Here is a 110977-nt window from a genome sequence, read left to right as displayed (position 1 = left end):
TCTCGCCCATGTGCCGGAAGACCGCCATCATGTCGGCCTCGTCCTGAAGTTCGAGGAGTGCGAGAATGCGATCCTCGGTTACCACCACGACAAGCGCTATTTGAATGGTGCCTTCCTGAACATCGATGCGATCCGCAAGGATGCCGAACAGCGCATCGCCGAATACGACATCCGTCCGCCGAACGCCCGGCTGAAAACCGCCAACTTCTCCGGCGGCAACCAGCAGAAGATCGTGCTCGCACGCGAGATGGAACGCGGTCCTGACGTGCTGATCATCGGCCAGCCAACCCGCGGCGTCGATGTCGGCGCCATCGAATTCATCCACAAACGGATCATCGAGATGCGCGACCAGGGCAAGGCAGTGCTCTTGGTTTCCGTCGAACTCGATGAAATCCGCGCCCTTTCGGACCGTATTCTCGTCATGTTTGCCGGCCGCGTCGTCGGCGAACGGGCACCGGACGCGACTGAGGGCGAGCTCGGCCTTTTGATGGCCGGCGTCGAAGGCCGCAAGGAGGCCGCAGAATGAGCAATCCCTATGCAAAGCTCCCGGGTTGGGTCGAATATGGCCTTATCCCGCTGGTCAACCTCGCCGTTGCGTTTTTCGTGGCCGGTCTCGTCGTTCTGCTTGTCGGTGAAAATCCACTTGAGGCAGCCTACCACCTGATCAACGGTGCTTTCGGCCGCGGCGAGTATCTCGGCTTCACACTCTACTATGCGACGACCTTCATCTTCACCGGTCTTGCGGTAGCAGTTGCCTTCCATGCCGGGCTTTTCAACATCGGCGGCGAGGGCCAGGCCTATGTCGGCGGCATCGGCGTGGCGCTCGCCTGCCTGTGGCTCGACCAGACGATGCCATGGTTCATCGTTTTCCCGCTCGCGATCCTGGGCTCCGCCTTCTTCGGCGCGGCCTGGGCCTTTCTGCCCGGCTGGCTGCAGGCTAGGCGCGGCAGCCATATCGTCATCACGACGATCATGTTCAACTTCATCGCCTCGAGCCTGATGGTCTATCTCTTGACCCGCGTATTGAAGCCGCTCGGCTCCATGTCGCCGCAGACGCGAACCTTCGCCGAAGGCGGGCAATTGCCCAAACTCGACTGGCTGCTTGCGATCTTCGGGCTGGATATCGGCACGGCGCCGTTCAATGTGTCGTTCCTGCTCGCCCTCGTTGCGGCCTTCGGCGTCTGGCTGCTGATCTGGCGCACCAAGCTCGGTTACGAGATGCGCACCATGGGCCATAGCCCTTCGGCGGCGCGCTATGCCGGCATCAGCGAAAGCCGCATTACCGTGATCACCATGATGATCTCCGGCGCCCTTGCCGGCATGATGGCGCTGAACCCGATCATGGGTGAGCAGGGCCGCATGCAGCTCGATTTCGTGCAAGGCGCCGGGTTCGTCGGTATCGCCGTTGCGCTGATGGGGCGTTCCCATCCGGCCGGCATCATTCCCGCCGCCGTCCTCTTCGGCATGCTCTACCAGGGAGGCGCTGAAATCTCCTTCGAAATGCCGTCGATCTCCCGCGACATGATCGTGATCATCCAGGGTCTGGTCATTCTGTTTGCCGGCGCGTTGGAGAACATGTTCCGGCCGGCAATTGGCCGGCTGTTTTCTGCGTGGGGTCGCCGCGCGGCCGTCGTTGCTCAGACCAAGGGAGCTTGAAGCCATGGATTTCTTCCACGTCCTCGTGGTGCTCCTTGAGTCCACCATTCGCGTTTCCGTTCCGCTGATCTTCGCAGCCCTGGCCGGTCTCTTCACCGAGCGCGCCGGTATCTTCGATATCGGTCTTGAAGGCAAAATGCTCGGCGCGGCCTTTGCCGCGGGTGCCGTTGCTGCGGTCACCCAATCGGTGGGGATGGGCTTGCTGGCTGCCATTCTGATCTCGGTGGCGCTGTCGCTGGTGCATGGTTATGCGTCGATCACCCAGCGCGGCAACCAGATCGTTTCCGGCGTCGCCATCAATTTCATCGTTGCCGGCTCGACGGTCATTCTCGGCGAGGCCTGGTTCCGTCAGGGCGGACGCACGCCGGCACTCGGTGAAGGTTCGCGTTTCCAGACGATCACCTTCCCTTTTGCTGACAGCATCCGCGAGATCCCGATCCTCGGCCCGATCTATTCGGATTTGCTTTCCGGTCATTTCCTTCTGACCTATGTCGCCTTCGCCATGGTGCCCTTGAGCTGGTGGATCCTTTATCGCACCCGCTTCGGCCTCAGGTTGCGCGCCGTCGGTGAAAATCCGGGCGCCGTCGACACCGCCGGCATCTCGGTGATCTGGATGCGTTATCGTGCTGTCATCTGCTGTGGCATTCTCTGCGGCTTTGCCGGCGCCTATCTTTCGCTGGCGATGACCGCGGGCTTCGTCAAGGGCATGACCGCCGGCAAGGGTTACATCGCGCTGGCGGCGCTGATCTTCGCCAAGTGGCGGCCGCTCAACATCATGCTCGCCTGCCTGCTCTTCGGCTTCCTTGATGCGCTGGCGATCCGTCTCCAGGGAAATCCGTTGCCGCTGATCGGCCAGGTGCCGGTGCAGTTGATGCAGGCCCTTCCCTACATTCTGACCGTTATCCTGCTCGCCGGTTTCATCGGCAAGGCAATCCCGCCGAAGGCCGGCGGCGTCCCCTATGTCAAGGAGCGCTAGAACCATGGAAGAAGAACTGTTCGAGGCCGCGCGCGACGCGATGGCCAAGGCTCATGCGCCCTATTCGAAGTTTCCGGTCGGCGCGGCGATCCGCGCCGAGGATGGCAAGATCTATACCGGCGCCAACATCGAGAACCTGTCGTTCCCGGAAGGCTGGTGCGCCGAGACGACGGCGATCAGCCATATGGTCATGGCCGGCCAGCGCAAGATCATGGAAGTGGCCGTCATCGCCGAGAAGCTGGCGCTTTGCCCGCCCTGTGGTGGCTGCCGGCAGCGGCTTGCGGAGTTTTCCGGCGCCAGCACCCGCATCTTCCTGTGTGACGAGACCGGCGTGAAGAAGACCCTGGCGCTGTCGGATCTCCTGCCGCACAGCTTCGAGACCGAGATTCTCGGATGACCGCCGCCGCTGAGATGTTGAAGGCAAGGCTTGCGGGCCTTTCGCCGCGCCATGGCATCGTGCTCGGTTCGGGGCTTGGTTCGCTGGTCGAGGCCATGGATGAGACCCTGCGCCTCTCCTATGCAGAGATCCCGGGCTTCCCGGTCAGCAGCGTCTCCGGCCACGCCGGGGAACTGGTGGCAGGAACGCTTGGCGGAGTGCCGGTCGTCATGCTGTCCGGCCGGGTCCACTACTACGAGCAGGGCGATGCCAATGCGATGCGCGTGCCGCTGGAGACCCTGAAGCACCTCGGCGTCGAGTGCCTGGTATTGACCAATTCCGCCGGGTCGCTGCGCGAAGACCTGCCGCCGGGTTCGGTGATGCGGATTTCCGACCACATCAACTACTCCGGCTTCAACCCGCTGATCGGCGTCGAGAGTGACGACCGCTTCGTCGGCATGACCAGCGCCTATGATGCGGAACTGGCGAGCAAGATGCAGGAGAGTGCCGCGCGTCTCGGCATCCCGCTTCTCGACGGTGTCTACATGTGGTTCTCCGGCCCGAGCTTCGAAACGCCGGCGGAAATCCGCATGGCGCGCATCCTTGGCGCCGACGCGGTCGGCATGTCGACCGTGCCGGAGGTCATCCTTGCCCGGTTCTTTGGCCTTAGGGTTGCGGCCGCATCGGTGATTACCAATTTTGGCGCCGGCATGACCGGCGGCGAGCTTAGCCATCATGAGACCAAGGACATGGCGCCGGTTGGTGGCAAGCGGCTCGCGGCGATCCTGAAGGAGATGATCGCGGCTGAAGCGGTGTCCGGCCAGTGACCAGGCTCCCGCAGGAAACGATCAGGCGCAAGCGCAATGGCGAGCGCCTGGACCCCGCAGAAATCGCAGACTTCGTCCGCGGTCTTTCGGATGGCGCGATCTCCGAAGGGCAGGTTGCGGCCTTCGCCATGGCCATCTGGTTCTCCGGCATGAGTCGCGAAGAGACGGTGGCGCTGACCTTGGCAATGCGTGACTCTGGCGAAACACTCGACTGGAGCTCGATCGGCCGCCCTATCGCCGACAAGCATTCGACCGGCGGCGTCGGCGACAATGTCTCGCTGATGCTGGCCCCGATCGCTGCGGCCTGCGGCCTGGCAGTGCCGATGATCTCCGGCCGCGGTCTCGGCCATACCGGTGGCACGCTCGATAAGCTGGAATCGATACCCGGCTACAATATCCAACCGTCTGCCGAACTGTTTCGCAGAACGGTCGATGAGATCGGCTGTGCCATCATCGGCCAGACCGCCAATCTCGCCCCGGCCGACAAGCGGCTCTATGCCATCCGCGATGTGACCGCGACGGTTGATTCCGTGCCGCTGATCACGGCATCGATCCTGTCGAAAAAACTCGCCGCCGGCCTCCAGTCGCTGGTACTCGACGTCAAGCTCGGCAACGGTTCCTTCATGAGCGATGCGAAGGAAGCGGAGATACTGGCGCGCTCGCTGGTCGACGTCGCCAATGGCGCCGGTGTTCGCACCTCAGCGCTTCTGACCGACATGAACGAGCCGCTGGCCGATGCCGCCGGCAACGCGCTCGAGATCGACAATTGCCTGGCTTTCCTCAGGGGCGAGAAGTACGGAACGCGGCTGGAGACTGTCGTCCTGGCCTTTGCCGCCGAAATGCTTGTGGCTGGCGGTGTCGCCGCCACGCCGGCGGAGGGAGAAGCGCATGCGCTCCGGGCGCTATCAAGCGGCGTAGCGCTGGAGCACTTCGGAAAAATGGTGCATGCGCTCGGCGGTCCAGCGGATTTCGTCGAGCGCTCGGTGAGCTATCTGGGGCGGGCACCGGTCATTCTACCGGTCGAAGCCAGCAACTCCGGCTATCTCGCGGCGTGCGAGACCCGTGAACTGGGCGTGGCCGTCATAGCGCTCGGCGGTGGCCGGTCGCACCCGGACGACAGGATCGATCATCGGGTTGGTTTCGATGCGCTGAAGCCGCTTGGGACACGGATCGAGAAGGGCGACCTGATCGCCTTCGTCCATGCTGCGGATCGTGACACGGCCGAGGCTGCGTGCAAGCGCCTGCACGAACTCTATACGATCGATGATGTCGAGCCGGAAAGACGCTCGCCGGTCCTGGCGAAGATCACCTGACGAGGTGCAGGGCGCCGTCTTCGACCCGGTAGGACGACAGCCGGCTCAAGAACGTCATGCCGATGAGCGTGCCCGACAGCGCCTTGTCCGGCAGCACCAGGGCCTGGACGTCGCGCACCGATATGCCGCCGATCTCTATACGGTTCAGCACGGCCGGGGCGGCTTCGACGACGCCGTTGGCGGTGTTGACGCGTGCCGTGAAGGACAACGAACCTGGCGAAATGCCGAGACGGCGTGCGGTCGACAGGCTGATGGCGATCGTGCTGGCGCCGGTATCGATCATACCGCGCTCGGTGCGACCGTTGATGCGGAAGGTTCCGACGAAATGGCCCCTCGCATCCGGATCGAGCACGACGCTTTTGCCCATCGCATATTTCGCAGTCGTCGTTGGCTGCACAGCCGTTCCTTCGACAGCCGGCTTGCTTTCCGGCTGTTTGAGGAGGGTGGTGGCGAGGTTTGGCACCAGCAGCGCAGCAACCGCGGCCACACCGGCCAATGCCATGAGACGGACAAGCACGGACATCACCTTTCGACGGCAACTCAAAGCGTGGCAGGGAATGGCGCGTGTCGAAGAAGGGACGGCGCCCTGCCATATGACCAGTAGAGCAGGCGACACCTAAGACGGCATGAAAAAAAGCCGCCGGTAACGGCGGCTTTCTTGTCGATTTGCGATCCTGGTTAAGGATCAGGAAATCACTTGGTGCCGTACATACGGTCGCCGGCATCGCCGAGCCCCGGCATGATGTAACCGTGCTCGTTCAGATGGCTGTCGATCGACGCCGTGAAGATCGGCACATCCGGATGCGCGCTCTGGAAGTTGCGGATACCCTCGGGCGCTGCGAGCAGGCAGAGGAAGCGGATGTTCTTGGCGCCGCGCTCCTTCAGCTTGTCGATCGCTGCGATTGACGAATTGCCGGTGGCGAGCATCGGGTCGACAACGATGATCAGGCGCTCGGACAGGCTTTCCGGAGCCTTGAAATAGTACTCTACCGCTTCCAGCGTCTCGTGATCACGATAGACGCCGATATGCGAAACGCGGGCGGACGGCACCAACTCGAGCATGCCTTCGAGCAGCCCGTTGCCGGCACGCAGGATCGACGCGAACACAAGCTTCTTGCCCTCGAGAATCGGCGAGTCGATCTCCTGCAGCGGCGTTTCGATGCGTTCCATCGTCAACTCGAGATCCCGTGTGACCTCGTAGCAGAGCAGCGTCGAAATCTCGCGAAGGAGCCGACGAAAACCAGCGGTCGAGGTCTCCTTCTTGCGCATGATGGTCAGCTTGTGTTGCACAAGCGGATGATCGATCACTGTAACGCCGTTCATGGCTCACCTTCCCGGATTTTATGCATCCGTCCTTTTTCCATGGAATGCGTCGTCGCCGCAAGGGTATTGGCCGGTCGGAGAACGTCATCCCCAGCCGACCAATCGAATTTGGCGTAGAGGATCCTAGATCCGCGCAAGCAGGTTCTGGCGGGTCGTCTCGTCGACGAAGGCAGCCTCGATCGCCGTGCGGGTCATGCGGTTGATCTCCGTGTCGGTAAAGCCCATGACCGCAGAGGCGATGTCGTATTCCTGCGCCAGCGAGGTGTGGAAGAACGGCGGGTCGTCGGAGTTGAGCGTAACCCGCACGCCGGCCTCATCAAGGGCTCTCAGCGGATGCGAGGCAAAGTCCGGGAAGACCTGCAGCGAGATGTTGGAGCCCGGGCAGACTTCGAGCACCACGCCCGCGTCGGCGAGACGCCGCACCAGGTCCATGTCCTCGATCGCTCGAACACCATGGCTGATGCGCGACGGGCGCACATGGTCGAGTGCATCGCGCACGCTGAAGGCACCGGAGAGCTCGCCTGCATGGATCGTCAATCCCAGGCCGGCATCGCGCACAATGTCGAAGGCGCGAGCAAAATCCGCGACCTTGTGCATGCGTTCCTCGCCGGCGAGGTTGAAGCCGGTGACGAGCGTGTGCTCGCGCTTGGCCGCGAACTCAGCGGTCTTGATGACGGAATCCGGGCCGAGGTGGCGAATGCCGGTGATCAGCATGCGCGATTCGATCCCCATCTTCTGCCTGGCGGCTTCCATGCCGGCCGCAAGCCCATCGAGATAGGCGTCGGCGCCAAGGCCGATCGTGTTGCCGTGGTCGGGCGAAACGATGATCTCGCTGTAGATCGTGCCGGCTTCGGCAAGCTCGGTCAGGTAAGCTTCCGCAAGCAGCGCATAATCTTCCTCTGTGCGAAACAGCGAGGCGATGGCGTCATAACATTTGACGAAGCTGGTGAAGTCTTCCCAGACATAGGCCTTGTCGCGAATGATTGCGCTGGTGTCGATGCCGTATTTCTCGGCCTGCGCCAAAGCCAGCTCCGGCGGCGTGGCGCCTTCGATATGGCAATGCAGCTCCGCCTTCTTCAGGTGTGCGGTCAAATGAGGCTTCTCCCATGGTGACCCGGCGCGATGCCAAGGTGTTTGGCGACGGTTTCGCCGATATGCGCAAAGGTGTTGGCGACGCCGATCGAGCGGCTGCGCAGAGACGGGCCGAACATCAACACCGGCACCCGCTCGCGGGTATGGTCGGTGCCGCGCCAGGTCGGGTCGCAGCCGTGGTCGGCCGTCAGGATGACGATGTCGGTCGGTTGCAGGCGGCGGTCGAGATCCGGCAGGCGCGCGTCGAAGGCTTCAAGCGCCGCCGCATAACCGGCGACGTCGCGGCGGTGGCCGTAGAGCATGTCGAAATCGACGAAGTTGGTGAAGACCAGGCTGCCATCCTCGGCCTCGTCGATTGCTGCGAGGCTTGCATCGAAGAGCGCCATGTTGCCATCGGCCTTCGTCAGCTTGGTCACGCCCTGATGAGCGAAGATGTCGCCGATCTTGCCGATGGCGTGGACTGTGCGGCCCGCCTCCGACAGCCGGTCAAGCACCGTCGGCTCCGGCGGCAGCACCGAGTAGTCGCGGCGGTTTCCGGTGCGCTTGAAGCTCTGCGGACTGGTGCCGACGAAGGGGCGGGCGATGACCCGGCCGATATTGTAGTCGTCGAGCAGGCGGCGGACGGTCTGGCAGAGCCCGAGCAGCCGCTCGAGCCCGAAGATCTGTTCGTGCGCTGCGATCTGGAAGACGGAATCGGAAGACGTGTAGCAGATCGGCTTGCCGCTTCGCACATGCTCCTCGCCGTAGCGGGCGATGATGTCTGTGCCCGACGCGTGGCAGTTGCCCAGGATGCCGGGAAGATCACCCTCGCGGCAGATGGCTTCGACGAGCTCGGGCGGAAAGGCGTCGCCTTCGGAGGAGAAATAACCCCAGTCGAACATGACCGGCGTTCCGGCAATTTCCCAGTGGCCCGATGGCGTATCCTTGCCGCGCGACACCTCGCTGGCGGCACCAAAGGCGCCATAGACGCGATTGGGTACCGGCATGCCCTTGGGAATGGTGCCCGTCGCAAGCTTTGCCGCATGAATGAGGCCGAGCGCAGACATGTTCGGCAGGCTGAGCGGACCCTCGCGCAAGCCCGCGCGGTCGGCAGCACCCGCGGCGCAGAACTCGGCAATATGGCCAAGCGTGTTTGCACCGACATCACCGAAGGCTTCGGCATCCGGCGCTCCGCCGATGCCGAAGGAATCGAGAACGAAAAGAAATGCACGCGCCATGACGCACCCTGAAAGCGGAAGCGCGATCGCACCGCGCCCCGGAGCTCCTGAACAAGCGCGAAGATGGATCCAAGGCTCCGCGCGGTCTGGCAGGGATAGCGCTGCTCGGTCCGCAATGCAATTGCGTCGCGCTGATCGGCGGTCAGCAGTCAGGGCATTTTATCGGTTGCGTGGAGCGCGAATGAAAATAGGCGGTCTTGGAGAGGTTGATGGTCTTGGCGGAGGCCTGAAGGCTCGGAGCATAGAGCAGGAGCTCGTGCGGAACGGTCAGCTCGGTCCGCACGACGAAGGATTCCTCCACCGCGAACTGGCCGGGGATGGTGACTTTGGTGTTGACCGGGTAGGGAATGCCGCCGTTCTGATCGCGCGACCACAGGACGGTGCCCTCACTGGTGTTGCTCACCTTGATGCCGGTGATCTTCAGCGTGTAGCCGGAGTTGTCGTAGGGCGCCAGGATGCTCTTTGCGACATTCGCGATATTGACGAGGAAGGTCTTGTTGACCTCTGTTTGCTGCGCCACCACGTCGGCGACGGCACTCGCCGCGCGGGTTGTCTTGGTGGCGACCGTGAAGCCGACCGAGAGCTCGAACGCCCCGAGATAGGCCATGACCAGGAGGGGCGCGACAATCGCGAACTCGACAGCGCCAACCCCGCGCCGGTCGCGCCTGAGCGCATGAAGGATGCCGGCAGCCGCCTTGAGGCGCAGGATCTTTTGCATCGCAAACTCCTTCACGGTGAACCTCACTCGCTCTCGTTTCGGAAGGTGGCTGTCGCCACCATGAGGTAATCCCTCGGCATGCTTGCGCCGGCAGGCCGCAAGTTGGTCACGAACGGCCTGACGAGGTCGGTGATGACGCTCCAGCGGTAGTAGGCGCGCAGGACATTGAACGAACCGGGGCCGCCGGGGGCGAAGTTGAAGCCGCTCGTGTCGATATCGGTAGAGTCGGCCTTGCGAGGGATGGCCACCGGAAACTTGGTGAGGTCCGTGACCGCCCGGACGTCCAGGTAGAACTGGGAAGGCTGGGCCGCTTCGGTGGCCGAGCATTTCATGAGCACGGAGATCTCGTCGCAGAAGGCCTGGCGGAATTGTGTTTGCGACATGTCGGTCGGTTTTCCGCGACCGAACGTGATCTGCCCGGTGCGCACCTTGCGCGCCATCGTCTCGGTTGCGTTCGCCAGCAACTGGTCGCCGTAGAAGGCAGCAAAGGTCTCGAGCGAGGCGAATATCACCAGGAAAAAGGGCAAGGCGAGGATGGCAAACTCGATGCTTGTCGTTCCCTTGCGGTCGCGAGCGAAGCGTCGCAGAATGCCTTTTCGCCTGATTTCTTCCCCGCGCGGACGCTTGACTATCTGCTCGATGCTCATTGTGCCGTCCCATCATGTTACGCCAGACGGCCGGCAGATTATGGGGCAACCATTGATATTTCGTTCCCGCAGATCATGTACATTTTAACGAATCGCGGGTTCTGGACCCATAAAATTTAGTTGGTGCTACCTGCGGTTTTGCGTTCGACGTGACGTTCACAATTTGGGGTACAGGAGAGCACGGTGCGGGACGTCTGCTTGTAGACGCGCACGGTGTTGCCTTCATCGATCGACACCAGAATCCGCTCGTCGACGATCGCGTTTCCGTCCTGATCGAGGATGACCAGATTGGTCGTGCCGAAGTTGCGGCCGGTGATGACGATCGTGCGGGCGTCGGCAACCGTGGCATCCGCCACTTCGGCGTTGCCGATGATGACCTTGCTGACCGGGCGGTCGAGTTTGAGCACGCGCGCGTGATCCATATACACGCGCATTGTGTCGTTTTCAGCCGCGATCGCGACCGCCGGGGCGAGCGCGGCGATCGCAAAGGCAAACATGGCGGCTCGGCCCGTCGCAAATGGCAAGGTCATGGCAGGTTCCTGGAGTGGTGCTTGCGCCATACTCCCCTGTCTTGGTGAATGAACCGTTAAGCCCCGAGATGGCTCGGATTCCGGCCAATTCATTTTCTGTTCGTTTACCCAAAAAACAGCGATGCTTCGTTAACCTTCAGGTAACCGCCTTCCTTAAGTCGATGGCAATGCGCCAGGACTAGTTTGAGGCCATCCGATCAACGGCAACAGTTGGCGGAAGTGCTGAACAACAACGTGAAGTAGGAGAATCATCATGAAGAAGATTTTTGCCCGTCTGATGAAGGACGAGTCCGGCGCCACTGCCATCGAATACGGCCTCATTGCCGCTCTGATTTCCGTCGCCCTGATCGCCGGCGCAACCACGCTCGGCAGCACGCTCGATGCCACGTTCGATGGCCTCGGCACCAAGCTGTCGACGAGCACCGCAGGCAAGCTCTAAGCGAGCTGCTCCAAACGGAGGGGGATCCGATGAAGACGATTTTCTGCCGCTTGCTGCGTGACGAGTCCGGCGCGACGGCCATCGAATACGGCCTGATCGCAGCACTCATCTCCGTAGCGCTGATTGCCGGTGCAAGCACGCTCGGCAGCGCGCTTGACACCACGTTCGACGGCGTCGGCTCGAAGATTTCGACGAGCACTGCCGGTAAACTGTGACGACTAAGGTCTCGCAAGGGATCGACGATGGAGCCGCTGCAAAGGCGGCTCCATTGCTATCTGCAGACCTTTCTGCAGGTTGAAGATTGCATACCGTCATTTCGGGAAGGCAGGGACCATGATTGAGGCGGCCATTTTCGTGATCTTTCCCTTTTGTCTGGGGTTCGCGGCGTTTTCGGACCTGCTGACCATGACGATCCCGAATCGCGCTTCTGTCATCCTTGTCGGTGCCTTTTTCGTGGTGGCGCTGCTGGCCGGGCTCAACTTCAGCGAAATCGGTCTGCATGTGCTCGCGGCCATGGCGGTATTTGCCGCGTGCTTCGCCCTGTTTGCCGCCAATGTGATGGGCGGCGGTGATGCGAAGTTGTTGACCGCAAGTGCGATCTGGTTTGGCTTTACGCCGTCTCTGGCCGCTTTCCTTCTCTATGTCTCCATTTTTGGCGGCGCGCTGACGCTCATCGTGCTGGCGTTGCGACGGCAGGAAAATGCGATCCTCGCCAGCGGAATTCCGGTTCCACAGCTGCTGCTGACTGCGAAGAAGATCCCTTATGGCATCGCCATCGCGCTCGGCGGCCTGGTTGCCTATCCATCGTCGCCGCTGATGGAAGCGGCCTTTGCGCGGCTCTCCTAGCCGCAAACTCGCCGGAAGGATGCCGTCACCCTTTCTTGGCTGTCTCCATAAGTAATCTGTTAACCATAATTACACCAATTCCTGATCAATCTGGCCCTAACAAATCTTTGGGGCTCGGAATCGATCATGAAACCCGTTCGCATCATCATCCTGGCGGTGGCCGTGCTTTCGGCTGCGGCGGCCGGTCTACTGGCGATGAAGCTGACGCGCGCCCCGGCCATGCAATCGGCCGAGCCGCTGATCGAGCGTGCGCCGACCATCAACGTACTGGTCGCCAGCAAAAGCCTGCCGGTCGGGTCACGATTGGGCGGTGATTCCATCCACTGGATGGCCTGGCCGAAGGACGGCGTCGTCGACGGCCTGATTACCGATGAAAGCCAGCCGACCGCGATCGATGATCTGAGCGGAGCGGTCGTCCGCCTGCCGATCTTCAACGGAGAGCCGGTTCGGCACGAAAAAGTCGCCGATTCTTCAAGCCGAATCATGTCCTCTCTGCTGCCGGCCGGAAAGCGGGCGGTGGCGACGGAGATCACGGTTGCCACCGGCGCCGGCGGTTTCATCCTGCCAAATGACCGCGTCGACGTGATCATGGTGCGCAAGGGCGACGGCGAACTCTACCTGACCGAAACGGTGCTCAGCAACGTTCGCGTGCTCGCCATCGACCAGCAGGTCGAGGAGAAGGACGACGGGACGAAATCGGTCGTCGGCACCACCGCGACGCTGGAGCTCACACCCGACCAATCGAAGGTCATGACGGTCGCGCAGCAGATGGCCGAACGCATCTCATTGGCACTGCGAAGCGTGGCCGACGCACAGGAATCCGACACGGACGCCGCCGACTATCTGTTGAGCGGCGACGGCCAGCCAAGCATCCAGGTCATCAAGTCCGGCTCGATCGTCAAGAGCGATGGCGCCGCTGTTGGCCAGGCGCAGCAGTAACAGACACGAGCAGTAACCAGGTAAGAACGGGGCACAAGGTGAAACGGAGCGGAAACAAATTTAGGGCGTCTGTCGCAGCCGGCCTATCATTCTGCCTGGCGTTTTCCGGCATGTATCTGCCGATGCCGGCGGAAGCGCTGGCGGCGGCGTCCTCCGTTGTACGGATCGTCGAAAGCGGACCTGGCGTGAAGAAGAAGGTCAGTCTCGGTCTGAACAAGGCCGTGGTCGTCGACCTGCCGTCAGATGCGCACGACATTCTGGTTGCGGATCCGTCGCTCGCCGACGCCGTGACCCGCACGTCACGGCGGGTCTATCTCTTTGGCAAAGCCGTTGGCCAGACCAACATCTTCGTCTTCGGTCCCAACGGTGAGGAGATCGTCAGTCTCGATATCGAGGTCGAGCGCGATGTCGCCAACCTCCAGGCCAACCTGCGCCGATTCATTCCGGAAGCCGATATCAATGTCGAGATCGTTTCGGACAACATCGTACTGACGGGAACCGTGCGCACGCCGCTCGATTCCACCCGTGCCGTCGATCTCGCCAAGGCCTTCCTCCAGGGCGGCGAGGCGACCACGCGCAACATCACCGCCCAGGGCAACAACGGCGACGCGGATATCTTCGCCGAAGACCGTCAGGTCTCGCAGATCGTCAACCTTCTGACGATTGAAGGCGAGGATCAGGTCACGCTGAAGGTGACCGTCGCCGAGGTCAGCAGGCAGGTGTTGAAGCAACTCGGGTTCAACGGGCGCATCGCTGACGGCCAGAGTGGCCTGGCCTTCCGCAACCCGGCGAACCTTGGCAATGCGATCGGCGTCGGTGCCAACGCGCTCATCAGTGGCACGGTCGGTTCGACCCTGTTGGAGAGCTACGTGAACGCGATGGAACAGGCCGGCGTCATGCGCACGCTTGCCGAACCCAGCCTCACGGCCATTTCCGGCCAGGAGGCTAAGTTCTACGTCGGCGGGGAGTTCCGGCTGGCCGGTACGCAAGAGGTGATGGAAGAAAACGGCGAGACCACCGTCGAACGAGAAGTCAACGATGTCGAGTACGGCATTCGGTTGAACTTCAAGCCCGTCGTACTCGGTGCCGGCCGCATCAGCCTCGCGGTCGAGACGGAAGTCTCGGAGCCGACCTACGAGGGTTCGGTTGTAACGGGCAACAGCTTCACAAACATTCCCGGCAACACCTTCCTTGGCATCCGCCGGCGAGAGGCGTCGACCAGCGTCGAGCTCCCTTCGGGCGGCTCGATCGTGATCGCCGGTCTTGTACAGGATAACATTCGCCAGGCGATGTCGGGTGTGCCGGGCGCGGCAAAGATCCCGATCCTCGGAACGCTGTTCCGCAGCAAGGATTTCCAGCGCAACGAGACCGAATTGGTCATCATTGCCACGCCTTACCTGGTCCGCCCTGTCGCCAGAAGCGCGATCTCTCGGCCTGACGACAATTTCAATCCGGCCAACGATCTCGACAGCTACTTTCTTGGCCGCGTGAACCGCATCTACGGGCGGCCGGAGGCGGCGGCTCCGGCAGGGCGCTACCACGGTAATGTCGGCTTCATTTACAAATAGGTCGGGTCATGACGCGTCGAACCGGTTTCCACGAGAATTCTGAAAGGCGGAATGCCATGTCCCTGAGCCCATCCAGCGTCTCCATCCGGCGCATGAGCCACGCGGCCATGCTCGCCGTCGTCGGCCTGTTCCTCGCCAGTTGCGGCACCAGGGACAATCTGGCCACCGGCTCGATCCCGGACGACTATCGCACCCGCCATCCGATCGTTTTGGCCGAAGGCGAGCGCGCCATCGATATCCCGATCGCTTCAGGCGACCGCCGCCTGACTCAGGGCACGCGCGACGTCATCGCCGGCTTTGCGGCCGACTATCGCAATTCCGCAAGCGGCGTGGTGCAGATCATGATGCCGCGCGGAGCGGCCAACAGCAGTGCCGCCCAGGCCGTGCGTAGGGAAATCCGCAGCGTTCTGGTTTCCGTCGGCGTTCCGGCCAAGCGCCTGCTGGAGACGAGCTACGATGCCGGACCCTATGGAGACGCCGCGCCGATCCGGCTGAGCTACGTGGCGATCACCGCCCAGACCGCGCCTTGCGGCACCTGGCCGGAGGATCTGAACCTCAACACGATGGAAAACAAGAACTACTACAACTTCGGCTGCGCCTCGCAATCGAACCTGGCGGCCCAGATCGCGAACCCGACCGACCTGCTCGGTCCGCGCCAGATGTCGCCGATTGATGCGGTGCAGCGTGGCCAGGTGATCACGGATTGGCGCGGAACCGAGAAGAGCGACGGCCCGGTCGTCATCTTCAACTGATACCGGTGGGATGAAGAGATGAACACGATCAACTACAGGATCGAGACCGGAGGCGAGGGGGACGATCCCGCCTTCGATACGGTGCGCACCGGCGATCTGGAACAGGTACGGCCGCTGCCGCGGATCTCGATCCATGCGTTTTGCGAGAGCAACGCTATGCTCAAGCTCATGGAGCGCTGCGGGCAGGACCGGCGCATGGCGAAAGTCAGCCTTCGCATCAACAGCGGCGGCATCGACGCTGCCGCCAACATGTTTGCGACCGTCTCCACGCCCAACCTGATCATTCTCGAGACGTCGACCGAACCGCGCTCGCTGCTGGCGGAGCTCGCGCCGTTGGCGGAGGTCTGCGATCCGAGCACGAAGGTCATCCTCGTCGGCAAGCACAACGACATCGGGCTCTACCGTGAGCTCATCCGCAACGGCATCTCGGAATACATGGTCGCACCGGTATCCATGCCTGACGTGCTGACGGCCGTTTCGGCGATCTTCGTCGACCCGGAGGCCGAGCCGCTCGGCCGCAGCATCGCCTTCATCGGCGCCAAGGGCGGCTGCGGTTCGTCGGTGATCGCGCACAATTGCGCCTGGGGCATTTCCAGCCTTTTCTCGACCGAGACCATCCTGGCCGATCTCGACTTGCCCTACGGCACCGCCAATATCGATTTTGACCAGGATCCGCCGCAGGGCATTGCCGAAGCCGTCTTTGCGCCTGAGCGCCTGGACGAGGTCTTCCTCGACCGCCTGCTCACCAAGTGCTCCGAACACCTGTCGCTGCTGGCGGCACCCTCCATGCTCGACCGGGCCTATGATTTCGAGAGCGGTGCGTTTCATCCGATCCTCGAGATCCTGCAGCGCAGCGCTCCCGTCTCGGTGCTGGACATTCCGCATCTGTGGACCGACTGGACCCGCGCCGTGCTTGGTGAGGCGGACGAAGTCGTCATCACCGCAGTTCCGGATCTTGCGAGCCTGCGCAATACCAAGAACCTTCTCGACGCGCTGAAAAAGCTGCGACCGAACGACAAGCCGCCCCATCTGGTGCTCAACCAGGTCGGCATGCCCAAGCGTCCGGAAATCGCCACGAACGAATTCTGCGAATCCCTGGAAGTCGAGGCTGCCGCCATCATTCCCTTCGACGCCGTGTTGTTCGGCAATGCGTCGAACAGTGGCCGGATGATTGCCGAGATCGACAAGAAGGCGCCCGCGGCCGAAACGTTCTCGCAGCTCGCCCATCTTTTGACCGGCCGGGTGACGATGAAAAAGCCCCGGCGTGGGGGACTTGGCAAGGTGCTTGCCGCCCTCAAGAGAAAATAGCCAATACCTAGGAAAGTCGGATCAAGCAGATGTTTGGCAAACGCGGAAATGAAGGCTTCGGCAAGGGAGGAACCTCGGGTTCCGCCGCACCTCCGCCTATTCCTGCCGCGCAACCGGTGGTGCCCGAACGGGTGGCCGTGCCGGTTCTCGCCGATGCGCCCGTCGCTGCGCCAAGAGTGCAGCCAGCCGCCGCAGCGCCGGCCAAGCGCCGCGCCGTGCGAACGGAAGACTACTACGACACCAAGTCGCAGGTCTTTTCCGCGCTGATCGATACGATCGACCTGTCACAGCTTGCCAAGCTCGACACGGAAAGTGCGCGCGAAGAAATTCGTGACATCGTCAACGACATCATCACGATCAAGAACTTTGCGATGTCGATCTCCGAGCAGGAGGAACTGCTCGACGACATCTGCAACGACGTGCTGGGTTACGGCCCGCTCGAGCCGCTGCTTGCTCGTGACGATATCGCCGACATCATGGTCAACGGTGCCGGCCAGACCTTCATCGAAGTCGGCGGCAAGGTGCAGGAATCGGAAATCCGGTTTCGCGACAATGCGCAGCTCTTGTCGATCTGCCAGCGCATCGTCGGCCAGGTCGGTCGCCGCGTGGACGAATCGAGTCCGATCTGCGACGCCCGCTTGCCTGATGGTTCGCGCGTCAACGTCATTGCTCCGCCGCTGGCGATCGACGGTACGGCGCTGACCATCCGCAAGTTCAAGAAGGACAAGCTGACGCTGGAGCAGCTCGTCCGCTTCGGCTCGATAACGCCGGAAGGCGCCGTTCTCTTGCAGATCATTGGCCGCGTCCGCTGCAACATCGTCATTTCGGGCGGTACCGGTTCGGGCAAGACGACGCTGCTCAACTGCCTGACACGCTACATCGACACCGACGAACGGGTCATCACCTGCGAGGACACGGCCGAACTGCAGCTGCAACAGCCGCATGTGGTGCGCCTGGAAACACGCCCGCCGAACATCGAAGGCGAAGGCGAGATCACCATGCGTGACCTCATCAAGAACTGCCTGCGCATGCGCCCCGAACGCATCATCGTCGGCGAAGTGCGCGGCCCTGAGGTCTTCGACCTGTTGCAGGCGATGAACACGGGCCACGACGGATCGATGGGCACGATCCACGCCAATACGCCGCGCGAATGCCTGAGCCGCATGGAATCGATGATCGCTCTTGGCGGCTATACGCTGCCGGCCAAGACCGTGCGCGAGATCATCTCCGGATCGGTGGATGTGATCATCCAGGCGTCGCGCCTGCGCGACGGCTCCCGCCGGATCACCCACATCACCGAGGTGGTGGGCATGGAAGGCGACGTCATCATCACCCAGGACCTGCTGCGCTACGAAATCGAGGGCGAGGACGCCGGTGGGAAGATCATCGGGCGCCACGTTTCGACCGGCATCGGCCGCCCGCATTTCTGGGACCGCGCCCGCTACTTCAACGAGGACAAGCGCCTGGCAACCACGCTCGACGCGATGGAAAAGAACTAGGAGCCGCGATGTTCGGAATAGACATCACCGTCCTGGCATTGGCCGCCCTCGTTGCCATTTCGGCGGCAGCACTTGCCTATGGCTTGCTGTTCTCGCGCATCGAAACCGAAAAGAAGGCAGAAGGCCGCGTGCGCAAGATCGGCGCGGCGGAAACCGACCGCGCCAAGATCAAGGCAGCGCGAGACCGCATGAGCGAATTGTCGAAGCGGCGCAAGTCCGTTCAGGATTCGCTGAAGGAACTCGAAAAGAAGCAACAGGAACGCTCGGCCAAGTCATCCCCCTCGATGAAGGTGCGCCTGACCCAGGCGGATCTCTCGATCTCCCTGGGACGTTTCTATCTGTTCAGCGCAATTTTCGGCGTCTTTGCCTTTTTCGTCGCGATCACGATGGGTGCGGGGCTGCCAGTCGGCGCCGGCATTGCCTTGATCGCCGTTCTCGGTCTGCCGCGCTGGTTTGTCGGCTTCCTGGTCAAGCGCCGCTGCAAGAAGTTCCTCGAGGAGTTTCCGAACGCGCTCGAAGTCATGATCCGCTCGATCAAGTCGGGTCTTCCCCTCAATGACGCCCTCCGCCTCATCGCCGCTGACGGACAGGAGCCGGTGAAGACCGAGTTTCGCCGCGTGGTGGAATCACAGCAGGTGGGGTTGAGTGTCAGCGAAGCCTGCGCCCGCATGGTCAACACCGTTCCCATGCCCGAGGTGAATTTCTTCGCGATCGTCATTGCCATTCAGGCGCAGGCGGGCGGCAATCTTTCCGAAGCCCTCAGCAACCTGTCGCGAGTCCTGCGCGAGCGCAAGAAGATGAGGGCGAAGGTCAGCGCGATGTCGATGGAGGCGAAGGCATCGGCTTGCATCATTGGCGCCCTGCCGTTCATCGTCACCCTGCTCGTCTACCTGACGTCGCCCGACTACATCATGGTCCTGTTCACCGATCCGCGTGGTCACCTGATTCTCGGCGGTGGTCTCTTCTGGATGAGCGTCGGCATCATGGTGATGCGCAACATGATCAACTTCGATATCTGAGGGCGCCGATGGACAAGGACCTGATCGCGACACTGACCGATCCGAACGTCGTCATCGCCGTCCTGGTTTCGCTGGCCGTGCTTGCGACGTTCTACTCGCTCGTCGTGCCGTTCTTCGAGCGCGGCGACCTTGGAAAGCGCATGAAGTCGGTCGCGAGCGAGCGCGAGCAGATCCGGGCACGGGAACGCGCGCGGCTTGTGGAAGCCCAGAGCGGCCGGGCGAATTTGCGCGGACAGAACAATGCCTCCATTCGCCAGATCGTCGAACGTCTCAACCTGCGCACGGCACTGGTGGACGACAACACGGTGAACCGGTTGAAGATGGCCGGCTACCGTTCGCAGAACGCCCTCAACACCTTTCTGTTCGCGCGCTTCTGCCTGCCTTTCCTGTTTCTGATCGTCGCCATAGCCTACATTTTCGTGCTCGGCAACTTTGCCGACAAACCCCTTATGGTGCGGCTGTTTTTTGCCATCGGCTTCGCCTATCTGGGCTTCTATTCACCGAACATCGTCGTGGCAAACGCCGTCTCCAAACGTCAGACATCGTTGCGTCGCGCCTGGCCGGACGCGCTGGATCTTCTTTTGATCTGCGTTGAATCGGGTGTTTCGATGGAACAGGCGATGCGGCGCGTGGCCGACGAAATCGCGGCTCAGTCGCAGCCATTGGCGGAAGAACTGGTATTGACCACCGCGGAACTTTCATTCCTGCCGGATCGTCGCGTTGCGCTCGACAATCTCGGTCAGCGCACCGGGCTTGATGAGGTAAAGTCGGTGGTCCAGGCGCTGATCCAGGCCGACCGCTACGGTACGCCGATCGCCCAGGCCCTGCGCGTCCTTGCGCAGGAAAGCCGCGATGCGCGCATGACGGCGGCCGAGAAGAAAGCCGCGGCGCTGCCACCGAAGCTGACGGTGCCGATGATCCTGTTCTTCCTGCCCGTGCTGGTCGCCGTCATCCTCGGGCCTGCCGGCATCCAGGTCGCCGACAAGTTCTGACGACCTGGCGTTCTGACCCGCGCACCATTGTGTGGCGGCTTTCGCGTCGCGCACGTCCGTCTGACGAAGAGATAGGTTGGGGAACGCTACTTGCCGATGTGCCCTGCTGCGGCGTGCGTTCACTTGGACGCGCGGAAGATACGCTGGTGCTTTGATTCCGGCAGGGGCTCTAATTCGTCTTGGCTTCGTCGGCCTTGGCCAGCTGTTTCCACGCTCCCTGTTGCGACAGCATGGAACGCAGATAGGCGACGTTCGCTTCGGCTTGTTCGCTGGAGAGCTCCTGGCGAGCGATGGTCTCGGCCTCCTGGAAACGTCCCTGCAGCCCGACGGCGAGTGCAAGGTTCTGGCGCACGCTGCTGTCGGCACCAGGCTGCCCGGCTGCCGATTTCAGATAGGTCTCGGCGGTGCGAAGATCCTTGGTCAAGAGATAGGACATGCCGAGATTGGAAAGCACCGACGGTTCGTTCGGCTTGAGGTCGAGCGCTTCGCGGTAGCGCGTGCGCGCTTCCTGGGGCCGCCCAAGCTGGTCGAGGATGGCGCCCTCGGCCGACTTCAGTTTCCAGTCGGGACGATCGGGTGTCTGGGCGCGGCCAATGGTTGCCAATGCCTGATCGAGCTGGCCGGCTGCGGCCTGCGCCTTGCCGTAAGCACCGAGCACTTCACGGTCCGCCGGGTGGTTGATCGCAACCTGCTGCATGACCGCAAGCGCCTGTTCGTTGCGGCCGGTCATGCGCAGCAGATTGGCGTAGTTGAGACCCGCGTCGCGATCTCTAGGGTTCTTCTCGTAGGCCTGGCCGATGCTTTCGGCGGCTTGCGAAAGCTCTGTCGCCGTCATCGACTGCACCGCCTTCGACGTACTTGGAATAGAGCCGGTGGTCAGTTCCTTCTTCGGCTGGTTGGCGCAGCCGGTCAGCGAAAGCGCCAACAGCGCTATCGCCGCGCCCTGGAGGAGATAAGCGGCTTTCGAGGATGAGGTCGTGCGTATGGCCATGAGTGTCCCCAGCATGCATTCGCGCACCTGAACTTCAGACAACACCGGCGCAACTTTCACTCCAGCAATAATCTGTTAACCCTAACAGAGCGTTAATGGCGCGATTCCATCTCTGTAAGCCGAGGACTTTCATGGCTCCCTATCAGTTCATCGAGCGGCCGTCGCCGTTCAACACCAGCGCCGGCAAGACCCTGCCGATCTTCGCGGTCACGCCGGCGCATATCGAGACGGGGACGATCGACCCGATCGCTTTGGACTGGGCGCGCAAGGCTGGCTTCACCGCCGATGCGGGGGCGGTGCTGTTGATCCCGTCCGAGGACGGTCATCTCGGCGGCGCGCTCTTCGGCCTCGGCAACAATCCCTCGGAAGCGCCGTTCCTGACCGGCAAGCTTGCGCGGGCGCTGCCAGCAGGTAAGTGGCACATCGAAACGGCGCCGCTCACCGCCAACCGGCTGGCGCTCGGCTACGGCCTCGGCTCCTATCGCTTCGAACGCTACAAATCCGCCAAGGGTGAGCCGCCGACCCTTCTGATCCCTGTTGACGCCGATGCGACGGACATCAAACGGCAACTCGCCGGCGTCTTCCTGGCGCGCGACCTCATCAACACGCCGACCAACGACATGGGGCCGGAGGCGCTCGAGGCTGCCTTCCGTGCGCTTGCCACCCACTACAAGGCTGACGTCTCTGTCATCACGGGCGAGGCGCTTTTGACGCAGAACTTCCCGCTGGTCCACACCGTCGGCCGCGCCAGCGCCGAGGCGCCGCGCCTTCTCGAACTGCGCTGGGGCAAGAAGGGGCACAAGAAGGTAACGCTCGTCGGCAAGGGCGTCTGCTTCGATACCGGCGGCCTCGACATCAAGCCGGCTTCCTCCATGCTCCTGATGAAGAAGGACATGGGCGGTGCCGCCAACGTGCTCGGTCTGGCGCTGATGATCATGGACGCCAAGCTCAAGGTCGATCTGCGCGTCATCGTCCCGGTGGTCGAAAATTCGATTTCCGCCAATGCCTTCCGCCCCGGCGACATTTACCGCAGCCGCAAGGGCCTGACGGTGCAGATCGACAACACCGACGCCGAGGGACGCTTGATCCTTGCCGACGCGCTCGCCTATGCCGACGAGGAAAAGACCGACCTGCTGGTCGACATGGCAACGCTGACAGGCGCCGCCCGCGTGGCGCTGGGCCCTGACCTGCCGCCATACTTCACCGACGATGCCGAGCTCGCCCACGATCTTTTCGAAGCGAGTCTTGAGGTCGACGATCCGATGTGGCGCATGCCGCTCTATTCCGGTTACGACAAGGACGTCTCGGCCCGCATCGCCGATCTCACCAACGCGCCCTCTGGCGGCATGGCCGGATCGATCACCGCGGCGCTCTTCCTCCGGCGCTTCGTCACCAATGCCAAGAGCTGGGTGCATTTCGACATCTTCGGCTGGGCGCAGTCGGAACGGCCGCATTCGCCGGTCGGCGGCGAGGCCCAGGCGATCCGGGCGCTCTACCACCACGTCCAGAAGATGGCGAAATAGCCGCGTCGAAACGGCCGGCAAAAAGAAACGCTTGCGTAATGATCCGCCGCTATCGTGGCGGATCAGTTTCACACGCAGGAGCCGCCATTGCCGATCGAGCTTACACCCTCCCAGGCCCTTGGGCTTTGGCACTCGGTGTCGCTCGCCCAGGTTCGCGTCGACAGCCGCGATCTGACCTTGCGCCAGCTGGCGATCCTCCTGCATATCTACCTCGTGCCGCCACCGCACACCGTCCGCGGCCTGGCTGCAACGCTCGGCGTCACCAAGCCGGTCATTACCCGCGCACTGGACACGATGGGCGCCCTTGGTCTCGTCGACCGTGTCCGCGATGAACGCGACCGCCGCAATGTCGTCATCAAAAGGACAGTTGACGGTGCTCTTTATCTTGAGAAATTCGGCGACCTGATCATTGATCAGGGTCGCAAACAGCCTAAGTGAGTAGCCATGTCGACACTTCCCGATCGCCGCCTGAATGCCTATCGAGCCGACCTCGCAGAGAGCCGCCTTCGCGGTGTCGTGGAGGCTGAGCGCTATGTCGAGGGCAGTGTCGCCCGGGTCTCGGTGCCGGTGGCGCCGCTGCGCGCCAGGCCCGATCTTGCCTGCGGCACGGACACCGAGCTCCTGCTCGGCGAAACGGTCCGGGTTCTCGACACGAAGGAGAGTTGGTGCTGGGTGAAGGCCGATCTCGACGGCTATGTCGGCTATCTGCCGGAGTATTGCCTCGCGCCGGTCATCAAAAGCCCGACACACATCGTTTCCGCTCCGCGCACCTTCGTCTATAGCGGCCACGATCTGCGCTTTCCGACCGTCTATCCGCTGTCCATGGGCAGCCGGCTGACGGTTGTCGATGAGCGCGAGACCCGGGGCACGCGCTATTTTCTGCTCGATGGCGGCCAGGCGGTCATCGCCAATCACGTGATCGAGATCGGCAGCGTCGTGCCGGGAGACTATGTTTCTGTCGCGGCCCGCTTCGTCGAGACGCCCTATCTCTGGGGTGGGCGCTCCGGCTTCGGCATCGATTGCTCCGGCCTTGTGCAGCTGTCGATGATGATGGTCGGCAGACAAGCGCCGCGCGATTCCGATATGCAGGCCGCGGGTCTCGGGACGCCGATCGCCCGCGAGGAGCTCAAGCGCGGCGATCTGGTCTTCTGGAAGGGCCATGTGGCACTGATGGAAGACGACGAAACCCTGATCCATGCCAACGGCCACACGATGACCGTTGCGCGCGAGGGGCTTGAGGCCTCGATCAAGCGCATTGGCTGGCTCTACGAGCAGCCTACGGGCCATCGCCGTCCCTGATTGCCGTCAACCGGCGGGCTAGGGAAGCCTGTGCTTGGCGCCGCCGACGCCGTTGATCAATAGCCGGCTACCTTGTCGACCACGTGTTCCAGCGGCTGCCCGCTCTCGAGTCGTGCGATCTGGTGCTCGACATGGCGGAACAGCGCCTTGACGTCGGACGATGCCGCCACATGCGGCGTCACATAGACATTCGGCAAGCTCCAGAAGCGGCTGTCGCGGGAAAGCGGTTCCGTCTCGAAGACGTCGAGCGACGCGCTGCCGAGCACGCCCTTGTCGAGGGCGTCGAGGATATCGGCCTCGACCTGGCTGCCACCACGGCCCGCATTGATGAAAACGGGCGCACCGAAGGGGCCGTTGCGGCTGAGCTTGGCAAACAGGCGCAGATTGAAGATGCCGCGGGTATCCGGCGTCAGCGGCAAGAGGCCGACGAGGAAATCGGTGCGCGCCAGGAAGGCGTCGAGTTCGCCGCCGCCGAAGGTCTCGATACCGGCGACATCCCGCTTGCTGCGCGACCAGCCCACCACCTTGAAGCCCATCATGGAGAGTTTGCGGGCAGCGTCCTGGCCAAGCACGCCCATGCCCATGATGCCGACGGTGATGTCGACCGCCTCCGGCTGGGTCAGGTCCTGCCACTCGCGCTTGGCCGCCAAGGCCTCGTAGGCACGGTGCTGGCGCAGGTGCATCAGGCACTGCATGACGACCCATTCGCTCATGCGCGTCGTCAACGTCTGGTCGACGAAGCGCACCAGCGGCACTTCGGGAAGGCCGGGCAGCGTCAGCACGTGGTCGACGCCGGCGCCACCGGAGAAAACCACCTTGAGATCCGGCGCCCGCTCGAACAGATCCGGTGCCGATTTCCACACCACCGCATAGTCGATCCCGGAGAGATCGCGATTGTGGTGCACCGCATCGGCGCGGTTGATCACCTCGCGATCGGGGAAGGCACCACGAAGTGCCGCCTCCACTTCTTCCGGAATGAACTTCAGGTCGACGATGACGGGGCTTTTTGCGGGCATGACAGGCACCTACTGGCGGATCGCGGTGAGATTGACGGCTTCAAGGTTGAAGGCGGCCGCCATCAGCGCCTTGGTGTAGTCCTGGCTCGGCGCATTGAAGATGCGCTCGGCCGGCCCCTGTTCCACCACCTTGCCCATGCGCATGACGATCATCTCGTTGGCGAGCGCCCGCACGACCTTGAGGTCGTGGCTGATGAACAGATAGGCGAGGTCGTGCTTGCTCTGCAGGTCGCGCAGGAGATCGACCACCTGGGCCTGTACGCTCATGTCGAGCGCCGAGGTCGGTTCGTCGAGCATGACGAATTGCGGCTTCAGCACCATGGCACGGGCAATGGCGATGCGCTGGCGCTGGCCGCCGGAGAACTCGTGCGGATACCGCCATCGGGTCGAAGGATCGAGGCCAACTTCCTCGAGTGCGGCGGCAACGCGCCCGTCGCGCTCGTTTTCCGAAAGCGACTGCTCGTGGATCTTCAGGCCTTCGGCGATGATGTCGGCAACCGACATGCGCGGGCTGAGCGAGCCGTAGGGATCCTGGAAGACGATCTGCATGCGGTTGCGCAGCGGTCGCATCTCGTTGAAGCTGTAGCGGTCGATGTCCTTGCCGACAAAGGCGATGCGGCCTTTCGACGAGATCAGCCGTGTCAGCGCCAGACCCAGCGTCGTCTTTCCTGAACCGGATTCGCCGACGACGCCGAGCGTCTGGCCGGCGCGCAGCTTCAGGTCGATGCCGTCGACCGCCTTCACGTGGTCGACCACCTTGCGCAGGAAGCCGGCCTTGATCGGGAACCAGACCTTCATGTCCGAGGCCTCCATCACGATCGGCTTCGTTGCGTCCGATGGTGGCGGATTGCCCTTGGGTTCCGAGGCGAGCAGATGGCGCGTATAGGCATGCTGCGGATTGGCGAAGATCTCCGCGGTCGGACCGGTCTCGACGATCTTGCCCTTGGTCATCACGCAGACCCGGTCGGCGATCTTGCGCACGATGCCAAGGTCATGGGTGATAAACAGCATCGACATGCCGTGTTCGTCCTTGAGCTTCTTCAAAAGCTCGAGGATCTGCGCCTGCACGGTCACGTCGAGTGCGGTCGTCGGCTCGTCGGCAATCAGAAGCTCGGGCCGGTTGGCGAGCGCCATGGCGATCATCACGCGCTGGCGCTGGCCGCCGGAAAGCTCGTGCGGGTAGGCGCTCAGGCGCTTCTCCGGCTCGCGGATGCCGACCTGGTTCAAGAGTTCGAGGATACGCGTGCGCCTGGCTGCGCCCTCCAGCCCCTGGTGTAGTTCGAGTATCTCGCCGATCTGCCGCTCGATCGAGTGCAGCGGATTGAGCGACGTCATCGGCTCCTGGAAGATCATGGTGATGTCGTTGCCACGCGCATGGCGCAGCTCGGCATCGCTGGCCTTCAGCAGGTCCTTGCCGTTGAAGACGATCTCGCCGCTCGGATGACTGGCCGAAGGATAGGGCAGAAGCTTGAGGATCGAATTGGCCGAGACCGACTTGCCGGAGCCGGATTCGCCGACGAGCGCAACCGTCTCCCCGCGCTTGATCTCAAACGAGATATGGTCGACGGCAACAGAGGTGTTGCCGCCCTGGTGAAAGGCAACCGAGAGGTCGCGGACGGAGAGGAGGGGTTCTGTCATTGTCGCGCTCACCGGAACGTCTTTCTCGGGTCGAAGGCGTCGCGCGTCGCTTCGCCGACGAAGATCAGCAACGACAGCATCAGCGACATCACGCAAAAGGCCGTCAGCCCCAGCCACGGCGCCTGCAGGTTGGACTTGCCCTGGGCGATCATCTCGCCCAGCGAGGGCGAGCCCGGCGGCATGCCGAAACCGAGGAAGTCGAGCGAGGTCAGCGTCGTGATCGAGCCGGAGAGAATGAAGGGCAGGAAGGTCAGCGTCGCCACCATCGCGTTCGGCAGAAGGTGCCGGTACATGATCGTGCCGTTGCCGACGCCGAGCGCGCGCGCCGCGTTCACATATTCGAAATTGCGCGCCCGCAGGAACTCGGCGCGCACCACGCCGACAAAGCCGACCCAGGAAAACAGGAGCATGATGCCGAGCAGGATGAAGAAGCCCGGCGGCAGGATCGCGGCGATGATGAGCAGGATGTAGAGCACCGGCATCGACGACCAGATCTCGATGAAGCGCTGCATCAGGAGATCGGTCCAGCCGCCGAAGTAACCCTGTACGGCACCCGCCGAAACGCCAATCACCGCCGAGGCAATGGTGAGCGTCAGGCCGAACAGCACCGAGATACGGAAACCATAGATCATGCGTGCAAACACATCGCGCGCCTGGTCATCGGTTCCGAGCCAGTTAAGGTTGCCGACGATGCAGTTTCGGTCGTTGAGCTTTTCCGGATAGGCCGAGCAACGCTCCTCCTTGTCCATCAGCCAGAAGGGCTTGGTCGGCGCCGAGTGCGGGATGTTGGAGTTGACCGTCTGGTAGGAATAGCGCACCGGCGGCCAGATCATCCAGCCATTGGCCTCGATCTCGTCGCGTATGTAGTCGGAGCGATAATCCGTCTCGGCAAGGAAGCCGCCGAACTTTTCCTCCGGGTAGTCGATGACAACAGGGAACAGAAGTTCGCCCTTGTAGGAGGCGACGATCGGCCTGTCATTGGCGATCAGTTCGCCAACGAGGCTGAGACCGAAGAGCGCAAGGAAAATCCACAGCGACCAGTAGCCGCGTCGGTTCGCCCTAAAATTCTGCCAGCGCCGCTGGTTGACCGGTGAAAGCCAGCCGCGCGGTCGCGCTGCCGCGGGGCTTGCCTGAGAGGTCGTTGCGTTTGCCATCAGACGTCCCTCCGCTCGAAATCGATGCGCGGATCGACCCAGGTGTAGATGAGGTCTGACAACAGGCTGACGAGCAGGCCCATCAGCGAGAAGATGAAGAGCGTCGCAAAGACGATCGGGTAGTCGCGCTTGACGACCGAATCATAGCCGAGGCGGCCGAGACCATCGAGCGAGAAGATGTATTCGATCAAGAGCGAGCCGGTAAAGAAGGCCGAGATGAAGGCGCCCGGGAAGCCGGCGATGATGATCAGCATGGCGTTGCGGAACACATGGCCATAGAGCACCTGCCGATCGGTGAGGCCCTTCGCTCGCGCCGTCGTGACATACTGCTTCTTGATCTCGTCGATGAAGGAATTCTTGGTGAGCAGCGTCGTCGTCGCAAAGGCTGACAACAGCAGCGTCACCAGCGGCAGCGTCATGTGCCAGATGTAGTCGAGGATCTTCTGCCACCAGGGCAATTGCCAGAAGTTGTCGGAGACGATGCCGCGCAGCGGGAACCAGTCGAAGAACGAGCCGCCGGCAAAGACGACGATCAGCAGGATGCCGAACAGGAAGCTCGGCACGGCATAGCCAACGACGATGATGCCGGAGGTCCAGACGTCGAAGGCCGAGCCATCGGATACCGCCTTCTTGATCCCGAGCGGGATCGAGATCGCGTAGGAGAACAGGAGAATCCAGAGGCCGAGCGAGATCGAGACCGGCATCTTCTCCTTGATGAGATCGATCACCGAGGTGTTGCGGAAGAAGCTCTCGCCGAAATCGAAGCGGAGATAGTTCCACATCATCGTCGCGAAACGCTCGAGCGGTGGCTTGTCGAAGCCGAACTGCTTTTCAAGCTTGGCGATGAATTCCGGGTCGAGCCCCTGCGCGCCGCGATAGCGGCCGCCTTCGTCGCCGCCGGCCTGCATCAGGTCGCCACTGCTGCCCGACAGGCGGTCGGAGCCGCCGGCATTGGTGAGATCGGAGATGACCTGTTCGACGGGGCCGCCGGGCGCAAACTGCACGACGATGAAGGAGATCGCCATGATGCCGAAGATCGTCGGGATCATCAAAAGCAGGCGGCGCAGGATATAGGCACCCATCAGACGCGCCTCTCGATCGACGTGTGGGCGGTGGCCCTTACCCGCGAAGCGTTGGCATGCCGTCTATGGTGTCTCAATCCCAGTGTCTCCTGTGGCTGTCAGCCCCGGATCGGGACTTGATTCAGTGATTCGTTTTTCGCATTTGGAATCGAGACGCCATCGGAGTGCAAGACCTTCATTTGGCAGTGGCATTTTTCGACCACCATGCATCCGGGAAGCCGGTCCCGTAATAGGGAAGCTCCTGGGTGTGGGCGAGGTGGTTCCAATAGGCGACACGCACGGACCGCGAATAAAACAGCGGCACCACATAGTGATGGGCGAGAAGAACGCGATCGAGCGCGCGCGTCGTTGCCACCAGTTCTTCGCGGTTCGGTGCAAAGATGATCCTGCGGATCAGTTCATCGATGGCCGGATCGGCGATACCGGCATAGTTTCTCGATCCCTGTTGGTTGACCGAGGATGAGCCCCAGTAATCGATCTGTTCGTTACCGGGCACCAGTGTCTGCGCCCAGATGCCATAGATCATGTCGTAGTCGAAGCTTCTGACGCGATTGGTGTATTGCGAATCGTCGACGGTACGGATGCGCGCATCGATGCCGATCTTCTTCACGCTGTTGACGAACGGCGTGACGGTTCGCTCGAAAGACGGGTTCGACAAAAGCAGCTCGAAGCTGAAGGGCTCGCCGGTCTTCGTGTTGATCAGGCGATTGCCCTTGAGCTCGTATCCGGCCTGCTTGAACAGGTCGAGCGCCTTGCGCAGGTTGTCGCGCACCTTCTGCGGTTCGCCGTTGACGGGGTTGGTGTAGGGCGTGGTGAAGACGTCGGCGGGAACCTTGTCCTTCAGTTCCTCGAGGATTGCCTTCTCGCGGCCCTCGGGCAGTGCGGAAGACGCAAGCTCGGTGCCCCAGAAATAGCTGTCGACGCGCTGGAAGGCGTTATAGGCGAGGCTGCGGTTCAGGTCCTCGAAGTCGAAGGCGTAGTTCAAGGCCTCGCGCACGCGCTGATCTTTAAACTTGTCGCGGCGCATGTTCGGCACGAAGGCCTGCATGATGCCGGTTGCGCGCAAGGGGTTCTCGATCTCCTCGCGGATGACGCGGCCGTCCTTCATTGCCGGGAAGTCATAGGCCGTTGCCCAATGGCTGGCGCTGTTGTCCTGGTAGAAATCAACGTTGCCGGCGCGAAAGGCTTCAAACTGCACGTTTCTGTCCGTGAAGAAGGCGTAGCTGATCACCCCGAAATTGTATTGCCCGACATTGACGTTGAGGTTCTTGCCCCAATAGTCGTCCCGGAGTTCGAACCGGATCGAGCCGCCGGCCTGGAACGAAGCTATTCTGTACGGGCCGGAGCCCATGACCGGTTCCAGCGTCGTGCGGCTGATGTCGCGCTTGTTGCCCTTGTCGTCCTGACCTTCCCACCAGTGTTTCGGCACGATCGGGAACTGGCCGAGAATGTTCGGCAGTTCGTGGTTGTTCTTCTCATCGAAGCGGAAGGTAACGTCACGCTCGCCGGTCTTTTCCGCAGCGATCACATGGCGGTAGTAGTTGGACAGGAGTGGGTTGTGCTCCTTCACCATGTTGAGAGAGAAGATGACGTCCTCCGGGGTCACCGGTTTGCCGTCGGCCCACTTGGCTTCAGCGCGTAGGCGAAACGTGGCGGACGAAATATCGTCGGGATAGGAGACGCCCTCGGCCAGGAGACCGTAGGCGGTGGTGATCTCGTCCTCGGCGGATTTCAGCAGCGTGTCGAAGACCAGGGACTGGACGCCGGACGCCGCCTCGCCCTTGGAGAGGATCGGATTGAACGTGTCGAAGGTGCCGTTTTCCGAGAGCTTGAGCTCTCCGCCCTTGGGCGCATCGGGATTGACGTAGTCGAAACGGGAAAAGCCCTGCTTGTATTTCAGCTCGCCGATTGATGACGTGCCATGGCGCCAGACGGGCTGTTCTTGGGCATGGGCTGCAGGAGGAGCAAGAAGGATGGCCGAAAGAAGCGTGGCGGCAAGGCCGGGTTTCATGGTCCTGCAGAAATATGGCATCCAGCCCGTACCCCTTTATATTACGATCTTCTTTTCGAGAGCATAGGCGAAATCGGGGCAATTGACAGGCGCCGCCGCAAATCAGGCAAAATTTTTGCGTCACATCCCGGTGATTCACGTGGGCGTGAACCGCAAGGCTGAGGCAATGGCGGGACCTTAGGATAGGGGTTCGTTGAACAGGGCGCGCCGCGCGCCGGCACGATGTTCGCGAGACATGAACGGGACGAAATGACATGGTTGCTCCACTTCGACGTTGCGGCTCAGCGCTTCTGGCGCTGATGCTTGGAACAAGCCTTCTGATTGCCGACAACGCGGCTGCGGACGAGACACCGGCCAAGGCGCTGTTCGGTGCCAAATCGCTGCCAGCCGAGATGGCGCCGAACTCCTATGGTTTCTACGCCAAGGGTTGCCTTGCCGGCGGTGTTGCCATCCCGACGGACGGGCCGACCTGGCAGGCGATGCGGCTGTCGCGCAACCGGCGCTGGGGCCACCCGCAGATGATTTCGCTGATCGAGAAATTTTCGCACGATGCATCCGAGAAGGTCGGCTGGCCGGGGCTGCTGCTTGGCGACATCTCGCAGCCACGCGGTGGTCCGATGCTCTCGGGCCATGCGTCCCACCAGATCGGCCTCGATGCCGATATCTGGCTGACGCCGATGCCGCAGAAAACGCTCAGCTACCGCGAGCGCGAGGATATCTCCGCGACCTCGATGCTGCAGAAGGACAAGTTCCTGACGATCGACCGCTCGGTCTGGACGCCGAAACACGCGCAGCTGATCATGCTGGCGGCCAGCTACCCGCAGGTGGAACGTGTCTTCGTCAATCCGGCGATCAAGAAGAAGCTCTGCGACACCTGGACCGGCGACCGTTCGGACCTCGGCAAGGTCAGGCCGATCTACGGCCATGACTATCACTTCCACATCCGCATCAAATGCCCTCAGGGCGCGACCACCTGCAAGGACCAGGCGGCGGTGCCTGCGGGCGATGGCTGCGACAAGTCGCTCGCCTGGTGGTTTACGGACGAGCCTTGGGCAAAGCCGAAGAAGAAGCCGGGCGAAAAGCCGGTGAAGCCGCGCCTGACGACGCTTGCCGATCTGCCGAAGGCCTGCGCACTGGTACTGAACGGTCCTGCACCGGCGTCTGAACAGGCCGCAACCTTCGGCACGGCTTATCGGGCCGCCGCACCTGCTCCGGCGGAGCAGGGCATAGAGCAGGTCATCGGCGCCGCCGCCGGCGACGTGCCGCCCGCCGATATTCCCGTGCCGGTGGCGCGCCCGACGCTGCAATAGGTCAGTGGGCGCGATCGGGAGGCGGGCTTCCGCCTTCCCAATTCCGCGGCGCTCATGTATAGGGCATTCAAATCGATTTAAAGATTGATGCGAGGCCCGAATGGCGGATCGGAAATGCGTTGCCCTGATCGCTCATGATCAGAAGAAGGACGATCTTGCGGCCTTTGCCAAGGCGCACGAGGCGGTTCTCGCCGAGTGGCGGATCGTCGCGACCGGCACGACCGGGGGGCGGGTCCTGGAGGTCTGCCCCGGGCTCGACATCACCCGCCTGAAGAGCGGCCCGCTCGGCGGCGACCAGCAGATCGGCGCGATGATCGCGACCGGTGAGGTGCAACTGCTGATCTTCTTCGTCGACCCGCTGACGGCGATGCCGCATGACGTGGACGTCAAGGCGCTGATGCGGCTGGCGATCGTCTACGACATTCCGATGGCGCTGAACCAGGCGACGGCCGAGCAGTTGGTCGACTTCAACTCAAAATCATAAACGAGATCGCGCTTACAAATCAGAAGCGGGATGGGGGTCAGAAAACGCAAACACTTTTCCTCCTCCCGTTCTAGCTGATAGACAACGCTATCCCTGCCACGACGATCAGGATGGATCTTGCAATGCCCGGCACCAGCGACAACAGCTTCCCGTTTCCGATCCTGATCGGCGATATCGGCGGCACCAACGCGCGATTTGCCCTCTTGCTCGACGCCTTTGCCGAGCCGAAGCAACTGCCGCCGGTCAAGACCGGCGATTTCGCGACGATCGAGGAAGCGATGCAAAAGAGCATCCTCGACAAGACGTCGGTTCATCCGCGTTCTGCCATCCTCGCCGTTGCCGGGCCGATCCGGGGCGACGAGATCCCGCTCACCAATGCGGGCTGGGTCATCCGACCGAAGGACATGCTCTCGAGCCTCGGCCTTGAGGACGTGCTGATCATCAACGATTTCGAGGCGCAGGCGCTCGCCGTTGCAGCACCTGCCGACGAGGATCTGGTGCAGATCGGCGGCGGCAGCGTGCGTCCGCTGACCTCGCGCGTCGTGCTTGGCCCGGGAACGGGTCTGGGCGTCGGCGGGCTGGTCTTTGCCCAGCACACCTGGTTCCCCGTGCCGGGCGAAGGCGGCCATGTCGACATCGGCCCGCGCACCGAACGCGATTTCCAGATCTGGCCCTTCCTCGAGCCGATCGAGGGCCGCATGGCCGGCGAACAGATCCTGTGTGGCCGCGGCATCATGAACCTTTATCGCGCCGTCTGTGCCGCTGATGGCGTGGATCCGGTGCTCAACGATCCGGCCGAAGTGACGACCAGCGCGCTTGCTGAAAGCGATCGGGCGGCGATCGAGACGGTATCACTGTTCTGCACCTATCTCGGCCGCGTTGCCGGCGACATGGCGCTCATCTTCATGGCCCGCGGCGGCGTGTTCCTCGCCGGTGGCATTTCGCAGAAGATCCTGCCGGCGCTGTTGAAGTCGCCATTCCGTGCGGCTTTCGAAGACAAGGCGCCGCACACGGCCCTGATGAAGACGATCCCGACTTTTGCCGTCATTCATCCGATGGCGGCACTGTCGGGCCTTGCCGCCTTTGCCCGCACGCCGCGGGATTTCGGTGTTGCAACGGAGGGACGCCGCTGGAGAAGCTGAGAGCCCAGCGCGCGCAAAGACTCGCCAAAGCGACAACAAAGCACTATAGAGCCCCGGAAAGGTCGGGCCGGGCAACGGCTCTTCAGATTGGGTCCAGGGAAGACGGGCTTTTTGAGCGCCAGCAATAGAAAACAGCACGCGGTTGACTCCGAAACGATCAGCGGGGTCCTGAAGCGGGTCATTGCAGAAAACGGTCGCGACCACATTCGCGGTTACGCTTTTGCCATCGCCTGCCTGGCTGTCGTCGCTGTGACGACAGGCTTTACCGCTTCGATCATGGAAACGGTGATCAACGAGGCCTTTGCCAACAAGCGGGCGGATATCGTTGTTCTCGTCTGCGTTGCAATCCTCGGTGCCTTCGTCTTGCGCGGTTTCGCCACCTACGGGCAGGCTGTGGCGCTGTCGAAGATCGGCAACAACATCGTCGCGCGCTACCAGCGCCGGCTCTATGCCCATCTGATGGCGCTCAGCGTCGGCTATTTCAACGAGACACGGTCGGCGCAACTGGCGGCGCAGGTCAGCCAGAACGTCAGCGGCATTCGCGACGTTCTCAACCTGACCGTCACCTCGATTGCCCGCGATCTTCTCACCCTCATCGGTCTCATCGGCGTGATGTTCGCCAAGGACTGGCTGCTGTCGATCATCGTCTTTGTCGCGGCGCCACCGCTGCTTTTGGGCCTGCGCTACATCTCAAGGCGCTTGCGCTCGGCAACGCGCGAGGCGATCGAGGTCAACAGCCGGGTTCTCGGCGCGATGCAGGAGACGATCCAGGGCATTACGATCGTGAAGGCCTTCACCATGGAGAGCGAGCTGCGTGGCAAGGTCGAGGCGATCATCGACCGCGCCGAAAATCGCGCAAACCGCATCGCCCGGCTCAGCGAGCGCACAGCGCCGATGACCGAAACCTTCGCCGGTCTCGCGATTTCCGCGGTGCTTGCCTATTCCGCCTTCCGTGCGATCTATGCCGACGTGCCGCCTGGTGCCTTCTTCGCATTCGTGGTCGCGCTGTTGATGGCCTATGATCCGGCGCGCCGCCTGGCACGCCTGCAGGTCTCGCTCGAGCGCGCCGTTGTCAACGCCCGCATGGTCTACGAGATTCTCGATACCGTGCCGCACCAGCGCGACAAGCCGGATGCCAAGGAACTGGCTTTCACCGATGCGGCGGTCGAGCTGCGTGATGTCCGCTTCCAGTACGCCAATGGCGACGAGGTCCTGAAGGGGGTCAGCTTCATTGCCGAAGGCGGCAAGACGACGGCGCTGGTCGGCCCGTCGGGGGCCGGCAAGTCGACGGTCATCAGCCTCATTCCACGATTCTATGATCCGCTCTCCGGCCAGATCCTGATCGATGGCCAGGATATCGCCGACGTCACCAAGCAGTCGCTGCGCAAGGGCATCGCCTATGTTTCGCAGCAGCCCTATCTCTTCGAAGGGTCGATCCGCGACAATATCCGCTACGGCCGGATCGATGCGACCGATGCGGAGATCGAGGAAGCCGCAAGGCTTGCCTATGCCCATGACTTCATTCTGGCGCAGCCACAGGGCTACGACACGCCGGTCGGCGAGAACGGCATGACGCTCTCCGGCGGCCAGCGCCAGCGCCTGTCGATCGCCCGCGCGCTCGTGCGCAACGCGCCCATTCTGCTGCTCGACGAGGCCACTTCGGCGCTCGACACGGAATCGGAAGCCGCCGTACAGAAGGCGCTGGACCACGCCATGAGCGGTCGCACGGTGATCGTCATCGCCCATAGGCTGTCGACCGTCGTCAATGCCGACAAGATCATCGTGATGAAGGATGGGTCGGTCGTCGAGGAGGGCACGCACGCCGATCTTGCACGACGCCCGGACGGTCTTTACGCTCGCCTCCACAACCTCCAGGGCCAGTCTCCCGAGGGCGAATCCCCCGAAACGCCGGCCGGCGTCGAAATCTAGAAGCGGACGAGAAGGAAGTCACCGATGGGCGCAAACGATATGAAGCTCGTGGTGGTGGGCGCGGCAGGCCGCATGGGGCAGACGCTGATCCGGACCGTGCACGCGATGGAGGGCGTTCGTCTGCATGCGGCGGTCGAGCGGCCGGGCTCTCCTTTCATCGGCCGCGACGCTGGTGAACTCGCCGGTCTCGGCCCGATCGGCGTTCCGGTCACTGAACAGCCGCTTGAAGCTTTCGTCGAGGCCGAAGGCGTGCTCGACTTCACGGCGCCGGCCGGCACGGTCGAGTTTGCCGGGCTTGCCGCCCAGGCCCGCATCGTACACGTCATCGGCACCACAGGCTGCTCGGCCGACGATGACGCAAAGATCCGCGCCGCCGCACGCCACGCCCGCGTCGTCAAGTCTGGCAATATGAGCCTCGGCGTGAACCTGCTCGGCGTTCTCACGGAAAAGGCCGCGCGTGCGCTGAGTCCCGCTGCCTGGGACATCGAAATCCTCGAAATGCACCACAAGCACAAGGTGGACGCGCCGTCGGGAACGGCGTTGCTTCTCGGCGAAGCTGCGGCAAAGGGGCGCGATATCGCCCTTGCCGAGCATTCGGTGCGGGTGCGCGACGGCCATACGGGCCCGCGTCCGGTCGGTTCGATCGGCTTTGCCACCCTGCGCGGTGGTTCCGTCATCGGCGAGCATTCCGTCATCCTCGCCGGCGAAGGCGAGCAGGTGACCCTGTCGCACAGCGCAACGGATCGCTCGATCTTCGCGCGCGGCGCTGTTACGGCCGCGCTCTGGGCCCGCAGCCAGAAGCCCGGCTTCTATTCCATGCTCGATGTTCTCGGGCTCAACTGACCTTCTCACTCTCTCAAGTCTCAAGGGGAATTCGATATGAGCGGCACCCTCGTCCTCGTCCGGCACGGCCAGAGCGACTGGAACCTGAAGAACCTGTTTACTGGCTGGCGTGATCCGGACCTGACGGAACTTGGCGTCGCGGAAGCCAAGGCTGGCGGCAAGGCGCTCGCCGATTACGGCATCAAGTTCGACATTGCCTTTACCTCGGACCTCATCCGCGCACAGCGCACCTGCCAGTTCGTGCTCGACGCTGTCGGCCAGTCGTCGCTGGAAACGATCCGCGACCAGGCGCTGAACGAACGCGACTATGGCGATCTCTCGGGCCTCAACAAGGATGATGCCCGCGAGAAGTGGGGCGAAGAGCAGGTGCATATCTGGCGCCGCTCCTACGACGTTCCGCCTCCGGGTGGCGAAAGCCTGCGTGACACCGGCGCCCGCGTCTGGCCATACTACCTCACCGAAATCCTGCCGCGTGTGCTCTCGGGCCAGAAGGTGCTCGTCGCCGCCCATGGCAACTCGCTGCGCTCGCTGGTCATGGTGCTCGACCGTCTGACCAAGGAACAGATCCTGAGGCTCAATCTCGCGACCGGCGTGCCGATGGTCTACAAGCTCAACGCCGACTCGACGGTCGCTTCCAAGGAAGTGCTGGGCGACATGTCTGGCGCCCATTGAGCCCAACGAATGCAGAACTTAAAAGGGGCGCTCGGCGCCCCTTTTTGTTTCTGGACTTTAGCCGAAGCGGCTTTCATCCCGGTCTTGTACAGCTTCCAAACTCAGCCTGGGCCGCCTTCCGTCTTGCCGGCCTCCCAGCCGAGAATGGCGCGCTTGCGCGTCAGTCCCCAGTGATAGCCGGTGAGGTCGCCGCTCTTGCCAAGCGCCCTGTGGCAGGGGACGACGAAGGAGATCGGGTTGCGCCCGACGGCGGCACCCACCGCGCGTGAGGCCGTCGGCTGGCCGATCTGCCCGGCAATGTTCGAATAGGTCGTGGCGCAGCCGAGCGGGATCTTCAACAGCGCCTGCCAGACCCTGATCTGGAAATCGGAGCCGATCAGGAAGATGCGAAGCGGTTCGTTCGCGCGCCAGCGCGAGGGGTCGAAAATACGCGCGGCATATTGCGCGGTTGCGGCGCTGTCCTCGATGTAGCTGGCGTTCGGCCAACGATGCGCCATGTCCTCGAAACTCGCCTGCTCGCCGCCGGCATCATTGAAGGCAAGGCCCGCCAGTCCCCGGTCGGTGATCATGACCAGCGCCGTGCCGAAGGGCGAGGGGTGATAGCCGTAACGGATGACGAGACCCGCGCCGCGTGCCTTCCATTCCCCCGGCGACATCGCCTCGTGGGTGACGAAAAGGTCATGCAGCCGGCTTGGTCCCGACAGCCCGACCTCGATGCTCGTCTCCAGCAGCGGCATGTCCTCCTGGCGCAGCAGCCGCTTGGCATGGTCGAGGGTCACCGCCTGCAGGAAAGCCTTCGGCGACAGCCCGGCCCAACGGGTGAAGACCTTCTGGAGTTGCGTCGGCGACTGCTTCAGCCGCCGCGCCACCGTTTCGAGCGACGGCTGGTCGCGATAGTCCTCGGTGAGCATTTCGATCACGCGGCTGACCGTATCGTAGTCGGTGCCTTTCGGCGTGATGTCGGTGGGTACGGATGTCGCAATGTTCATGGCTGTTCTCCTGTCATGCACAGGTAAGCATTTGCCGGTCACTGCAGCCACCCGAAACTTGAAAGAACGCGACGTTCCGGCGCGCGTGGCCAATGGCCGATCGATCCCAAAGGTGGGGCGTCAGCGGCGGCGAACGGTGGCAAGCGCGCCGGAAAGGGCAAGCGCGAAGGTCTCACGGTCGTCGCGATTGAGAAACGAGCCGATATCGGTCCGTCTGCCGCCACCGCTGATCGTCATTGAGACAATGCCGATCTCCTGATGCCGGGCGACGTTGAGGCGCGCCCAGAACGGATTGAAGCGATGTTCGGTCATCCGCCCTGATGGCGTGTACTTACGCACGGCAACGCCGGTCCTCGAGACGCTGACTTCTTCGCGGCTGAGTGCCGAGTGGTTGTTCAGCCAGAAGGCGCCAAACAGCAGCAGGTAGTCGAGGCCGAAGAAGAACACGATCGGCCAGGCGCCGATGACCAGAAAGACGAAGGCGTGCACCAGGCTGAGCAGCCCGGCAATCAGGAAGAGGACCTTGACGCCGCGCCGTCCGAGGGAACGGTGGGGCGTGAGCTCGGCTGAAAAGACCGGCGTGTCCTCAGAAGGGGCGGTGGCGTTGCCATTGTTCATGACCATTGACTATAGATGCATCATGAAAAACGTGAAGCCGAAACTGCCTGTCAGCGCCGCAAAACCCAAGACGAGCCGCCGCGCCACGCCGCGGGTCAAGAGCCTCTACAGCCAGGACGAGCTGAAGGAGATCTTTCGCCGCTTCTCGATCCAGCGCCCCGAACCGAAGGGCGAACTGGAGCACGTCAATCCATTCACGCTTGTCGTTGCCGTCGCCCTCTCGGCCCAGGCGACCGATGCCGGCGTCAACAAGGCGACGCGGGCGCTTTTCGCCATCGCCGACACGCCGGAGAAGATGCTGGCGCTCGGCGAGGAGAAGGTCAGGGATTACATCAAGACCATCGGTCTATTCCGCAACAAGGCAAAGAATGTCATCGCGCTCAGCGAAAAGCTGATCCGGGATTTTGGCGGCGAGGTGCCGTGCACGCGCGAAGAGTTGGTGACGCTGCCGGGTGTCGGGCGCAAGACCGCCAACGTCGTGCTCTCCATGGCTTTCGGCCAGTCGACGATCGCCGTCGATACGCACATCCTGCGCATCGCCAATCGCCTCTGTTTGGCGCCGGGCAAGACCCCGGACGAGGTGGAGGACAAGCTGATCAAGATCATCCCCGATGAGTATCTCTACCATGCCCATCACTGGCTGATCCTGCACGGGCGCTACTGCTGCAAGGCGCGCAAGCCCGAATGTGAGCGCTGCGTCATCGCCGACATCTGCAAGTCGCCGGAAAAGACCTGCGACATCCCGGCGCCGCTGGTCGAACTCCCGCCCCAGGCAATCGCTGCAGTGAGCTGAGAAGGCGCGTCGGGTGTCGCCTCATCACTGGCGGCATCAGGTTGAGACCATTCGGTCGATCAGCGTTCCGATCGTTTCCGCATAGAGTTCTGTCGAGGCGCCGTCGGCAATGTCGAGTGCCGCACGATCGAAGGCGGCCGAGAGCAACGAGGCCAGGGCCGCGAGCTTTTCGGGTGCAACGGCGGCTGGCGCCATCGCTTCAGCGATACCCTCTTCGAGCGTCCTTTGCGCATTGGCTGCGTCGATGGCCATCATCTCGTGTTTGCCAAGAACGGCGGGACCATCGAGCAGGAGCAGGCGAATCCGCCCCGGGTGGTTCATTGCGTCGAAGTAGGCGCGGGCACCGACCTTCAGTGCCTCGCGTGCCGTGAGACCCTTGGCCGTTGCCTGCTCGATCGCGGCCGCCACGGCTGTCGCCTCCCGTTCCGCCACTGCCCGGAACAAAGCCTTCTTGTCCTCGAAGTGGTGATAGAGCGCGCCACGGGTCAATCCGGCGGCCGAGACGATGTCGGGCGTCGAGGTATCCGCGTAGCCGCGGCTGACGAACAGACCGCGGGCGGCATCAAGGATCGCAGCGCGCGTCGTATCGGATCGCTCGCGGTTGGTGCGGCGGGAGGTTTTCTGTTGCATACATGCAGCCTGTATGTTAATTAAGGATACATACAGATTGTATGATAATGCCAGAGCGAGGAAAAGCCATGAAATCGACGAGCTACTATCCGGTGATCATGACGTCAGACGTCGCCGCCACCGCTTCGTTCTACATCCAGCATTTCCGCTTTGAGGCGCTCTTCACCAGCGATTGGTATGTGCATCTGCAGTCGGCCGAAGATGAGCATGTGACTTTGGCCGTGCTCGACTATCGCCATGAGACCATTCCCGAGGAAGCGCGCGCGCCGACCCGGGGGCTGCTCTTGAACTTCGAGGTCGAGGATCCCGATCGCATCTACGCTGAGGCGATTGCCGCCGGCCTGCCGATCCTGAAGACGCTGCGCGACGAGGATTTCGGCCAGCGCCACTTCATCACCGCCGACCCGAACGGCGTGCTGATCGATATCATCAAGCCGATTCCGCCGACCGCCGAATTTGCCGCGGCCTATGACGAAAGCGTGCTTCCAACGGAATGATGGCGTTCAGGCGCGTGTTTTGTCTTCCAAATGGCCGGAAAACCGGTATTAACGAACACCGGCCATCACGGAGACCGGACGAGGTTCATGACAAAATACGACGTGCTGACGATCGGCAACGCCATCGTTGATATCATCGCGCGCTGCGACGACGCTTTTCTCAATGAAAACGGCATCATAAAGGGCGCGATGAACCTGATCGATGCCGAGCGGGCGGAGTTGCTGTATTCGCGCATGGGCCCGGCGGTCGAAGCGTCCGGCGGCAGTGCCGGCAATACGGCGGCTGGCGTTGCCAGCCTCGGCGGCCGTGCCGCCTATTTCGGCAAGATCGCGAGCGATCAGCTCGGCGAGATTTTCGCCCACGATATCCGTGCCCAGGGTGTCTATTTCGAGACCAAGCCGCTCGAAAATACGCCGCCGACCGCGCGCTCGATGATCTTCGTTACCGAGGACGGCGAGCGTTCGATGAACACCTATCTCGGCGCCTGCGTCGAGCTTGGCCCTGAGGACGTCGAAGCCGACGTCGTCGCCCAGTCCAAGGTCACCTATTTCGAAGGTTATCTCTGGGATCCGCCGCGTGCCAAGGATGCGATCCGCGAGACCGCCCGGATCGCCCACGAAAACGGCCGCGAGACCGCTATCACCCTCTCGGACAGTTTCTGCGTTCACCGTTATCGCGACGAGTTCCTCGAGCTCATGCGCTCCGGCACGGTCGACATCGTCTTTGCCAACAAGCAGGAAGCGCTGGCGCTCTACGAGACCGAGGACTTCGACCTGGCGCTCGAAAAGCTGTCGAAGGATTGCAAGCTCGCTGCCGTGACGCTGAGCGAAGAGGGCTCGGTTGTCGTGCGCGGTGAAGAGCGGGTCCGTGTCGGCGCGACGCCGATCGCACAGGTGGTCGACACGACCGGTGCCGGCGATCTCTACGCCGCCGGCTTCCTGCACGGCTACACCACTGGGCGGTCGCTCGAAGACTGCAGCAGGCTCGGCAATCTCGCAGCCGGTATCGTCATCGGCCAGATCGGACCGCGCCCGATGGTGTCGCTGTCAGCGGCCGCCAAGCAGGCCGACCTCGCCTGATCGTTCCGTCCGGAAAAACTTACGAAAAGCGGCGCGGCCTTACTTGAAGGCCTCGCCCGGATAGGCGCCCCAGATCTCGCTCTGGGCGATCCAGCCTTCGACGCCCTGCGTCTCGACATGGCACCAGTCGCCATTGCATTCGCCGACATGCACGATGACACCCGGCTCCATGCGAGCAACGATCGCCGCCGTGCTCTGCGGGTCACGGCGCAGATTGACGAAGACGCCTTCGCTCTTGCCGCGCATCCACGGGGCGGCAACCGCAGTGCGGTCACCGGAGAGCAGCGCCTGGTTGACCCAGCCTTCCGTGCCGTCGGCATCACGGATGCGGCGCCAGTTGTCGTATTCCTGAATGATCTCCACCGGCACGCCGGGCTTCATGTAGCGAAAGGCGACCGCATAGTCGACGCTCGGGCCAATCCTGAGGTTGACGCTCTTGGACTTCAGGCTCACGAAGCGCGGCAAAGGCAGTCCGCTGGCGCCCTTGGCGGCTTGAGCGTAAGCCGCAGATGTCATGATCCCGGCACCAAGGCAGGCGGCGATCAACGAGAGCGAGAATCTGGAAATGACGTGACGCATGACGAAGCCCATTTTCCGTGGCACTAGCTTTTGCAGGCGCAGTTCACTTGAGGCCCATGGGACGGGCTGAAATCGCGGGGATGACGGCGCGAGTTTTGTTTGTCTTCCCGGTCGGGTCTGGTAGAAATTGCGGCTACAGGGAAAAGTATCACCCAACTTGGTTAAAGACCCGTCAACAAGGCCCATCGCAGCAATGACAAGCAAGAAGAAGCCCACGGTCTACATCACCCGCAAACTGCCGGACATCGTCGAAACGCGCATGCGCGAGCTGTTCGATGCGGAGCTGAACATCGACGATACGCCGCGCAGCCAGCCGGAACTCGTCGCGGCGGTGAAGCGCGCCGACGTGCTCGTGCCGACGGTCACCGACCGCATCGACGCGGCCCTGATCGAACAGGCCGGCCCGCAATTGAAGCTGATCGCGAGCTTCTCCAACGGCGTCGACAACATCGATGTCGATGCGGCCGCGCGTAAAGGCATCACCGTTACCAACACGCCGAACGTGCTGACGGAAGACACCGCCGACATGGCGATGGCGCTCATCCTCGCCGTGCCGCGCAGGCTCGCCGAAGGTGCGCAGATCCTGACGGATCGCAAGGGCGAGTGGGCCGGCTGGTCGCCGACCTGGATGCTCGGCCGCCGCATTGCCGGAAAGCGCATCGGCATTGTCGGCATGGGCCGCATCGGCACCGCGGTCGCCCGCCGCGCCAAGGCCTTTGGTCTTTCGATCCACTATCACAATCGCCACCGCGTGAAGGCGGAAACCGAAGAGATGCTCGAGGCGACCTATTGGGACAGCCTCGACCAGATGCTCGCCCGCGTCGATATCGTTTCGGTCAATTGCCCGTCGACGCCTGCGACCTACCACCTGCTTTCGGCCCGCCGGCTCGCGCTGATGCGGCCGGACAGCTACATCGTCAACACCGCTCGCGGTGGCATCATCGACGAGACGGCGCTGATCAAGTCGCTGCGCGAGGGCAAGATCGCTGGCGCCGGTCTCGACGTCTTCGAGAACGAGCCGGCCGTCAACCCGAAGCTGATCAAGCTTGCCGGCGAAGGCAAGGTCGTGCTTCTGCCGCATATGAGCTCGGCGACGCTCGAAGGGCGCATCGACATGGGCGACAAGGTGGTGATCAACATCCGCACCTTCTTCGACGGTCACCGTCCGCCGGACCGCGTGCTCCCCGGTCGCGACTGATCGCGCCTTGCGGCGGAACGCATTCGTCATGCGGCTTCCCTGACGCCGATCAAGAACAGGTCGAAAGTCAAGTCAGAGCGTCTTGCGCATCTCGATTGCCGTTGGCCGGGTGAAGCCCGGATGGCACTTCGTGCCAGTTTCGGTAAAACCCCAGGCAGCAAAGGTGCGGTGATTGTCGACGAGTTCGACGCGGGTCAAAAGCCGGAGTGCAGGAAGCTTGAGCTCTCGTGCGGTCGCTTCCGCTTCTGCCAGGAGCTGTCGGCCGATTCCCTTACCCTGCGCCTCCGGTGAAACGGCGAGCTTGCCGATATAGAGACAATCGATCTCCGGCTTGCAGAAGATGCAGCCGACAAGACGTCCTCCGTCGCTGACCGCGAAGGCGATCTCGTCAGCGATCTTCTGCCGCAGCGATTCGACGCTCAGCGCATGAGCCGACGACGGTGGAGCAATCCGACCGTCCATATAGGCGAAGGCGTGAAGGATCAGCGCCAGCAACTCGTCATGCCGGTTGAAAGCTTCATCGATGCGAAGGATCTGCATTGCCGAGCCCCCCAAGCGATTCCAGGAAAACTGCGAAGCGATTTTCCGCCCGGAAAGGGGTTATGTCTATGACCGCCGACGGTAGCGGATGGTGTTGAATTGCGCCGAGAGCGCATCATACATCAAGAGGCGTCCGACCAGCGGCTCGCCGAAACCGGCGATCACCTTGATCGCCTCCATCGCCTGCAATGTGCCGATGACGCCGGTGAGCGCGCCGACGATGCCGGCCTCGGCGCAGGAGGGCACGACACCCGCCGGCGGCGGCTCGGGAAAGAGATCGCGATAGGACGGATTGGGCCGCCCATCAGCGCTGGCGAGGTAGGGCATCAGCACCGTCAGCGAACCATCGAAGCGGCCGACCGCGCCGGTTACCAGCGGAATGCCGATAGCTGCGGCCGTATCGGCTGCGAGATAACGCGTGTCGAAATTGTCCGAGCCGTCGATCACCAGGTCGTATTGCCGGAACAGCGCCTCGGCATTGTCAGGGTTCAGCCGCAGCCTGTGTTCGTCGACACTGACATGCGGGTTGAGCGAGGCGATGGCTTCGGCCGCCCGCTCGACCTTGGGTCGATCGATGTCCTCGGTACGGTGAATGATCTGGCGCTGCAGGTTGGAAAGCGCGACCGTGTCGTCATCGACGATGCCGATCCGGCCGATGCCAGCGGCAGCGAGATAGACGAGCACCGGTGCACCGAGACCGCCGGCGCCGATCACCAGCACGCGCGCGGCCTTCAGCCTCTGCTGGCCCGCACCGCCGATTTCCGGCAGTACGATATGGCGGGCGTAGCGGGCGATCTCCGATCGATCGAGCTTGTTCTCACCGCTCATGGCAACATCCTCCTCATCCCGCTCGGCCGGGCGGCCGATATTCTGCTTACCCCGTCACGCTGCCGTGCGAAACGGTCAGGAACCGGCCGCGATCGCCAAGAGCGTCGAACATCGCGCGGTCCGTCCCGGTCATGAAGGCCTGGCCGCCGAGCCCGTCGACGAGGTCAAACAGCGCCGCGCGTCTGTTGACATCGAGATGCGCGGCAATCTCGTCAAGTAGCAGCACCGGCGCGTGGCCGGTCATGTCGCCGACGAGACGCGCATGCGCCAGCACCAGGCCGACGAGCAGCGCCTTCTGTTCTCCGGTCGAACACCGTGCGGCTTCCATGTCCTTCTTGCGGTGGCGCACGAGCAGGTCGCTGCGGTGCGGCCCGTCGAGCGTGCGGCCGGCGGCAGCGTCGCGCGGCCGTCCGTCGCGCAGCATCGTCAGATACTGTTCTTCCAGATCGTAGGCCGGGCGATGGCTTTCGTCGTCGAGAAAGCCGGAGAGCGCCAGCCGGGCCGAGGGAAAGACGCTGTCATCGACATTGCGCTCGACCAGCGCGGTCAAAAGGCCGAGCATCTCCTGCCGCGCCAGCGCCATGGACACCCCGAGGCCGGCCATCTCCTTCTCGATCGCCGTCAGCCAGGCCGGGTCCGGGCGGTAGTCGCCGAGCAGCCGATTGCGGCTGCGCATCGCCCGGTCGAACTCGCTGGCGCGCCGGCCATGTTCCGGATCGAGCGAGAGCACCAGCCGGTCGAGGAAGCGGCGGCGATCGGAAGAAGATCCGGTAAACAGCCCGTCCATCGAAGGCGTCAGCCACAAGACGCGCAGGTGGTCCGTCAACTCGTCGACGGTTGCAGCCGGCGTTCCGTTGAGCCGCAGCCGGCGGGATTGGCCTTCCGCAGCACCGGCAGTACCGGTGCCGATCTCGACCGGGCCCTCCATGCCCTCGACCTCCGCAAAGACGGAGAAGCCGTCGCTCGCACCGACCCGGGCGACATCGGCATAGGCCGCGCGTCTCAGCCCCCGTCCAGGCGACAGGAACGAGACCGCCTCCATCAGATTGGTCTTGCCGGCGCCGTTGTCGCCGGTCAGCACCACATGGCGCTGGTCGAGCTCAAGCGACAGCGCCGCATAGTTGCGGAACTCCGTGAGCTTCAGGCGGTTGAGAAAGACCTTGTGTGGCATCGGCGGTCCGGATTCGACATTGGGCGCCAGCTAGGACGAAAGCGCCTGTCAAGGCAAGGCGAAATGGCCAGCGCGTCGATATCACCCGGGATCGGTCGATATCGGCAGGGGAAAGGCGGAAAACCCCTAGGATCAGGTGCTTTTCTTAGGCGCCGCGGTCAAATATGACAGTTTTATGACAATCCATGAATGGACATATTTCTGATGCTGGCCTGGTTCCGCAAACTGCTTCCCCGCGAGGATCGCTTTTTTGATCTCTTCGCAAAACATTCGCGCGCTGTTGTCGGTGCTGCCGATGCGCTCGACAAGCTGCTCGCCGGTGGCGAGGATATCGAGAAACACTGCGACAGGATCGTCGCGCTCGAGGATGAGGCGGATCATATCACCGCCGAGGTGCTGCTGGCGGTTCGCCGCTCGTTCATCACGCCTTTCGACCGCGGCGACATCAAGGATCTGATCCAGTCGATGGATGATGCCATCGACATGATGCACAAGGCGGTCAAGACGATCCGGCTCTACGAACAGAAGAGCTTCGATCCCGGCATGCGCGAAATGGGGACCACCGTCGTCAAGGCGGCCCACCTGATCGCAGAGGCCATTCCGCTGCTCGATCGTATTGGTGCGAACCACGCGCGGCTCATTGCGATCGCCGAAGAGATCACTCGCATCGAGGGTCGCTCCGACGAACTGCACGACCAGGGCCTCAAGGACCTGTTCCGCCGCCACGGCGCCAGCAACCCGATGGCCTATATCATCGGCAGCGAGATTTATGGCGAACTGGAGAAAGTCGTCGACCGCTTCGAGGACGTCGCCAATGAGATCAGTGGCATCGTGATCGAGAACGTCTGATGGATGCGACGCTCGCCTTTCCGTTGCTGGTCGGACTGATCGGCATCGCGCTGTTCTTCGACTTCCTGAACGGGCTGCACGATGCCGCCAACTCGATCGCGACGATCGTCTCGACGCGGGTGCTGAGACCGCAATACGCGGTCATGTGGGCAGCCTTCTTCAACTTCATCGCCTTCCTGTTCTTCGGCCTGCATGTGGCCGAGACGCTCGGCAAGGGGATCATCGATCCTGGCATCGTCACGCCGCTGGTGATTTTCGCCGCGCTGATGGGCGCGATCGTCTGGAACATCGTCACCTGGCTCTTCGGCATCCCGTCGAGCTCGTCGCACGCGCTGATCGGCGGCCTGGTCGGTGCCGGCCTTGCCAGCACCGGTTTCAGTTCCATCGTCTGGACCGGCCTTCTGAAGACGGTGGGCGCAATCTTCATGTCGCCGGCGATCGGCTTCTTCCTGGCGCTTCTGCTGGTGCTGATCGTCTCCTGGATTTTCGTCCGCCAGACGCCGTTTGCAGTCGATCGTACCTTCCGCGTGATGCAGTTCGTCTCGGCCTCGCTCTATTCGCTCGGCCATGGCGGCAACGATGCGCAGAAGACCATGGGCATCATCGCCGTGCTTTTGTTCTCGCAGGGCTATCTCGGCTCGGAGTTCTACGTGCCGTTCTGGGTGGTGATCACCTGCCAGGCCGCGATCGCGCTCGGCACGCTGTTCGGCGGTTGGCGCATCGTCCACACCATGGGCTCGAAGATCACCAAGCTCAACCCGATGCAGGGCTTCTGTGCCGAAACCGGCGGGGCGATCACGCTCTTTGCCGCCACATGGCTCGGCATCCCGGTGTCGACCACGCACACCATCACCGGCGCCATTATCGGTGTTGGAGCGGCCCGCCGCGTCTCGGCGGTACGCTGGGGCCTTGCCGGCAACATCGTCATCGCCTGGTTCATCACCATGCCGGCGGCAGCCGCGATTTCGGCGCTCAGCTACTTCGCCATCGATCTGTTCTTCTGATCAAAGCGGACACCGTCTCCCACCCTTCGACAAAGGCGGGAGACGGTGTCAGTTCTCCACGCGCGGCGCCGGCATATCCCGCCCAGCTTGATGCAATGTCAGCTTTTTCGCACGCGTTCCTTCGACGGTAAAACTGATCTGCGCATCGACGAGTTTCGCAAAGAAGCGGTGTTCTGCTTCGGGGAAGATCTCGAGCCGGTCCTGGCCCGTGGCCTGTGCAAACAGCCTGTCCGCATCGCGAAAGATCGTCAGATCGAAACCGGGCGCTAACCGGTAGGTGCCGAGGTAGGCATCATAGATTGCCGGATCGACCGCGATGACGGCTCGGCGCACAGGCGCCGGTGCAAGAGGGACGTTTCGATTGAGCAGATGTTGGCCGATATCGTCGACGCCGACTTCGGTCGACGTGTTCGAGAGCGCCACGACGCCAACGCCCGTCGCGGGACGGTAGCCGACGAAGGATCGATAGCCGCCGGTGCCGCCATTGTGCCAGATGACCCGATCGTCACCCTTGCCCGTGACAATCCAGCCAAGCGCCTGCTCGTTTTGGTCGTCTCCGAGGGGGTGCCGGGTCGTGAGCAACGCGGCGAAGGCTGGCGTCAGCGGTGAAGGCGTCCGTCCCATCGCCGCTTCCAGGAAGACCAGCAGATCATCGGCGGTGGAACGCAGCGCGCCCGCACCCTGCAGGCTTGCCAGATCCCAGTCGCTGACCGGCTCCAGAGCCGCGTTGTGGCCCGTCGCCTGCCGTCCCGACCAGGCCGGCTGTGGTGTAATCGCAGTGTCCTTGAGGCCGAGCGGGGTCGCGATTCGGCTCACGACGAGATCCTCGTAGGAAAGGCCTGCCTTTAGGCCGAGCAGGTGGCCGAGCAGGCCCGCGCCGAGATTGGAGTATTCGTGCGCAAGTCCGGGCCGATGGACCGGCTGATGGCTGGAAAGGAAGGCGTAGAGCTTGTCGGCGTCGTAGTCGGCATAGGGGTTGTCGTTGTCGGCCGGAAGCAGATTGCCCGGCAGTCGCGGCAATCCGGACATGTGCGTTGCCAGGTGTTCCAGCGTGATGGGCGCCTGCTTTTCCGGCATCTTCACATCAGGCGGAAGCAGTGAGGAAACGGGCGTATCCAGGCGCAAGGTCCCTTTTTCTGCCGCATCGGCGAGAAGCAGCGCCGTGAACACCTTGGTCACCGAACCGATCTCGAAGATGGTGCGTCCGTCGACCGGGCGCGGATCACCCTTGGCCGGATGGCCATAGGCGATGACGCGTCGGCCATCGGCATCGATGATGCCGACGACGATGCCGATTGACTGCTTTTGCTCGTCGATGCGCTCGGCAAGAATCTTTCGAATATCTGCATCGGTCGGAGCGAAGGATGGAGGGTTCGCATGAGCGGTGGTGCCAAGCGCCATGAGGAAGATCCAGTTGAGAACGAGGTGCCGCATGGTGAAAATATAGGAGACCCATTTGGGGTTGTATGGGATGCCAAGGCAATGCCAGCCGCTTTCGGTCAAGATCGCGTCAAGGGCTGACTGAAGAACGGCGAGGGCAACATCCCCGGCAACGATTGCGCCGAGGTTCCGTGAGCGGTTCAGGGATCCCAATAGGGTGGATCGCCGAAGGTTTCCTTCAGATGTTGTGCGATCGCCCTCAGCTTGGCGGAGGCGCGCCGTCCCTCCCGATGCGCCATGTAGATGAATTCCGGCCCCGGACGCAGCCCGACATCGATCTCCCGCAACTGTCCGTCCCGCACGGCAGGGCCGGCGATGAAGGCCGGCAGAAGGGCGATGCCCAGGCCGGCTGCGGCAGCGTCGTGCATCATGTCGCCGTTGTTCATGCCGAGTGCCAGACGCGCCCGCACGACCGTCGCGCCCGATGGCCCCTCGAACCGCCAGTCGGAAACACCGCGATTGGTGTAGAAAATCCCGCGATGGCCGTCGAGTTCGGCAAGCGACGTCGGCGTGCCGTGACGGCCGAGATAGTCGGGAGAGGCCACGAGCAGGCGCCGGCTTGTGGCAAGCTTCCACACCATCAGGCGGGAATCGGCGATGACGCCATGGCGCACGATCGCGTCATAGCCCTCGGAAGCGGCGTCGACCCGGCGATCGTCGAGGTCGAGCGTGAGCTCGATCTCGGGATGTTGCGCCAGGAACGGATAAAGCGCCGGTCCAAGATGGCGGCGGCCGAAGCTGACCGGTGCGGCGATCCTGAGCGGACCTGTCAGCAATCCGCGACGTTCGGCCAGGTCGCTGGCGGCGGCTTGCACTTCGCTGACGATCCTTATGGCGCGCTCGCGAAAGGCAATGCCGTCCTCGGTGAGCGTCAGCTTTCGCGTCGTGCGGTGGAGCAGGGTGGCGTTCAGCCCGCGCTCCAGCTCCGCCACCCGTTCGCTGACCACCGATTTTGACAGCCGCAGCCGCCGCGCCGCCTCGCTGATCGAGCCGGCTTCGGCAACGGCGACAAAAGCGGCAATGCCTTCGATCTTCATCATCGTTCGGAGTTTCCGAATTCGAGTTCCAGGATTGGAAGACTAATCCGAACGATGATTTTCCGCCATATCTGTCTGCATTCGAGGACGGCAGATCCAACAAGGTGAAGCGTCCTCCTCATCAACCCAACGAGAGGACCTTCATCATGTCACGTTTGCAGAACAAGACGGCACTCATCACCGGCGGCACCAGCGGCATCGGCCTTGAAACCGCGCGCCAGTTCATCGCCGAAGGCGCACGCGTCGCGGTTACCGGAACCAACCCGAAGAACATCGCCGAGGCCCGCGCCATTCTTGGCGATGGCGCGCTGATCATCGAGGCCGATGCCGGCAATGTTGCCGGCCAGGCCGCCGTCGCCGACAAGATCCGCGCCGCCTTCGGCACGCTCGATGTCCTGTTCGTCAATGCCGGCATTGCCAAGCTGCAGCCGGTCGAACAATGGGACGAGGCAAGCTTCGACCGCTCGCTCGCCATCAACCTGAAGGGGCCGTACTTCCTCATCCAGGCGCTGCTGCCGGTGTTTTCCAAGCAGGCTTCGATCGTGCTCAACACCTCGATCAACGCTCATATCGGCATGCCGACGTCGAGCGTCTATGCCTTGACCAAGGCGGGCCTGCTGTCGCTGGCAAGAACGCTCTCCGGTGAACTGATCGGCCGCGGTATCCGCGTTAACGCCGTCAGCCCCGGTCCGGTTCGCACGCCGCTCCATGACGGCCACGCTCCCACCGTCGAGGCGAACAAGCAGGTTGTGGACGCGATTGCCGCGCAGATCCCGCTGGGTCGTTTCGGTCACGCGAGCGAAATCGCCAAGGCCGTCGTCTTCCTCGCTTCCGACGAGGCAACCTTCACGGTCGGTGCAGAACTGATCATCGACGGCGGCATGGCAACGCTTTGATCGCCTCTTTCCGGGCCTTGCAATAGAAGACGCAAGAGCCGTGTCCGACAACGCCGCATATCTGCCCGGATGTGCGGCGTTGTCGTGACGATATCCGCCGGCCTGCCGCCCGCCCGTTGGCATCGAAGGCGGCAAGGAGTATATTTCCTCGGTCTAATGGAAGCATCCGTTCGAAAGAATTCCGCGAAAGGCAAACACCGATCAGATCCCGGGAGGTGACGATGACGAGTGTGAAATGGATGTTGAAGGGGCGCGAATTCGTTCATTGCAGTTGCGCCTATGGCTGTCCCTGCCAGTTCAATGCTTTGCCGACGAAAGGCTATTGCAGTGCCGTGGGCGCCTTCGAGATCGAGGAAGGCTACCATGGCGACACGCCGCTCGATGGCTTGCGCTGCGGCATGATCGCCGCCTGGCCGGGTGCGATCCACGAGGGGCGCGGGCAGGTGGTACCGATCATCGATATCCGCGCCTCGGCCGAGCAGCGCGGCGCGCTTCTGCGCATCATGAGCGGCGAGGATACCGAACCCGGCGCGACCTTCTTCCAGGTCTTTGCCACCACCTTCGAAACCATGCACGATCCGGTCTTTGCCGAGATCGATTTCAGCGTCGATGTCGGTGCCCGCACCGCGCGGCTGAACGTGCCGGGCTGGATCGTCGCCCGCGGCGAGCCGATCCTGAACCCGGTGACCGGCGCGGCCCACCAGGCCCGCATCAATCTGCCCGAAGGTTTCGAATACGATGTCTGCGAAGTTGGGCGCGGATGGGCCGATACGACAGGGCCTTTGACGCTGGCACTTGCCGATTCCCACGCCCATTTCGCCACGATGCATCTGACCGGAAGCGGCGTGGTTCACTGACGCCGATGGCAGACACGGCACTCGAGACCCTGCTCAGACGCGACCGCGCCATCGTGGTTGCCGCGCTCGCCGCCGTAACGGTCCTCAGCTGGCTCTACATCCTCTGGCTGGCGTCGAGCATGGAGATGATGGCCGCTGCCCCGGCAGCGGGCGGGATGGATATGGGCGCTGACATGTCCGGCATGGACATGCCGATGGATATGCCAATGGACAGGCCAGGGGGCGCGGGTGAGGGCTCGACGACGTCCATCGGTGTTGCCGGTGCCCACCCCTGGAGCCCGGCGACATTTGCCTATGCCTTCGTCATGTGGGCAGTGATGATGGTCGGCATGATGGTGCCTTCGGCAACGCCGATGATCCTGCTATATGCCCGGGTCGGGCGGCAGGCCTCACAGCAGGGCAAACCCTTCGCGCCGACGGGCTATTTCGCCGGCGGCTACCTTGCCGCCTGGACACTTTTTGCAGTCTTCGCAGTCCTTCTGCAGTGGTTGCTTGACCGCGCCTTGCTGCTGACCCCGGCGCTCTCGAGCGCAAGCCAGGTCCTCAGCGCCTGTATGCTGGTTGCCGTCGGCCTGTATCAATGGACTCCACTCAAGGACCGCTGCCTCAGCCAGTGCCAGTCGCCGCTGCACTTCATCCAGAACCATGGCGGCTTCCGCGGACAGCCCGGCGCTGCCTTCGGCCTTGGCTTTCGCCACGGGCTTTATTGCGTCGGCTGCTGCTGGGCGTTGATGGGGCTGCTGTTTGTCGGCGGGGTGATGAACGTGCTCTGGATAGGCGCGATTGCCGTCTTCGTGCTCGCAGAGAAGGTGATCCCCCACGGCCGGCTGTTGACCCGTGCCGCCGGCGTGGCGCTCGTGGTTGCCGGGCTATGGCAGCTTGCGGCCATCTTCTGATGCAATGACGCCGCGCAACCGTATCCGGCGCGCGGCGCTGAAGGAGCCGAATGGCTCTCGGACTTAGTCGCTCAAGGTGTCGAAGAAATCCTTCATCCGGGCAAAGAAGCCCGTCGATTCCGGATTGTTGTCCTTGGACGAGATCTGCTCGAACTCCTGCAGCAGCTCGCGCTGGCGCTTGGTCAGCTTCTGCGGCGTTTCGATCTGGATCTGGATATAGAGGTCGCCGGATTGCGCCGAGCGCAGCACCGGCATGCCCTTGCCCTTCAGACGGAACTGCTTGCCGGCCTGGGTGCCTTCCGGAACCGTCACGCGCGACTTGGTGCCGTCGAGCGTGGTCACGTCGAACTTGCCGCCAAGGGCCGCCGTCGTCATCGAAATCGGCACGCTGCAATAAAGGTCGGCGCCGTCGCGCTGGTAGAACTCGTGCGGCCTGACCGAAAGGAAGATGTAGAGGTCGCCGGACGGTCCGCCGCGAAGCCCCGCTTCGCCTTCACCGGAAAGCCGGATGCGCGTGCCGTCCTCGATGCCGGCCGGAATGTTGACCGAGAGCGTGCGCTCTTCGGTAACGCGGCCCTGGCCATGGCACTTGCCGCAGGGGTCGGTGATCGTCTGGCCGCGTCCGCCGCAGGTGGGGCAGGTGCGCTCGATCGAGAAGAACCCTTGAGCGGCGCGCACACGGCCGGAACCGTGACAGGTGCCGCAGGTCTTGGGGCTGGTGCCGGGCTTGGCGCCGGAGCCGGTGCAGACGTCGCAGGTGATCGAGGTCGGAACGCGGATCTGCGCGGTCTTGCCGGAGAAGGCTTCCTCGAGCGAGATCTCCATGTTGTAGCGCAGGTCCGCGCCGCGTTCGCGGCCGCCGGACGAGCGCCGCTGGCGCCCACCGCCCATCATCTCGCCGAAGATGTCCTCGAAGATGTCGGAGAAGCCGCCGGCAGCACCGGCGCCGCCGAAGCCGTTGCCCATGCCACCCTGCTCGAAGGCGGCGTGACCGTAGCGGTCGTAGGCCGCGCGCTTCTGCGGGTCCTTGAGCGTCTCGTAGGCTTCGTTGATTTCCTTGAAGGTCTTTTCCGCTGCGGCGTCACCGGGGTTCTTGTCCGGGTGATACTTCATCGCGAGTTTGCGGAAGGCGCTCTTCAGCTCCTTCTCGTCGGCATTCTTGGCAACCCCAAGCGTTTCGTAGAGATCACGTTTCATTCGTCGAAGATTGTCCTGTTCGCAGGCGTACCAGCGCGGGGGCTCGGCGGCTGCCCAATTACCTTGCCACCGATTTAGTAAACCTTGAAGCGCGATACCATAGCCCTAAGGGCAGAGGATGCGGTTTTTTGTCGGAAAAGTAACGTTTGCGGCGGGTCTGGGCGTCCGTTGTCATCCCTGCTCGGAAAGCTGGAGCCTGCGGGCAACAAAAAAGCCCGGGCGAACCCGGGCTTTTCGTCTGTTTGAAGGGCGACTTAGGCCGAACGCTTGCGGTCGTCCTCGTCGTTGACTTCTTCGTAGTCGGCATCGACGACATCGCCGTCACGGGCAGCGTCAGCGGCTGCGTCCGCATGGGCGGCTTCCGTCTGCTGCGCTTCGTAGATCGCCTGGCCGAGCTTCATGGAGACTTCCATGAGGGTGTTGGTCTTGGCCTTGATGTCTTCGGCATCCGGCTCAGAGGCTTCAACAGCCGTCTTCAGCGCGGCAATCGCGTCGGAGATCGCCTTGCGGTCGGCTTCCGAAACCTTCTCACCGTAATCCTTCAGCGACTTCTCGCTGGAGTGGATCAGGCTTTCGGCCTGGTTCTTGGCTTCGACACCCTCGCGACGCTTCTTGTCGGCCTCCGCATTGGCTTCGGCGTCCTTGACCATCTTCTCGATGTCGGCGTCGGAGAGACCGCCAGATGCCTGGATGCGGATCTGGTGTTCCTTGCCGGTGCCCTTGTCCTTGGCCGAAACCTGCACGATGCCGTTGGCGTCGATGTCGAAAGTGACTTCGATCTGCGGCATGCCGCGCGGTGCCGGCGGAATGCCGACGAGGTCGAACTGGCCGAGCAGCTTGTTGTCGGCGGCCATTTCGCGCTCGCCCTGGGAGACGCGGATCGTCACGGCCGACTGGTTGTCGTCGGCGGTCGAGAAGGTCTGCGACTTCTTGGTCGGGATCGTCGTGTTGCGTTCGATCAGGCGGGTGAAGACGCCACCGAGCGTTTCGATGCCGAGCGACAGCGGGGTGACATCGAGCAAGAGAACGTCCTTGACGTCGCCCTGCAGAACGCCGGCCTGGATGGCAGCGCCCATGGCGACCACTTCATCCGGGTTCACACCCTTGTGCGGCTCCTTGCCGAACAGCTGCTTGACGGTTTCCTGGACCTTCGGCATGCGGCTCATGCCGCCGACGAGAACGACTTCGTCGATCTCGGCAGCCGAGACGCCGGCGTCCTTGAGGGCCGCCTTGCACGGTGCGACGGTGCGCTGGATCAGGTCGTCGACCAGGCTTTCGAACTTGGCGCGCGACAGCTTCATCGTCAGGTGCTTCGGACCGGAAGCGTCAGCCGTGATGAACGGCAGGTTGATTTCGGTCTGCTGCGACGAGGACAATTCGATCTTGGCCTTTTCAGCAGCTTCCTTCAGGCGCTGAAGAGCGAGCTTGTCGTTCTTCAGGTCGATGCCCTGTTCCTTCTTGAACTCGCCAGCCAAGTACTCGACGAGACGCATGTCGAAGTCTTCGCCGCCGAGGAAGGTGTCGCCGTTCGTCGACTTCACTTCGAAGACGCCGTCGCCGATTTCCAGAACCGAGATATCGAAGGTACCACCGCCCAAGTCGTAAACGGCGATCGTCTTGCCGTCCTTCTTGTCGAGGCCATAGGCGAGCGCTGCCGCGGTCGGCTCGTTGATGATGCGCAGCACTTCGAGGCCCGCGATCTTGCCGGCATCCTTGGTTGCCTGGCGCTGGGCGTCGTTGAAGTAGGCCGGAACGGTGATGACGGCCTTTTCGACCTTTTCACCGAGGTAGGATTCGGCCGTTTCCTTCATCTTCTGAAGGATCATGGCGGAGATCTGCGACGGGGAGTAATCCTTGCCGTGCGCTTCGACCCAGGCGTCGCCATTGTCAGCCTTGATGATCTTGTAGGGCACCATGCCCTTGTCTTTTTGCGTGGTCGGGTCCTGGAAGGTACGGCCGATCAGGCGCTTGATCGCAAAAAGGGTGTTTTCCGGATTGGTGACCGCCTGGCGCTTGGCCGGCTGGCCAACGAGACGTTCGCCGTCTTCGCTGAATGCCACCATCGAGGGGGTCGTGCGCGCGCCCTCGGCATTTTCGATCACCTTCGCGTCTTTTCCGTCCATGACGGCGACGCAGGAGTTGGTCGTTCCCAAGTCAATACCAATAACTTTAGCCATGTCGTTCTCTCCTTGCAGCGGACTGTCGGAACCCGGTCAGGCATTCGTGGGACAGCCCCTAACGGGATGGTCTTTGGATTTCTTCGCAGCCGAGACTGCGCCGATGCGGCGTATATAAGGACCGGCGTTTCGGACTGCAAGGCATTCTGCGGGGCGTTTGGGGGCAAATGCAAGCCCGGGAATTGCCTAGCGAGAAATGGCCCATGCAACGCGGGCGCTGCGCAGCAGGCTCCGCCGGTCAAAAAAGGCTTGCGCCGGTCAGCCGCCGGTCAGGATGTCGAAAAGCGTGGTGCGGCGTGTGGTGCCGGTTGTCTCGCCGACATCGGCTGGCGGAACCAGCCCACCATTGCCCTGGTCTGAACTCTGCCCGCCCCATTGATCGCCGCCCTGGTCGATCGGACGCTGCCCGACCGAAACCGCGCCGTCGACGCCGACAGGCGCATCCGGGAAGGCTTCCGGATCGCCGGACATCAGGTCGCCCGGCGGGGAGCCGGCGCCTTCGTCGAAGACTGGCTGCACGCCTGTCGTGCCGAAGAGCGGTGAGGGTGAAAGGCCTTCGTGCGCGGCCATCATGTAGTCGTGCCATGCCTTGGCCGGCAGACCGCCACCCGTCACCTTCTTCATCGACTTGCCGTCGTCATTACCGAACCAGACGCCCGTCGTGAGGTTCGAGGTGTAGCCGACGAAGAGCGCGTCGCGGAAAGACTGCGTCGTGCCGGTTTTGCCGGCCGCCTCCCAGCCCTTCATCTGCGCTTTCTTGCCCGTACCCTTGGTCAGCACCCGCACCATCATCTGGTTCATTTCGCTGACGATGGCCGGATCGAGCACGCGCGGTGGGTTGTCGTAGGTGTTCTCGTAAAGCACCGTCCCGTCGGCCTTGGAAATGCGGCGGATCACGTGCGGGGTTGCCTTGAAGCCGCCGTTCATGAACGGCGCATAGGCCGACGTCAGCTCGACGAGGCTGACTTCAGAGGTTCCGAGCGCGATCGAAGCGTTTGCCTGCATCTCGGAATCGATGCCGAGACGGTGGGCGACCTTGACGACGTTCTGCGGTCCCACTTCCATCACCAGCTGCGCGGCGATGGTGTTGAGCGAATTGGCAAGTGCATCGGCGATCGTCACCTCGCCACGGTATTTCTGGTCGTAGTTTTCAGGCGTCCAGTTGCCGATCCGGACCGGCCCGTCATTGCGGATCGACATCGGCGTGCGGCCGATCTCAAGTGCGGCGGCGTAGACGAAGGGCTTGAAGGCGGAACCCGGCTGGCGCTTGGCCTTGGAGGCGCGGTCGAACTGGCTCTCTGCATAGTCCTTGCCGCCCACCAGCGCCCGGATGGCGCCGGTGCCGTCGATCGAGACGAGCGCGGCCTGCGAAGCGTCGAGCTTCTTGCCGTCGGCGTTAAGCGTCGCGCTGATCACCTCCTCAGCCTTCTTCTCGAGGTTGAGGTCGATGGTCGTATCGATGATCAGGTCTTCCTTGATCTCGCCGATCATGCCGGGAAGCTGGTCCATCACCATGTCGGCGACATAGTGTTCGGCGCCGGACCAGTAGCTCTTGGCCTTGGTCGGTGTCTGCGACATCGCCGTCTTGATTTCGCTGTCGGTGATGTAGCCTTCCTCGCGCATGGCACCGAGAACGACCTGGGCACGCTCTTCCGCAGCTTTCGGGTCGCGGGCCGGCGACAGGCGGGAAGGGGCCTTCAGAAGACCGGCGAGCAGCGCCGCTTCGCCGAGGTTCACGTCGCGCGCTGATTTGTTGAAATAGCGCCGTGACGCGGCCTCGACGCCATAGGCGTTGGAGCCGAAGAACACCCGGTTGAGGTACATCGCCAGGATCTGGTCCTTGGAATATTTCTGCTCGAGCCAGAAGGCGAGCAGCACTTCCTGCACCTTGCGCTCGAGCGTGCGCTCCGGCGACAGGAACAGGTTCTTGGCAAGCTGCTGCGTCAGCGTCGAGCCGCCCTGGACCATGCGGCCGGTGGTGACGTTGGTCAGCATGGCACGGGCAAGACCCAGCGGGTCGATGCCGAAATGCGAATAGAAGCGCCGGTCCTCGATGGCGATGACCGCCTGGGGAATGTAGGGCGACATGTTCTCGAGCGACAGCGCTTCGCCGCCAGTGGTGCCGCGATTGGCGATCACGTCGCCGCTGACGGCGAGAATCTTGACGTTCGGCGGACGCTCGGGGATCGACCAGCTTTCGGCACTCGGCATACGCGCGCCGTAATAGAGCACCAGGCCGCCAACACCCATCGCACCCCAGATGCCAAGCACGATGCACCAGTAAAACAGCGTACGGACAAGGCCAATCAGGCCGCCACCACCGGAGCGGCGCCGGCCGCCGCTACCGCGCTTGGCTGTCGTCTTCTTCTTCCTGCTATTGCCCGAGGACTTGGCTCGGGATGGCTTGCGGCTCGCGGTTACGCGGTCACTGGCCTCGACGCGGAAATCATCGTCATCGTCCTCGTCCCCGCCGAACGAGGGCTCGATCCGCTGTCCTGACCTGCCGCTTGTTGCCATGCCGTTTGATCTATCCCTCACCGCTTTGCGGTGGCCCTTGGCGCAACCATTGCGGCCAATCGATTTCGACGGCGGTCACGGCGTCGAACGCCCATCCGCCACGGCGACCCGGTGAACTTTAAATGCGGCAATTTAAGGGGGAGTTAAGAAGCGAAAGGTGAAATACCCATGGTCTTCAACAGCTTGCCTGCGGGACCTTGCCGCGCGCTGCTGCTCGTGGCATGGCCTGTGCCGACACCACTCCTTGCGATGTTGCCGTCGTTATCGTCGTCAAGAGGACGTCGTCCCAGAAGCACATCAGCGTGTCAGATGCGTCGATGAGCGAAAATCGCAGGCGCTCTTCTACTCGATGGCCGTGCGCAGCGGGTTTCCTTGACCAACTCGATCGGCGGCATCGGCGACGGTTGATTTGCGTTGCACAAGCGAGCGCCCTTGCGCATCGACTTCACGTTTTTGTGCAATGCAAAAAACGGACTTGAAAATGGTGCGTCGCATAATTATTATATGACTTATCGAAGCGCTGCACCTCCTCCCGCGGCGCCCGATGCGGATCGGTGGCACTCCTCCTCCCAGTCACCGATCAAGTTTGAGAGCCCCGTGCACCTCCTCCCGCGCGGGGCTCTTTTCATGTCTCGAACACGTCCGCGTTTCCTTGTATGTGGCGGTTGTCCGTGCGGAATTGGCAGCGCGGCACTTCTCGCAAGGTTCGGCGCGTTATGACGTCTCAGGCTTCCCCAGCACCCAGATCCTCCAAGACAAACGGTTATGTCTTCACGTTGCTCGCGATCGTCATCTTTTCGATCCAGGACGGCATCTCCAAGCACCTGGGCGCCATCTATCCGCCCGTCTTCGTGGCGATGATCCGCTATTGGGCCTTTGCGCTGTTTGCGATTGCGCTTGCCGCGCGCACCCGAGAGGGCCTCCGGGCCACGGCGGCAACCAGGAGGCCTTGGCTCCAGATCGTGCGCGGCGTGTTGCTGCCGACCCAGATCGTCATGGTGATCACCGCCTTTACCTGGGTCGGGCTTGCCCATTCGCAGGCAATTCTCGCGGCAACACCGCTGTTCGTCGCGCTTCTGTCGATGCCGCTTCTCGGCGAGCGCGTCGGCTGGCGGCGATGGCTGGCGATATCGGTCGGCCTTTGCGGCGTGTTGTTGATTCTGAAGCCCGATGACGGCACGTTCGACAGGACGTTTCTGCTGCCTCTCGGTGCCGCCGTGTTGTTTGCGCTTTATGTCATCGTCACCCGCCTCGTCAGCCGGCAGGATTCGGCGATGACCAGTTTCTTCTACAGCGGCGTCGTCGGCGCCGCTGCGATCAGCCTGGTCGGCCCGTTCTTCTGGGTGACGCTCGCGCCTGCCGATTGGGGATGGATGCTGCTCTTGTGCATCACCGGTTCCTCCAGCCATTATTTCCTCATCCGCGCCTATGAGGTTCTGGATGCCGTGGCCGTTCAGCCGCTCACCTATCTGCAACTCGTCTTTGCCTCGATCATGGGCGTGACGATCTTCAGCGAGACGCTGACGGTCAACATGATCGTCGGTTCGGCGCTGGTGGTGGCTGCCGGCATCTTCACGGTATGGCGCGAACGCGTCGTCGCCCGCCGTCGTGCGGGGTTGCCGCCCGCCTGATCGCCAGGCGCCCTCCTATCGATAATCCGGCGAATCCTGCTATGGCTTCGCCCTGTTGTTGTGCTCGGGTGCGAGCCCGGTACAAGGAGGGATGCCATGACGCTCAGATCCATCGTCTTTGCTCTCGGCGCACTGGCGGCGATGAGCGCGAAGGTCCTGGCACAGGATAGTGTCGCCTATGTCGACGATCGCTCCGACGGTGCGGCCGTTGTCCGCTCGCTCTACAATGCCATCAACCGCAAGGAGTATGCGCGCGCCTATGCCCGGACCGTATCGGTCGAGGTGAAGATCGGCAAGGCCAAGACCGAGGCCGGTGCGGGCAGCATCTATTCCGTGGTTCCGGTGGCGGTGAAATCGGTCGAGAAGAACGCACGCATCCGCTTCTTTCCGACTGCTACGTCACCCGCATCATCAATCCTTCGCTGCAGGTGCCGCCATTCACGCCCTACCAGATCGAAGCTGCCCGTTTGCGGGAGGTGAAGGGACCCCTGGAGCAGGCGTTGCCTGCGGTCTGCAACGCACCTTGAAGCGGGATGAGGTGGCGCTGCTTACGCTACCCGCCGATGTGCATCAGTTTCGCCCCGGTCATGCCCCGGGATCGTGGCGCTGTGCCACGAAACGCGCGCGCTCGAAGACCAGGATCACCACCAGCGCCAGCACGAAGGGAATGACGAGGTAGAGCAGCCGGAAGATGGCAAGGGCAGCGAGAACGTCGGCGGGGTCCATTTCCGGCAGCGCTGCTATGAAGATCAGTTCGAGCACGCCGAGCCCACCCGGAGCGTGCGAGAGCAGCGCGGCCGAGAACGACGCGAGGAAGATCCCGAGAATGACGATATAGCCCGGGTTTCCGGCTTCCGGTAGCGCGAAGTAGATGATGCCGGCGGCGCCGATCAGTTCGACCGGTGCGATCACCAGCTGGCGGAATACGATCTTCGGTTTCGGATAGTGAAGCTGGAACCAGCGCGTGCGGAACGATGGCAGTCCGACGAGGCTGCCGATGACGTAAAGGCCGATGACAACAAGGATCAGCACGCCCGTCGTCAGCGACATTTCCACCGGCAGGAACTCGGCGAAACGTTCGATGATGTCGGGCCTGACCAGAAGCACGATCGCCGAAAGCATCAGGGTGCCGAGCGTGAAGGTGAACGAGCAGAAGGCGACGAGCACGCCGACTTCGCCTGGCGACAACCCCTTGGAGCGATAGGCGCGGTAGCGCACGACCGCGCCGGAGAACACCGAGGCGCCGAGATTGTGCGACAGCGCGTAGGTCGTGAACGAGCAGAGCGTGATGAACCAGATCGAGATGCGATGGCCGAGATGGTCGAGCGCCAACCGGTCATATGCGGCAAGTGCGGCATAGGCGACCAGTGTCGAACCGATCGCCAAAAGCCAGCTCTTGAGCGAGATCGCGTTGAAGCTCGCGAGGAATTCGTCGAGCGAGAGGCCGCGAAGCTCGTGGTAGAGCGCATTCACCGAAAACAGGATCGCCAGCAGTCCGACGACGGGCCAGAAATATGCGCGCAGCCTGTTCATGCCGGCGTCGCGATGGTCTTGAAGCAGAGAGGAAGGCGGTCGTTGGGCGCTCTTGTCGCGGTCGTCGCATCAAGGCTCCGATCGGACATGTCCTGTTTGCGGTGCTGTTTTGTAATAACTTTACGCCCGCAGCGCGCAGCTTCGGTCCTTACCCTTGCCAACGATCCACATTCCCTTTGTGATTTGTTTCACAAAAAGGAAGCACCTGAGACCCCGCAGGTCAAGGATTGACGGCCAACCGATGAGGGAGAAACGACCGGGAAACGGTAAAGCGTGAACCTGGGATCGCGTGAAGGAGAAGCGTGTCGGCATCTTCGCCGCTACGCGTCCGGCCGCAGTCGTCTGCGCCGCTTGAAACAGCCGCGGCGGAGGTCTCCCGCCGCGGCCCTGCCGGCCTTAGGCGGCCAGCGCGTCGAGGATCCGGATCCAGGAGCGGATGCCCTTGTGATAGGACTGCAGTTCGTACTTTTCGTTCGGCGAATGGATACGGTCGTCAGAGAGGCCGAAGCCGACGAGCAGCGATTCCATGCCCAGCATCTTCTGGAAATCGCCAACGATCGGGATCGAGCCACCCATGCCGATGATGACGGCAGGCTTCGGCCATTCGTCGGAAAGCGCTGTCTTTGCGGTGTTGAGCAGGCTCGATTCATAGGGCAGGTGAATGGCCGGCGAACCACCATGGGCATGGAATTCGACCGAGCAATCTGCCGGCACCTTGGAGCGGACATAGGCGCGGAACGCCTCGCGGATCTTTTCCGGGTTCTGGTTGCCGACAAGGCGGAAAGAGACCTTTGCCGAGGCTTCGGCCGCGATCACCGTCTTGAAGCCTTCGCCGGTGTAGCCGCCGGTAATGCCGTTGACCTCGGCCGTCGGGCGGGCCCAGGTCAGCTCCAGCACCGAGCGGTTCTTTTCGCCCGACGGGATCGACAGGCCGATTTCGCCGAGGAATTTCTCGGCTGTCTGGCCGAGTGTCTCCCACCCGGCCTTGATCTGGGCCGGCGTCTCCTCGACGCCCTCGTAGAAGCCGGGCAGCGTCACGCGGCTGTCTTCGTCGTGAAGGCCAGCGAGAATGGTCGTGAGAATCCGGATCGGGTTGGCGGCAGCGCCACCGAAGTAGCCCGAATGCAGATCGCGGTCGGCCGCCTTGATGATGACTTCCTCGCCGACGAGACCACGCAGGCCGGCGGAGATGGCGGGGGTGTCCCGGTCCCACATGCTGGTATCGCAGACCAGCGCATAGTCGGCCTTGAGTTCAGCGGCATTGGCCTCGAGGAAGGGCTTCAGCGATGGCGAGCCGGATTCCTCTTCGCCTTCGAACAGAATGGTGATGCGGCAGGGCAGGGCGCCATGCACGTCCTTGTAGGCACGCACGGCCTCGACGAAGGTCAACAGCTGGCCCTTGTCGTCGGCGGTACCGCGCCCGGTGATGACCTTGCGGCCGGGCTCGATTTCCTTGATGCCGGGCTCGAACGGATCCGTATCCCAGAGATTGAGCGGGTCGACGGGCTGGACGTCATAGTGGCCGTAGAACAGCACATGCGGCGCATCCGGCTTTGCGCCGTCGTGATGGGCAACGACCATCGGATGGCCGGGCGTGTCACGCACCGCGGCGGTGAAGCCGAGTGCGCTGAGCTCTGCCACCAGCCATTCGGCCGCCTTGCGGCAATCCGCCTTGAAGGCCGGATCGGTCGAGATCGACTTGATCCGGACGAGGTCGAAAAGCCGGTCGAGGCTCTTTGGCAGGTTGGCGTCTGCGCGTTCAAGTACAGGGGTGATATCTGCCATCATGCATATCCTTGGCTTCAGGTTTTGCCGGAACCTACTGCAAGACGCGGCAAACCGAAATCGATTTGCGCGCAAAATCCTGCGACGGGCTCCACGGCGACACATGCACGTCACATGTGCCGGCTCGCTCGGCGCAATCGCTCTGGTTTAGTGCCTGAGCCGGCCGACCTTAAGCCAATTCTTTTGATGGAACGATCAGGGCAGGAGATCTCAGGCGCGTCCGTCGCCGCGCGCCGCGCTGGCAAGCGCCATGCGCATGTATTCGAGCATCAGTTCGCGTTCGAAGTTCCTGAGGCCTGCGAGCAGAGACTGATCGGCTGCAAGCGCCGCCTCCTTGGCAGCTGCCTCCATCTCCTTGGCTTTCTCGGTGAGGAAGATCTGTTGCGAGCGCTTGTCCTGCGGGTGTTTGCGGCGAACAATCAGCCCGTCGCGCTCCATGCGCGCAAGCGTATTGGCCATCGTCGCCTGTTCGATATCCAGCCGATCGAGCAGCTGCTTCTGCGTCAGACCTTCTTCGGTCCAAAGTTCCAGCAGTATGGGAAACTGACCGGGCGCGAAGCCAAGCTTCTGGCCGCGCTCGTGCAGGGCGCGGGAAAAGCTCTTGGCCAGCAGGCTGGCCAGGTAGGTCGCAGATTCCATACGATTGAAGGCCATGCCTATCGGTACGCCCGAACCGCCATGAACACAAGTTACAATGCAGGCGATGAACCTTGGGGATGTGGGACTCACCCGGATGTGAGTGGACTTGATCACGGGGCGGGCCGGACAGCAAAAAACCGCCACGTCGCGGAGGCGGCGCCGTGGCGGTTTCTTGAAAACGGGACAAAGGCCCGGAGAGGGGGATAAGGCCTTTGTCCTCATCTGGTGCGGGCGGGGGACAGGCCAATCACCAGAAGACGGCATCACTCGGTGCCGTTGACTAAGATTTGAGGAGTCAAATGTGGCTTTTCAAGGATAGCCGGTCAGAATCGCGCATTACAAATACGTAAAGTTTGCGTGAAAGCCGGGCCCGTCTCAGATCTCACCCGAGCGCCGGTTCCGCAAGGCAAAAAAAGACCTCGACGAAGCCGACCGCGAACGCAATCGGCAGGGCTGATTTCGCGAGTTCGCCGGCCGTCCGATCCGGCGTGTTGCACATGACGACAATGAAGCCCGCGAAGACCAAGGCGCGTGCGATCCTGTGCTCGATGTTTTGCCAGAGCGGAGAGGACGAGCCATCCGCTCGCCTGAAATGGGCCTCGAGGCCGGCCAGGGCAAGCCGATAGAAAGGCGTAAAGACTGTCTTGATGATGACGAGGAATGCCGGTTCGGCCGGCAGCCAGGAAACGAGGAAGCAGAAGCCGGCAAAGCCTGAACCAAGAGGATAAAGCTGCAGGCGTCGCGCATGACCTGCAGCATATAGGCCTCTGCGGTGACAAGTGGAGATTGTAGTGCTCGGCGGGAAAACCGCAATGGACCTTTCGCTTGCCCCGCGCTATCCATTTGCCCATGAAAAACGGTGATCATCTCTTCCTCGTCGACGGCTCCGGATTCATCTTCCGGGCGTTCCACGCCATCCCGCCGCTCAACCGCAAATCCGATGGCCTGCCGGTCAACGCGGTATCGGGTTTCTGCAACATGTTGTGGAAGCTGCTCACCGATGCGCGCGACACTTCTGTGGGCGTCACCCCGACGCATTTCGCCGTCATCTTCGACTATTCGTCGAAGACCTTTCGCAACGCGCTCTATGACCAGTACAAGGCCAACCGCACGGCGCCGCCGGAAGATCTCATCCCGCAATTCGGCCTGATCCGCCATGCCACGCGCGCCTTCAACCTGCCCTGCATCGAGAAGGAAGGTTATGAGGCCGACGATCTGATCGCCACCTATGCACGGCTGGCCGAGGCGGCCGGCGCCGGTGTCACCATCGTCTCCTCCGACAAGGACCTGATGCAGCTCGTCACCACCAACGTATCGATGTACGACAGCATGAAGGACAAGCAGATCTCGATCCCCGAAGTGATCGAGAAATGGGGTGTGCCGCCGGAAAAGATGATCGACCTCCAGGCGATGACCGGCGATTCCACCGACAACGTTCCCGGCATTCCCGGCATCGGCCCGAAGACCGCGGCGCAGCTGCTGGAAGAGTACGGCGACCTTGAGACGCTGCTGGCCCGTGCCGGCGAGATCAAGCAGGCCAAGCGCCGCGAAAACATCATCGCCAATGCCGATCTCGCGCGCCTGTCGCGCCAGCTCGTCGAGCTGAAGACCGATACGCCGCTCGATGTTCCGCTCGAAGAGCTGAGCCTGGAGCCGCAGAACGGACCGAAGCTGATCGCCTTCCTGAAGGCGATGGAATTCACGACGCTCACCCGCCGTGTCGCAGCGGCGACCGGCACGGACGCTGACGCCGTCGAAGCCGCCAGCGTACCGGTGGAATGGGGTGCTGACGCGCGTGGTCCGGACCTCGACAAGGGGGATGCTGCGCCGGCCGTCAGCGAAGCCTCGTCCGTAAAGGCGGTCGCCCGTGGCGACGCGGCCGAAGCCGCCGCTGTCCTGTCGCGGGCGAAAGAACCGGATGCGGCAGATGCCACGCCTCAGGCGCTGGCCGCGGCGCGCGCGGACATCTTCGCCAAGGCCCCGATCGATCACAGCAGCTATGTCGCGATCCGAGACATCGCCACGCTCGACCAGTGGATCTCGGCGGCGCGCGAGGCAGGCGTTGTCGGCTTCGATACGGAAACGAACTCTCTCGACGCCATGCAGGCCGATCTCGTCGGCTTCTCGCTGGCGATCGCCGATCACAAGACTGACCCGACCGGCGCCTCGATCCGGGCAGCCTACGTGCCGCTGATCCACAAGACCGGTGTCGGCGATCTGCTCGGCGGTGGGCTCGCGGAAAACCAGATCCCGGTCGCGGAAGCCTTGAGCCGGCTGAAGCGGCTGCTCGAGGATCCGTCGGTGCTCAAGGTCGCGCAGAACCTGAAATACGATTACCTCGTGATGAAGCGCCACGGCGTCACTGTCGAAAGCTTCGACGATACGATGCTGATGTCCTATGTGGTTGACGCCGGCAACAACTCGCACGGCATGGACTCGCTGTCGGAGCGCTGGCTGAACCACAAGCCGATCGCCTACAAGGACATCACCGGCAGCGGCAAGTCGTCGGTGACCTTCGACTATGTCGATATCGACCGGGCGACGGCCTATGCGGCCGAGGATGCGGATGTAACGCTGCGCCTCTGGCACGTATTGAAGGCGCGGCTGGTCGCCAAGGGGTTGACGCGCGTCTATGAGCGGCTGGAGCGGCCGCTGGTTGCCGTGCTCGCGCGCATGGAGGATCGCGGCATCACCATCGACCGGCAGATCCTGTCGCGGCTTTCGGGCGAGCTCGCGCAAGGGGCCGCCGCGCTCGAGGACGAAATCTACAAGCTCTCCGGCGAGACCTTCACGATCGGATCGCCGAAGCAGCTGGGCGATATCCTGTTCGGCAAGATGGGTTTTGCCGGCGGTTCCAAGACCAAGACCGGGCAATGGTCGACCTCGGCACAGGTGCTCGAAGACCTTGCCGCCGAAGGCCATGAACTGCCGCGCAAGATCGTCGACTGGCGGCAGCTCACCAAGCTGAAATCCACCTATACGGATGCGCTTCCGGGTTTCGTTCACCCGCAGACCAAGCGCGTGCACACGTCCTATGCGCTCGCCGCCACCACGACCGGGCGCCTGTCGTCTTCGGATCCGAACCTGCAAAACATTCCGGTGCGCACCGCCGAGGGCCGCAAGATCCGCACGGCCTTTGTCGCCACGCCGGGCCACAAGCTGCTTTCTGCCGACTACAGCCAAATCGAACTGCGCGTGCTCGCCCATGTCGCCGACATTCCGCAGCTTCGCCAGGCCTTTGCCGACGGCGTCGACATTCACGCGATGACCGCGTCGGAAATGTTCGGCGTGCCGGTCGAGGGCATGCCGGGCGAAATCCGTCGCCGTGCCAAGGCAATCAACTTCGGCATCATCTACGGCATCTCCGCCTTCGGTCTCGCCAACCAGCTGTCGATCGAGCGGTCGGAAGCGGGCGATTACATCAAGCGCTACTTCGAGCGCTTCCCGGGCATTCGCGACTACATGGAAGGCACCAAGGCGTTTGCCCGCGAGCACGGCTATGTCGAAACCATCTTCGGCCGTCGCGCGCACTATCCCGATATCCGCTCGTCGATCCCCTCGCACCGCGCCTTCAACGAGCGCGCCGCGATCAACGCGCCGATCCAGGGCTCGGCCGCCGACATCATCCGTCGCGCCATGGTGAAGATGGAGCCGGCGCTCACCGACGCGAAGCTTTCGGCCCGCATGCTCCTGCAGGTCCATGACGAACTGATCTTCGAGGTCGAGGACGCCGAGGTCGAAAAGACCATTCCGATCGTCGTCTCGGTTATGGAGAACGCCGCCATGCCGGCGCTCGACATGAAGGTGCCTTTGAAGGTCGACGCGCGCGCCGCGACCAACTGGGACGAGGCGCACTAGACGAGCTACGATTTCATGGATTTCGTGAGGGAAACCTCTCAGAAAACCTCGCAAATCCGATGCGGTGATTCTTGCAACGCCCGAGAGGACGACGCTCCCTCGGGCGCCTTTGCGTCAGGATGATAGAAAGCAGGCGCGGTTACGGCCGGAACGATTGCGGCCACGCTTAACTCCCCTTAGGCAACGATCGGGAGGGGGACAGATCTCCGTCCGCAACGGCTGCAATCGGAGGAGATCATGGCGCCGAAGACCTTTATCCTTGTGCTTTCCTGCGACGACAAGCCCGGCATTGTCGCAGCCGTTACTACCGAACTCGCCACGCTTGGTGCCAACATCGCCGAGAGCAACCAGTTCTGGGACACCAGGACCAACAGCTTCTTCATGCGCATCGCCTTTCAGGTCGAGGCGAGCGTTCAGGAGGGTGATATCGAGCGGGCGCTCCGCCCGGCCGTCGAGCGTTTCCAGATGCGCACCACGCTTGCGGACGCGGCGGTGAAGCCGAAGATCCTCGTTCTCGTCTCCCGGTTCGACCACGCGCTCCTGCACCTCCTCTACCAGATCCGTGTCGGCTGGCTGAACGCCGAGGTCGTCGCCATCGTCTCCAACCATGAGGATAGCTGGCGCACCGCAGAGGCCGAAGGGCTCGCCTACCACTGTTGGCCGGTCTCGAAGGACAACAAGGCCGAACAGGAGGAAAAGCTTCTCGGATTGGTTCACGAGACGGGCGCCGATCTGGTCATCCTCGCCCGCTACATGCAGGTCTTTTCGGACAAGCTGTCGAAACGCCTCTATGGCAAGGCGATCAACATCCATCATTCCTTCCTGCCGAGCTTCAAGGGCGCCAAGCCCTACCACCAGGCGCATGAGCGCGGGGTGAAGCTGATCGGCGCGACAGCCCATTACGTTACGCCCGACCTCGACGAGGGTCCGATCATCGAGCAGGAGACCGAACGCGTCAGCCATGCACTGACGGCCGAGGATTTCGTTGCCACCGGGCGTGATATCGAAAGCCGCGTGCTGGCGCGCGCAGTCAAGCTGCACCTCGAGCGGCGCGTCATGCTCAACGGTCACAAGACGGTCGTTTTCAGTTGAGGGTGGTTGGTCTGGCAGCCATCGGCCGGGCCCCGCAAGGCGCCGGCCCATTCGCTAGGGGTGTGCCGCGGCTGCCACCGGTGTGACGGTCGGCGCGTGTAGGCTCGCAAAAAACCGTCTCAAGCCATCGCGTCCTTCGACCTTCAGGTCGAAACGGCGGCCGAAGAGCAGCCACTCCGTACAGAGCCCGAGCATCATCCAGTGCAGTGCTCGCGTTGCCGACGCCGGCGTCCAGCTGCCGTGCATCTGTCCCTTGGCGAGCGCCCGCGAGAAGGCGAGTTCGAGCAGGACATTGTGGCGTTCGTCCAGCTCCTTTTGCCGGGTCAGAACCTCGCTCAGTTCGCCGTCGTAATTGGTGCGCAGCATGATCGTGAGAATGCGCTGGCGCTGCTCGTCGGCGGCCAGAACATCGAGCCAGTCGCCCATGGCGCTTTCGAGGATGGAGAGCGTGTCGGCCGCTTCCGCTTCGATCTCGCGGGCGACCATGTCTTCCTGCGGCAGGGGCACGGCGTCGTGCAGGGCCAGGAAAAGGTCGGTCTTGTTGGCGAAGTGCCAGTAGATGGCGCCACGCGTCACGCCCGCGGCCTTGGCGATTTCCTCGAGCGTCGTGTTGGAGACGCCCTTTTCGTAGAAGACCCGCTCGGCGGCGCAAAGAATCTTCTGCCGGGTTGCTTCTGCATCGGCCTTGGTTCGGCGCATTCCTTCCTCCTCATGCGACGGCCCGCCTGCATCAGGCGGGCCGTCCAATTTCATCTTACTCGGCTGGCGTCGCGTTTTCTGCGGCTGTCGGTGTGTTTTCCACCTTCTTGCGACCGAAGATCTTCGTGACGAAGACGAAGAACACCGGAACGAAGAAGATGGCGAGCACCGTTGCCGAGATCATCCCGCCCATGACGCCGGTACCGATGGCGCGCTGGCTGCCGGAGCTGGCACCGGTGGCGATCGCCAGCGGCAGAACGCCGAGCGTAAAGGCCAGCGACGTCATCAGGATCGGCCGGAAGCGCAGGTGTGCGGCCTCCAGCGTCGCCTCGACCAGCGACTTGCCCTGCTCGCGCAGTTCCTTGGCAAATTCGATGATCAGGATCGCGTTCTTCGCGGAAAGGCCGATGATCGCGATCAGGCCGACCTTGAAGTACACGTCGTTCGGCATGTCGCGCATCATCACGGCGAGAACCGATCCAATGACGCCGAGCGGCACCACCATGATCACCGCCACCGGGATCGACCAGCTCTCGTAGAGGGCGGCCAGGCACAGGAACACCAGAAGGCACGACAGCGCAATCAAAAGCGGTGCCTGGGTGCCGGACTGGATTTCCTGCAGCGACTGGCCGGTCCACTCGTAGCCGAAGCCCGCGGGCAGCTGGCCCGCCAGACGCTGCATCTCGGCAATCGCGTCACCGGAGGAATAGCCGTGCGCCGCTTCGCCGCTGATGCGGACCGATGGGTAGCCGTTGTAGCCGATCGTCTGCGTCGACGCCTTCACCCACTCAACGGTCGCGAAGGCCGACAGCGGCACCATGCCGCCATTGGCGTTGCGGACGTTGAGGTTGAGGAGATCGGCGGTCTGCATGCGCTGACCCTCGTCCGCCTGCACCGTCACGCGCTGCATGCGCCCGGCATTCGGGAAGTCGTTGACGTAGGACGAGCCGAGGTTGGTCGAGATCGTCGAGTTGATGTCGGCGAAGGTCACACCGAAGGTGTTGGCCTTCTCGCGGTCGATGGTGACGCTGACCTGGGCCGCGTCCGGCATGCCCTCGAAGCGGACGCCCGTGAGCACCTTGCTTTCGGCGGCCATGCCGAGCAGCTGGTCGCGGGCCTGCGACAGCGCCGCTTCGCCGAGACCGCCGCGGTCCTGCAGGCGGAACGAGAAGCCGCCGGTGGTGCCGAGGCCCTGGATCGCCGGCGGCGACAGCGCAAAGCTGATCGCATCCTTGATCTGGCTCATCGCCATCGTCGCCCGCATGGCGATCGACTGGGCCGCGTTGTCGGCGTCGCGTTCCTTCCAGTCCTTCAGCGTCACGAAGGCGAGCGCTGCGTTCTGGCCGGTGCCGAAGAAGGAGAAGCCGTTGATCGCGATGATGCGTTCGACCGCCGGTTCCTGGCCGAAGATCTTCTCGGTCTGTTCAACCACTTCGGTCGTGCGGTTGCCGGTCGCTTCCGAAGGAAGCTGCATCATGACGATGACATAGCCCTGGTCTTCGTCCGGAAGGAACGACGACGGCAGCTTCATGAACAGCCAGCCGAGGCCGGCCAGAACCGCCAGGTAGACGATCATGTAGCGGCCCGACCGGTTGACGAGACCCTTCACCATGCCGCTATAGCCGTGCGAAGTCCGGTCGAAGGTCCGGTTGAACCAGCCGAAGAAGCCGCGCTTGGCGTGATGGTGGCCCTTCGGCACCTGTTTCAGGAAGCTGGCGCAAAGTGCTGGTGTCAGCGACAGCGCGAGCAGCGCCGAGAACAGGATCGACACGACCATCGTCAACGAGAACTGGCGATAGATCACGCCGACCGCACCCGGGAAGAAGGCCATCGGGATAAACACCGAAGCAAGCACCAGCGTGATGCCGATGACGGCGCCGGTGATCTGCTTCATTGCCTTTCGCGTGGCTTCCTTCGGCGTGAGCCCTTCCTCGGACATGATGCGCTCGACGTTCTCGACGACGATGATCGCGTCGTCGACGAGAATGCCGATCGCCAGCACCATGCCGAACATGGTGAGCACGTTGATCGAGAAGCCCATCGCCAGCATGACGGCGCAGGTGCCGAGCAAGGCAACGGGAACCACGAGCGTCGGGATGATGGTGTAGCGGATGTTCTGCAGGAACAGGAACATCACGATGAACACCAGTGCGACGGCCTCGACGAGGGTCGAAAGAACCTTCTCGATCGAAACCGCGACGAACGGCGAGGTGTCGTAGGGGATCGAATATTCGAGGCCCTGCGGGAAGAACTTCGACAGTTCGTCCATGCGTTCCTTGATCGCCGCCGAGGTCGACATGGCGTTGCCGCTCGGCGAGAGCTGGACGGCGATGGCCGCGGACGGCTTGCCGTTCAGTCGCGTCGAGAAGGCGTAGCTTTCGCCACCGATCTCGATGCGGGCGACGTCGCGCAGGCGAACGGAGGAACCATCAGGATTGGCGCGAAGAACGATGGCGCCGAACTCCGCAGCACTCTCGAGCTGGCCCTTGACGACGACAGGCGCACTGATCTGCTGGGTGATCGGGTTCGGCTGCGCGCCGATCGAGCCGGAAGCGATCTGGGCGTTTTGCGCCGTGATCGCGTTCGTCACGTCCGCCGCGGTCAGGTTCAGACCCAGCATCTTGTCCGGATCGAGCCAGACGCGCATCGAGCGTTCGGTGGCAAACAGCTGCGCGCGGCCGACGCCGGGCACACGCTGGACTTCGCTGAGCACGTTGCGGCTCAAGTAGTCGCCGAGACCGATCGCGTCCATCGAGCCGTCGGTCGAGGTCAACGCGATGATCAGCAGGAAGCCGGAGCCGGCTTCGTCAACCTGGACACCTTGGCGCTTGACGGAATCGGGCAGGCGCGGCTCGACGCGGCGAACACGGTTCTGGATGTCGACGGCGGCCTGGCCCGGATCGGTGCCGGGGGCGAAGGTGGCGCTGATTTCGACCGAGCCGGAGGCGCTCGACGTCGATTCGAAATAGAGCAGGCCTTCGACGCCGTTGAGTTCGTCTTCGATCAGTCGCGTGACGCTCTGATAGGTGTCCTGCGACGAGGCGCCAGGATAGCTCGTGTTGATGGAGATCTGCGGTGGTGCGACATCAGGATATTGCGAGACCGGCAGAAGCGGGATCGCAATGATGCCGGCAACCATGATGAAGATCGCCACCACCCAGGCAAAAATAGGCCTGTCGATGAAAAAACTGGGCATCAATCAAACTCACTTTGTGGCTTCGGCAGGCTTCTCGTCGGCGGATGCCGTCTTCTGAGCCGCTTCGGCAGTCGGCTTGCCGTTCGGGTCCCAGTCGGTCGGCTCGACCGGTGCGCCGGGGCCGATCTTCTGGAAGCCTTCGACGATCACTTTCTCGTCGGCCTTGAGGCCGGAGGTGACCTGCCAGCGCGTACCGACCGTGCGGCCGAGCGTGACATTGCGGAACTCGACCTTCTTGTCGGCGGTCACGACATAGACCTGCGACTGGCCGGCATTGTTGCGCTGCACGGCCTGCTGCGGAACGGTGATCGCGTCCTTCTCGACGCCCTGCTGAACCAGGACACGCACATACATGCCCGGTAGCAGGTCGTTGTCGGGGTTCGGGAACTCGCCGCGCAGCGTCACCTGGCCGGTCGTCGCGTCGACGGCGGCTTCGGAAAAGAGCAGCTTGCCCTTATGCTCGTAGGCCGTGCCGTCGTCGAGCAGGAGCTGGACCTCGGCCTCCTCGTCGCCGCTCATCGACTTGCCTTCCTCCAGCGCCTTGCGCAGTCGGATGAGGTCGGTCGCCGACTGGGTGAAATCGGCATAGAGCGGATCGAGCTGCTGGATCGTCGCGAGATTTTCCGAGCTGTTGGCGCTGACGAGCGCGCCTTCGGTGATCAGCGCACGGCCGATGCGGCCGCTGATCGGTGCCGTCACGTCGGCATATTGCAGGTCGAGCTTGGCGGCCGCGAGCCCGGCCTGGGCAATGGCGACGTCGGCGTCGGCAGCGGCAAGCAGCGCGGACGCATCGTCGAACTGCTGCGCGGCAACCACGTTCGCCTTCTTCAGCTGCTCCTGACGGTCCGCCTTCTGCTGCGCCTGCTGACGCACGGACTGCGCGCGCCGCAGTGTCGCCTCGGCCTTTTCGACCTGCACGCGGAAGGGTGCGGGGTCGATGCGATAGAGCACGTCGCCTTCATTGACCTTGGAGCCCTGCTGGAAGACCCGTTCGACGACGATACCGGAGACGCGCGGGCGCACTTCCGCGACGCGTGTCGCGGTGATGCGGCCGGGCAGCTCGTTGGTGATCGGCAGCGTTTCGGCCTTGGTCGTGAAGACGGCGACGGCGGACGGTGGGAATGCGGCAGCGGCCGGCTGTGCTTCCTCTTTCTGGCAGCCGGAAAGAAGAATCACAGTTGCCAAGGCAGCGGCCAGTGTCGGTCGGTTCATGCGCATAGCGATGTCCATATTCGGTGGCCGCAGGCAGCCGATGCATCGTGCAAGGGGCTCGTGCGGTCCGGAAGTGAAGGGGAGCGGAACCGGCATCAGGTTCGGCAGATACCGGAAAGCTAATATACAAACACAAATGTATGTTAAATTTCTTTGCAGCGCAACAGCATGATGCGGTGCGCGGAATCAAAAAATAGTTCAGCCGCCACAGAGGGTTAGGCCCATGGCGGCTGAATTTCACAGAGCTGTGATGGGGCGAACGCCCGTAAATGGCTCAGGCGAGAATGCGATCGTCGGCGCCGAAACGATGCATCGCACCGACTGTCGGCGTCGCATAGACGATGTCATCGGGTGCGTAGCGATGTTCGCCGAAGAGGCGGACCGTAATGGTCCCTACCTGCTCGGAATCGATATAGACGATGGTGTCGGCGCCCAGATGCTCGACGTGAACCACCTTGCCCTTCCAGTGGCCGCTCTCGCGCGAAAGCGCCATATGCTCCGGCCGGATGCCGATGGTCTTGGCGCTGCTATCGCCGAGACGCGCACCGTCGATGAAGTTCATCTGCGGCGAGCCGATAAAGCCGGCAACGAAGACGTTGGCGGGCCGGTTGTAGAGGTCCATCGGCGAGCCGATCTGCTCGATTTTTCCGGCGTTCAGGACGACGATCTTGTCGGCGAGCGTCATCGCCTCCACCTGATCGTGGGTCACGTAGATCATCGTCGCCTTCAGGCTGCGGTGCAGCCTTGCGATCTCCAGGCGCGTGTTGACGCGCAGCGCCGCATCGAGGTTCGAAAGCGGCTCGTCGAACAGGAAGAGCTTCGGTTCGCGTACGATGGCGCGGCCGATCGCCACGCGCTGGCGTTGGCCGCCGGACAGTTCGGCCGGGCGACGGGCGAGGTAAGCACCGAGCGACAGCATGTTGGCCGCCTTGCTGACCTTGTCCTCGATCTCCGCCTTCGGCGCGCCCGCCTGCTTGAGGCCGAGTCCCATATTGTCCTTCACTGTCAGGTGCGGATAGAGCGCATAGGACTGGAACACCATGGCGATGCCGCGCTTGGCGGGCGCCACGTGGCCGACTTCCGTACCGTCGATCTGCACGCTGCCGGAGGTCGCGTCCTCGAGGCCGGCGATGGTGCGCAGCAAGGTCGACTTGCCGCAGCCGGAGGGGCCGACGAAGATGACGAATTCGCCATCCTTCACCTCGAGGTCGATGCCCTTCAGAACCTCATGGTTGCCATAGGCCTTGCGGATGGATTTGAGTTGAAGCGATCCCACCTGGTTGCCCCCTTTAGAGTTTGACTGGTCTGCCGGTGCGCACGCTTTCGTCTGCGGCAAGGCAGATGCGGAGCGACTGGACGGCATCGTTCATGTGACGGTCGAGATTGATGTCTTCGCGGATGGCCTTCAGCACATAGGCCTGCTCGCGGTCGCAGAGTTCCTGGTGGCCGGGCTCGCCGTCCATCTTCAAGTCCTCGTCGGCCTTGAGGAAACGGCCGTTCGGGCCGGTCTCGGCGCTGTGCAGACGGATCACCGCGGTCTTGGTGTGCATGTCGATGTCGTCGGACTTGGCGTTCTGGTCCATGACGATCGAGACCGAGCCATTCGGCGACATCACGTCCTTCACGAAGAAGGCGGTTTCCGAGATCATCGGCCCCCAGCCGGCTTCGTACCAGCCGGCAGAACCGTCCTCGAAGATCACCTGCAGGTGGCCGTAATTGTACATGTCCGGCGCGATCTCATTGGAGAGGCGCAGGCCCATGCCACGCACTTCCACGGGCTTCGCGTCGGTGATCTGGCACATGACGTCGACATAGTGCACGCCGCAATCGACGATCGGCGAGGTCGTCTTCATCAGCGACTTGTGCGTCTCCCAGGTCGGTCCGCTCGACTGCTGGTTCAGGTTCATGCGGAAGACATAGGGACCGCCGAGCTTGCGGGCTTCGGCGATCAGCCGGATCCACGAGGGATGGTGGCGCAGGATATAGCCGATCACCAGCTTGCGGCCGTGCTTTTTCGCTGCCGCAACCACCCGCTCGGCGTCGGCAACTGTGGTTGCAAGCGGCTTCTCGACGAAAACGTCGGCGCCGGCTTCAAACGCCAAGACCGCAAAGTCGGCGTGGCTGTCCGAATAGGTACAGATCGAGCAGAGATCCGGCTTCAGTTCGGCAAGCGCCGTTTTGAAATCTGGATGGATCGTGTAGCCACTCAGTTCTTCCGGCAGCGGCACCTTCGAGCGGTTGACGAGGCCGACGATCTCGAAGCCGGGGTTGTTGTGATAGGCGAGCGCATGGCTGCGCCCCATGTTGCCGAGCCCTGCGACGAGGACTCGGACGGGTTTGCTGCTTGCACTCACTTGACTGCTCCTGCCGTGATGCCGCGGATCAGCTGCCGCGAGAAGATGACATAGAGGACGAGGACCGGAAGGATGGCGAGCGAGAGTGCCGCCAGCACCGCGTTCCAGTTGGTGACGAACTGGCCGATGAAGATCTGCGAGCCGAGGGTCACGGTCTTCGTCGCTTCGGCCGGTGCGAGGATCAGCGGGAACCAGAGGTCGTTCCAGATCGGGATCATGGTGAAGACGGCGACCGTCGCCATGGCCGGCCGGACCAGCGGCAGCACCAGGCGGAAGAAGATCGAGTATTCCGACAGCCCGTCGATGCGCCCGGCATTCTTCAGGTCATCCGAAACCGTTCGCATGAACTCCGAGAGAATGAAGATCGCCAGCGGCAATCCTTGCGCCGTATAGACCAGGATCAGCGCCGTCAGGGTGTTGACCAGGTTGGCGGCGACCATGCCCTGGAGAATGGCGACGGTGCCGAGCCGGATCGGGATCATGATGCCGATCGCCAGATATAGGCCCATCAGCGTGTTGCCGCGGAAACGGTATTCCGACAGCGCGAAGGCGGCCATTGCCCCGAAGAGCAGCACCAGGGCGATCGAGACGATCGTGACGATGAAGCTGTTCTGGAAATAGGTGGCGAAGTCACCCTGGCCGAGAACGGTCTCATAGCCGATCAGGCTGAAGGTCTGTGGCGTCGGGATCGTCAGCGGCGCCCGGAAGATCGCGTTGCGATCCTTGAACGAGTTGATGATCGTCAGGAACACCGGGAACAGCGAGATGAGCGTGTAGGCGATCAACGCCACATGCACGAAGCCGGTGCGGAGAATGGAATCGCGTGCTTTCGACATTTCCGGTCTCCTCAGAACTGGTAGCGGCGCATGCGGCGCTGGATGATGAAGAGGTAGAGCGAGACGCCGGCGAGGATGATGAGGAACATCACCGTGGCGATCGTCGCGCCCATGGAACGGTCACCGAGCTGGAGCTGGAAACCGAAGAAGGTGCGGTAGAGCAGCGTGCCGAGAATGTCGGTCGAGCCGTCGGGGCCGGCAAGCGCACCCTGCACCGTGTAGACGAGGTCGAAGGCGTTGAAGTTGCCGACGAAGGTCAGGATCGAGATGATGCCGATCGCCGGCAGGATCAGCGGCAGCTTGATCTTCCAGAACTGGCTCCAGCCGGTGACGCCGTCGCATTCGGCCGCCTCGATCACCTCATCGGGAATGTTGAGTAGCGCGGCATAGATCAGCATCATCGGGATGCCGACATATTGCCAGACCGAGATCAGCGACACGGCGATGAGGGCCGAGCCCGGCTTTCCGAGCCAGGGCGCAAACAGTGATTTCAGGCCGACGAGATCGAGCATCCAGGGCGACACGCCCCAGATCGGCGACAGGATCAGCTTCCAGATGAAGCCGACGATCACGAAGGAAAGCAGCGTCGGCAGGAAGATCGCCGTGCGGTAGAAGGTGACGAAGCGCAGCTTCGGGATCGACAGCATCGCGGCGAGCGCCACCCCAATCGGGTTCTGCACGCACATATGGATGATGAAGAAGATGACGTTGTTCTTCAGTGCGTTCCAGAAGTCGTGGGACCAGCGTTCGTCACCGAACAGCGTCTGGAAATTGGCAAGGCCAACGAAGGTCGACTGGCCGTCGACGGTGTTGAACAGCGAGAGCCGGAGCGTTTCGATCAAAGGCAGGATCATGACCGCCGAATAGATCAGGAAGGCCGGCAGCAGGAAGACGAGGATGTGCCAGCGTTTCGGCCGCCTTGCGGTCGGCTGTCCGTCTTTTACTGAAAGAGCGTCACTCATTGGTCCATCCGTTTCTAAGAGACCGGTTCCCCAGACAATCACGATGTCGATCACGATGCGCACCGACGTCACACGGCCGGTCTTGCCGTATGTCATCTGCCCCTCGAGGGCTCCTGACGAAGGTTAAGTCTATCGCGTTCTTTTGCAAACGACTGCGTCGGTGGCCTCCCACTCTGGGAGGCCGATGACGCTTCGGCTGGGGGAGTGCCTCATCCGGCATGTCGCCCCGCCCGGTCCCTACCGCATCCTCGCAACCATATGATCCGAGGCGCTCCTTGCGCGTCCAGGACGTGCAGTGGCGTAGGGCCGACCCTCCCCTCATCGAGGGGAGGGAACCTGTTGCGCTTACGTCCGTCTTACTTCGCCGGCTTGTACCAGCCGTCGAGGCCCTTCTGCAGCTTTTCGGCGGCAACCTCAGGCGTATCCGTGCCGTTGATGACGTTGGCCGATTCGACCCAGGTCTCGTTTTCGAGGTTCGGCGTGCCGCGCGACAGGATCTGGTAGGTCGAGCGGATCGTCGGCTTGCACTTTTCGCGCCAGGAGACGAATTCCTGGGCGAGCGGATCGGCCATCTTCACCGCGGTCGAATTCAGGCTGAAGAAGCCCGGCAGCGCGTTGGCGTAGATCTCGGCGAATTCCGGCGAAGCGATCCAGGTCAGGAGCTTCTTGGCTTCTTCCGCATGGGCGCTCTTGGCGTTGAGGCCGACGCCGATGTCGTTGTGGTCGGAGATGTAGCAGGCGTCACCGGCGTTCTTTACCGGCGGCGGGAACGCGCCCATCTTGAACTGGGCCTGGGTGTTGAACAGGCCGATTTCCCACGAGCCGGCCGGGTAGATCGCAGCGCGGCCGAGCGTGAAGAGGTTCTGGCTGTCCGGATAGGTCTGGGCTTCGAAGCCGTCGCCGAGGTAGTCCTTCCACTTGGCAAGGACGCGGTAGGGCTCGACCCACGCTTCGTCGGTCAGTTTCTCTTCGCCCTTGATCAACTTGGCGCGGCCTTCTTCACCCTTCCAGTAGGTCGGGCCGATGTTCTGGTAGCCCATGGTGGCGGCTTCCCAGAGGTCCTTGGTGCCCATCGCCATCGGGATGTAGTTGCCGTCGGCCTTGATCTTGTCGAGGGCCGCGAAGAATTCGGCTTCCGTCGTCGGGATCTGGATGCCGAGCTGGTCGAAGGCGTCCTTGTTGTAGATGAAGCCGTGGATGACCGAGGCCATCGGCACGCAGAAGGTCGCAGCACCGTCGTCCGTCGTCCAGGCGGACTTGGCGACCGGCGAGAAGTTTTCCATGCCCGGCAGCGCCGTCAGGTCGGCGAGGTGCTTCTTGTTGTAGAGTTCGAGCGAGGCGTCGAACGGGCGGCAGGTGATGAGGTCGCCTGCGGAGCCAGCGTCGAGCTTGGCGTTGAGTGCTGCGTTGTATTCGGTCGGAGCGGTCGGGGCGAACTTGACCTTGATGCCCGGGTTCTTCGCTTCGAAGGCCGGGATCAGCTTTTCCTGCCAGATGGCGAGGTCGTCGTTGCGCCAGCTTTCGATCGTCAGCGTCACGTCCTCGGCGTGCGCGAGACCGGCCGTGCCAAGAATGCTCGAAGCGAGCAGCAGGCCTTTGATTGTGGTACGGGTCATGCAGGTTCTCCCTTTTTATAGGCGCCGCTTCGGCGCAGTTTGGATCCCGGAAATGTTCAGGCCGAGACGATGTCGATCGCCCGGCGCAGATTCTGCTTGGCGTCTTTGAGTGCGGCCTCCGCCGTTGCAACGTCCTTCGCGCCCGAAGCGAGAAGGATCGCGACCTTGACCGAGCCTGAGGCCGTGGTGATCAGTCGGCCGGCTTCGGCCGCGCTGATGCCGGTAATGTCGGTGACGATGCGGATGGCGCGGCCCTGCAGTTTGATGTTGTCGGCGCGCAGGTTGACCATGTGGCCGTCGAGCACGTGGCCGAGATGGATGCCGACCAGTGTCGAGAACATGTTGAAGGCGATCTTCTGCGCGGTGCCGGCACCCATGCGGGTCGAGCCGGAGATCACTTCCGGCGGCGTCTGCAGCAGGATCGAAACATCGGCGTCCCTGAAGAGTGCAGCACCCGGATTGTTGGCGACGGCGATCACCTTGGCGCCGCGCTTGCGCGCCTCGTCGGCGGCGGCAAGAGCATAAGGTGTGGAGCCGCTTGCGGAAACGGAAACGAGACAGTCGCCTGCGCCGATACCCGCCTTGCGCACGTCCTCGCGGGCAAGGTCGATGTCGTCTTCATAGCCGCCGGCGAGATCGCTGAGGCTGGCAGCACCACCGGCGAGCAGGATGGCGATCTGATCCTGGGCTATACCGTACGTGCCGGGAAGTTCGAGCGCATCGGCCATCGCCATCAGTCCGGAGCTGCCGGCACCCGCATAGGCGAGACGCCCGCCGGACGAAAGGCTTTCCGCCGCGATGGAGGCGGCTGCAGAAATGGACTCGATGGCGCCGTCGACGGCCCTGGCGGCGGCCTGCTGGCCGGCTGCGAGCAGTCGCAGCGCCAGTGCTGGATGCATAAGATCCAGGCCCTTGGCGTTGTCGTGACGCTCTTCGGTCTTTGCTGACGGCATGGGGCGTGTCTCCTCTCGGTTGAAATTAATGCCAAAAAAATACCAATTGTCCAGCGGAATTTAACTTTCACCGCTCGAAAAACCTGATCATCTAAATTAGCGCTGAAATTTCAATGGATTGCGATGAAATCGAAACTGCAGATGGATTCGGACTTGGTTATTGGTATTTTTTTGGTATCTTTAGTGGGCGGAGGTGCTCATGACATATTACCTGATAGGAATCGATGGCGGCGGAACGAGCTGTCGCGCGGCTGTGGCGTCAGTGGATGGGCACATTCTCGGGCGCGGCAAGGCCGGTGCAGCCAACATTCTGACGGATCCGGAGACCGCGCTCGCCAATATCAGCGAAGCCAGTCGCGCCGCTTTTGAGGAGGCCGGCCTCGATCCTGAGGGCATCGCATCCGCAAAGGCGATTGTCGGCGTCGCCGGCCACAATGTCGGTGACGCCGTTCACTACGTAAAGCGCCGCCTGCCGTTTGCGGTCGCGGATATCGAGTCCGATGGCCTGATTGCGTTTCAGGGCGCACTCGGCAATCAGGATGGCGCGGTCGCCATCCTTGGTACCGGCACCATCTATATCCTGCGCCAGGGTGAAACGGTCAGCTATGTCGGCGGCTGGGGCTTTACGATCGGCGATCATGGCAGCGGCGCCCGCATCGGCCACGCGCTGCTGCAGGAAAGCCTGCTCGCCTTCGACAATATCCGCGAAGGCTCCCCCGTCACCGCCTCCGTCATGGCCGAGTTCAACGATGATCCGCGCGATGTCGTCGACTTCGCGCGTCTCGCCAAGCCCGGCGAGTTCGGTCGCTACGCGCCACGCGTTTTCGAAGGGGCGTCCAATGGCGATCCGGTTGCCGTGCGCATCCTGAAGGCGGCCGCCGCTACCGTGGACGAGGCACTGGATGTTGTGGTTGCCAGGGGAGCCGAGAGGCTCTGCCTGCTCGGGGGGCTCGCGCCGCTCTATCGCCCTTGGCTCGCCGACCGGCACCAGGCGCTTGTCGTCGAGGCGGAAGCAGACGCGTTGACCGGCGCGGTTGCGCTCGCGGCACAACGCTTCGGCGCGCAGGCGAGGACAGGCGCATGACGCACCAGCTCGCATCCATCCTGCCGCTTGAGGGCCTCCAGTCCGGTGGTTCGGGCCCGCTCTACCTGAAGCTTCGGCAATCGCTCGAAGACGCGATCCAGTCAGGCAAGCTCAACCATGGCGACGCCCTGCCACCCGAGCGCGATCTGGCCGACTACGCCAATATCAGCCGCGTCACCGTGCGCAAGGCAGTGGACGATCTGGTGCGCGATGGTCTGCTGGTTCGCCGCCACGGCTCCGGTACCTTCGTCGTCAAGCCGGTCTCCAAGGTGCAGCAGTCGCTGTCGCGGCTGACCTCGTTTACCGAAGACATGGCGCGCCGTGGCCTCAACACCCATGCGCGCTGGCTCGAGCGTGGCCTGTTCCATCCTTCACCGGATGAAATGATGGCGCTCGGCCTGCCGGCTGATGCACTGGTTGCCCGCCTTGGCCGCCTGCGTATCGCCGACGACATGCCGCTTGCCATCGAACGCGCCAGCATTTCGGCGGAATTCCTGCCGGACCCGCAGGCGGTCACCTCGTCGCTTTATACCGCGCTCGACAAGACTCGGTCCCGTCCGGTTCGCGCCGTCCAGCGCATCTCGGCCTGCAACATCAAGGACCCGGATGCCTCGATGCTCGGCGTCGCCGTCGGCTCGGCCGGCCTTTCCATCGAACGCGTCTCCTATCTCGCATCGGGCCGCGTCGTCGAATTCACCCGCTCGCTCTACCGGGGCGACGCCTATGACTTTGTCGCGGAACTGACGCTGTCGGAATCCTGACCGACGGAACCGCCAAGAGAGGAATTGACCATGCAGACCAACATGCGCCGAGAAATCGACGAGATCCCCGAAGCCGCCCAGCGCCTGCTGGAACGGTCCGCCGATCAGCTCAAGGCCGCGGGCGCGGCGCTCCGTGCCAAGGACCCGGCCTTCCTGGTGACGATCGCCCGCGGTTCCTCCGACCATGCCGCACTCTTCCTCAAGTATGCGATCGAGCTGCAGGCCGGTCGCCCGGTCGCCTCGCTCGGTCCGTCGCTCGCCTCCATTTATGGCGCCAAGCTGAAGCTTGGCGGTGCCGCGGCCATCGCCATCTCGCAGTCCGGCAAGAGCCCGGATATCGTCGCCATGGCGCAGGCCGCGACCGATGCCGGCGCGGTCTCGATCGCGCTCACCAACACGCTGCCCTCGCCGATCTCTAAGGCCTGCACCAACCCGCTCGACATCCTCGCCGGCCCCGAAATCGCCGTTGCCGCCACCAAGTCCTACGTCAACTCGATCGTTGCCGGCCTTGCCGTGCTTGGTGAGTGGACCGGAGACGCAGCACTTCAGCGCGCGGTCGCAGACCTTCCCAATCAGTTTGCCAAGGCGGTCAAGCTCGACTGGCAGGCCTTTGCCGACGATCTCGGCGAAGCCGAATCGCTCTACGTGCTCGGCCGCGGCCCGGCGCTGGCGATCGCCAGCGAAGCGGCGCTGAAGTTCAAGGAAACCTCGGGCATGCATGCGGAAGCCTATTCGGCCGCCGAAGTGCTGCATGGTCCGGTGGCGCTCGTCGGCGCCAAGTTCCCGGTTTTGACGCTTGCCGCCCGCGATGCGGCCGAAACCTCTGTCGCTGGCATCGCCGACGGTATGGCGGAAAAGGGCGCGGTGGTTCATGTTACCTCAGGCCTTGCTGCCAAGGCCAAGCGCCTGCCGTTTGTCGAGACCGGTCACCCGATCACCGACGCGCTGACGCTGATCCTGCCGTTCTACGGCTTCGTCGAGGCCTGGTCGCGCTCGCGCGGTCTGAACCCTGATGCGCCAGCGAGCCTGAAGAAGGTAACGGAGACGAGATGAGCGAGAGGAAGGCAATCACTGGTGCCCGCCTGTTCGACGGTGTCGAATGGCACGACGGCTGCGCCCTCGTGATCGAGGCCGGCCGCGTCAAGGCGGTCGTGGCCGCTGCCGATGTCCCCACCGATGTGGAGAGGATCGACGCCCATGGTATGCTGCTCGTGCCGGGCTTCATCGACCTGCAGGTGAATGGCGGCGGCGGCGCGCTTCTGAACGAGCAGTCGACCGTCGAGGGCATCCGCCAGATCTGTTCGGCGCATGCCAAGTTCGGCACCACGGCGCTGTTACCGACGCTGATCACCGATACGCGTGAGGTCAGAACCGCAACGATCCAGGCTGGCCTTGAAGCGAAGGCGCAAAACGTGCCCGGCTTCCTTGGGTTGCATCTGGAGGGACCGCACCTCTCGGTCGCGCGCAAGGGCGCACACGACCCGAAGCTGATCCGCCCGATGGACGACGCGGATCTCGCCGAAATGCTCGACTGCGCCAAGGCGCTTGGCGTGCTGATGGTGACGGTGGCGCCGGAAAACGCCACGAAGGAGCAGGTTCGTGCGCTGGCGGATGCAGGCGCCGTCGTCAGCCTCGGCCATACGGATGTCGGCTATGAAACCGCCGTCGCCTATGCCAAGGCAGGTGCCCGCACCGTGACGCACCTCTTCAACGCCATGAGCGGCCTCGGCCACCGTGAGCCCGGCGTCGTCGGGGCGGCACTCGCCACCGGCACGCTGCATGCGGGCCTGATCGCCGACGGCTACCACGTCGAGCCGGCCTCCATGGGCGTGGCGTTGCGCGCCAAGGTGGGACCGGGCCAGATCTTCCTGGTGACCGACGCCATGTCGCCGATCGGCACCGACATGAAGAGTTTCCAGCTCAATGGCCGCGAGATTCTCCGCGAAGGCGGTCGTCTGACGCTTGCCGATGGCACGCTTGCAGGCGCCGACATCGACATGCTGTCGTCGGTCCGCTTCGTGCACGAGAAGCTCGGCCTGCCGGTCGAAGAAGCCCTGCGCATGGCCTCTGCCTATCCGGCCGACGCCATGGGCATCGCCACCCACAAGGGGCGGCTGAAGCCTGGAGCGGACGCCGATTTCGTGCTTTTGACGCCGGAGCTCGGCATGGGCTCCACCTGGATCGGCGGTACGCAAGTCTACGCGGCCTGAGCATTGCGCCACCAAATGAAAAGCCCCGGACAGCGTAACGCTTTCCGGGGCTTTCTATTTTCAGGTGACGTTCGTGTCAGCGCGCCGAGAGCTTCGCCTTCATCGCCCGCACGGTTGCCGTATCCGTGCGACGGCGGTCTGCCGAAACGAAGCCCATGTCGATGAGCCGTTGATCCTGAGCCGGCTCACGAACGGAGCAGGAGGAATGCACTTCGCTAACGGCTGCGCGATCCAACACGGCGTCGACGGTATCCAGGGTGACGCCGGATCCGGGCATGATCGACAGCCGGCCCTTGCCGAGGTCGACGATTTCACTCAACCGTTCAAGTGCCTGCGGTGCGCTTCGCGCTCCGCCTGAGGTGAGGATGCGCTCGAAGCCGAGCTCGACGGCAACCTCCATCGCCTCGGCGAAATCCGGAACCAGATCGAAGGCCCGGTGCAGTGTCATGCCGAGCCCGGCTGCATGGCCGGAGAGCTTGGTGAGCATTGCGCTGTCGAGCCGGCCATCGGCCAGCGAGGCGCCGAGCACCACACCTGCAAGACCGGTCGCGCGCGCCGCGTCGATGTCGCGCCGCATCACATCGAGATCACGGGTCGAAAAGACGAAGTCGCCGGGCCGCGGCCGGATCATCGCATAGACGGGGACGCGCGGCGGTCCAGCCAGCGCCATCAATCCGGGATTAGGGGTCAGGCCGCCGACGGAAAGCGCCGAGCAAAGCTCGATGCGGTCCGCCCCGCCATCGATTGCCGCATGAAGCCCGTCGGCATCATCGACGCAGACTTCGAGCTTGAGGTCGCTCATGCTTTTTCCTCTCCGAGGCCAAGCAGTGCCGCGCCGATCAGCCCGGGTTCGACCTGGCATTCGCCGCGCACCACCAGCGGCCGGTTGAAGTGTCTGAGAATCCGGCTACGCACCGTCTTGTCGATCTCGGCGAGCAATTCTTCGGAATTGGAGAGGCCGCCGCCGACCGGCACGATCGTCGCGCCGGTAATGTTGATGACGAGCGAGAGCGGTGAACTGACGAGATCGACGAGAAGGTCGACCGTGCGCTTCGCTTCCGCGTCGCCTGCCTGCCAGGCCTCGATGATCTCATGACTTGAAAGCGTCTTGCCATGGGCGGTCTGGTGCAATCGCTCCAGTCCGCGGGCACCGCCAACCGTGTCGACACAACGACGCTGGCCGCAGCCGCATTCGTAAGGAGGAATGGCGATCGGTGGATTGCCGGCGTCCGCGGCGATCGCCGGACCATGGCCCCATTCCCCGGCAAAGCCGCCGTCCGCATTGATCAGCCGGCCGTCGATGACAAGGCCGCCGCCGACACCGGTGCCGAGGATGGCGCCGAAGACGATGCGGTGGCCGCGCCCGGCGCCCGCGCCGGCTTCGGCAAGCGCAAAACAGTCGGCATCATTGGCGATCCGGACCGGCAAGTGCAGAGCCGCTTCGAGTTCGGCGACCAGTTCTCGCCCATCGATGCAGGGAATGTTGGCGCATTTGATCCGCCGCGTTTCCGGGTCGATGACGCCGGTGATCGAGATCGCCACGCAATCCGGGTGGCCGCCGGCTTCGTCGAGCACCGACTCAAGCACCTGGACGAACTGGCGAAAGTTGTTGAGCGGGGTCACGCGGCGCGGCAGGGGGAAGATCCGCTCACGCGAATGGACGATGGCGCCCTTGATCGCCGAGCCGCCGATATCGAAACCGACGATCATGCTTCACCCCTGATGATCGCTTCGGCCGAAAGGGCGACGGAAAGCAGCCGGTCGTCCTGGTGGTGCGGTGCTGCCAGCTGGAACCCGACGGGCATTTCGGCTGCCCCAAGGCCACAGGGGATGGAGACGCCGCAGAAATCCAGGAAATTGCCGATCGAAGTGTTGCGCAGCGTCCGTGCATTGATCTTGAAGAACAGTTCATCATCTTCGAGAAGCGGTGCGATCGGCGGCGCCACATGCGGTAGCGTCGGATGGGCGATCAGCTCGTTCGGCCTCAGGCTTTCCACGGTCTCGTGGATCAGCTGGTCGCGGGCGTCGAGCAGGGCAATGTAGTCGGGCATGGTGATCTTCTCGCCGAGCCGTGTGCGGGCAACCACGCGCTGGTCCATGGCGTTGGCTTCAGGGCCGGCCAGGCGCTGGCGGTGAAGCGCGTAGGCTTCGGCCGTGACCAGCGCGCCGTGGCGAGCCATGAGACCGAAAATCGCGGAGAAGCTTGGGAAGGCGCGCCGGCTGATGGTGACGCCGGCCTTTTCAAGCCGCTTGATCGCATCTTCGAAGGCCTCGACGACCTCCGGCTCGGCGTCATCGAACACCACCGTCTCGGGGATCACCAGCGCCACACCTGTGAGATCTGCGCGGCGCACGGTCGGGGCTGTGAGCCCATGCATGGCGGCATCGACCCAGACGGCATCCTGGACCGTGTGGCAGAGTGGACCGAGCGAATCGAGGCTCTCCGCCAGCGGGAAAACGCCCTTCATCGCATAGCGGCCGCGCGTTGCCTTGTAGCCGACAATGCCGGTCATCGCGGCGGGAATGCGCACGGAGCCGCCGGTGTCGGTACCGATGGCGGCCGGCACCAGTCCGGCTGCGACCGCGACCGCAGAACCGGACGACGAGCCGCCGGGGATGCGCTCGACGTCGGTGGCGGCCGGGTTTCGCGGCGTGCCGTGATGCGGGTTGATGCCAAGGCCGGAGAAGGCAAACTCGCTCAGATTGGTGCGGCCGACATTGACCATGCCGGCAGCCGCAACCGCGGCGACAACAGGCGCGTCGCGGGTCGCCGGCGCATTTGTCTCAAGCACTGTCGAGCCGGCCGTCGTGACGCTGCCGGCAACGTCGAACAGATCCTTCCACGCAACCGGAAGGCCATCGAGCAGGCCGAGCGAGCGCCCGGCCCTGAGGCGTTTCGAAGCCGCTCCCGCATCTGCCATTGCGCGGTCGCGCGTAAGCTCGACGAAGATCGCGTAGTCGCCATGGGCCTCGATGGCGGCAAATGTCTCCTCGGCGAGTCCGACGGGGTCGAGCTTGCCCCCTTGCACGAGCACAGAGAGGCCAGCGAGTGTTGTTGGTCTTGTCATGTCATCCTCCGCACATCGCCGCTCTCCAGCGATCCCGCATGTTCAGTAGAATATCGCCGCCCTCGGCGTTTTCCATGCTTCGCATAGGCCGACAGGATGAATCTTGCATAAAGACGCGCCACAGGAGCGGCTTCGCTTGTCGCCGCCCGTGTTGCTGCCTACATGCCTCATCGAACCGACTGCATGTTTCCTGAAGCATATTCGCCTTAGGGACTAAAACATGCAGCAATTCAAAGTGCTACAGCGGCTTTGCGCGTCTGATAAGACGCGCGGCGCCTTGGGCCGACACTGGAGAGTGACGATGATACTGGACGCAGCGCGGCTTTCGCTGGCCAACCTTTTTGCGCCCGACACCCGTTCGGTCTTCTGGAAGGTGCTGGGGCTGACCTTGCTGGCGCTTGTCGCCTTGTGGTTTGCGGTGCGCGAACTGTTCATCTGGCTCGCCTTGCCGTGGATCGACACGCTGATGCCGGGTACGCCCGCCTGGGCCGGCTGGCTGACCTTCGTGCTTGGCATCTTCGCAAGTCTCGGCCTGGCACTGGCGCTTGCGCTGCTGCTGGCGCCGGTAACCGCGCTGATCGCCGGCTTCTTCCTCGACGACGTTGCCGAGGTGATTGAGACACGGGACTACCCGAACGAGCCGACGGGCCGGTCTTTGCCGCTCGCCGAGGCGATCAGCGGCTCGCTGAAGTTTCTCGGCGTCGTGATCCTTGGCAACCTGGTCGCGCTGTTTCTGCTGCTGGTACCGGGCGTCAATCTCGTCGCCTTCTTTCTCGTCAACGGCTACCTGCTGGGGCGGGAATTTTTCGAGTTTGCGGCCATGCGCTATCGCGCGCCGGCGGAAGCGCGGCTGTTCCGGGCGAAGCATCGTTCGACCGTCTTTCTTGCAGGCCTCTTGCTCGCGGCCTTCCTGGCGGTGCCCTTCATCAACCTGCTGACCCCGCTTTTCGCCGCCGGCCTGATGGTGCATCTGCACAAGCGGCTCTCGGCGAAGGACCCCGGATTCATGCTCGCAGGTGGTGCCGCGGCAAAGACGTGAGAGGCGCTTGCTTGACAGGAGGCCGGCCGTAGCTTTTCTGCCGGCAAGATCTCAAGGCGTCGCGCTGATGTGCTGGCGCGTGGCAGGACGGAGTTTCAGGATATGAGCAGGACGGACGAACGGATCACCCATCTCGAGGAAACGGTGGCCCACCAGGCCAAGATCATCGAGGAACTTTCCGATCAGCTCGCCGAGCAATGGAAGGTGGTGGAGCAGACGCGCGCCAAGCTCGACCGCCTGACGGAGCGGTTCCTGACCCTTGAGGAGCAGTCGCTCGACGCACCGGCGATCACCCGGCCGCCGCATTATTGAACCGGGCCAGAGCAGTCCACGGCGCGGTTTCCCACCCGCAGCTTGTTGGTGCAGGCGCACAAACGAAAAAAAGGCCGCCGGTCTGATGAACCGACGGCCTTTCTGTTACCTGAAGCTATGCCTTAGTAGGGGCAGGCTTCGTCGCTCATGTAGTCGTGGACCTGAACCTTGCCGGCAATGATTTCGGCTTTCACCTTTTCCACTGCGTCGAGCATTTCAGGTGTGACCAGCGCCTTGTTGTTGTCGTCGAGCGCGTAGCCAACGCCATCTTCCTTGAGGCCGAGGTTGGAGATGCCGAACTCGAACTTGTCGTTCTTGGCTGCGGTGAAGGCGTCGTAGACGGCAACGTCGACGCGCTTCAGCATCGAGGTCAGAACCTTGCCCGGCTGCAGGCCGTTCTGGTTCGAGTCAACGCCGATGCCGAGCTTGCCGGCATCTGCTGCTGCTTGCAGAACGCCGACGCCGGTGCCGCCGGCAGCGTGGTAGACGACATCCGAGCCCTGGTCGATCTGCGACTTGGCGATTTCGCCGCCCTTGACCGGGTCGTTCCAGGCGTCCGGCGTGGTGCCGGTATAGGCTTCGAGAACCTTGACGTCAGCACCGGTCGACTTGGCGCCACCGACGTAGCCACAGGCGAACTTGTGGATCAGCGGAACGTCCATGCCGCCGACGAAGCTGACGGTCTTCGACTTGGAAGCGAGACCGGCGAGAACGCCGACGAGGTAGGAGCCTTCCTGTTCCTTGAAGACGACCGACTTGACGTTTGGCTTCTCGACGACCATGTCGATGATCGCGAACTTGATGTCCGGATACTCAGGCGCGATCTTTTCGAGCGAAGCCGCCCAGTTGAAGCCGGCCATGACGATCGGGCTGTTGCCGTCGCTGGCAAAGCGACGCAGCGCCTGTTCGCGCTGGGCGTCGTTGGCGATTTCGAACTCGCGGTATTCGACGCCGGTTTCCGTCTTGAACTTCTCGGCGCCGTTATAGGCAGCCTCGTTGAAGGATTTGTCGAACTTGCCGCCGAGATCGTAGATGATCGCCGGCTTGATGTCGGCGGCCAGAGCCGTCGCGGACATCATCGAAAAGGCAAAGAGACCGAGAATGGTTTTTTTCATCGTGCAGCCCTGTTGTCGCTATTGATCTTATTGGGTCCTCCCGCCGGCCCCTGACGGAACCTGTCTGCGGAACCCACCCCCTTCTCCTTGGGGCTAGGGTGGCGCATCCTTGCACGGTCACGGCAAAAAAACACCCAAAATTTTTCAGATGGTAAAAATACCAGTCACACCAGCCGGAGCCGGTAAGGCACCGGTTCTCTTGCGCTTTTAAGATCGGTAGCCGGCGCCGTAGCGATCGGGCACGGCTGTGGCAAAGGCGAACAAGGTTGCCTTAGGGCACAACTTCCGCAGGCACGGAAAGAGGCTAAGAGCCGATCGGGCAGCTCGCCCCGGTGCCGCGCAGACCGCAATAGCCGCTCGGGTTCTTTGCGAGATATTGCTGGTGGTAGTCTTCGGCAAAGTAGAACGGTCCGGCACTGGCGATCTCGGTGGTCACCTTGCCGCCATGGCCTGAATGCTTGAGCGCCGTCTGGAAGGCGTTGCGTGCCGCCTTGGCTTCCACAAGCTGCACGTCGTCATAAGTGTAGATCGCCGAGCGATAGGTCGTGCCGATATCGTTGCCCTGGCGCATGCCCTGGGTCGGGTCGTGTTCCTCGAAGAAGGTCTTGAGCAGGGTTGAGAGCAGAACCGTTTTGGGATCATAGACGACGAGCACCACTTCGGCATGGCCGGTGAGCCCAGTGGTCGTCTCCTGATAGGTCGGGTTCGGCGTCAATCCGCCGGAGTATCCCGCGGCCGTCACGTGGACACCGGGGATCTTCCACAGCAGCCGTTCGGCGCCCCAGAAGCAGCCCATGCCAAGCAGGATCTTCTTGGTGCCGTCGGGGTAGGGGCCCTTCAGCGGCCGGCCGGAAACGAAATGCGTCTCGGCCGTCGGGATCGCCTCCTCGCGGCCACGCAGTGCCGTTTGCGCGTCCGGCATGACCGTCTTCTTGTTGAACATGTCGATCAGAAACATCACCAAACCCCTTTCGTCGGCGCCGAAAGCCGCGCCGCAAAAATTACGCGGCGAATCGGCCCGCCGCCGGTCGCTTCTTGTATCCGGCCATCCACAGCACGAGTGCCAGCAAGGCCAGGACCGCAAAGGCCGGCTGCATCAGGATCCAATGCAGGATCGAGTGCCAGATCGTCGGCGCGGCATCGCTTCGCTGCGCGAACTGGATCCAGCTTGCCGTATCGGCGCCAAGGGCCTCCAAATCGTCGCCAAGCGAGGTCATGACCAGCTCCGATGCGGCAACCGACTGGATGGCATCGACAGCGCCGGCAAGCACGGCGGCAAACAGCACCACGGCACTCGCCAGCCTCAAAAGAAACCGCATCGGTCTTCATTCCCTTCATTCACTGGCTGGCACCTCGTTGTCGGCAGGGCGCGGGATTCGGCCGGCATCATCTTCGATCGCAGTGGCTTCGGACAAGGCCCGCGGCGAAATTATGCGGGTCAATCCGGGCGCTGCCGCCGGGTGGATGGGCCGGGAAAAGCGCGACAGGCGTCCTGGCGCAAGAGATAGGCGCGTCGTCGGCCACGCACAATGGGGACCGCGGACTGTTCCGTTTCACAAGATGTCAACAATCTGTCAGAAAGCAGTTGATCCCGGGCAAATCATCGGTATATAGACGCGCGTCCGCCGGTTCACGCCGGTCGACACGAAGGGCCTCGCCCTTCCCATCCAGCCGGATTGACCGTCGGCTGCTGACGGATGGACAGGTGGCCGAGTGGTTGAAGGCGCACGCCTGGAACGCGTGTATACGTGAAAGCGTATCGAGGGTTCGAATCCCTCTCTGTCCGCCATCACTCCACTGTCCATCCCGACGTGCGTTGCACAGCATTTTCGTCACTCGCCTACTACGTATTTCCTTGGGACTTCGAATATCCGCTACCCGCGGCGTCGACAATGAGCCATCCATCGTTGCACGCACGCGACACGATCGGAGCCGGCGCCGTCAGTGCTTGCGCGACAGGATGGCGACGAGCGCGAGGCCACCGATCTCTGAGACGTGCTCCAGCGCCACGGTCATGTCGCGGAAAGCTTCCTCGCCGTCCTTCGCCCAGAACGGGTGGGCGATCGGGATCGTCAGCACCGTGAATTCGGCAAGCGCGCCGGACGCAAGCCAGACGCTGCGGTTGAGGATGATCATCAGCGATGCACCAATCTGAAGGATCAAGGTCGCCGTGTTGACGAGCCAACCTGGCGACAGACCGAAGCCCTCCATCATCACGGCATTGGCGTCGAATTCGAAGAGCTTGGCGAGTCCGCTCGACCAGAAGACGAGGGTGAGCAGCACACGAGCAAGGATAGCGAAGGCGCGTGCATCGAGGATGTTGGCGATCATACCGGGCATGTCTTACTCACTGCCGCCGTGCCGGGAGGCGGTCACAGGCATCTGCAGCTATTGTCATAATTGGATCGTCGCGCTTCATATCGGCCCCATTCGTTGCTGAACCGATGGGGTTATCGAAGCTCAACCATGGTTGAGGTCAAGCGAAGGCCGCTGTGACAAATTGGCTGAAAACGTCGGCAGAGTCAGGCCTAGATAGTTAGCTGTTGCGCTAAGTATATGCCTATGATACTTAGCCTTATGGAACAGTATTCGGACCGATTGGACACGATCTTTCAGGCGCTGGCCGACCCCACCCGCCGCGCCGTGCTCGCGCGGCTCGGCGGCGGGCCGGCGAGCATCAGCGATCTTCACAGGCCCTTCGACATGGCGCTGCCGTCCTTCATGAAGCACATCCACTTCCTGGAAGGCAGCGGGCTCATCCGCACGCACAAACAGGGCCGGGTCCGCACCTGCGCCATCGAGAAGGTGCAGTTTGCCGTGGTGGAAACCTGGCTTTCCGCGCAACGCGCCGTCTGGGAAGGACGCGCTGACCGTCTTGAGCGATTCGTGATGGAAAACGAGGAGGAATGACATGACCCGTTCGCCCAATCCCGAACTCGACCTGACGATGGCGCGCATCATCAAGGCGCCGCGTTCATCCGTCTGGCGCGCCTGGACCGATCGGGCACGTTTCGAGAAGTGGTGGGTTCCAGCACCGGCCAAATGCCAGGTGGTCGAGATGGATCTGAAACCGGGCGGCGGTTTGGTGACGAGGATCAGCGAAGACGGCGGCGACTTCGTGCCGCATCTCAATGCCTGTTTTCTCGCCGTCGACGATCTCTCGCGCATCGTCTTCACCGACACGCTGGTGGCCGGCTGGCGTCCGGCAGACAACGCCTTCATGACGGCCGTGATTACCCTCAGCGACCATGCAGCAGGCACGCACTATGCCGCCCATGTCATGCACAGGAGCAAGGCGGATCGCGATCTGCACGAGGAAATGGGTTTCCATGACGGCTGGGGCACGGTCGCCGAACAGCTCGCGCGGCTGGTCGAGGAGACGCACTAAGGGAGGCGGCGATGCGCAAGATCGTCCTGCAGATGATGACGACGCTCAATGGCCGGCTGGACGATCCGCTCGCCTGGATGGGCACGGTCGTCGACGATCAGTATCGGGCGATCGATCGGCTCTATGCCGGCTACGACACCGTGCTCGTCGGTCGCACCACCTATGAGGAGATGGTTGGCTACTGGCCGGCCGCCCTCGAGGATAAGGAGAACGGCGAAACCAACCGCGTGATGGCAAGACGCATGCACGATTACCGCAAGATCGTGTTTTCCCGTTCGGCCACGCAGGCGATCAGCGCCTGGCACAATGCCGAGCGGGCCGTGGTGCCCGATGAGGCGGCGCTACGACGCTACCTGACGGAGCTGAAGGCTGAGCCCGGAGCGGACATTCATCTGTCGGGCGGCGCCAGCCTGGCGCAGACGGTGATCGGGCTGGGATTGGTCGATCGCTATCACTTCTTCGTCTATCCGGTCGTTTCGGCCGGCGAGCCGTGGTTCAAGTGGCTCGGCGAAAAGACCGAGCTGCAATTGATCGGCACCGAACGCTACGACAACGGCGTCGTCGGCCTCCACTATGAAGCGATGCGCGGCGCAAAGGCCGGGCGGCCGAAGAGTTTCTCCGACCTCATCGCCTAGGTCTCAGCCTCCAGCGTGCAGTGCTGAGAGCAATCGATCGTAAGTCGGCGCAAGCCTGCGCAGTGTTTCGGCGGCCATCCTGTCGTTGCGAACGACCAGCGGATACTGCAGCGCGCCGATAAGCCTGGCCTGCTCGTCTGCAATCGCAGCGGCCTTGCGAAAGCCGGCGCCTGTCAGCGAGGTTGCGGCGTCGGCGGCGCGGCGGGCGCCCACGCGAACGGCGAAGTGAATGAGGTGGCTGCGCAGGCTCTTGCCACAGCCACCCTCGAGACGCGCGGCAAGGGCCTCGGCGGCGTCGGCATTGCCGAGGCTGCCCTCGGGCACGGGGCGGTCCGTTTCCATCGACAGCCAGTGGATTGCGGCCGGTATGGAGGCCCTGATCGCATCGATTTCCGAGACGTCGGCGATGCGGGCAAATGCCGATCGCATCGTGAAGGGCTCCCCGTAGGTGAGTGTCGTTGCCTGCCATGCCGTCATGAAGTCGCCTGTCGGCAGGCAGGCATAGGGATGGCCTTGTGGGTCGTGCATGAGAACGCGCTCGTCATCAAGGGCAAGAACCACCACATAGTGGTCGGCCTCGATCGGCCCGGTCATGCCCGGCTGATGTCGCAGATGTCCCATCTCCACCGGACCGACCCAGACCGGGCCGTCCTTCAGCGTCGAGCGCAGGCGGGAAAGCGCGTCTTCGGCATCCCCTCCCTTGCTGACCTCACATGTCCAGCCGAGCGCCTTGAGCGCGCCGTCGAATCCGGCCTCCGGATCCCAGCCATAGGGATCAAAAAACGGCAAGGTCCCGCCGATGAGCTGCATGCCAAACGGACTGCTGGTGGCAAACTCGATGACGGCGGTCGAGGGTGCCTCATCGCCGAACATCATGGCGAAGGAATTGGCATAACAATAGGGGCCGGAACCCACATAGGGAAAGTGCTGCATTGAAAGAATCCTTGGATCGTTGGACCAGAGTGTGCGTGGTTTGGGCGAAGCGTGTCGTTCTAAGTCACGATGGGGTAGGCGACATCGAAGCGGGCGCCATCGCTGCCGGGGTAGATTTCGTAGGGACTGCCGAAGCAACTGAGATCGACGCTTTGCTCGAACCAAGCCTCGATCGCGTCGTAGACGCGAAGCACGCTCGGAAAGGTTTCGTACGCTTCGAACACAGGCAAAAACGCCTCGCGTCCCGGCGGCTGTAGCCGGATGCGCAGGTCGCCCGATGGTTCGAGGCTGCCTTCATAACTGATCGCGACCTCGATGTGGCCCTTGCCGTCGTGATTGACGGGTTCGTGGAAGTGCAGCGTCATCGGTCCCCCGTCACGCTTGCCACTCTCAGCGAGATAAGTGCGGATCTCCGCTTCCGTACTTTCCGTGAAGGCATCCAGCGCGTCGACGGTCACATGGCCCTGCCGATAGACGATCTTCGAAGGCGCGACGTCTCGCACCCGCACCGCGGCGACCAGCGGATCACTCCCGCCATTCGATTGTCGGGCGATCGCCTCCACCAACTCGTTGTGCTGCTCGAGCCGTTTGGTCTGCGCCTCGAGCCACGCGCGCAACTCGGCGAGGCGCACGTCGGGCTCAAGCTCGATCAGCCGCGCGATCCGGGCAATGGATAGGCCCATTCGCCGAAGCCTTGCGATCAGCCGCGCACGGCCCGCCTGCTCTGCGGCGTAATAGCGATAGCCGGTCGTCGGATCGACATAGGCGGGAACCAGCAGGCCCTGCTCGGCATAAAGCCTGAGGGCCTTTGGCGACAGTCGTGTGGCGGCGCCGAAGCGCCCGGCGAGAAAGTATGAATCGGTCATGGGGCAAGTCTGGGGCCTGCCCCATGGGCGAGGTCAAGGGCCTTGTTTGGCGAGCGGTATGCGAGCGACCTGTCTGCCGTGTGGCGATCCCCGGAAGCAGGGCGTCCTGCTCCCGGGACGTATATTAGGCAAGCTGGCTTTCACGCCGATTGAGCCGCGCCAGCGCGGCGGCAGCCGTGACCGTCGCCATGGTCAGGCAATAGCCGGCGAGAGGCCAGGCCGTGTCGCCGCCGAGCAAAAGCACGGCGGCGGTGCCGACGAGGCTGACGATCAGGCTCTGGATCGAGAAGTAGAGCGCAACGGCCGTGCCGGCGATCGCATCGAATGCCCTAAGCGCGCCGTTTGCCGTCACCGACGCCGTCATGACGACCCTCGGGATCAGCCCGTCTCGTCTGCCCTGACGGTCAGTCTATTCTCGACGCTCGTAACGCCTATGACCGAGGCGGCGGCGTCACCGGCGCAGGCGATGTCCGCTTCCTGTGCGACATGGCCGGAAAGGATGACGATGCCGCCGATCGCCATGACAGAGATTTCGCTGGTATCGACAAGCGCTGCATATTGAATGAAGCGCAGAACCTTGTCCGCCAGCGCATCGTCGGTGAGATGCGGATCATCGTCCTGATGCGCGTAAATGGGCTTCTCTGTCGGCATGGCTGCTTTCCTCATGCTCTTTCGGAACGCCTGCCGTCAGCGAAGGTTCCCTTCACGCCAACACCTGCCGCACGCTTGCGGGCCGGCCGCCAACACGGCTATTGCTGTCAGGTCCAGTCCCAAGGCCCGCGTATGTCCGACATCTTCCAGAACGTCCTGCCCATCTTCATCCTCATCCTGGCCGGCTGGCTGCTGGTGCGGTCAGGCTATCTGAAGCCGGCGGTCGGCGAAGCGCTCGGGGATTTCGTTTTCCGGGTGGCGGTGCCCGTGCTCTTGTTTCGCACCATTGCCGAAGCTGACTTCAAGGACGGTTCGCCCTGGCCGCTTTGGGTTGCCTATTTCTCCGGTGTCGCCGTAACCTGGACTGTCGGCCATCTGGCGGCCACGCTGATCTTCGGCCGCGATGCGCGCATGGGGGTGCTCGCCGGCGTCTCCTCGGCCTTCGCCAATACCGTCTTCATCGGTCTGCCGCTGGTGTCGCGCATTGTCGGCGAGGAAGGCATCGTCGCGATTTCGATCCTGCTCTCGGTGCATCTGCCGGTCATGATGATCGCGGGCACGCTTCTGATGGAGCGCGCCGAGCGACGGACAAGCGGCAAGCCGGGACAAAGCCCGCTTCAACTGCTTGCCGGGGTTGCCCGCAATCTGGTGCGCAACCCGCTGGTCATCGGCCTTGCCTGCGGTGCCGCGTTCCATCTGCTCGGCCAGCCGCTCGGCGGGCCGGTCAAGACCGTCGTCGACCAGCTGGCGTCGATGGCAGCACCTGCGGCACTCATCTCGATCGGCATGGCGCTCGACAAATATGGTCTTGCCGGCAATATCGGGCTTTCCACCTTCACCAGCGCGCTGAAGCTTCTCGTCATGCCGGGCGTCGTCTTTGCCAGTTGCCATCTGCTCGGCCTCAACGACAACTGGACGACGGCGCTGGTGCTGACATCAGCCGTTCCGACCGGCGTCAATGCCTGGCTGATTGCCAATCACTTCAATGTCGGCCACGCGCTTGCCTCATCGACCATTACGCTGACGACCGCGCTCGGCGTCGTCAGCGTTTCGATCTGGGCCTATCTGCTGGTCTGATCGTTCGGGATTTCGGGAAAGTGTTTCGCCGGGAAACGTGTCCTTTTCGGCGTCGTCTGCGCGCGCTTCAGGTCCCGGTAGCTGAGATGCAGGTGATCCGGACAAACGAAAAGGCCCGGCGTGAGCCGGGCCTTGCGAAAGCGTCTTTCTTGGACCGCTGAACTTATTGAGCCGGTGCCGGCTGGCCTTCGGCAGGCTTGGCTTCCGTGGCCGGTGCGGCCTGGCCTTCAGCCGGCTTGGTTTCGGCAGCCGGTGCAGCCTGACCTTCGGCGGGCTTCGCGCCTTCAGCGCCCGCAGCCGGGGCCGCTTCGGCAGAACCGGCAGAAGCGTCCGGAAGTGCGGCCGGCGAATCGGCCTGCGCGCGCAGCCAGGCGATCAGGTTGGCGCGTTCGTCCGGCTTCTTGACGCCGGCAAAACCCATGGCGGTGCCCGGAACGTGCTTCTTCGGTGCTTCGATGAAGAAGCTGAGGTGGTCATAGTCCCAGACGACCTTGCCGCCTTCGGCAAAGGTCTTCATGCCGGCCGAGTAGCTGAAGCCCTCATGCGAGGCGATCGGACGGTTGACGAGGCCCCAGAGGTTCGGACCAACTTTGTTTGCGCCGCCCTTGTCGGCGGTGTGACAGCTTGCGCACTTCTTGAAGACGGCTTCGCCGGCAGCGGCGTCGGCCGTGAGCAGCAGCGGCTTGATATCGACTTCGGCTTCTTCCTTGCCACCGGCGCCGGCTTCAGCCGTACCCTCTTCGGCGACGATCGCGAAGCCTTCCTTCTCGGGAGCCTCGGAATGGAAAATGCCTTCCGATGCAATGGACACGGACATCAGAACGAAGACCGTCCCCAGAAAGGCACCCACGCCCATGTTCACATATGAATTCATCTGCAAACGCTCCCTTTGCCACCGGCGCAAACAAAAACCCGGCCTATCTTGAAATCGCGCGGAACCTATGTCTTTTGGCTCTGCGTTGCAACAGTGATTATCGGCCCCTAACTGAGACTAATTGACACTTTCAGCGGGGTTTTTGAAGGCCAGATCATGAATCGCGAAAATTCAGGTAAAGCCATCGTGCTCATTCCGGCGCGCATGGCTTCGACACGCCTGCCCGGAAAGCCGCTTGCCGATATTTGCGGCCTGCCGATGATCGTCCAGGTGGCCAGGCGGGCCCAGGAAGCGGATGTCGGCCGCGTCGTTGTCGCCGTCGACGACCAGCAGGTGTTTGACGTCGTGCGCGGCGCCGGCTTCGAAGCGATCATGACCCGCATGGACCACCAGTCCGGATCCGACCGCATCTATGAAGCGCTGCAGAAGGCTGACCCGAGCGGCGAGGCCGAGATCGTCATCAACGTGCAGGGCGACCTGCCGACGGTCGAGCCCACCGCGATTCGCGCAGCACTCAATCCGCTCGAAGACGCGGCTACCGATATCGCGACGCTGACGGTGGCGATCTCCGAGGAGAGCGAGAAGACCAATCCGAACATCGTCAAGGTTGTCGGTTCGCCCCTCAGCGCGACACGACTGCGCGCGCTTTACTTTACCCGCGCGACCGCGCCCTATGGCGAGGGTCCGCTCTACCATCACATCGGTCTCTACGCCTATCGCCGCAAGGCGCTCGAGCGCTTCGTCTCGCTTCAGCCTTCCGTGCTCGAACGACGCGAATCGCTGGAGCAGCTGCGCGCGCTCGAAGCCGGCATGCGCATCGATGCCGAGATCGTCGATTCGGTTCCGCTCGGCGTCGACACGCCGGTGGAGCTGGAAAAGGCCCGCCGTATCCTTTCCGCCCGTATCCATTCCGAAAGAGCCTGAGAAGGACGCTACCGTGACCGTGAAGACCAACAGGATTTCCTTCCAGGGCGACTATGGCGCCAATTCCGACATGGCCTGCCGCGACATGTTCCCGTCAATGGAGCCGCTGCCTTGCCAGACCTTCGAGGACGCCTTCGTTGCGGTCGAGAACGGCGACGCCGATCTCGCCATGATCCCGATCGAGAACACGATCGCCGGCCGTGTCGCTGACATTCACCACCTGCTGCCCGAATCGCGGCTGCACATCGTCGGTGAATACTTCATGCCGATCCGCTTCCAGCTGATGGTGCTGCCGGGTGTGACCCGCGACGAGATCCGCACCGTGCACAGCCATATCCACGCGCTCGGCCAGTGCCGCAAGATCGTCCGCTCCAACGGCTGGAAGCCGGTGGTCGCCGGCGACACGGCCGGTGCTGCCAAGCTCGTCTCGGAAAAGGGTGATCGCACGATGGCGGCGCTCGCACCGCGGCTTGCCGCCGATCTCTACGGCCTCGAGATCATCGCCGAGAACGTCGAGGACACCGAAAGCAACGTCACCCGCTTCGTCGTGCTTTCGCGCGAGGAAGTCCGCGCGTCGCGCGCGGCCGACGATGAGCTGATCATCACCACCTTCGTCTTCAATGTCCGCAACATCCCGGCCGCCCTCTACAAGGCCATGGGTGGGTTCGCCACCAACGGCATCAACATGACGAAGCTCGAGAGCTACCAGCTCGGCGGCAAGTTCGTGGCAACCCAGTTCTATGCCGATATCGAAGGACATCCTGACGATGTCGGTGTGCGCCACGCCATGGACGAACTTCGCTTCTTCTCCGAAAAGGTCCGCATCCTCGGCACCTACAAGGCGCATCCGATGCGCGGCGTTCTCTGAAGGCAGGCTCAGTCTCGCTCGAAAATGCCTCGAAAGGGGAAGTCGGGTGAGACAAGCCTCCAAACTTCTTCGGACGCAACGTGCCGATGCCATCTTTCGCGCAGTGTGGTCCCCCAGTACGGGGCAACCACCGGGACTTCTGTGGCGATCCCCGCTCTTACCTGATCGGCATCCAGCGCTCAAAGCGCTGGAACTCAGACGGACTTTGAAAGCCCGCAATCGGCTCCCAGTGGCTTTCCGGCATCCAAGTCTTCTCCACCTGGCTAAGATCTTTGATTGTGGTGCGGCGTCCGCTCCGGATCGCTATTCGACCCGATTGCCCATGAGAATCATCAGCTTAACGGAACGCCCGCCGCTGAAGAAAGTGGCAAAAATTCGTTAACCGGCTACGCGTCTGGCGCATGCCTAGTTTGCAATCGCGGCGGTACACAAATTTTAGGCAAATGCCTACTTAACGCCCGTTCAAGTATGGAGTGTTAAAGATGAAGATCCGTCAGAAGATCATGGAATATGCGAAGACCCGCCGTGCAATCCGCGAGCTGAACGCTCTCGACGATCATGCACTGAGCGACATCGGTCTGTCCCGTTCGCAGATCCAGGCCGCCGTTTACGGCCGCTAATCAGTACCATTCGCGCATCCCGCCGCTCTAAGCTTTAAGCTGGCGGGATGCGCGCCGCGTATCCCTCTCGGTCACGAATCGTAAAGGCAGACGCGCAGCCGGTGACCATCCGGATCGAGCGCGACAAAAGTCGGACCGAAATCCATCTCGGCCAGTTCCTGCGCAATCGGCAGGCCCTTTTCCTTCCAGTCCTCATAGTGCGCGCGCACCGCGCCCTCATCCTCCACCATGAATGCCAGCTCCGATCGATGGCCCGACGCTGTCGGCTCCGGCGCGACCGTGTGTTCGGCCCAGAGCCCGAGCGTGAAGCCCCCGGGCAGTTCGAAGGATGAGAAGGTCTGGTATTCGACCTGCGGCTGCTGTTCGAGTATTGCGATAGAACGCCACGCTTGCCAGCGGGTCCTTGACGTAGAGAACGATGAGATTTGCCTTGGCCATGCTGTTCCTCCTTGTTGCGGGAGTTGCAGGCTAGGCGCGGTTGCTGCCAATTCCTGTCAGCATGACACGGCGCGTCTCAGGAGCCGACCTTCTGGCGGCTGGACGCTGTCATGTTCTGGCTGGCGCGCCAATCCTTCATCAGCACCTGGCGGCGGCGGGGATACCGCGCTTCGGTCACGGTCATCCGCTGCATGCGGTCGGCGCGAAAATGCCGGAAGTCCAGGCGGAGCTCGCACCAGGCCATGACCATGCGGACATTCTCGAAGAAGCCGAGCGCAAAAGGCCAGATGGTGCGCTGCGTTGGGGTGCCATCATTGTCGACGTAGTCGAGTTCCACCTTGCGCTCGCTGCGGATCGCGCGCCTGAGCGCTGCAATGTCGATACCGTTTGTGGCCGGCGGGCTCGGGCCGACGAGCAGGGTCGAACTGTCGAGTTCCTCGCGAAGCTCGGCCGGCAGCACCGCAGCGATCTTGGCAAGGGCGTTTGCCGCCGCCCCCGCAAGATCGTCGTCGGTCCGCTTGGAAACCCAGCGCGAGCCGAGCACCAATGCCTCGATCTCCTCAGCAGAGAACATCATCGGCGGCAGCATGAAGCCGGGTTTGAGCACATAGCCGAGCCCCGGTTCACCCTCGATATGGGCGCCCTGGGCCTGGAGGCTGGCGATGTCGCGGTAGAGCGTTCTGAGGCTGACGCCGGTTTCTTCCGCCAGCTTCTGGCCGCTCACCGGCTGGCGATAGCGCCGGAGCACCTGCAGAAGATCGAGCAGCCGTTCGGAGCGGGACAAACCGAACTCCTCCTATCGCCGTCCTGATTCCATCACGCCCGTTCGCCCCACGCGAGCCAGTCGCGCATCAGCTGGTGCGCAATCGCGCCCTTTGGCGGCGGAATATGCTCGTCGCCGGTGTTGGCAACGCCGGTCGAGCGTTCGAGCATCGCGATCGTTTCCTCACGCGTGAACCAGCGAACGTCCTCCAGCTCCTGCTCGTCGCGCTTGATGGTGGTCGATTTCGCCTCGGCATAGCAGCCGATCATCAGCGTGTGCGGCATCGGCCAGGGCTGTGACGCGTGGTAGCGCACCCGGCCGACATGGATACCGGACTCCTCATGCGTTTCTCGGCGCACCGCGCTTTCGATGGTTTCGCCTGGCTCGACGAAACCGGCGAGACAGGAATACATGCCTGGCGCGAAATGCGGGCTGCGGCCAAGCAGGCAGAGATCGCGGTCGAGATCGATCGTCATCATGATGACGACCGGATCGGTGCGTGGGAAGACCATGTGGCCGCAGGCGGTGCAGACGCGGCGATAGCCGCCGGCCGTGCCCTCCATCGGGCCGGCGCAGCGGCCGCAGAAGCGGTTGTTCGCGTTCCAGGTAATCAGGCTCGATGCCTGTGCGAACTGGCCGAGCAGTTCCTCGGGCAGCATCTGCTGGCGATAGAGCGTGCGACCGTCGGCGATCTTGAAGGGCTCGGTGATCGTCTCTTCGGTGAGCCCCGTCGGCACGGCAAGCCGCGGCTCGCCGTTCGGCAGGTAGCCAAGCAGGATCGTTTCGTCGAGTACCGGTTCCAGCCCGTCGAGTTCGTAAGGGGCAAACAGCGGGTCGATGATCTTCTCGTCGTGCTTGACGATCAGCTTCGGCCCGGAAAACGCCAGGAAATGCGCACCCGGATGTTTGAGCGCCCGCTCGATGCAGTCATCGGCGCGATGTTCGGACTGGCGGTCCAGATGGTTTTCGGAAAAGGCGACGAGCGTGCTCGGCTCCGGATGCGGACTACGAAGGTCAAAGATGGATTTCGTCATGTTCAGAGGTTTTCCAGAATGCGCGCTGCAAAGTCCCGATGTTCATTCTCATCCCACGGCTCCGACTTGCCGAAGCCCCAGACCGGCCCAGGCCAGTTCGGGTCGCCGTCGCTGCGGGCGATGATATGCACGTGAAGCTGCCGGACGATATTGCCCAGCGCGCCGACATTGATCTTCTCGGCGCCGGTCACCTTCTTCAGCGCGGCGGCGGCCATGTTCGTCTCGAAGGTCAGCATCGTCTGATCGAGCGGCGTCAGGTCGAAAACCTCGGAGATGCCTTCACGTTGGGGAATGAGCACGAGCCAGGGCCAGCGGCGGTCGTTCATCAGCCGCATCTGGCACAGCCCGATCGAGGCAATCGGGATGCCGTCACGTTCGAGCCGCTCGTCGAGGGTGAAGGGCGCCAACGGGTTCTCCTCGGGCAATGGCAAGAGATTCGCCTTGTTTTGCATATCGATATCAGTTTTTTGATGGCTTGGCTTGCATTTGCTTTCGATATTGCCGATATGGAAGCCGGGAGGTTGGTGGTGGACGAGCCACTCGCCAACCGGGTCAGGTCCGGAAGGAAGCAGCCCTAACGAGCCCCGGCACGGGTCATCGTGCCAGCCTCCCACCTTCTCCGTCCTGTCGGGACAAGAGTTCGAACAGCGGCAGGGTCGATGAGCGACGACACGTCCATTTCATCCGTTGAGAAACCGGCCGCCTACCGCGTTCTGGCGCGCAAGTACCGCCCCAAGGACTTCTCCGACCTGATGGTCGGCCAGGAACCGATGGTGCGCACGCTCACCAACGCGTTCGAGACCGGCCGCATCGCCCAGGCCTACATGCTGACCGGGGTGCGCGGGGTCGGCAAGACCACCACCGCCCGCATTCTCGCCCGTGCGCTGAATTACAAGACACCGGATATCGACAGGCCGACGATCGACCTGCGCGTTCCCGGCGAGCATTGCCAGGCCATCATGGACGGCCGCCATGTCGACGTGATCGAGATGGACGCTGCCTCGCATACCGGCATCGACGATATCCGCGAGATCATCGAGCAGGTGCGCTACCGACCGGTATCGGCGCGCTACAAGGTCTACATCATCGACGAAGTGCACATGCTCTCGACCCAGGCCTTCAATGGCCTGTTGAAGACGCTCGAAGAGCCGCCGGAGCACGTGAAGTTCATCTTCGCCACCACCGAAATCCGGAAAGTGCCGATCACGGTGCTGTCGCGCTGCCAGCGCTTCGACCTGCGCCGCATCAGTGCATCCGATCTCGTCGGCCTGTTTTCGATGATCCTTGGCAAGGAAGGCGTTTCCTTTGATCCCGAAGCGCTGGCGATGGTTGCCCGTGCTGCCGAAGGCTCGGCGCGCGACGGCCTGTCGCTGCTCGACCAGGCGATCGCCCATGGCGGCGGCACGGTCGAGGTTGAAACCGTCCGTTCGATGCTCGGCCTTGCCGACCGCGCCCGCATCGTCGATCTCTTCGACCATGTCGTCAAAGGTGACGTCGCCGCGGCGCTGCAGGAGTTCACTGCACAGTACGAAGCCGGCGCCAATCCGACGGTCGTGCTGACCGATCTTGCCGATTTCACCCATCTCGTCACCCGCATGAAATATGTGCCCGAGGCGGTCAACGACCAGTCTTTGAGCGAGATCGAGCGCACCCGTGGCGCCGTCTTCGCCGAGAGCGTCGCGGTGACCGCACTCTCGCGCATCTGGCAGATGCTGCTGAAGGGCATTCCGGAGGCCGAAAGTTCGTCGCGTCCGGCCGGGGCAGCCGAAATGGTGCTGATCCGGCTGGCGCATGCGGCACATCTGCCGGCGCCGGAAGAGGCCGCACGGCGCTTGCTCGAACTATCCGGCAATGAGGGCGGCGGCGCCCGTCCGGGACCGGCCGGCGGCAACGGCGGCGGGGCGCAGGCTTCGGGATCGGGATCGATTTTGGCGCAGGCGACCCAGGCAATGCCGGTCCAGCGGCCGACGAGCAACGGCGCAACCATGCTGCGCGCGGTGCCGGATGCCGCACCACAGCCGATGGCCGCCGGTCGCATCGAGGAGCGGCCGGCTGTAGCCGTGGCTGCCAAGCCGCAGCCGTCCATGCCGGTCAATTCGATCGCCGATATCGCCGAGCTCTGTGCCAAGAACCGCGACATCAAGCTGAAGACGCTGGTTCGCGGCTTCCTGCGGCTGGTGCATATCGAGCCGGGTCGTCTCGACGTCAACGTCTCCGACGACGCGCCGAAGACCCTTCTCGGCGAAATCGCGGTCAAGCTCAAGGAATGGACCGGCATCCACTGGATCGTGAGCTACAGCCGCGAAGCCGGTGAGCCGACGTTGATCGAGGCCGAACAGCGGGCGCAGGAGCAGCGCGTCAACGACGCGCGTCAGGACCCGGACGTTGCCGCCATTCTTGCCCGTTTCCCAGGCGCCAAGATCACCGACGTGCGCATCCGCGCCGTTGAAGAAGAGGTCGAGAGCCAGGCTCCGGCCACAGCCGAATCCGCCGATGGTGATATCGTCCCCGGCGACGATATCGAATAAGGTCATCGAGCAGCAGACAGTTAAGAACAGGAGACGACGATGCGCGACATCATGGGGATGATGGGCAAGGTCAAGGAAATGCAGGCCAAGATGGAGAAGATGCAGGCGGAGATCGCCGCACTCGAAGTCGACGGTGCCTCCGGCGGTGGTCTCGTCACCGTCCGTCTCGACGGCAAGGGCAACCTCAAGAGCCTGAAGATTGACCCCTCGCTCTTTAAGGAAGACGATGTCGAAATCCTCGAAGACCTGATCGTCGCCGCCCACAAGGACGCCAAGGACAAGGCCGAGGCCGTCCAGGCGGAAAAGACCCGCGAGTTGACCGCAGGCCTGCCGATCCCGCCCGGCATGAAGCTGCCGTTCTGATCCATCCCCCGTGCTGATCCATGCCATGACGCGAGGCGGGATAGGGGCGCAAACGCCGGGCAGATCCCGTCTCAAATATTGGGCGCTTGCGGCGGCTCCGGCCGCGGTGGGTTGGCCCCGCGTGGATTGGTGTCCATCGCCGCCGTGATCCTGAGGTCCACCTTCTGGCTTGAAACCGACGGAATGGGACGCTGGTCGAGTTCCGCGCCGATCGCCGCAAGCTTTGCGGTGAAGTCGTTCAGCGCCAGGCGATCGGTCCGCGAGACACCCACAAGGCCGCTCGGGTGGTATTCGGTGAGAATCGCCGGATAGTCGATGGTGTGATCCTTCGCCGGTTCCCGGTACCTGTTGAAGAGTTTGCGCAACTGCTCCGAAAGCGTCGGCAGCATCGTCATCGCCCGGCGCCAGCGGTGTTCATTGAAGTCGAAATCCCTGAGCACGACGTCGCCGGCCCGGTCGCCGAGCATGCTGAGGAAGTTCACCGTATCCGCATCCATGTCGAGGTTGAGGCCGCCTTCCTTGGCGTCGTTCAGCCGGACTTCGACGATGCGCTCGCTGTAGCCATGCAATTGGCTCTGCAGCGTGTCCTGCCAGTTGCGCGCGGTGTCGAGGATGGCGCCGACGAAGCCGAGCAGGCCCTCGACCGGATAGACCGGCGTCGCCTTTCCTTCTGCGGTACGCCGCGGAAGATGAACGCGGCTTCCGCCTGAGCCATCCTCGTCTTCGCCGTGGCGCCGTGGATCATAACTTGCAAGAGAGATGCCGAAGGTCGGCCGGCCGGGCAGCAACCCGTCGAACAGATGGATCGGAAAGTTGCTGGTGATGCCGCCGTCGGAAAACAGGCAGCGGATATGGGTCGAAGGATCGCGCCGGGCCGCCGCCTTCAGCGAATAGTCATAGCGGTAGAGCGGCACGGCCCGGATCAGTCCAGGAAAGCTCAGGCTCATGCGGGCGATGATCGCCACCGGTAGCTTGGCCGCCGGCGGCAACTGGTAGAAGTCCTTGATCCCGTCCGGTCCGACGAGGTCACGTGGTTTGCTCTCCCTGATCAGGTAAGCCATCACTGACGGCGGAAACAGCTTCTCGAATTCAGACTTGCGGTAATTGTGCACCCGGTCGCCGAAGGGCAATTCGTAGGGCCGCCGAGAGGAAAGGTCGGTCGTGACGCTTTTCAGCGTGATGTCGTACGCCTCGAGATCGCCGATCGTCAGTGGCCGCGCTTCGCCATTCGGACGCACGGGCCCGGCAATCGCTTCGATCCGTTCGGAGATCCAGTTGGTGAAGGCCGGTTTGCCCATGCCCGGCTGCGTGAGGCCGCTGCAGAGCCCGAAGTCATGGGCCGGCAGGGTGACGGCGATTGCCCGATAGAGTTGGTAGGCGAGCATTACCGCCATGGCGATCAGCGCCACGAGCAATCCGAGAAAACCAAGTGCCACGCCGCCTGCCGCGCCCGCCGCGGCCAGCATCGCGAGGCCGGGAAGGGCGGCGAGCAGCAGTGGAACGTGAAAGACCCTTATGGCTTCGAGGCTCGCCGCTGCCACCTTGCTTTTCCTGGCGCGCACCATCGCCATGCCCAGGCGAAACAGCGGTGTCGTTGCCGGTGAAGGCTGGAAGAAGGTCGGCAGATTGGCGGCAAGCTCCTTCGGCATGGCGTCGATCAGGGCGAACCCCGCACTCTTGTCTTCCGGCGTCTCCGCACTCTGACGTCGATACTCGGCGGCGGCCGTCATGACGGCGGCGATGGCGCCGGCCGACGTGCCGCCGATATGCATGAAGCGGTACCGCGTCGCGAGGCCGGTGACGGCGCGAGGGAAGACGACGCCCGAAGTAATGCCGCCCTTCATGATCAGGTCGCATTCCTCTGTCGGTTTGGCGTAGCGGAAAGGCGTATCGCTCATCGTAGCCTCCATCTGCCGTCAACAATAAATTGTGCTTCGCGCGAATGCACGTCGATTCGTTTGGGATCGCCTGAGGCGGCTGCGCCTGCTGTGCGAAGACGATTCCGTTTGCGGTCGAGATGAGCTAAAAGCGCGGCATGGCAAAACGAGTCACTGGCCCAGAAATCGAAAAACTCATCCAGCTCCTGGCGAAAGTCCCGGGGCTCGGGCCGCGGTCTGCACGGCGGGCAGCGCTCCATCTCGTCAAGAAGAAGGACCAGTTGCTGGGCCCGCTCGCCGATGCGATGGGGGAAGCACACCGCAAGGTCAGGATCTGCTCCTGCTGCGGCAATGTCGATACGATCGATCCCTGCACCGTCTGTTCCGACGAGCGCCGCGACCAGTCGGTGATCATCGTCGTCGAGGATGTGTCCGATCTCTGGGCGCTGGAGCGCGCCGGCGCGATGAACGCCGCCTATCACGTGCTCGGCGGCACGCTCTCGCCGCTCGACGGCGTCGGTCCTGACGATCTCAACATCAAGGGGCTGGTGCAGCGCGTCGCCAATGGCGGGGTGCGCGAACTGATTATCGCCGTCAACGCCACCGTCGAGGGTCAGACGACCGCCCATTACATCACCGACCAGCTCGAGGGCATGGAGGTGAAGATCACCCGGCTCGCCCATGGCGTGCCTGTTGGCGGCGAACTCGACTATCTCGACGAGGGCACGCTCGCCGCCGCCCTTCGCGCCCGTACATCGATCTGAACCGATTTGCGAACGCCGCGATCCAACCGATAGGGAAGCCTTATGCTGAGACTTCTGGCACTTTCGACCTTGCTGTTCTGTGGCTGGTTCGGGCTCGCACATGCCGCGACGAAGGCGGATGTCGAGGCCCAGTTCCGTGCCTGGCTTCAGAACGATCTCTGGCCGGAAGCGCAGAAGGCGGGCATTTCCGCCGGTTCGTTCAAGGCCGCTTTCGCCGACGTGAAACTCAACTGGGACCTCCCGGACCTGGCGCCGCCCGGCTTCCCCAAGCCGAAGGAACAGAAGCAGAGCCAGGCGGAGTTTTCCTCGCCCGGCAGCTATTTTTCCGAAAAGCGCCTGCAGGGTCTGGCGGCGACCGGCCGAAGCCTTGCCGCCACCCACGCATCGACCCTGAAGAAGATCGAGCGCACTTATGGGGTGCCTGGCTCGGTGATCGTGGCGATCTGGGGCCGCGAATCCGGCTTCGGCCGCGCCAAGATCCCCTATCCGGTGGTCGATGTGCTGGCGACCAAGGCTTTCATGTCGACGCGGCCGGATCTCTTTCGCCGCGAGCTGATCGCGGCGCTGCACATTCTCGACAGCGGCGATGTCGACGAAGCGGCGATGCGCGGCTCCTGGGCCGGCGCCATGGGCCAGCCGCAGTTCATGCCGTCGAGCTTCCTGCAATATGCTGTTGATTTCGACGGTGACGGTCGCCGCGACATCTGGAACTCGGTGCCCGACAGCCTGGCGTCGATCGCCAACTATCTCGTCAAGAAGGGCTGGCAGCGCGGCCGCGACTGGGGCTTCGAAGTCACCATTCCCGACAGCGTTTCCTGCGCCCAGGAGGGCCCCGACCTCGCCCGGCCGCTGTCGGATTGGGCAAACAAGGGCATCGTCAGGATCTCAGGCAAAGCCTTCCCGTCACAGGAACTGTCCGCGTCGTCGATGATGCTGGTTCCGGCCGGAAGGCACGGGCCAGAGTTCATTGTCACGCCGAATTTCTACGTGCTGAAGGAATACAACAACTCCGATCTCTACGCGCTGTTCATCGGCAACCTCGCCGACCGGATCGCAACCGGCGGCGGCGCATTCCGCGGTGCCTGGGGCGATGTCGGCAACATGCTGCGCTCGGACGTTCTGAAGATGCAGAAGGCGCTGGTCGCCAAGGGCTACGATGTCGGCAAGGTCGATGGTCTTCCCGGCTATAAGACGCGTCGCTCGCTCGGCGACTGGCAAGCAAAAAGCGGTCTTGCCGCGACTTGCTTCCCGGACGCGTCGCTCAAGGCGAAGTTGCGATAACGGTTTCATCAGGACGAGAAGGCCGGTCGGCCGGAGAAAACCGAAAAAAACAGGAAGGGGCCCGCACCGCGAGGCCCCTTGCCTTTGTCTGTCAATGTCGGCGGCTGCAACAGACGCCGCTGTCGGGCAACCGGCCGCTAGGGTCAGGACTTCGGTAACGGGGCCGTCTGAGTCAAGTAAAGCAAGTCGACCGCAGTAGCGCAGTCATGCTGCC

107 protein-coding genes, 1 tRNA gene, 1 other RNA gene and 2 pseudogenes (1 of these 111 cut by a window edge) are annotated in these 110977 nt (G+C 62.9%); 57 read left to right on the top strand and 54 right to left on the bottom strand.

Translation table 11 applies throughout. The features are described from left to right. The 6 genes in view from MKZ91_RS24570 to deoA are tightly spaced (at most 4 nt apart) and all read left to right on the top strand, a layout consistent with a single transcriptional unit that may run on beyond the window. On the top strand, positions 1-526 hold the final stretch of the coding sequence (locus MKZ91_RS24570) for an ABC transporter ATP-binding protein (RefSeq protein WP_336173643.1). It extends 1010 nt beyond the left edge of the window; only the last 526 of its 1536 coding nucleotides appear in the window; its start codon lies off the left edge, out of view; it ends in the stop codon at positions 524-526. Next, entirely contained in the window at positions 523-1656 is a 1134-nt protein-coding gene (locus MKZ91_RS24565) for an ABC transporter permease (protein WP_336173642.1), read from the top strand. Before MKZ91_RS24570 ends, MKZ91_RS24565 begins: the two co-directional genes overlap by 4 nt. Positions 1657-1660: 4 nt before the next feature. Next, on the top strand, positions 1661-2632 hold the full coding sequence (locus tag MKZ91_RS24560) for an ABC transporter permease (protein ID WP_336173641.1): 972 nt from the start codon (positions 1661-1663) through the stop codon (positions 2630-2632). A gap of 4 nt (positions 2633-2636) precedes the next feature. Beyond that, a complete protein-coding gene (locus MKZ91_RS24555; RefSeq protein ID WP_336173640.1) occupies positions 2637-3029 on the top strand; it encodes a cytidine deaminase in 393 nt (130 codons plus the stop codon). Then, positions 3026-3835, top strand: coding sequence for a purine-nucleoside phosphorylase (locus tag MKZ91_RS24550; protein WP_336173639.1), 810 nt, complete (start codon positions 3026-3028; stop codon positions 3833-3835). Before MKZ91_RS24555 ends, MKZ91_RS24550 begins: the two co-directional genes overlap by 4 nt. Continuing rightward, on the top strand, positions 3832-5148 hold the full coding sequence (gene deoA, locus MKZ91_RS24545; RefSeq protein ID WP_336173638.1) for a thymidine phosphorylase: 1317 nt from the start codon (positions 3832-3834) through the stop codon (positions 5146-5148). Before MKZ91_RS24550 ends, deoA begins: the two co-directional genes overlap by 4 nt. Here deoA and MKZ91_RS24540 read toward each other — a convergent pair. From MKZ91_RS24540 to MKZ91_RS24510, 7 genes are all read right to left on the bottom strand, one after another. Then, positions 5141-5671 carry a retropepsin-like aspartic protease family protein gene (locus tag MKZ91_RS24540; protein ID WP_336173637.1) on the bottom strand — a complete coding sequence of 177 codons (531 nt, stop codon included), beginning with the start codon at positions 5669-5671 and terminating at the stop codon, positions 5141-5143. The genes deoA and MKZ91_RS24540 overlap by 8 nt on opposite strands. A gap of 170 nt (positions 5672-5841) precedes the next feature. Then, positions 5842-6471: a uracil phosphoribosyltransferase gene (upp, locus tag MKZ91_RS24535; protein WP_336173636.1), complete on the bottom strand. Its 630-nt coding sequence runs from the start codon at positions 6469-6471 to the stop codon at positions 5842-5844. A gap of 123 nt (positions 6472-6594) precedes the next feature. Then, positions 6595-7563, bottom strand: a complete 969-nt coding sequence (locus tag MKZ91_RS24530; RefSeq protein ID WP_336173635.1) for an adenosine deaminase — start codon at positions 7561-7563, stop codon at positions 6595-6597. After that, positions 7560-8780: a phosphopentomutase gene (locus tag MKZ91_RS24525; protein WP_336173634.1), complete on the bottom strand. Its 1221-nt coding sequence runs from the start codon at positions 8778-8780 to the stop codon at positions 7560-7562. The genes MKZ91_RS24530 and MKZ91_RS24525 overlap by 4 nt, the downstream gene beginning before the upstream one ends. 142 nt (positions 8781-8922) lie before the next feature. Next, positions 8923-9498, bottom strand: coding sequence for a TadE/TadG family type IV pilus assembly protein (locus tag MKZ91_RS24520; RefSeq protein ID WP_336173633.1), 576 nt, complete (start codon positions 9496-9498; stop codon positions 8923-8925). Between the two features lie 23 nt (positions 9499-9521). Further along, positions 9522-10145 carry a TadE/TadG family type IV pilus assembly protein gene (locus tag MKZ91_RS24515; RefSeq protein ID WP_336173632.1) on the bottom strand — a complete coding sequence of 208 codons (624 nt, stop codon included), beginning with the start codon at positions 10143-10145 and terminating at the stop codon, positions 9522-9524. Positions 10146-10261: 116 nt separating this feature from the next. Next, positions 10262-10675, bottom strand: a complete 414-nt coding sequence (locus tag MKZ91_RS24510; RefSeq protein WP_336173631.1) for a pilus assembly protein N-terminal domain-containing protein — start codon at positions 10673-10675, stop codon at positions 10262-10264. A 253-nt stretch (positions 10676-10928) separates the two neighbouring features. Here MKZ91_RS24510 and MKZ91_RS24505 point away from each other — a divergent pair, with 253 nt between their 5' ends. From MKZ91_RS24505 to MKZ91_RS24460, 10 genes are all read left to right on the top strand, one after another. Continuing rightward, positions 10929-11114, top strand: a complete 186-nt coding sequence (locus tag MKZ91_RS24505) for a Flp family type IVb pilin (protein ID WP_336173630.1) — start codon at positions 10929-10931, stop codon at positions 11112-11114. Between the two features lie 29 nt (positions 11115-11143). Beyond that, the gene (locus MKZ91_RS24500) at positions 11144-11329 is read left to right on the top strand and encodes a Flp family type IVb pilin (RefSeq protein ID WP_336173629.1); all 186 of its coding nucleotides are present in this window, start codon (positions 11144-11146) and stop codon (positions 11327-11329) included. 118 nt (positions 11330-11447) lie between these two features. Beyond that, positions 11448-11960, top strand: coding sequence for an A24 family peptidase (locus MKZ91_RS24495; RefSeq protein ID WP_336173628.1), 513 nt, complete (start codon positions 11448-11450; stop codon positions 11958-11960). A gap of 126 nt (positions 11961-12086) precedes the next feature. Continuing rightward, positions 12087-12899: a Flp pilus assembly protein CpaB gene (cpaB, locus tag MKZ91_RS24490; protein ID WP_336173627.1), complete on the top strand. Its 813-nt coding sequence runs from the start codon at positions 12087-12089 to the stop codon at positions 12897-12899. Positions 12900-13009: 110 nt separating this feature from the next. Beyond that, a complete protein-coding gene (locus MKZ91_RS24485; protein ID WP_336173626.1) occupies positions 13010-14467 on the top strand; it encodes a type II and III secretion system protein family protein in 1458 nt (485 codons plus the stop codon). Between the two features lie 56 nt (positions 14468-14523). Then, the gene (locus tag MKZ91_RS24480; RefSeq protein ID WP_336173625.1) at positions 14524-15219 is read left to right on the top strand and encodes a CpaD family pilus assembly protein; all 696 of its coding nucleotides are present in this window, start codon (positions 14524-14526) and stop codon (positions 15217-15219) included. An 18-nt stretch (positions 15220-15237) separates the two neighbouring features. Further along, positions 15238-16527, top strand: a complete 1290-nt coding sequence (locus tag MKZ91_RS24475) for an AAA family ATPase (RefSeq protein ID WP_336173624.1) — start codon at positions 15238-15240, stop codon at positions 16525-16527. 29 nt (positions 16528-16556) lie between these two features. Continuing rightward, on the top strand, positions 16557-18026 hold the full coding sequence (locus MKZ91_RS24470; RefSeq protein ID WP_336173623.1) for a CpaF family protein: 1470 nt from the start codon (positions 16557-16559) through the stop codon (positions 18024-18026). Between the two features lie 8 nt (positions 18027-18034). Continuing rightward, positions 18035-19045 (top strand): type II secretion system F family protein, encoded by a 1011-nt coding sequence (locus MKZ91_RS24465; RefSeq protein ID WP_336173622.1) that lies wholly within the window; start codon positions 18035-18037, stop codon positions 19043-19045. An 8-nt stretch (positions 19046-19053) separates the two neighbouring features. Continuing rightward, the gene (locus MKZ91_RS24460; RefSeq protein WP_336173621.1) at positions 19054-20037 is read left to right on the top strand and encodes a type II secretion system F family protein; all 984 of its coding nucleotides are present in this window, start codon (positions 19054-19056) and stop codon (positions 20035-20037) included. A 169-nt stretch (positions 20038-20206) separates the two neighbouring features. On the opposite strand, the gene MKZ91_RS24455 is transcribed toward MKZ91_RS24460, so the two are convergent. Then, a complete protein-coding gene (locus tag MKZ91_RS24455) occupies positions 20207-21028 on the bottom strand; it encodes a tetratricopeptide repeat protein (protein WP_336173620.1) in 822 nt (273 codons plus the stop codon). Between the two features lie 131 nt (positions 21029-21159). On the opposite strand from MKZ91_RS24455, the gene MKZ91_RS24450 reads away from it, so the two are divergent. The 3 genes from MKZ91_RS24450 (at position 21160) to MKZ91_RS24440 (ending at position 23850) form a co-directional block, all read left to right on the top strand. Further along, entirely contained in the window at positions 21160-22551 is a 1392-nt protein-coding gene (locus tag MKZ91_RS24450; protein WP_336173619.1) for a leucyl aminopeptidase family protein, read from the top strand. An 87-nt stretch (positions 22552-22638) separates the two neighbouring features. Further along, positions 22639-22989 carry a MarR family transcriptional regulator gene (locus MKZ91_RS24445; protein WP_336173618.1) on the top strand — a complete coding sequence of 117 codons (351 nt, stop codon included), beginning with the start codon at positions 22639-22641 and terminating at the stop codon, positions 22987-22989. 6 nt (positions 22990-22995) lie between these two features. Further along, positions 22996-23850, top strand: a complete 855-nt coding sequence (locus MKZ91_RS24440) for a C40 family peptidase (RefSeq protein ID WP_336173617.1) — start codon at positions 22996-22998, stop codon at positions 23848-23850. 56 nt (positions 23851-23906) lie between these two features. Here the strand turns inward: MKZ91_RS24440 and MKZ91_RS24435 are convergent, their stop codons facing one another. The 5 genes from MKZ91_RS24435 to MKZ91_RS24415 form a co-directional block, all read right to left on the bottom strand. After that, the gene (locus MKZ91_RS24435) at positions 23907-24866 is read right to left on the bottom strand and encodes a 2-hydroxyacid dehydrogenase (protein WP_336173616.1); all 960 of its coding nucleotides are present in this window, start codon (positions 24864-24866) and stop codon (positions 23907-23909) included. Positions 24867-24875: 9 nt separating this feature from the next. Further along, positions 24876-26504: an ABC transporter ATP-binding protein gene (locus MKZ91_RS24430; RefSeq protein WP_336173615.1), complete on the bottom strand. Its 1629-nt coding sequence runs from the start codon at positions 26502-26504 to the stop codon at positions 24876-24878. Between the two features lie 8 nt (positions 26505-26512). Further along, complete coding sequence (locus tag MKZ91_RS24425; RefSeq protein WP_336173614.1) at positions 26513-27658, bottom strand: ABC transporter permease; 1146 nt, start codon at positions 27656-27658, stop codon at positions 26513-26515. After that, positions 27658-28740, bottom strand: coding sequence for a microcin C ABC transporter permease YejB (locus MKZ91_RS24420; protein ID WP_336173613.1), 1083 nt, complete (start codon positions 28738-28740; stop codon positions 27658-27660). Before MKZ91_RS24420 ends, MKZ91_RS24425 begins: the two co-directional genes overlap by 1 nt. 175 nt (positions 28741-28915) lie before the next feature. Beyond that, a complete protein-coding gene (locus MKZ91_RS24415; protein WP_336173612.1) occupies positions 28916-30772 on the bottom strand; it encodes an extracellular solute-binding protein in 1857 nt (618 codons plus the stop codon). Between the two features lie 233 nt (positions 30773-31005). Between MKZ91_RS24415 and mepA the strand changes: the two genes are divergently transcribed. The 6 genes from mepA to MKZ91_RS24385 all read left to right on the top strand — a co-directional run bounded on the left by mepA (position 31006) and on the right by MKZ91_RS24385 (position 37131). Further along, positions 31006-32061, top strand: coding sequence for a penicillin-insensitive murein endopeptidase (gene mepA, locus MKZ91_RS24410; protein ID WP_336173611.1), 1056 nt, complete (start codon positions 31006-31008; stop codon positions 32059-32061). Between the two features lie 100 nt (positions 32062-32161). Next, on the top strand, positions 32162-32545 hold the full coding sequence (locus MKZ91_RS24405; RefSeq protein WP_336173610.1) for a methylglyoxal synthase: 384 nt from the start codon (positions 32162-32164) through the stop codon (positions 32543-32545). Positions 32546-32667: 122 nt separating this feature from the next. After that, positions 32668-33687: a glucokinase gene (locus MKZ91_RS24400; protein WP_336173609.1), complete on the top strand. Its 1020-nt coding sequence runs from the start codon at positions 32668-32670 to the stop codon at positions 33685-33687. 111 nt (positions 33688-33798) lie between these two features. Further along, a complete protein-coding gene (locus MKZ91_RS24395; protein WP_336173608.1) occupies positions 33799-35616 on the top strand; it encodes an ABC transporter ATP-binding protein in 1818 nt (605 codons plus the stop codon). Positions 35617-35640: 24 nt separating this feature from the next. After that, a complete protein-coding gene (gene dapB, locus MKZ91_RS24390) occupies positions 35641-36459 on the top strand; it encodes a 4-hydroxy-tetrahydrodipicolinate reductase (protein ID WP_336173607.1) in 819 nt (272 codons plus the stop codon). 36 nt (positions 36460-36495) lie between these two features. Next, positions 36496-37131, top strand: a complete 636-nt coding sequence (locus MKZ91_RS24385) for a 2,3-bisphosphoglycerate-dependent phosphoglycerate mutase (protein WP_336173606.1) — start codon at positions 36496-36498, stop codon at positions 37129-37131. Positions 37132-37232: 101 nt separating this feature from the next. Here the strand turns inward: MKZ91_RS24385 and MKZ91_RS24380 are convergent, their stop codons facing one another. Both MKZ91_RS24380 and MKZ91_RS24375 read right to left on the bottom strand, forming a co-directional pair. After that, positions 37233-38120: a bifunctional helix-turn-helix domain-containing protein/methylated-DNA--[protein]-cysteine S-methyltransferase gene (locus tag MKZ91_RS24380; RefSeq protein ID WP_336173605.1), complete on the bottom strand. Its 888-nt coding sequence runs from the start codon at positions 38118-38120 to the stop codon at positions 37233-37235. Between the two features lie 120 nt (positions 38121-38240). Next, a complete protein-coding gene (locus MKZ91_RS24375; protein WP_336173650.1) occupies positions 38241-38738 on the bottom strand; it encodes a DUF2244 domain-containing protein in 498 nt (165 codons plus the stop codon). Between the two features lie 22 nt (positions 38739-38760). On the opposite strand from MKZ91_RS24375, the gene nth reads away from it, so the two are divergent. Continuing rightward, complete coding sequence (gene nth / locus MKZ91_RS24370) at positions 38761-39531, top strand: endonuclease III (protein WP_336173604.1); 771 nt, start codon at positions 38761-38763, stop codon at positions 39529-39531. A gap of 36 nt (positions 39532-39567) precedes the next feature. On the opposite strand, the gene MKZ91_RS24365 is transcribed toward nth, so the two are convergent. Beyond that, positions 39568-40161 carry a TetR/AcrR family transcriptional regulator gene (locus tag MKZ91_RS24365; RefSeq protein WP_336173603.1) on the bottom strand — a complete coding sequence of 198 codons (594 nt, stop codon included), beginning with the start codon at positions 40159-40161 and terminating at the stop codon, positions 39568-39570. A 68-nt stretch (positions 40162-40229) separates the two neighbouring features. Here MKZ91_RS24365 and MKZ91_RS24360 point away from each other — a divergent pair, with 68 nt between their 5' ends. Both MKZ91_RS24360 and MKZ91_RS24355 read left to right on the top strand, forming a co-directional pair. Further along, on the top strand, positions 40230-40658 hold the full coding sequence (locus MKZ91_RS24360) for a VOC family protein (protein WP_336173602.1): 429 nt from the start codon (positions 40230-40232) through the stop codon (positions 40656-40658). A gap of 87 nt (positions 40659-40745) precedes the next feature. Beyond that, positions 40746-41738, top strand: coding sequence for an adenosine kinase (locus tag MKZ91_RS24355; RefSeq protein ID WP_336173601.1), 993 nt, complete (start codon positions 40746-40748; stop codon positions 41736-41738). A 39-nt stretch (positions 41739-41777) separates the two neighbouring features. On the opposite strand, the gene MKZ91_RS24350 is transcribed toward MKZ91_RS24355, so the two are convergent. Next, complete coding sequence (locus MKZ91_RS24350) at positions 41778-42329, bottom strand: SH3 domain-containing protein (RefSeq protein ID WP_336173649.1); 552 nt, start codon at positions 42327-42329, stop codon at positions 41778-41780. Positions 42330-42510: 181 nt separating this feature from the next. Between MKZ91_RS24350 and MKZ91_RS24345 the strand changes: the two genes are divergently transcribed. Then, positions 42511-43515, top strand: a complete 1005-nt coding sequence (locus MKZ91_RS24345; protein WP_336173600.1) for a 2-hydroxyacid dehydrogenase — start codon at positions 42511-42513, stop codon at positions 43513-43515. 72 nt (positions 43516-43587) lie between these two features. On the opposite strand, the gene MKZ91_RS24340 is transcribed toward MKZ91_RS24345, so the two are convergent. The 3 genes from MKZ91_RS24340 to recF all read right to left on the bottom strand — a co-directional run bounded on the left by MKZ91_RS24340 (position 43588) and on the right by recF (position 46054). Beyond that, on the bottom strand, positions 43588-44055 hold the full coding sequence (locus tag MKZ91_RS24340; protein WP_336173599.1) for a GNAT family N-acetyltransferase: 468 nt from the start codon (positions 44053-44055) through the stop codon (positions 43588-43590). 66 nt (positions 44056-44121) lie between these two features. Beyond that, positions 44122-44883: a molybdopterin-synthase adenylyltransferase MoeB gene (locus MKZ91_RS24335; protein ID WP_336173598.1), complete on the bottom strand. Its 762-nt coding sequence runs from the start codon at positions 44881-44883 to the stop codon at positions 44122-44124. 46 nt (positions 44884-44929) lie between these two features. Continuing rightward, positions 44930-46054, bottom strand: coding sequence for a DNA replication/repair protein RecF (recF, locus tag MKZ91_RS24330; RefSeq protein WP_336173597.1), 1125 nt, complete (start codon positions 46052-46054; stop codon positions 44930-44932). A gap of 204 nt (positions 46055-46258) precedes the next feature. On the opposite strand from recF, the gene MKZ91_RS24325 reads away from it, so the two are divergent. Together MKZ91_RS24325 and MKZ91_RS24320 are read left to right on the top strand one after the other, a co-directional pair. Further along, on the top strand, positions 46259-46903 hold the full coding sequence (locus tag MKZ91_RS24325) for a DUF47 domain-containing protein (protein WP_336173648.1): 645 nt from the start codon (positions 46259-46261) through the stop codon (positions 46901-46903). Continuing rightward, positions 46903-47907 (top strand): inorganic phosphate transporter, encoded by a 1005-nt coding sequence (locus MKZ91_RS24320; protein ID WP_336173596.1) that lies wholly within the window; start codon positions 46903-46905, stop codon positions 47905-47907. The genes MKZ91_RS24325 and MKZ91_RS24320 overlap by 1 nt, the downstream gene beginning before the upstream one ends. A gap of 48 nt (positions 47908-47955) precedes the next feature. On the opposite strand, the gene MKZ91_RS24315 is transcribed toward MKZ91_RS24320, so the two are convergent. Together MKZ91_RS24315 and MKZ91_RS24310 are read right to left on the bottom strand one after the other, a co-directional pair. Then, positions 47956-49410, bottom strand: a complete 1455-nt coding sequence (locus MKZ91_RS24315) for a serine hydrolase (RefSeq protein ID WP_336173595.1) — start codon at positions 49408-49410, stop codon at positions 47956-47958. Positions 49411-49487: 77 nt separating this feature from the next. Further along, positions 49488-50387, bottom strand: a complete 900-nt coding sequence (locus MKZ91_RS24310) for a LysR family transcriptional regulator (protein ID WP_336173594.1) — start codon at positions 50385-50387, stop codon at positions 49488-49490. Between the two features lie 143 nt (positions 50388-50530). Here MKZ91_RS24310 and MKZ91_RS24305 point away from each other — a divergent pair, with 143 nt between their 5' ends. The 3 genes from MKZ91_RS24305 to MKZ91_RS24295 all read left to right on the top strand — a co-directional run bounded on the left by MKZ91_RS24305 (position 50531) and on the right by MKZ91_RS24295 (position 53033). Continuing rightward, positions 50531-51280, top strand: a complete 750-nt coding sequence (locus MKZ91_RS24305; RefSeq protein ID WP_336173593.1) for an SDR family oxidoreductase — start codon at positions 50531-50533, stop codon at positions 51278-51280. Between the two features lie 221 nt (positions 51281-51501). Beyond that, positions 51502-52137, top strand: a complete 636-nt coding sequence (locus MKZ91_RS24300) for a DUF1326 domain-containing protein (protein ID WP_336173592.1) — start codon at positions 51502-51504, stop codon at positions 52135-52137. Positions 52138-52142: 5 nt separating this feature from the next. Continuing rightward, positions 52143-53033, top strand: coding sequence for a DUF2182 domain-containing protein (locus MKZ91_RS24295; RefSeq protein ID WP_336173591.1), 891 nt, complete (start codon positions 52143-52145; stop codon positions 53031-53033). 63 nt (positions 53034-53096) lie between these two features. On the opposite strand, the gene dnaJ is transcribed toward MKZ91_RS24295, so the two are convergent. The 3 genes from dnaJ to MKZ91_RS24280 all read right to left on the bottom strand — a co-directional run bounded on the left by dnaJ (position 53097) and on the right by MKZ91_RS24280 (position 58924). After that, the gene (gene dnaJ, locus MKZ91_RS24290; RefSeq protein WP_336173590.1) at positions 53097-54230 is read right to left on the bottom strand and encodes a molecular chaperone DnaJ; all 1134 of its coding nucleotides are present in this window, start codon (positions 54228-54230) and stop codon (positions 53097-53099) included. A 254-nt stretch (positions 54231-54484) separates the two neighbouring features. Continuing rightward, on the bottom strand, positions 54485-56407 hold the full coding sequence (gene dnaK, locus MKZ91_RS24285; protein WP_336173589.1) for a molecular chaperone DnaK: 1923 nt from the start codon (positions 56405-56407) through the stop codon (positions 54485-54487). A 258-nt stretch (positions 56408-56665) separates the two neighbouring features. Beyond that, positions 56666-58924 (bottom strand): transglycosylase domain-containing protein, encoded by a 2259-nt coding sequence (locus MKZ91_RS24280; RefSeq protein WP_336173588.1) that lies wholly within the window; start codon positions 58922-58924, stop codon positions 56666-56668. Between the two features lie 716 nt (positions 58925-59640). Between MKZ91_RS24280 and MKZ91_RS24275 the strand changes: the two genes are divergently transcribed. Together MKZ91_RS24275 and MKZ91_RS24270 are read left to right on the top strand one after the other, a co-directional pair. Beyond that, positions 59641-60555, top strand: coding sequence for a DMT family transporter (locus tag MKZ91_RS24275; RefSeq protein ID WP_336173587.1), 915 nt, complete (start codon positions 59641-59643; stop codon positions 60553-60555). Positions 60556-60651: 96 nt separating this feature from the next. Further along, positions 60652-61082, top strand: a pseudogene (locus MKZ91_RS24270) (hypothetical protein). Between the two features lie 58 nt (positions 61083-61140). Here the strand turns inward: MKZ91_RS24270 and MKZ91_RS24265 are convergent. The 3 genes from MKZ91_RS24265 to MKZ91_RS24255 all read right to left on the bottom strand — a co-directional run bounded on the left by MKZ91_RS24265 (position 61141) and on the right by MKZ91_RS24255 (position 64527). Beyond that, a complete protein-coding gene (locus MKZ91_RS24265) occupies positions 61141-62088 on the bottom strand; it encodes a lysylphosphatidylglycerol synthase transmembrane domain-containing protein (RefSeq protein ID WP_336173586.1) in 948 nt (315 codons plus the stop codon). A gap of 396 nt (positions 62089-62484) precedes the next feature. Beyond that, positions 62485-63876, bottom strand: a complete 1392-nt coding sequence (locus MKZ91_RS24260; RefSeq protein ID WP_336173585.1) for a M20/M25/M40 family metallo-hydrolase — start codon at positions 63874-63876, stop codon at positions 62485-62487. 207 nt (positions 63877-64083) lie between these two features. Continuing rightward, positions 64084-64527 carry a MarR family winged helix-turn-helix transcriptional regulator gene (locus MKZ91_RS24255; RefSeq protein WP_336173584.1) on the bottom strand — a complete coding sequence of 148 codons (444 nt, stop codon included), beginning with the start codon at positions 64525-64527 and terminating at the stop codon, positions 64084-64086. 834 nt (positions 64528-65361) lie between these two features. Here MKZ91_RS24255 and polA point away from each other — a divergent pair. Beyond that, positions 65362-68370, top strand: coding sequence for a DNA polymerase I (polA, locus tag MKZ91_RS24250; RefSeq protein ID WP_336173583.1), 3009 nt, complete (start codon positions 65362-65364; stop codon positions 68368-68370). 237 nt (positions 68371-68607) lie between these two features. Beyond that, positions 68608-69462: a formyltetrahydrofolate deformylase gene (purU, locus tag MKZ91_RS24245; RefSeq protein WP_336173582.1), complete on the top strand. Its 855-nt coding sequence runs from the start codon at positions 68608-68610 to the stop codon at positions 69460-69462. A 54-nt stretch (positions 69463-69516) separates the two neighbouring features. Here the strand turns inward: purU and MKZ91_RS24240 are convergent, their stop codons facing one another. The 9 genes from MKZ91_RS24240 to MKZ91_RS24200 form a co-directional block, all read right to left on the bottom strand. Beyond that, complete coding sequence (locus MKZ91_RS24240) at positions 69517-70161, bottom strand: TetR family transcriptional regulator (protein ID WP_336173581.1); 645 nt, start codon at positions 70159-70161, stop codon at positions 69517-69519. A 55-nt stretch (positions 70162-70216) separates the two neighbouring features. Next, entirely contained in the window at positions 70217-73357 is a 3141-nt protein-coding gene (locus MKZ91_RS24235; protein WP_336173580.1) for an efflux RND transporter permease subunit, read from the bottom strand. Between the two features lie 9 nt (positions 73358-73366). Then, positions 73367-74587: an efflux RND transporter periplasmic adaptor subunit gene (locus MKZ91_RS24230; protein ID WP_336173579.1), complete on the bottom strand. Its 1221-nt coding sequence runs from the start codon at positions 74585-74587 to the stop codon at positions 73367-73369. 256 nt (positions 74588-74843) lie between these two features. Further along, a complete protein-coding gene (locus MKZ91_RS24225) occupies positions 74844-75845 on the bottom strand; it encodes an ABC transporter ATP-binding protein (RefSeq protein WP_336173578.1) in 1002 nt (333 codons plus the stop codon). 13 nt (positions 75846-75858) lie between these two features. Continuing rightward, positions 75859-76923 (bottom strand): Gfo/Idh/MocA family protein, encoded by a 1065-nt coding sequence (locus tag MKZ91_RS24220; RefSeq protein WP_336173577.1) that lies wholly within the window; start codon positions 76921-76923, stop codon positions 75859-75861. Next, on the bottom strand, positions 76920-77759 hold the full coding sequence (locus MKZ91_RS24215) for a carbohydrate ABC transporter permease (protein WP_336173576.1): 840 nt from the start codon (positions 77757-77759) through the stop codon (positions 76920-76922). Before MKZ91_RS24215 ends, MKZ91_RS24220 begins: the two co-directional genes overlap by 4 nt. A gap of 11 nt (positions 77760-77770) precedes the next feature. Next, a complete protein-coding gene (locus MKZ91_RS24210; protein WP_336173647.1) occupies positions 77771-78721 on the bottom strand; it encodes a carbohydrate ABC transporter permease in 951 nt (316 codons plus the stop codon). A 356-nt stretch (positions 78722-79077) separates the two neighbouring features. Continuing rightward, positions 79078-80337: an ABC transporter substrate-binding protein gene (locus MKZ91_RS24205; protein ID WP_336173575.1), complete on the bottom strand. Its 1260-nt coding sequence runs from the start codon at positions 80335-80337 to the stop codon at positions 79078-79080. 56 nt (positions 80338-80393) lie between these two features. Further along, positions 80394-81290, bottom strand: a complete 897-nt coding sequence (locus tag MKZ91_RS24200) for an N-acetylmuramic acid 6-phosphate etherase (protein ID WP_336173574.1) — start codon at positions 81288-81290, stop codon at positions 80394-80396. 199 nt (positions 81291-81489) lie between these two features. Between MKZ91_RS24200 and MKZ91_RS24195 the strand changes: the two genes are divergently transcribed. The 4 genes from MKZ91_RS24195 to nagA are packed head-to-tail and all read left to right on the top strand — an operon-like array spanning position 81490 to position 85345. Continuing rightward, positions 81490-82374, top strand: a complete 885-nt coding sequence (locus MKZ91_RS24195; RefSeq protein WP_336173573.1) for an N-acetylglucosamine kinase — start codon at positions 81490-81492, stop codon at positions 82372-82374. Further along, on the top strand, positions 82371-83135 hold the full coding sequence (locus MKZ91_RS24190; protein WP_034804855.1) for a GntR family transcriptional regulator: 765 nt from the start codon (positions 82371-82373) through the stop codon (positions 83133-83135). The genes MKZ91_RS24195 and MKZ91_RS24190 overlap by 4 nt, the downstream gene beginning before the upstream one ends. Positions 83136-83165: 30 nt before the next feature. Beyond that, entirely contained in the window at positions 83166-84188 is a 1023-nt protein-coding gene (locus tag MKZ91_RS24185; protein ID WP_336173572.1) for an SIS domain-containing protein, read from the top strand. Continuing rightward, the gene (gene nagA / locus MKZ91_RS24180; protein WP_336173571.1) at positions 84185-85345 is read left to right on the top strand and encodes an N-acetylglucosamine-6-phosphate deacetylase; all 1161 of its coding nucleotides are present in this window, start codon (positions 84185-84187) and stop codon (positions 85343-85345) included. Before MKZ91_RS24185 ends, nagA begins: the two co-directional genes overlap by 4 nt. Before the next feature lie 76 nt (positions 85346-85421). On the opposite strand, the gene MKZ91_RS24175 is transcribed toward nagA, so the two are convergent. Genes MKZ91_RS24175 through MKZ91_RS24165 form a run of 3 tightly spaced genes read right to left on the bottom strand, consistent with a single transcriptional unit; the run spans position 85422 to position 88413 of the window. Then, positions 85422-86147: a copper homeostasis protein CutC gene (locus tag MKZ91_RS24175; protein ID WP_336173570.1), complete on the bottom strand. Its 726-nt coding sequence runs from the start codon at positions 86145-86147 to the stop codon at positions 85422-85424. Then, entirely contained in the window at positions 86144-87055 is a 912-nt protein-coding gene (locus MKZ91_RS24170) for an ROK family protein (protein ID WP_336173569.1), read from the bottom strand. The genes MKZ91_RS24175 and MKZ91_RS24170 overlap by 4 nt, the downstream gene beginning before the upstream one ends. After that, positions 87052-88413, bottom strand: a complete 1362-nt coding sequence (locus MKZ91_RS24165; protein WP_336173568.1) for an amidase — start codon at positions 88411-88413, stop codon at positions 87052-87054. The genes MKZ91_RS24170 and MKZ91_RS24165 overlap by 4 nt, the downstream gene beginning before the upstream one ends. A 301-nt stretch (positions 88414-88714) precedes the next feature. Here MKZ91_RS24165 and MKZ91_RS24160 point away from each other — a divergent pair, with 301 nt between their 5' ends. Together MKZ91_RS24160 and MKZ91_RS24155 are read left to right on the top strand one after the other, a co-directional pair. After that, positions 88715-89452, top strand: a complete 738-nt coding sequence (locus tag MKZ91_RS24160; RefSeq protein ID WP_336173567.1) for a sulfate transporter family protein — start codon at positions 88715-88717, stop codon at positions 89450-89452. Positions 89453-89554: 102 nt separating this feature from the next. After that, positions 89555-89764: a SlyX family protein gene (locus tag MKZ91_RS24155; protein WP_336173566.1), complete on the top strand. Its 210-nt coding sequence runs from the start codon at positions 89555-89557 to the stop codon at positions 89762-89764. A 122-nt stretch (positions 89765-89886) separates the two neighbouring features. On the opposite strand, the gene MKZ91_RS24150 is transcribed toward MKZ91_RS24155, so the two are convergent. The 3 genes from MKZ91_RS24150 to MKZ91_RS24140 form a co-directional block, all read right to left on the bottom strand. Continuing rightward, positions 89887-90879: a BMP family lipoprotein gene (locus MKZ91_RS24150; protein ID WP_336173565.1), complete on the bottom strand. Its 993-nt coding sequence runs from the start codon at positions 90877-90879 to the stop codon at positions 89887-89889. A gap of 304 nt (positions 90880-91183) precedes the next feature. Beyond that, positions 91184-91837 carry a peptide-methionine (S)-S-oxide reductase MsrA gene (gene msrA / locus MKZ91_RS24145; RefSeq protein WP_336173564.1) on the bottom strand — a complete coding sequence of 218 codons (654 nt, stop codon included), beginning with the start codon at positions 91835-91837 and terminating at the stop codon, positions 91184-91186. Between the two features lie 43 nt (positions 91838-91880). Continuing rightward, entirely contained in the window at positions 91881-92198 is a 318-nt protein-coding gene (locus MKZ91_RS24140) for a hypothetical protein (protein ID WP_336173563.1), read from the bottom strand. A gap of 380 nt (positions 92199-92578) precedes the next feature. Between MKZ91_RS24140 and MKZ91_RS24135 the strand changes: the two genes are divergently transcribed. Further along, positions 92579-92668: transfer RNA gene (locus MKZ91_RS24135), tRNA-Ser, on the top strand. 152 nt (positions 92669-92820) lie between these two features. On the opposite strand, the gene MKZ91_RS24130 is transcribed toward MKZ91_RS24135, so the two are convergent. Then, complete coding sequence (locus MKZ91_RS24130) at positions 92821-93219, bottom strand: DoxX family protein (RefSeq protein ID WP_336173562.1); 399 nt, start codon at positions 93217-93219, stop codon at positions 92821-92823. A 237-nt stretch (positions 93220-93456) separates the two neighbouring features. On the opposite strand from MKZ91_RS24130, the gene MKZ91_RS24125 reads away from it, so the two are divergent. The 3 genes from MKZ91_RS24125 to MKZ91_RS24115 are packed head-to-tail and all read left to right on the top strand — an operon-like array spanning position 93457 to position 94902. Continuing rightward, positions 93457-93789 (top strand): ArsR/SmtB family transcription factor, encoded by a 333-nt coding sequence (locus tag MKZ91_RS24125; protein WP_336173561.1) that lies wholly within the window; start codon positions 93457-93459, stop codon positions 93787-93789. A 1-nt stretch (position 93790) separates the two neighbouring features. Further along, complete coding sequence (locus tag MKZ91_RS24120) at positions 93791-94267, top strand: SRPBCC family protein (RefSeq protein WP_336173560.1); 477 nt, start codon at positions 93791-93793, stop codon at positions 94265-94267. Between the two features lie 11 nt (positions 94268-94278). Beyond that, positions 94279-94902, top strand: a complete 624-nt coding sequence (locus MKZ91_RS24115) for a dihydrofolate reductase family protein (protein ID WP_336173559.1) — start codon at positions 94279-94281, stop codon at positions 94900-94902. Between the two features lie 3 nt (positions 94903-94905). Here the strand turns inward: MKZ91_RS24115 and MKZ91_RS24110 are convergent, their stop codons facing one another. From MKZ91_RS24110 to MKZ91_RS24095, 4 genes are all read right to left on the bottom strand, one after another. Then, on the bottom strand, positions 94906-95835 hold the full coding sequence (locus MKZ91_RS24110; RefSeq protein ID WP_336173558.1) for a hypothetical protein: 930 nt from the start codon (positions 95833-95835) through the stop codon (positions 94906-94908). 59 nt (positions 95836-95894) lie between these two features. Then, positions 95895-96701: a MerR family transcriptional regulator gene (locus tag MKZ91_RS24105; protein ID WP_336173557.1), complete on the bottom strand. Its 807-nt coding sequence runs from the start codon at positions 96699-96701 to the stop codon at positions 95895-95897. Positions 96702-96825: 124 nt separating this feature from the next. Next, a complete protein-coding gene (locus MKZ91_RS24100) occupies positions 96826-97065 on the bottom strand; it encodes a hypothetical protein (protein ID WP_442892339.1) in 240 nt (79 codons plus the stop codon). A 14-nt stretch (positions 97066-97079) separates the two neighbouring features. Beyond that, positions 97080-97352: a BON domain-containing protein gene (locus tag MKZ91_RS24095; protein ID WP_336173556.1), complete on the bottom strand. Its 273-nt coding sequence runs from the start codon at positions 97350-97352 to the stop codon at positions 97080-97082. 132 nt (positions 97353-97484) lie between these two features. On the opposite strand from MKZ91_RS24095, the gene MKZ91_RS24090 reads away from it, so the two are divergent. Beyond that, a complete protein-coding gene (locus tag MKZ91_RS24090) occupies positions 97485-98429 on the top strand; it encodes an AEC family transporter (protein WP_336173555.1) in 945 nt (314 codons plus the stop codon). A gap of 163 nt (positions 98430-98592) precedes the next feature. On the opposite strand, the gene MKZ91_RS24085 is transcribed toward MKZ91_RS24090, so the two are convergent. Then, complete coding sequence (locus MKZ91_RS24085; protein WP_336173554.1) at positions 98593-99303, bottom strand: c-type cytochrome; 711 nt, start codon at positions 99301-99303, stop codon at positions 98593-98595. Positions 99304-99459: 156 nt separating this feature from the next. Between MKZ91_RS24085 and MKZ91_RS24080 the strand changes: the two genes are divergently transcribed. The 3 genes from MKZ91_RS24080 to MKZ91_RS24070 all read left to right on the top strand — a co-directional run bounded on the left by MKZ91_RS24080 (position 99460) and on the right by MKZ91_RS24070 (position 101715). Next, a complete protein-coding gene (locus MKZ91_RS24080; RefSeq protein WP_336173553.1) occupies positions 99460-100227 on the top strand; it encodes a 3-deoxy-manno-octulosonate cytidylyltransferase in 768 nt (255 codons plus the stop codon). Positions 100228-100240: 13 nt separating this feature from the next. Then, the gene (locus tag MKZ91_RS24075; RefSeq protein ID WP_336173552.1) at positions 100241-101095 is read left to right on the top strand and encodes a prephenate dehydratase; all 855 of its coding nucleotides are present in this window, start codon (positions 100241-100243) and stop codon (positions 101093-101095) included. 482 nt (positions 101096-101577) lie between these two features. Next, entirely contained in the window at positions 101578-101715 is a 138-nt protein-coding gene (locus MKZ91_RS24070; protein ID WP_064817013.1) for a DUF1127 domain-containing protein, read from the top strand. A 71-nt stretch (positions 101716-101786) separates the two neighbouring features. On the opposite strand, the pseudogene MKZ91_RS24065 reads toward MKZ91_RS24070, so the two are convergent. From MKZ91_RS24065 to MKZ91_RS24050, 4 genes and pseudogenes are all read right to left on the bottom strand, one after another. After that, positions 101787-102153: pseudogene (locus tag MKZ91_RS24065) on the bottom strand (VOC family protein). Positions 102154-102229: 76 nt separating this feature from the next. Continuing rightward, a complete protein-coding gene (locus MKZ91_RS24060) occupies positions 102230-102937 on the bottom strand; it encodes a helix-turn-helix transcriptional regulator (protein ID WP_336173551.1) in 708 nt (235 codons plus the stop codon). A gap of 32 nt (positions 102938-102969) precedes the next feature. Next, positions 102970-103950, bottom strand: a complete 981-nt coding sequence (gene nudC, locus MKZ91_RS24055; protein ID WP_336173550.1) for an NAD(+) diphosphatase — start codon at positions 103948-103950, stop codon at positions 102970-102972. 2 nt (positions 103951-103952) lie between these two features. Then, positions 103953-104402 (bottom strand): HIT family protein, encoded by a 450-nt coding sequence (locus MKZ91_RS24050; RefSeq protein WP_336173549.1) that lies wholly within the window; start codon positions 104400-104402, stop codon positions 103953-103955. 64 nt (positions 104403-104466) lie between these two features. Between MKZ91_RS24050 and ffs the strand changes: the two genes are divergently transcribed. The 3 genes from ffs to MKZ91_RS24035 all read left to right on the top strand — a co-directional run bounded on the left by ffs (position 104467) and on the right by MKZ91_RS24035 (position 106841). After that, positions 104467-104564, top strand: an RNA gene (gene ffs, locus MKZ91_RS24045) — signal recognition particle sRNA small type. A gap of 45 nt (positions 104565-104609) precedes the next feature. Then, a complete protein-coding gene (locus MKZ91_RS24040; protein ID WP_336173548.1) occupies positions 104610-106478 on the top strand; it encodes a DNA polymerase III subunit gamma/tau in 1869 nt (622 codons plus the stop codon). A 39-nt stretch (positions 106479-106517) separates the two neighbouring features. Further along, a complete protein-coding gene (locus MKZ91_RS24035; RefSeq protein ID WP_065773867.1) occupies positions 106518-106841 on the top strand; it encodes a YbaB/EbfC family nucleoid-associated protein in 324 nt (107 codons plus the stop codon). Between the two features lie 71 nt (positions 106842-106912). Here MKZ91_RS24035 and MKZ91_RS24030 read toward each other — a convergent pair whose 3' ends face one another. Next, positions 106913-108739 carry a hypothetical protein gene (locus MKZ91_RS24030; RefSeq protein WP_336173547.1) on the bottom strand — a complete coding sequence of 609 codons (1827 nt, stop codon included), beginning with the start codon at positions 108737-108739 and terminating at the stop codon, positions 106913-106915. A gap of 137 nt (positions 108740-108876) precedes the next feature. On the opposite strand from MKZ91_RS24030, the gene recR reads away from it, so the two are divergent. Then, positions 108877-109482, top strand: coding sequence for a recombination mediator RecR (gene recR / locus MKZ91_RS24025; protein WP_113538848.1), 606 nt, complete (start codon positions 108877-108879; stop codon positions 109480-109482). A gap of 42 nt (positions 109483-109524) precedes the next feature. After that, positions 109525-110763, top strand: a complete 1239-nt coding sequence (locus tag MKZ91_RS24020; RefSeq protein ID WP_336173546.1) for a lytic murein transglycosylase — start codon at positions 109525-109527, stop codon at positions 110761-110763. Positions 110764-110977 lie beyond the last annotated feature (214 nt).

The sequence above is a fragment of the Ensifer sp. MJa1 genome, assembly GCF_037026475.1.
Classification (GTDB): domain Bacteria; phylum Pseudomonadota; class Alphaproteobacteria; order Rhizobiales; family Rhizobiaceae; genus Ensifer.
This window is presented reverse-complemented; position numbering and strand designations above follow the sequence as displayed.

Excerpts from the sequence above, each read along its gene's own strand:
- MKZ91_RS24160 (WP_336173567.1), top strand. The coding sequence starts at position 88,715 with ATGATACTGGACGCAGCGCGGCTTTCGCTGGCCAACCTTTTTGCGCCC.
- MKZ91_RS24115 (WP_336173559.1), top strand. The coding sequence starts at position 94,279 with ATGCGCAAGATCGTCCTGCAGATGATGACGACGCTCAATGGCCGGCTG.
- recF (WP_336173597.1), bottom strand. The coding sequence starts at position 46,054 with ATGCCACACAAGGTCTTTCTCAACCGCCTGAAGCTCACGGAGTTCCGC.
- dnaK (WP_336173589.1), bottom strand. The coding sequence starts at position 56,407 with ATGGCTAAAGTTATTGGTATTGACTTGGGAACGACCAACTCCTGCGTC.
- MKZ91_RS24345 (WP_336173600.1), top strand. The coding sequence starts at position 42,511 with ATGACAAGCAAGAAGAAGCCCACGGTCTACATCACCCGCAAACTGCCG.
- MKZ91_RS24150 (WP_336173565.1), bottom strand. The coding sequence starts at position 90,879 with ATGAAAAAAACCATTCTCGGTCTCTTTGCCTTTTCGATGATGTCCGCG.
- MKZ91_RS24485 (WP_336173626.1), top strand. The coding sequence starts at position 13,010 with ATGTATCTGCCGATGCCGGCGGAAGCGCTGGCGGCGGCGTCCTCCGTT.
- MKZ91_RS24175 (WP_336173570.1), bottom strand. The coding sequence starts at position 86,147 with ATGAGCGACCTCAAGCTCGAAGTCTGCGTCGATGATGCCGACGGGCTT.
- MKZ91_RS24230 (WP_336173579.1), bottom strand. The coding sequence starts at position 74,587 with ATGGACATCGCTATGCGCATGAACCGACCGACACTGGCCGCTGCCTTG.
- MKZ91_RS24510 (WP_336173631.1), bottom strand. The coding sequence starts at position 10,675 with ATGACCTTGCCATTTGCGACGGGCCGAGCCGCCATGTTTGCCTTTGCG.
- MKZ91_RS24495 (WP_336173628.1), top strand. The coding sequence starts at position 11,448 with ATGATTGAGGCGGCCATTTTCGTGATCTTTCCCTTTTGTCTGGGGTTC.
- MKZ91_RS24170 (WP_336173569.1), bottom strand. The coding sequence starts at position 87,055 with ATGATCGTCGGTTTCGATATCGGCGGCTCGGCGATCAAGGGCGCCATC.
- nudC (WP_336173550.1), bottom strand. The coding sequence starts at position 103,950 with ATGACGAAATCCATCTTTGACCTTCGTAGTCCGCATCCGGAGCCGAGC.
- MKZ91_RS24555 (WP_336173640.1), top strand. The coding sequence starts at position 2,637 with ATGGAAGAAGAACTGTTCGAGGCCGCGCGCGACGCGATGGCCAAGGCT.
- polA (WP_336173583.1), top strand. The coding sequence starts at position 65,362 with ATGAAAAACGGTGATCATCTCTTCCTCGTCGACGGCTCCGGATTCATC.
- MKZ91_RS24090 (WP_336173555.1), top strand. The coding sequence starts at position 97,485 with ATGTCCGACATCTTCCAGAACGTCCTGCCCATCTTCATCCTCATCCTG.
- MKZ91_RS24300 (WP_336173592.1), top strand. The coding sequence starts at position 51,502 with ATGACGAGTGTGAAATGGATGTTGAAGGGGCGCGAATTCGTTCATTGC.
- MKZ91_RS24480 (WP_336173625.1), top strand. The coding sequence starts at position 14,524 with ATGTCCCTGAGCCCATCCAGCGTCTCCATCCGGCGCATGAGCCACGCG.
- MKZ91_RS24525 (WP_336173634.1), bottom strand. The coding sequence starts at position 8,780 with ATGGCGCGTGCATTTCTTTTCGTTCTCGATTCCTTCGGCATCGGCGGA.
- MKZ91_RS24310 (WP_336173594.1), bottom strand. The coding sequence starts at position 50,387 with ATGATGAAGATCGAAGGCATTGCCGCTTTTGTCGCCGTTGCCGAAGCC.
- nth (WP_336173604.1), top strand. The coding sequence starts at position 38,761 with ATGAAAAACGTGAAGCCGAAACTGCCTGTCAGCGCCGCAAAACCCAAG.
- MKZ91_RS24400 (WP_336173609.1), top strand. The coding sequence starts at position 32,668 with ATGCCCGGCACCAGCGACAACAGCTTCCCGTTTCCGATCCTGATCGGC.
- MKZ91_RS24475 (WP_336173624.1), top strand. The coding sequence starts at position 15,238 with ATGAACACGATCAACTACAGGATCGAGACCGGAGGCGAGGGGGACGAT.
- nagA (WP_336173571.1), top strand. The coding sequence starts at position 84,185 with ATGAGCGAGAGGAAGGCAATCACTGGTGCCCGCCTGTTCGACGGTGTC.
- MKZ91_RS24305 (WP_336173593.1), top strand. The coding sequence starts at position 50,531 with ATGTCACGTTTGCAGAACAAGACGGCACTCATCACCGGCGGCACCAGC.
- MKZ91_RS24260 (WP_336173585.1), bottom strand. The coding sequence starts at position 63,876 with ATGATGGCAGATATCACCCCTGTACTTGAACGCGCAGACGCCAACCTG.
- MKZ91_RS24465 (WP_336173622.1), top strand. The coding sequence starts at position 18,035 with ATGTTCGGAATAGACATCACCGTCCTGGCATTGGCCGCCCTCGTTGCC.
- MKZ91_RS24255 (WP_336173584.1), bottom strand. The coding sequence starts at position 64,527 with ATGGCCTTCAATCGTATGGAATCTGCGACCTACCTGGCCAGCCTGCTG.
- MKZ91_RS24095 (WP_336173556.1), bottom strand. The coding sequence starts at position 97,352 with ATGCCGACAGAGAAGCCCATTTACGCGCATCAGGACGATGATCCGCAT.
- MKZ91_RS24110 (WP_336173558.1), bottom strand. The coding sequence starts at position 95,835 with ATGCAGCACTTTCCCTATGTGGGTTCCGGCCCCTATTGTTATGCCAAT.
- dnaJ (WP_336173590.1), bottom strand. The coding sequence starts at position 54,230 with ATGAAACGTGATCTCTACGAAACGCTTGGGGTTGCCAAGAATGCCGAC.
- MKZ91_RS24375 (WP_336173650.1), bottom strand. The coding sequence starts at position 38,738 with ATGAACAATGGCAACGCCACCGCCCCTTCTGAGGACACGCCGGTCTTT.
- MKZ91_RS24030 (WP_336173547.1), bottom strand. The coding sequence starts at position 108,739 with ATGAGCGATACGCCTTTCCGCTACGCCAAACCGACAGAGGAATGCGAC.
- MKZ91_RS24280 (WP_336173588.1), bottom strand. The coding sequence starts at position 58,924 with ATGGCAACAAGCGGCAGGTCAGGACAGCGGATCGAGCCCTCGTTCGGC.
- cpaB (WP_336173627.1), top strand. The coding sequence starts at position 12,087 with ATGAAACCCGTTCGCATCATCATCCTGGCGGTGGCCGTGCTTTCGGCT.
- MKZ91_RS24325 (WP_336173648.1), top strand. The coding sequence starts at position 46,259 with ATGCTGGCCTGGTTCCGCAAACTGCTTCCCCGCGAGGATCGCTTTTTT.
- MKZ91_RS24105 (WP_336173557.1), bottom strand. The coding sequence starts at position 96,701 with ATGACCGATTCATACTTTCTCGCCGGGCGCTTCGGCGCCGCCACACGA.
- MKZ91_RS24560 (WP_336173641.1), top strand. The coding sequence starts at position 1,661 with ATGGATTTCTTCCACGTCCTCGTGGTGCTCCTTGAGTCCACCATTCGC.
- MKZ91_RS24195 (WP_336173573.1), top strand. The coding sequence starts at position 81,490 with ATGACATATTACCTGATAGGAATCGATGGCGGCGGAACGAGCTGTCGC.
- MKZ91_RS24235 (WP_336173580.1), bottom strand. The coding sequence starts at position 73,357 with ATGCCCAGTTTTTTCATCGACAGGCCTATTTTTGCCTGGGTGGTGGCG.
- MKZ91_RS24340 (WP_336173599.1), bottom strand. The coding sequence starts at position 44,055 with ATGCAGATCCTTCGCATCGATGAAGCTTTCAACCGGCATGACGAGTTG.
- MKZ91_RS24320 (WP_336173596.1), top strand. The coding sequence starts at position 46,903 with ATGGATGCGACGCTCGCCTTTCCGTTGCTGGTCGGACTGATCGGCATC.
- MKZ91_RS24415 (WP_336173612.1), bottom strand. The coding sequence starts at position 30,772 with ATGCCATATTTCTGCAGGACCATGAAACCCGGCCTTGCCGCCACGCTT.
- MKZ91_RS24515 (WP_336173632.1), bottom strand. The coding sequence starts at position 10,145 with ATGAGCATCGAGCAGATAGTCAAGCGTCCGCGCGGGGAAGAAATCAGG.
- MKZ91_RS24070 (WP_064817013.1), top strand. The coding sequence starts at position 101,578 with ATGAAGATCCGTCAGAAGATCATGGAATATGCGAAGACCCGCCGTGCA.
- MKZ91_RS24425 (WP_336173614.1), bottom strand. The coding sequence starts at position 27,658 with ATGGCAAACGCAACGACCTCTCAGGCAAGCCCCGCGGCAGCGCGACCG.
- MKZ91_RS24200 (WP_336173574.1), bottom strand. The coding sequence starts at position 81,290 with ATGCCGTCAGCAAAGACCGAAGAGCGTCACGACAACGCCAAGGGCCTG.
- MKZ91_RS24405 (WP_336173610.1), top strand. The coding sequence starts at position 32,162 with ATGGCGGATCGGAAATGCGTTGCCCTGATCGCTCATGATCAGAAGAAG.
- MKZ91_RS24185 (WP_336173572.1), top strand. The coding sequence starts at position 83,166 with ATGCAGACCAACATGCGCCGAGAAATCGACGAGATCCCCGAAGCCGCC.
- MKZ91_RS24085 (WP_336173554.1), bottom strand. The coding sequence starts at position 99,303 with ATGAATTCATATGTGAACATGGGCGTGGGTGCCTTTCTGGGGACGGTC.
- MKZ91_RS24205 (WP_336173575.1), bottom strand. The coding sequence starts at position 80,337 with ATGACCCGTACCACAATCAAAGGCCTGCTGCTCGCTTCGAGCATTCTT.
- MKZ91_RS24040 (WP_336173548.1), top strand. The coding sequence starts at position 104,610 with ATGAGCGACGACACGTCCATTTCATCCGTTGAGAAACCGGCCGCCTAC.
- MKZ91_RS24385 (WP_336173606.1), top strand. The coding sequence starts at position 36,496 with ATGAGCGGCACCCTCGTCCTCGTCCGGCACGGCCAGAGCGACTGGAAC.
- MKZ91_RS24500 (WP_336173629.1), top strand. The coding sequence starts at position 11,144 with ATGAAGACGATTTTCTGCCGCTTGCTGCGTGACGAGTCCGGCGCGACG.
- MKZ91_RS24355 (WP_336173601.1), top strand. The coding sequence starts at position 40,746 with ATGACAAAATACGACGTGCTGACGATCGGCAACGCCATCGTTGATATC.
- MKZ91_RS24035 (WP_065773867.1), top strand. The coding sequence starts at position 106,518 with ATGCGCGACATCATGGGGATGATGGGCAAGGTCAAGGAAATGCAGGCC.
- MKZ91_RS24520 (WP_336173633.1), bottom strand. The coding sequence starts at position 9,498 with ATGCAAAAGATCCTGCGCCTCAAGGCGGCTGCCGGCATCCTTCATGCG.
- MKZ91_RS24265 (WP_336173586.1), bottom strand. The coding sequence starts at position 62,088 with ATGAACAGGCTGCGCGCATATTTCTGGCCCGTCGTCGGACTGCTGGCG.
- MKZ91_RS24050 (WP_336173549.1), bottom strand. The coding sequence starts at position 104,402 with ATGCAAAACAAGGCGAATCTCTTGCCATTGCCCGAGGAGAACCCGTTG.
- MKZ91_RS24455 (WP_336173620.1), bottom strand. The coding sequence starts at position 21,028 with ATGGCCATACGCACGACCTCATCCTCGAAAGCCGCTTATCTCCTCCAG.
- MKZ91_RS24565 (WP_336173642.1), top strand. The coding sequence starts at position 523 with ATGAGCAATCCCTATGCAAAGCTCCCGGGTTGGGTCGAATATGGCCTT.
- MKZ91_RS24435 (WP_336173616.1), bottom strand. The coding sequence starts at position 24,866 with ATGCCCGCAAAAAGCCCCGTCATCGTCGACCTGAAGTTCATTCCGGAA.
- MKZ91_RS24550 (WP_336173639.1), top strand. The coding sequence starts at position 3,026 with ATGACCGCCGCCGCTGAGATGTTGAAGGCAAGGCTTGCGGGCCTTTCG.
- MKZ91_RS24365 (WP_336173603.1), bottom strand. The coding sequence starts at position 40,161 with ATGCAACAGAAAACCTCCCGCCGCACCAACCGCGAGCGATCCGATACG.
- MKZ91_RS24215 (WP_336173576.1), bottom strand. The coding sequence starts at position 77,759 with ATGTCGAAAGCACGCGATTCCATTCTCCGCACCGGCTTCGTGCATGTG.
- MKZ91_RS24360 (WP_336173602.1), top strand. The coding sequence starts at position 40,230 with ATGAAATCGACGAGCTACTATCCGGTGATCATGACGTCAGACGTCGCC.
- MKZ91_RS24130 (WP_336173562.1), bottom strand. The coding sequence starts at position 93,219 with ATGCCCGGTATGATCGCCAACATCCTCGATGCACGCGCCTTCGCTATC.
- MKZ91_RS24540 (WP_336173637.1), bottom strand. The coding sequence starts at position 5,671 with ATGTCCGTGCTTGTCCGTCTCATGGCATTGGCCGGTGTGGCCGCGGTT.
- MKZ91_RS24295 (WP_336173591.1), top strand. The coding sequence starts at position 52,143 with ATGGCAGACACGGCACTCGAGACCCTGCTCAGACGCGACCGCGCCATC.
- MKZ91_RS24120 (WP_336173560.1), top strand. The coding sequence starts at position 93,791 with ATGACCCGTTCGCCCAATCCCGAACTCGACCTGACGATGGCGCGCATC.
- MKZ91_RS24165 (WP_336173568.1), bottom strand. The coding sequence starts at position 88,413 with ATGACAAGACCAACAACACTCGCTGGCCTCTCTGTGCTCGTGCAAGGG.
- recR (WP_113538848.1), top strand. The coding sequence starts at position 108,877 with ATGGCAAAACGAGTCACTGGCCCAGAAATCGAAAAACTCATCCAGCTC.
- MKZ91_RS24450 (WP_336173619.1), top strand. The coding sequence starts at position 21,160 with ATGGCTCCCTATCAGTTCATCGAGCGGCCGTCGCCGTTCAACACCAGC.
- MKZ91_RS24420 (WP_336173613.1), bottom strand. The coding sequence starts at position 28,740 with ATGGGTGCCTATATCCTGCGCCGCCTGCTTTTGATGATCCCGACGATC.
- mepA (WP_336173611.1), top strand. The coding sequence starts at position 31,006 with ATGGTTGCTCCACTTCGACGTTGCGGCTCAGCGCTTCTGGCGCTGATG.
- MKZ91_RS24210 (WP_336173647.1), bottom strand. The coding sequence starts at position 78,721 with ATGAGTGACGCTCTTTCAGTAAAAGACGGACAGCCGACCGCAAGGCGG.
- MKZ91_RS24505 (WP_336173630.1), top strand. The coding sequence starts at position 10,929 with ATGAAGAAGATTTTTGCCCGTCTGATGAAGGACGAGTCCGGCGCCACT.
- MKZ91_RS24460 (WP_336173621.1), top strand. The coding sequence starts at position 19,054 with ATGGACAAGGACCTGATCGCGACACTGACCGATCCGAACGTCGTCATC.
- MKZ91_RS24380 (WP_336173605.1), bottom strand. The coding sequence starts at position 38,120 with ATGAACATTGCGACATCCGTACCCACCGACATCACGCCGAAAGGCACC.
- purU (WP_336173582.1), top strand. The coding sequence starts at position 68,608 with ATGGCGCCGAAGACCTTTATCCTTGTGCTTTCCTGCGACGACAAGCCC.
- MKZ91_RS24125 (WP_336173561.1), top strand. The coding sequence starts at position 93,457 with ATGGAACAGTATTCGGACCGATTGGACACGATCTTTCAGGCGCTGGCC.
- upp (WP_336173636.1), bottom strand. The coding sequence starts at position 6,471 with ATGAACGGCGTTACAGTGATCGATCATCCGCTTGTGCAACACAAGCTG.
- MKZ91_RS24275 (WP_336173587.1), top strand. The coding sequence starts at position 59,641 with ATGACGTCTCAGGCTTCCCCAGCACCCAGATCCTCCAAGACAAACGGT.
- MKZ91_RS24350 (WP_336173649.1), bottom strand. The coding sequence starts at position 42,329 with ATGGGCTTCGTCATGCGTCACGTCATTTCCAGATTCTCGCTCTCGTTG.
- MKZ91_RS24335 (WP_336173598.1), bottom strand. The coding sequence starts at position 44,883 with ATGAGCGGTGAGAACAAGCTCGATCGATCGGAGATCGCCCGCTACGCC.
- MKZ91_RS24080 (WP_336173553.1), top strand. The coding sequence starts at position 99,460 with ATGAATCGCGAAAATTCAGGTAAAGCCATCGTGCTCATTCCGGCGCGC.
- msrA (WP_336173564.1), bottom strand. The coding sequence starts at position 91,837 with ATGTTTCTGATCGACATGTTCAACAAGAAGACGGTCATGCCGGACGCG.
- MKZ91_RS24240 (WP_336173581.1), bottom strand. The coding sequence starts at position 70,161 with ATGCGCCGAACCAAGGCCGATGCAGAAGCAACCCGGCAGAAGATTCTT.
- MKZ91_RS24430 (WP_336173615.1), bottom strand. The coding sequence starts at position 26,504 with ATGACAGAACCCCTCCTCTCCGTCCGCGACCTCTCGGTTGCCTTTCAC.
- MKZ91_RS24470 (WP_336173623.1), top strand. The coding sequence starts at position 16,557 with ATGTTTGGCAAACGCGGAAATGAAGGCTTCGGCAAGGGAGGAACCTCG.
- dapB (WP_336173607.1), top strand. The coding sequence starts at position 35,641 with ATGGGCGCAAACGATATGAAGCTCGTGGTGGTGGGCGCGGCAGGCCGC.
- MKZ91_RS24190 (WP_034804855.1), top strand. The coding sequence starts at position 82,371 with ATGACGCACCAGCTCGCATCCATCCTGCCGCTTGAGGGCCTCCAGTCC.
- MKZ91_RS24100 (WP_442892339.1), bottom strand. The coding sequence starts at position 97,065 with ATGACGGCGTCGGTGACGGCAAACGGCGCGCTTAGGGCATTCGATGCG.
- MKZ91_RS24155 (WP_336173566.1), top strand. The coding sequence starts at position 89,555 with ATGAGCAGGACGGACGAACGGATCACCCATCTCGAGGAAACGGTGGCC.
- MKZ91_RS24020 (WP_336173546.1), top strand. The coding sequence starts at position 109,525 with ATGCTGAGACTTCTGGCACTTTCGACCTTGCTGTTCTGTGGCTGGTTC.
- MKZ91_RS24140 (WP_336173563.1), bottom strand. The coding sequence starts at position 92,198 with ATGCGGTTTCTTTTGAGGCTGGCGAGTGCCGTGGTGCTGTTTGCCGCC.
- MKZ91_RS24440 (WP_336173617.1), top strand. The coding sequence starts at position 22,996 with ATGTCGACACTTCCCGATCGCCGCCTGAATGCCTATCGAGCCGACCTC.